Genomic DNA, 114,882 nt, shown 5'->3' on the forward strand with positions numbered 1-114,882 from the left:
GATTTTCATGAGGGATTGGTTGTTACATCAAGTGGGAGCGATGATATGAAGATAGAATTACCGATACAACAGATTATTCCCGAATTGAAACAGCGAATGCGGGAACAGGATACAGCTGTTCTGATCGCAGAGCCGGGAGCAGGTAAAACGACCGTTGTTCCGCTCGAACTATTGGGAGAGCCATGGGTTAAGGGTCGGAAGATTATGATGCTGGAGCCTCGTCGTTTGGCAGCCCGATCTGCGGCAGCTCGGATGGCGGCTTCTCTTGGAGAAAACGTAGGAGAGACAGTGGGTTATCGGGTACGGATGGATACACGAGTCAGCCAGGCTACACGGATCGAGGTTGTGACAGAAGGCGTATTAACACGTATGTTACAACAAGATCAAGGTCTAGAGGATACAGCGATGATTATTTTCGATGAGTTCCATGAGCGCCATTTGCATGGGGATTTGGGTCTTGCACTGGCACTGGAATCTAGGGCGCTGCTGCGTCCTGATTTGAAGTTACTTGTGATGTCGGCTACGCTTGACCCGGGTCCTGTCTGCACATTGCTAGGTGAAGGGACGAGCTGGTTGGATTGTCCTGGGCGAACTTTTCCAGTGGAAACACGATACGTCCATAGGCCAGCTTCTGCACAGCTTGAGGAGTTCGTTGCGGGTGCAATAGGTAATGCTGTAGCTGAACAGGCAGGCGATATTCTGGTCTTTCTGCCAGGTGCGAGAGAAATTCATCGGACTGAACGAGTGCTTGAAAGCATGAAGCTTCCTGCCAACGTGTTCGTTTATTCGTTATACGGCAGCATGCCATTAGAACGACAGGATGAAGCGATACGGCCAGCAGCGCAAGGCATGCGTAAGGTCGTGTTGTCCACTTCCATAGCCGAATCAAGTCTTACGATAGCAGGCATTAAAGTGGTTGTGGATGCCGGGCTTAGCCGTGCGTCCGTATTCTCCGCACGCACGGGAATGAGCCGGCTTGTGACGATGCCGGTATCTAAGGCATCGGCAGATCAACGGCGGGGGCGTGCAGGGCGAACTGCCCCGGGGGTGTGTTACCGGCTATGGAGCGAGGAGGCTCATGGTGCGCTGCCTGAGGCAGCGCGCCCAGAGATTACCTCCGCGGATCTTGCGCCGCTGGCGCTGGAGCTTGCCGCTTGGGGAGTCCAGTCCCCTGCAGAATTGCAGTGGCTGGACATCCCGCCTGCCGCGGCCTTCGGCCAGGCACAGGCGCTGCTGCGCCAGCTGGGCGGCCTGGATGACGCAGGCCGCATCACGCCCTTTGGGCGGCGGATGAACACGCTGGGTGTTCATCCACGACTGGCCAGCATGCTGCTCCGCGCGGCGGAGCTTGGGCTGGCCAGCTACGCCAGCATGCTGGCGGCGCTGCTGCAGGAGCCCGCGGGCCTGCGCAGCAGCGGCAGTGCAAGCGCGGGCACGGATCTGCGCCCGCGCGTAGAAGCGCTGCTGACGGCTGACAGCAGCGGCATGCCGCAGGCGGCAGCGTCTGTTGCAGACGCGGCTGCCGTGCGGCGCATGCTCCAAGAGAGCCGCCAGCTACGCTCGGCGCTCGAACCGGCGCAGCATGCGCTCCGGGCGGATGAGGACAGTTGCGGATTGCTACTGTCCTTCGCCTACCCGGACCGGATCGGGCAGCGCCGGGAGGATGGCCGCTATCTGCTGAGCGGCGGCCGGGGTGTTCGGCTTGCAGCGACAGAATCGCTGAGCCGTTCAGCTTGGCTGGTCGCAGCCGAGGCAGACGACCAGGGTGCGGATGCACGCATCCTGTTAGCTGCGCCAGTGCAGGAGCAGCTCTTGCTGGATCATGCCACACATTTGCTGCATGAGGAAGACCGAATCGTGTGGGATCGCAGCACACGGAGTGTAAGAGCACACCGCTCCCTCCGTATTGGGGCAATTGTTGTAAAGGAGGGTGGAATTGCTCATCCTGCGGAAGATCAGGTCATGGAAGCGATGATTAGTGGGATTCGTTTGGAAGGGTTAGCTTGTCTGCCTTGGAATAAATCGTCTCGGCAGTTGGCAGATCGATTACGCTTTTTGCATACCCACTTACCCGTTTGGCCTGACCTGTCTGCTGACGAACTAACCCGGATTTTGAAGGACGGCTAAGACCCTTTTTGAGTGGAATGCGATCTGTCAATGATCTCAAAAAGTTGTCGCTCCAAGATGTATTACTGAGTGAACTGAGTTGGGAGCAGCGTCAGCAATTGGATCAAGAGGCTCCCACGCATATTCAGGTTCCAAGTGGTTCCCGAATTCCGATTGATTATAGCCGTCCTGATGACCCTACCCTGTCGGTTAGACTACAGGAGATGTTTGGACAACAGGAGACGCCACGTATCGGTGGTGGACGTGTACCTGTTACTGTGCATTTACTGTCACCAGCGCAGCGACCTGTACAAGTGACACGGGATCTGGCGAATTTCTGGCGTGAGACCTATTTCGAAGTAAAAAAGGATCTCAAAGGTCGTTATCCGAAGCATTATTGGCCAGACAACCCGCTAGAAGCGATGGCTACAAATCGAGCAAAACCTCGGGGCAATTAAACGTTCAGCATCTCACTGGAAGAGCAGTGGATGAACCTGTTTTTTATCATATGAACACATATTATTTTGGACGGGAACGTTTGAAAGAAATGAAGGCGGGTAATAACATAGCGAACCACTCAAACCAATGAGGAGGGATTCACTATGCAGAAAAAAATCGTAGGTGTTTTTGATACAGAACGTGAGGCATCGCAGGCTATTGAGAGTCTGAAAGCTCAAGGATTCAGTTCAGATGAGATTTCCGTCGTTACACAGGACCGGGATGATCTGAAAGCCATTCGCGAAGAGACAGGCACCAAAGCACCGGAAGGTGTAGCCGCAGGAGCTGCAACAGGTGGTGTACTCGGTGGTGTTGCCGGATTGCTTGCAGGTATTGGAGCGCTCGCCATACCAGGGATTGGCCCTATTCTGGCAGCTGGACCAATCGCGGCGGCATTTACGGGTGCGGCTGTTGGAGCAGGAGCCGGCGGTCTTGTAGGTGGACTTGTAGGTCTGGGTATTCCGGAAGAAGACGCCAAGCAATACGAGGAGTATGTGCAAGGTGGCAAAATCCTGCTTCTCGTTGACTCATCGGATCGAGATGAGCATGTCTATGACGTATTCAGTAACCACAGCCAATTGAACCGTGATCGGTACTATGCGGATCGCACGGATGTGCCTGCTGAACGAGCAGATCTGGATATGGAAGAGCGTAGACTTGAAGCTCAGACCAAGGCAGCACGCTTTGGCAATAATACATTCCTGTAAGAGGTTGTAGTGAATCTATCATTTACTATGGCTTCTAAGATTAATTAGATAGGCATCAGCCGGTTTCCTCCACGGAAGCCGGCTTTTGAACCTGTATAGGAATGCAGTGTCTGCAATTGAGGCTGTGAACGCTATTCATTGGGGGATAACAATACATATAATAGAACGGCCAAGGCGAGTCTGATGACGAGTATGGAATGGTTAAGAATTGAATTAAACGCGTAGTAGCTTGGAACGTTTGTTGATTTATTTGTTTGCGTTTGCGATGATAGGAGCTTGCTGAAGTGAGAATAATGAGAATACCGCTCACCAGAGACGTCACTCCTTTAATGATTACGGCAATATGAGCGACCTAATCATAGAGGGATGAGCTGAAGCCGAATCCAGCAGCAAGAAAGCCTATACAGACCAAGGCAATCCCAGTTCGCACCCAAGCTAGAAAAGTCCGTTCATTCGCTAGATGCTGTACATATTTCGAATCAATTGCAAAACCAAGAAAGGCGGCTGAACGTTATGCCTAGAAAAGAACGAATTGTGGAAATTGAATCCCTTCGGGGGATGGCTTTTGCGGCCGTCGTTTTACAACATTCGATTGCACACTTTTCAATTGTCCCAGAAACCAGGCTAGAGGATGGCGTATTATTAGCAATCCTATTAATGCTCACGAAGTTCGCTGTACCTTTATTTATTTTTATTACAGGCATGGTGCTCTTCTATAACACAGGCGATCAGTTGAACTACGGTCGTTTTATGAATAAACGATTGACGGATGTGATCATCCCCTACGTTGTCTGGACACTGATTTATTTTGTCCTTACGCCAAATGGAATTAGAGGTATCGGGTGGCAGGAGCTCCCGGAGCTGGGGCTAAAAATACTAACAGGAAAAACAACCTCTCATTTCTGGTACATTATTATGCTGATTCAATTCTATGTGCTGTTCCCACTATTCCTGCGCGCCATTCGTTACGTATACAATCGATTTGGATCGAGGGGACGGGGTATAGCGCTACTAATTGCCGGCATCGTGTATCTTATCCTTACTGATCAACTGGGCAACATCGCTGCCTTCATGGAGCGACTGCACATTCCTGTATTGACCGAAGCATTTACGACCTATGCAGACCGAAATTTCTTATATTTCTTTTTTTATTTTGTGTTAGGTGCGGTGGCTGGGCTCTCTGTACAACACTGGAATATGTGGATATCACGGTTACGCTGGGTGTACTGGACTGTGTTTATCGTACTCGGATTGCGGTTTACATATCTACTAATGCTGGAATATCAAAAACCGGAGGGCATTCGTATCACTTTTTACACCGTGAGTCTAATCAGACCAGATATGGCGATATTCCTTATTGCTTCGATTATGGTGATGTACCAACTGGCGGGCAAGCTACATAATCCATTTGCCGTGCGGTGGCTTGGGTGGATTGGTGGTGTATCCTACGGCGGGTATCTGATGCACATGCTCATGCTACGATACAGCTACATTCCGGATGAACGACTGTATGCAGCTTGGGGGATTAACCCAACCATTCGTATGGTACTCACTTGGATCCTTGCGCTGGCTCTATCCTGCGTGCTCACATGGCTTATTTCACGAATCAGTTGGGGAAAATGGATCGTTGGTACCGTGCCAGGTGGTAAGAATAATATTCGAATAAAACAACATATGAAAAATTCATAATAAATTTTAATTAAGGCTATATCGTGGGAAATTCAAATGAGCACTCTGCATAACGTTCGAACTTTTGCAATTTTGGATTTTCCACCATCCATTTAAGGAAGCAAGGTACATGAAGATTTAAATTTTAAAAATTCAACACCTGAAAAATTCATAACAGTAAACCGTTCCTTCTTACCCGGCGCCTCTCTATTTCTTCATCATTCTTTCTTCCGAACGACATATGGACTAACGGAGAGAGATGGCAGAAACCGAACATAAGTTTTATAATACACACAGAAAGGTTAATGGATAGGAGGGGAACCAACGTGGCGTTTATGATTGCACAACGAGCATTTATCAAACTTTATTTAATAACGATGGTAGAGCAGCATAGAGGATATGGGTATGAAATGTTAGAGGCGATGAAGCAAGAATTCAAGGATTACGGTTATGTACCGCCTCAGAGCGAGGTTTATCGAGCACTACATGAGCTGGTACAGCAGGGAATTTTTTATCGAACGAAAAAGCTGAAGGGTAATGACCCCAAAGTTGATTTTCAGGAAATTGTGTTATATCACTTTACAGATGACGGTGCTGAGAAGGCTGATTTGTACAAAAAGCAGGTCAAAACAGACTTAGATCGCTGTCTCGGCATGCTTCATAAGGCAGAGCAGGATAACTACGGTACGAAAGGAAGATGAGCATGAGCAGGCTATTACAGTGGGGCATACTGGGAACCTCGACGATTGCAAGAAATGCGGTTATACCGGCAATCCAGCAGTCTGAACGTGGCGAAGTGCTTGCCATTGCTAGTCGTAGTAGGGAGAAGGCCGAGGCTATTGCGGAAGAACTGGACATTCCTAGATCCTACGGTAGTTACGAAGAGCTTATCGCGGATCCCGAGATTGAAGCGGTGTACATTCCACTGCCGAACCATATGCATAAGGAATGGACAATCCGAGCAGCCAAGGCTGGAAAGCATGTACTATGTGAGAAGCCTGCAGCATTAAATGCAGATGAAAGCTCCGAAATGATACAAGTATGCAAAGAGTATGGTGTTATCTTCGCTGAAGCGATTATGTATCGTTATCATCCGAAGCACAGACGTGTAGAGGAGATCATCGCCAGTGGCGAGATTGGAACGGTTAGAGCCATTCATGGGAACTTTACGTGCAATACCGCAGATGATAAGGAAAATGTGAGATTTAAACGTGAGATGGGCGGCGGATCATTGTTTGATCTAGGTGTGTACCCCATCTCTGCAGCACGTATGTATCTTGGGCAGGAACCAGAAGCGGTTACGGTACATGCTCTATTTTCCGATGAACATGATGGTGTGGATATGATGGCCTCAGGCTTGATTGAGTTTCCTGGAGGTGTAGCCTTAACCTTTGATTGTGGGATGTGGGCTTCTGGACGAGCTGAGATGGAGATTCTCGGTACAGAAGGACGTATTGAATTACCGAAGGTGTTTGGTTGGGAGAACAGTGATATTCCACCACAGATCATTGTGCATACCGATTCCGTAAGTCGTGAAGAACGTGTATCCGTCTCTAATTCGTTTGTTCTGCAAGCAGAGACATTTGCTTCGGCTGTGCTTGAAGGTACGCCATTACCTTTTGAACCGGAGAACACAGTGAACAATATGCGCGTCATCGATGCCTGTCTGGAATCGGCAAGAACACGTCAGCGGGTGCAGATCAACAAAGCTTAGATCCCATATCACATGCTACCTTTGCGCACATGATCTTGGCGCTACCATCACCATATAGCCTATAAAGACTCCATCCTTCGGATGAGGGTCTTTTTTAATGTGTATTAACGTCTAGTTACAGAGAGGTGGTAAGGAGGTAGTGTTTTTGGGGAAAAGCGTGTAAACAAACATTCTAAAAAGCAACGATAAAAATATTTTCACGAAGGGGTTGTTTTTCGTTAAAGATTCGTTAAAATAATATTAACATTAAAAATATTTTAACGTTGAAGGGCGGACTTACAATGAGTGAAGGTACATTGGTACGCAAGCAGGAAATAGGAGAATTGTTACGTATTAGGCCGTACGTGCAGTTCATGCTGGGCAAGGTGATTGCAAGGTTTGGTGATTCGATTGATTCAATTGCTTATAGTTGGATGGTGTATATATTAACGGGTTCGAAGCTGCTCATGGGCACACTGCTTGCGGTTAATTTCTTACCTAATATTGTGCTGGGGTTGTTTGCTGGAGCGCTGGTTGACCGAATGTCGCCCAAAAAAGTGATTGTACTTACCAATGTGGGGCGGGATTACTCGTTGGTATTACAGCGTTGTTATTCGGTTTGGGACAATTGCAAGTATGGCATCTGTTCGTCGTGACAATTCTGATCTCACTTCTAGAGTGCTTCACTTCGCCTGCAGAGGTATCCAGTGTACCAAGACTATTACCCCAATCCATGTTGCTATCTGGTAATGCGATGTCTTCTTCAGCATCAAGAGTAGCGGAGCTTGCAGGACTTGCGGTGGCCGGGGCGCTCATTGCAACAGCAGGAATTGCATGGACTATTTTTATCGATGCGGTATTGTTCGCCTTAAGTGCAATATGTATGAGCCGTGTTGTGTATCCAACCAGCAATACATCATCTACCCAAGAAAATATAGCTATACACGATGATTCGGTGAATTCATCTGTTAAGGCCACAAGTATATTTGCTGAAATGATGGAAGCCTTTCATTTTGTTCGTAAACATGTTCTTCTACTCATCGTCTCCATTTTGTTTGCCTTCGTAAATTTCTGCCTTATGCCCTTCAATGTTCTACGAACGCCGTATGTCATGGAGACACTTCAAGCAGGAGCGGGTGGATTGAGTCTGCTTAGTGGACTGATGGTAGCGGGAATGGTGCTTAGTGGAGTGTGGATGTCACATGCAGGAGCGAATTATCGTAAAAGTATGCTGGTCGTTAGTGGCATTGTCATGCTGGGTCTCAGTTATGCATTAACTGCAATTCCTGCCTACATGTCGGACTTTCAACTGCCCGCCGCCGCCGCTTGCTGTTTACTGATGGGATTCGGGATTCCACTCGCGACTACGCCCCTTGCCTCTTATCTGATGGAGGTTACCCCTTCTGAGATGCTCGGCAGAGTATCTGCTCTTCAAAGTATGTTATGTCTCAGTGTAGTTCCACTTGGCAGTTTGGCTGCAGGCGCGTTGGCAGAGTGGATTGCATTGCCTGTGCTGTTTATCGTATTTGGGTTGCTGCTCGCGATGTCCGTTATTATGATCCTATTCAGCAAAAGTTTTCGGCAGATGACGTGAAAGAACGACATCGATTCCCAAAGTCTATGTTGTGAAAGTTCGTATTCGTCTACTTAGCAATACTAATGAATGTTCGAGCCTTTCATATTCCGGAGCATTTTGACCAAAGTCCTGTTGGAACGGTATAATGTAGAGATAAGCCCGGAAATGAGGATATAAGGGATGCAGCACATCGTACTATCAACAATTGAAGAGATTAAAGTATATTCCGATCCGTATCGTATACAGATCATGAACACATTTCGTAAACAGGGGAGACCCTCTACCGTAAAAGAAATAGCTGATTTGATGGGAGAAGTACCTGCCAAGGTACACTATCATGTGAAGAAGCTGGAGAAGATCGGATTGCTTACCCTCGTCTCCACACGCGAAATTAATGGCATCATTGCTAAATACTACGACCCTTTTGAAGGCGAGATTCATCTTCGTCATGAAGGTGAGGAGGATTCACCACTCAAGCAGGTTTTTCAATCGGAAACGCTGAAATTATTAAATGAAATGTATGAGCAGAGTCGTGAGAGGTTCATGAAACAGGCCAGTCAAGGGGATCGGATGTTTATCTCTGATATGACCTTATATGTAACGAATGAAGAAGCAGAGCAGCTCTTTAAGGAGATTACGAAGTTATGCGAGCCTTATTTTACAGATAACAAGAAACAAGTTGGTCAAGAAGAATTTCGTTTATTCTCTAGCCTGTCGAAACAAATGGAGGATAAGCTGGATTCAGAGACTGAAGTGAAATCACCTAAGAGAAAGAAGTCCAATTCTAATTCTAAACCGAAGCGATGATTTGGTTCAGCCTTAGAGGGAGCGGAATGATCTAAGCCTACCGACTAACTTATTCTAACGTTATTTTAAGATAAGCGGGGATATATTGACACAAGTGATGTGAACGTAGAAAAAAGCCGCCATTGGCGGCTTTTTCATGCGTGTTCAGAACGACACTGAACGTTAGGAATTGATTGCTGATCAACAGACCGGTTAATCAATTTATCTCGTTCATTGGAGTTGAGAACTACATGTTCTCGTCATAATCTCTCACTTCGCGTTTGGCTGCTGTTGCCGGGGAGTTGGACGTACCATACTCGCTGACCGCTTCCCAAGCGTCCGCATGATCGAATTTACCTGCGTTGCGCTGTCTGACCTCACCAGCGCCAGTTGGAGGCATGGTCATCACTTCTTCCTCGACAGGGCGGTCGTTGCTTAGATCACGCTGCGGGGTATCGTCAATACAATAAGCGGTGTATGGGATGGCCTCCAGTCGTTCAAACGGAATATCCTTACCACAGGTGATACAGGTTCCGTAAGAACCATCTTCCATTCGTTCCAACGCCTCGCTCACTTGATCGAATTCATCCTTCAAGGTGTCGTCTACGGCGAGATCCCGGCTACGCTCAAACGTTTCTGTACCTGCATCTGCTGGATGATTATCGTATGATGACAGCTCACCGGTTGAATCTTTGAGAGATTCTGCTGGAGCTCCATCTTCCATGCTGGATTCGAAATGACGCTGTAAATTTTCACGTTGCTCTATAAGAGCATCCTTTAATTGGTGAAGTTGATCTTTCGTTAGTGTACTCATATCGACTTGCTCCTTTCCCGTAATGGGTGTGTAGTCAGTCCTTACCCGATTTTAACGAGAAGCAATCATGTTTCGCTTGAAATAGAGGATGCGCTGGTTTCATATCTGAACGATAATGTGTTATAAAAAATAGAGAGAGAAATGCCGCAGACCCATAAAAATAATATGGAAGTTGCTGCGCATTTGATATAATGGAGGTTGTCATTATGGATGAACATATGAAACGAAGATTGGATAAACAAAGACAATTGTTCAAGCAACTTGGCGTGCAGCTCGATGCATTGTCAATTCATGAGAAACAATTTAACTATAAACTTCGCGGATATGACCCTGACGAGGTAGATGCTTACCTTGACTTGGTTATCAAGGATTATGAGCGGTTTTATGCCAACATAGCGGATCTGATGGATAAATGGCAGGAGCAGCAGATTGTCATCCGGGATCTGAAGTCTACAGCCAAGCCCGTAGATGATCCTACCAAGATTGACCGTAAACAATTGGATGATATCGTGAAGCAACTTGAATATAGTGTTCGGCAACTCAAAATCAGGGCACGTCCTGAACAGAACCTATTTCCCGAATAACTAAACAGCAAGCTGAATTTATAAATTGTTGTGAATTGAATGAGCATCTGAAACTAAATGTGTGGAAATGTTAATAATAAAAGTGCGTGTTCAAAAAGGACGGTTTTCAGTACCAAGAAGATGGGATGAAGCTAGAAATGGAGTAGCGGAGCGTAGGATAAACTACGTGAGCAACGGACATTTCGGCTGAGTTCCATATTTGACGCTGAGATGCCAACAGGCATCCTTCGTAATCAAAAGCGGTTTTTTTGAACAACCTCTAAAAGGTGGTTAATCATGAGTACTCATTTTTCGGTCAGTGTGCATTGCTTGTTACTATTGTCCCTGGATGCCCCTGAACGAATCACTTCTGCAGAGATTGCAGGTAGTATTAATACGAACCCTGTCGTTGTTAGACGGATTCTAGGTGGGCTGAAAAAGGCAGGTCTTGTTGATTCTTCCCCAGGTACCAGAGGATTCTATCTAGCGAAACCTTCCAGCGAAATTACTCTAGCCATGATCTACGACGCTGCGAAGGATGAAGGGCCTCTGTTTCCGATTCACGGCAATTGCAACCCAGATTGTAATGTAGGCGTACGGATCGACGGTTTGCTTAACAATCTATATAAGGTAGCAGAAGAGAAGGTGCATCAGTTTTTTGCATCGATTACTCTAGAAGATATGGAACGCTCTTGTTTAGACATGGACGAAGTGTCGACGCCCGTGCAGTAATGGAAGAACCCATTCGAGGTACAGAGATAGGAAGGTGTGCTGTAACATGAAAATTATCGTGATCTCGGATACGCATTTACCCCGAAAAGCACGTGAATTGCCTGAGCCGCTTGTACAAGAGCTGTCCGATGCTGATCTTATTTTGCATGCAGGTGATTGGTCTGACTGGAATGTGTACAAGCTGCTGAGCACCTATGCGCCAGTAGCTGGCGTGACAGGTAATACGGACCCGGTAGAAATTGCGGATAAGCTGGGGTTTTCTCGTATTGTCGAAGCAGATGGTCTTCGGATTGGGCTGGTGCATGGTCATCAGGGCTCGAAATCGACAGAACAAAATGCCATTCAGACCTTTGCGGGACAGCAAGTAGACGCCATTGTATATGGACACTCACATATTCCGGTTATGCATACGGTTGATGACGTGTTAGTATTCAATCCCGGCTCTCCGACGGATCGACGTTTTCAGAAACAGTATTCGTTTGGCATCATGAAAACACATCTTGGCAAGCTACAGGCAGAGCATGTGTTTTTTGATCGGAAGTAAGAGGGCTGTGAGATTAGCTAGTTTATATTCTAATGCTATTCATTTTGTGATTAGACCAAGTGCCGATATTCTCTTGAGCAGAGAGTATTGGCACTTTTTTTGTTTTTTATAATGTGACCTTACATGAGAAACCCACGCTTACTTCTTTCTTGATGACAAAATGTTATCTCTGAATGGGGAAAATGGTCTAACTGTTATCTCTCATTCATCTGTTAACGAAAAGCCCTGTTGACTCAGTTCCGGGAGTGATACAATGCGCTTACAACCATAAAATGAATACGTTTACATAAGGAGCTGATGGTTTTGAAATGGTCAGTATTTACGGTGGCAACTCCTGATCTCAATGCGGAAGAGTTAGCAGCAGCGGCAGCTTCAGCCGGAATAGATGGGATTGAATGGAGATTTCGCGGAATACCGGAAGATGCTATGCAGGAAGAGCCGTCCTATTGGCGGAACAATCGGTGCTCCATAGATCCCGCCTCATGGGAGAAACAAACTCCGATATTCCGTGAAGCAGCACACAAGCATGGAAGAAAATCCATTGCGCTTGTACCTTATCTGAGCTGTGGTGACTTGCCAGCAACCGAACAGGCATTTCAGGCTGCTCATTCGCTCGGTGCATCCATGATGCGTGTCGGTGTGCCGGGATATAATCGCACCACAAGTTATCCTGAGTTATATCGGGAGGCCGTGCGTTATCTGAGTGAAGTTCAGGAGATGGCTAAGCAATACAAGGTGAAGGCCTTAGTAGAGACACACCATCAGACGATTGCACCAAGTGCTTCTTTGGCCTATCGACTGGTTCAATCATTGGATGCAGAGCATGTGGGTGTGTTATATGATCCGGGCAACCTGGTGCATGAAGGGTACGAAAATCATCGGATGGGTCTAGAGTTACTAGGTCCTTATCTCGCACATGTGCATGTTAAAAATGCAGGATGGTTTCAGGAGGAGGCTGTTGCGACATTTTCGTCTGAACGACGGGGTGAAGATCAGAGATCCTCATTAACAACGAAATGGAATTGTCCATGGCTTTCTTTGACAGAAGGTGTGGTGGATTGGGTACAGGTTGTAAGGGATTTACGAGCGGTTGGATACGATGGTTATTACGGTATTGAGGATTTCAGTGGTGCTTTTAGCTCCGCTAAGATGTTACAGCATTTTACAGATGTTTTTCAGGCTATTAAGGAACAACTTGAGGAGGAGGTCAGCGTATGAGTGTAGTTCGGGTAGCAGTCATTGGAATCGGAAACATGGGAGCAGCACATGCCAGAACGTTAATCGCTGGAGAGGTGCCCGGTGCAGAACTTGTAGCGGTGTGTGATGTGAGACAGGAGATGGCCAAGTGGGTATCGGATAACTTTCCTGCATCCGTTGTGTATTGGCAGGATGCAGAGCAGATGATGGGTTCAGGCACCATTGATGCAGTAATTATCGCAACACCTCACTACGACCATCCGGAGCAGGCCATCCAGGCATTTCGTCATGGCTTACATGTCATGATTGAGAAGCCAGCAGGTGTGTACACGAAACAGGTACGGGAGATGAATGAGGCAGCCAGTGCCAGCGGAAAATGCTTCTCCATTATGTACAACCAACGGACCAATCCGTTATATATCAAGCTTAGAGATCTCATCGCTTCAGGCGAACTGGGCGAGATCAGACGGACGAACTGGATCATTACGAATTGGTATCGATCTCAGAGCTACTACGACTCTAGTGGCTGGCGTGCGACTTGGGCGGGCGAAGGTGGGGGGGTTCTGATTAATCAAGACCCTCACCAATTGGATCTGTGGCAATGGACGATCGGGATGATGCCTGTTCGTATGCGGGCGTTCTGTTCTTTTGGGAAATACCGGAATATTGAAGTCGAAGATGATGTGACCGCATATGTGGAATATGCTAACGGCGCAACTGGGGTTTTTGTAACTACAACAGGCGAAGCACCGGGTACGAATCGATTCGAAGTGAATGGTGATCGTGGGAAAATCGTAATTGAGGATGGAAAATTAACGTTCTGGCGTCTGCGTGAATCCGAGCCTGAGTTTAATCAACGTTTCACCGGTGGTTTTGGACAGCCGGAATGTTGGAAATGTGATGTTCCGATTACCGGGGTCGAATCAGGTCACCCAGGATTAATTCGGAACTGGGTCGATGCAATCCGGACAGGTGTACCTCTCATCGCTCCAGGTGAAGAGGGCATTCACGGACTTACACTGTCTAATGCGATGCTACTCTCGACATGGACGGATCACTGGGTTGATTTGCCGATGGATGAAGAGCTGTTCTACGAACATTTACAAGAGCGGATCTCACAATCCGTCATGAAGAAGGATCCGGGTTATAGCAAGAATCAACCAGCAGACCTGACACAAACGTTTAAGTGAAATGGGATAGAAGCTAATTAACTATATTCAAAATAAAAGCGGAAAGAAGGGAATCACGTGGCAAAAGACGGAATGTTCTATGCACCCAAAAGTGTAAAAAAAGAGGTCGTATGTGGCGAAGGCGAGTTCACCATTGCTGCTGTAGCGTTGGATCATGGACATATCTACGGTATGGTTGGGGATTAGTTGAGGCGGGAGCGACTCTTAAATGGGTATATGACCCGGATCCGCTCAAGGTTGAGGCATTTCGTAAACAGTTTCCCCAGGCTCAGATAGCGCAATCTGAAGAGCAGGTGTTCGCTGATGATGAAGTCAAGCTGGTAGCTAGTGCGGCAATTACTTCCGAACGTGCACCACTCGGTATGAGAGTTTTGGCGTCAGGCAAAGATTATTTTACGGATAAGGCACCATTTACAACATTGGATCAACTGGCTCGTGCGCGTGAAGAGGTCAAGCGTACCGGGAAGAAATACATGGTCTATTATAGTGAGCGTCTGCATGTGGAGAGTGCGATCTATGCTGGGCAATTAATTGAAGAAGGTGCGATTGGAAAAGTGGTGCAAGTGATGGGCACCGGGCCACATCGATTAAATGCGCCAGCTCGTCCTGACTGGTTCTTCCGTCATGAACAGTATGGTGGTATCCTCTGCGACATCGGTAGCCATCAGATCGAACAATTCCTGACGTTTGCCTCCTGTACGGATGCAGAAGTGGCATTCAGCCGGGTGCATAATTTCAACCATCCGCAATACCCTGAGTTGGAGGATTTCGGAGAAGCGTCTCTGATTGGTAACAATGGAGCGTCAGGCTATTTCCGCGTAGACTGGTTTACACCAGATGGGCTCAGCACTTGGGGCGATGGTCGTACCGTAATCCTCGGGACAGACGGTTACATTGAGTTGCGGAAATATATTGATGTGGGTCGTGAGTCTCAAGGAGATCAAGTTTATCTAGTCAATCACGAAGGTGAGTACCATTATGGTGTGAAAGGGCAGGTGGGGTATCCCTTCTTCGGCGATCTGATCCGTGATTGTCTGGCTCGGACAGAGAATGCGATGACCCAAGAGCATGCCTTTAAGGCAGCTGAGATCTGTCTGATTGCCCAGCACAAAGCGATGAGTGAACGAGTCATCTGGAGCGGTGGAGCGAAGTAGAAGCTATTGTTCGTTTGAATAAGATAGTTAGATTAATATATTGGCAAAATCAAAGAGCAGCCGGATGTAAAGGCTGCTCTTTGAGATGTAATTGTTACTTGAAAATGGAACAATATGGTTTAAACTAGATTTAGTCGGAAATAGTTCAGAAATTTGTAGTATTTACGAAGTTCGTAAATTTGAAGTTAGCCGAAATTATTGCGATAGTAAAAAGAAAGAAGGATTATTATGGGGAAATATGGTGAAGCAGCAGTGAAAGCTGTCAATTATCTTAAAGAACATAAACATGGTGATCCAATTAAAGCATGGAATGAAGTGACAATGGAAATATTTGGTGAAGGTAGCTCTTCACAGAAAAAGGGATGCGCGAAAAACACTTTTTTAGGTCTATGCGAAGCAGGTCTACTTGAAAGCATTCCAAGAGGAGTTTACACAAATTCAAAAAAGAATAAAGCATACGGGCTAAAGGCAGTAAAAATATTAGGTGAGATTGATAAGGATAAGGATAAGGATATACATCAAAGAGTATTATGGAAAGAAGTAATTGGAGATCAAGACGTTAAGTACAATTCACAAATGGATGTCGTTCTAGGACTATGGAAAGAAGGGATGATCAGGCTTTGAGTGGCTAACTCGAAGAAGACAATAACTCCGGCTAACATAATATTCACGCTGCGGACATTCGTCCTTGGTCTGGCATTCGCCAGACACCCGACATGCGTCGAGTCGTGAATACAGGAACGTTAGGTGAAATTCCGAGGCGAAATTGAAAGGAAGGTAAGTGATGTTTGATGGAGATCAGTTCAATGAATTTGAGACTGCAAAAAATTATCAAGAAGCCTTTCTGTCGATGAAAAGAGAGTGGGACAAAGGGAAGCGTGATTTGAGTATATGCTTGAATTTAGGTTTTTTATCCTGGTATTTGAGTGTCGAATCTGGAAATACGTTTGTTACTGAGGGCTTAATGAAAACGATTATGAGATGATTGAATTGACATTAAACGAAGTTACAGAGAAAGGGATACATAATTTCTCTACAGAAACGCAGTTTTTATTGATTTTCGGTTATATGATTACGTTGTTTCCTCAACATTTTGGAGACTATGAGCATTGGGAAAGCATAGGGAAAAACATGCTGTCAAAAGCATACGAGTTGGAACCAAGTGATCCAATAATTGAAATGGTTTTTCTTGCGGATAGTATGAAAAGTGAAGGTTATAAAAATGCTTGTTTAAGAGCAAAAGAACATATTAAAGACAGATTTAAGAATAAAGGATTAATGGATAAATATTTTCAAGACGTATTTGATAGGTAATTCAGAGGAACATCACTTAACAATATATTCACGCTGCAGACATCCGTCCTTGGTTCGGCATTCGCCGGACACCCAGCATGAGCTGGGTCGTGAATACAGGAACGTTAGATGAAATAGCCGCAGAACCAAACAAACATTGGAAATGGATGTTAAGTCCACTCAAACTTTAGTGTATAATAAAAACAAAGAAGTGTAGGAGGTATGCAGAGTGAGTATTGAAGAGAAACTTATTCAAGACTTTTTGACATTGCCTGATGACAAGAAAATTGAAGTGATTGATTTTGTTGAATTTCTAAAGAATCGTAATAATAAGCAAATGGATTCGCTCATGGACGATATTATAAACGAGAATATTGAGGCACTTAGGGAATTATCGAAATGAAGTATCTTAGTCTGGAACAGATTCTTCAATTCCATACTAAGATTATTAAGTCAACAGGCGGCTCCGATGGAGTTAGAGATCTTGGGCTAGTTGAAAGTGCTCTTAAGAAAGCGGAAGCAACTTTTGATGGACAGGAACTTTACGAAGGAAATATAAAGAAAATATCTGTTACTACATTTGCTCTAATAAAGAATCATGGATTTATTGACGGGAATAAACGTATAGGGGTAGCAACTATGCTGCTTTTATTACGTTTAAATGAGATTTCTGTAAAGTACGAGCAAGAAGAATTAGTTGAATTGGGATTGAAGACCGCAGAAGGTGAATTCATAGAAGAGAACATACAAAAGTGGATAGAAGTGCATCAAGTGTAAATTGGCTTGATGTTCTTTTTTTGTAAGAACAACTGAAGGTATTTCAAAGTAGACGTCTACACCATCTAACATTATATTCAAGCAACGGTTCCTTCCGGAGCCCTGGTCTGCGGGAAGGATTTCGAAGAGGCACTTCAGCAGACAACCCCTTCGGGGTTCATGAATACAGGAACGTTAGGTGAAATATGACTAGAACGAGGTGAAGACAATAATTCAATTTGATCTCATATCTGATATTCATTTAGATTTTTGGGTGGAATATTCAAGTAATCATAAAAAACAAAATCAAAGATTAGATAAGTTTGTGCAAATAATTCTTCCTGAAGAGCCTTCAGAAGTTTTGGCAATAGCTGGTGATCTAGGTCACTATAACAAACAAAATTTCATATTTCTCGAAAAACTCAGGGAACATTATAAGTATATTCTGCTGGTAGCAGGTAATCACGACTACTATTTAGTTACTAAATCAATAAAAAATAAATACAAACGTAACTCAATACATAGATTTGAAGAAATGAAAATAATGGCAGAAAAAATACCTGGAGTATTATTTTTAGATGGAAATACAATTGAAATTGGTGGAACTACTTTTGGTGGTGCTGGAATGTGGTATGACTTTCAATATGGAATATATCAACTAAACATAGAAGTAAATAAAATCTATGATAATTGGAAGTCGATATCAAATGATTCTGTTTTAATAGAGGGATTACCGCGATTGGTGGAAGCAATGTATGTGCAAGAGTTAACAAAACTCAAGAAGATACTTGATACTTCAGATGTGGTGGTTACTCATATTTCACCCGATTGGACTAAGGTTCCATTAGATAAAATAAATGATATTAGCAACAGCTTTTATTATTTTAACGGTAGGGAGTTATTATATAATCTAAATAGAAAGATCTGGTGTTTTGGTCATATTCATAGAAGAGAGGATTACATAAATGAAGGATGTAGACTCATAAATGCCTCTTTGGGGTATCCGGATGAGAATGATGGTATACCAAAGAAGATTATGAAGGTAACTCATTGAAGAGTCATACATCACCTAACATAATATTCAAGCTGCGACTCCTTTGGAGCCTGGGTCTGCTGGAAGGATTCCGAGGAGGCATTTCAGCAGACCCCCCTTGGGGTTCATGAATACAGGAACGTTATACGTAATTACTGTAAAAGGAGCAAGTCATGAGGATCTTAAAAGAACGTTTAAAAACACAATCATCAAAGAAACAATATAGATGTTTTCTTGAAATCGTTCTAGAAATGACTTCTCGATTTCCCATTTCGGTAAGTGAATCTGTACAAACAATCGTACATAACGGATACTTCCGTGAAAGATTTGCTGAGGACGAAATTTATTATCATGACGTACCTGAAGTATGGGCTAAGACTTATTACTGGGGTCATAGTAATTTTTGGTGGAAACAAGGTGAAGAAAGAAAACGATATAAACTACCACCATTAAAACCTGCTAGAAAAATAAATTAGAACGATACATGTATATAAAAGTACAAGAAAAAGGACAAAACCGTTTTTTTGCTTCTGAACGAACAATTAATGAATTGATTAAAGGAGAGCTGGTGGGTAACTCGTATAAAAAACTTTGGGAGATCCATGCGATAAATTACAATGAGGCTCTAAAAAAATATTATAACCATATGGGATGGGAACCTTACATAGAACAACAATGAAAGTAATTCAGGAAGAGCAGTAACTACGTATAACATAATATTGACGCTGCGGGCATACGCCCTAGGTCAGGCATTCGGCGGACACCCAGCATATGCTGGGTCGTGAAAACGGGAACGTTAGATGAAATCACCGTGAACAGGATTCAAGACTCTACAAATGAAAGGTAAATCTCAAAATGATTGATAAAGAACAAGTCATGGACATGCTATTAAACGCATGTCCATCTTATAATAAGAGATATGAAAAATATGTAAAAGAAAACTATACAACAGATGAAGATAAACTTATCTATTTAGACATAAGTGACTTTCTCGAACATTTAATTGAATGCTATCAGAATAAACAGACCAATGAATTTGATAAAGTATTTGAGGCCATAGAAGAATTGCATATCAATGGGAATTCGTTTGTTAAAGAGTTAGCAACAATTGGGGGATTAGAAACTCTTCAGAACAAATTAGAACATAAGAATGTAGAGTATGGTGAATTTGAAAAGTATTTAAGATCTGAATCTAAAATCTGGTGGAATAATTTAATTGATTTTTGGAACGGGAAGACAGAATACGTTGGAGGTCCCATTAAAGAACAATAAAGAATTTTGAATGTAATTCAAGAAGTCGGTGTCATCATCTAACATAATATTCACGCTGCGGGTATACGTCCTGGTTCTGCATTCGCCGAACACCCGACATGTGTCTGGTCGTGAATACAGGAACGTTATAGGAAATCAGCGTTAGAGCATAAAGACAAAAATCCTTTAGTAAGCAGGTGAAGACTTTGAACATCGATTTTATTATTCTCCACGGTTCGCCTGGGAATGGAAAAACAACATTGTCCCAGAGATTACACGAACACTTTAAGACTCCATATTTTGAATTTGGTTGGATTCCAGAATTTAGCTCTCTAGCACCTTCAGTTCAGATCACTCAAAAAGAAGAAGAACAATTAGCATTTGAAAATTTGATGTTGGTCGTAAAAAACTATAATCGTCATGGGTTTAAGCATATTATTATTACAGATCTTAATGATATTAGAATGTTGGATATTCCTAAAGAATTTGAAGGGTATAACTATACTATTTTGACACTTTGTAGTGATCAAGATGAAGTGATTAAATATAGAATTCTAAATAGAGATAACGGGAATAGTTACACTGATTGGGAAACTTCTATAAAAATGAACTCCCTCATTAGGGGAAGGAACAAACTCCCGAATGAATATCGAATAATAAATTCAAGTAGTGATGTAGAAACTACATTTCAAGAAATATTGAAAGTGTTGGAAAAGCATGTGCCATCAAGAACTAATAAAATTGATGTGAGAGAAGATGATTTTTATAGTTATACTACCACTTGAATGAATCTGTAGGTGAATCAATCAATTATAGAAGCGTCACAAAGACATGTAAATTATTCAACACTAGGTAGAGGACATCGTTCAGGTCTTCAAAGCATAATAAATGAAATGAAATCTTAGAGCATGTAGCAGTTACAAAGAAGTCGTTGACATCCTATAACAATATATTCACGCAGTGGACATTCGTCCTTTGTTCGGCATTCGCCGGACACCCGACATGTGTCGGGTCGTGAATACAGGAACGTTATGTGAAATACCTAAATTCAGAAACATAAATTGAGGGATAAAAAACCGATGACCACGGATGATTTTGAATACTACACAGATAAAGATTTTGAATGGACTGGGGTTTTGAACCTATACCTCGGTTCAGAATTTCCAAATAAGAAAGGCACTACTTTTAGAATAGATGTATTAATTGCAGAGAACATTGAAGAGCCAGAATTGTCTATTTTGAAATCGTTTGGACAGTCATGGACATGGGGGGAAGATCGTCGAATAAAAGCCTTTGAACTGCTCGAATTTCAATACATAGATAAAAGGCTTATTTTTGATTTTAGAACGATGAGAAAGAGCCGCAAATATGATGAGATTAAATACTTTTTGTTTGATTTAGGGGCAGGAATTGAAATTGAAGGAAACAAAATCAAAGAAATTCAAGTAAGAGAACTGAAGTAATTTTATTAAGGAAGGGTACATCACATAACAACCGCAAACAAATAAATAAAAATGATAATTGAAATTTAGAGAACAATGTGGAGGCGAATATGAAATTTTATATAGCTTCAAGTTTTAGTAATACTACAGCTGTCCGAACTGTTGCAAATCAATTGAAATTAAATGGATTTATCCAAACCTATGACTGGATAGAAAACCAAAATGTTAATTCACTAAAAGATCTACGAGAGATTGGTTACCTAGAGAAGAATGCAATTTTGAATTCAGACATTTTTATTATAATGTTGCCAGCTGGTAAAGGTGCCCATATTGAACTCGGGATAGCACTTGGGGCAATGAAAGAGATTTATTTATATTCTGAAACCAACGAGATGAATGAAATTGAGACTACAAGTACCTTTTATCAGCTGGACGAAGTAAAAAGGATTATTGGAACAATGGATGAACTCATTAAAACAATAAATTTAGAATAAATACTGAATATTAAAGAAATTAAGGGATTTATAAGTAATTCGAGAAGGCGCTAACAACCCATAACATAATATTCAAGCAGCGGCTTCTATGGAGCCTTGGTCTGCTGGATGCATTTCAAAGAGGAATTTCAGCAGACAACCCCGTTGGGGTTCATGAATACAGGAACGTTAGATGAAATGCTTTAAGGAGATAAAAATGAATATTATAAATATAGTTGAAAGACTTAAAAAACATAATATATTACTCGATTCTGGATTATCTCAATACGAAATTGCAAAGATCGAAAACACGTTCAATATACAATTTCCACCAGATCTGAGTGAACTGCTTCGAAGTGTTCTTCCTATAAGTAAAGGGTTCATTAATTGGAGAGATAGCACAGAGGGAAATGTTAATTCAATATTCGATAGATTAAATTGGCCATTGGAAGGTATGCTGTTTGATGTAGAACATAATTCATTCTGGTATGATGGCTGGGGTGTTAGACCCATCGATTTAAATGAAGCAAAAGAATTATGTAAATTTAAATACCTTGAAGTTCCAACACTCATACCGATTTACTCACACAGATATGTTCCAGCTAATCCACTTGAATGCGGAAATCCAATCTTCTCAGTGCACCAAACAGACATAATATATTATGGTGAGAACATAGAGGAATATTTCAAGGTAGAGTTTAAAGATAAATCATATAACAAAATGAATTATGAAAAGATCAAATATATAACGTTCTGGTCTGAAATAGTGACATGATTCGAATAAGAGAGCACATCGTTTAACAAAGTATCTACGTAGCGGGATTCGCTCTTGGTTTGCAAGAAGCGGTAAGCAAAGAAGTTGATTCAGCGAACAGCCTGTGAATCCAACCGATCCTCGCGAATCTTAAGCCTCTCGGTTTCGAATTCCAAACGTTACAGGAAATCATGTAAAGTTAATTTAGGAGGGGTTAAAGAAAATGAACAAGAAACTATTAGACCAATTTGAAAATTTTAATGAATTTGTAAAAGTAATTGATGATCGGACTTGGCAAAAGCCGATCGCCCCTGGAAAGTGGACGGTGAAGGAAGTCGTGGCTCACCTTTGGAATTGGGATACATTTACTTTAAATACGATGCTCCCACACATAAAAGATCAAGCGATGCTGCCAGAGTTCGTCGATCATGATACTCATAATTTAAAAGCAATAGAGAAGGCTAAGGAATTTACAGACAGAGAAAGTATGATTAAAACCTTTATTGAAACTCGAACTCATTTAGTAAACCAATTCCGTAAGGTAGATCATTCAGAAATTCGATTTTTTATAGGAGATGATAAACGACCTTATACATATCAAAGATACCTAAAAATATTCATAAATCATGATGAACACCATAAGAAACAAATAGAAAGCGTACTAGGGTGATTAATAGATGTCATGGATATCCTATAACATAGTACTCAAGTTGCGAATCCTAACGGAGTCTTGGTCTGCGGGAAGGATTTCGGAGCGGAATTTTAGCAGACAGCCCCTTATGGAAATGGATATTAAGTCCACTAAAGCTTTAGTGTATAATAAAGAACAAAAAAATGCAGAGTGAGTATTGAAGAGACAGACTTTTTGACATTGCTCATGACTAGAAATTGAAGTGATTGATTTTGTTGAATTCCTAAAGAAGTGGCTCCGATGGAGTTCGAGAGGACATTCAACAGACAACCCCCTTCCGGGTTCATAAATACAGGAGCGTTAGGACAAACCAGTGAGAGAAAGGAATAGCAGAATGCTTACTTTAAGACTTACTAAAGACCTGATGAAGGATATGAAAGTAACTTCAATTGAAGAGACTAATGCAGCTTCATTTTTGAGCTGGCATGTAAATATATATATCTTGAACAAACGAAAACATATTGTCTTTGTGAATGATTTAACCAGATTAGCTATTATCGTTGATGGAATAAGAACAGGACAATTAGAGCGATTAAAAGAAAAATTTATGTTAACTTTACGCGAATACTTACTTCAAGAAGGATTTAATGAAACACTAATCAATAAATATTTAGAGTATGGCGCTGAAGTAGTTATTTCAAAGACAAACAATAGAAGTGTTCTAGGAACAATGAAAGAGGTTACATGGTTTGTCGAGGATGACTTTTATGATAATATCGAACGCTTGAAATGGCTGAACAGAATGATTTACAAGCCAATAAATTACAAAGAGCCTATTCATTATTTTATAGAATCTTTATGGGATCATAGGAACTACAACATAGTTTGAAGATGATTCAGAGTTTGATGGCTGAACATGATCATTGTCTATTATTTTTTGAACTCTGATTCCAAACGAAAGATCCGTTTATTTAAAGCTGCCACTTCAGATTTTTTATCTTCTAATTGAAACGTGAATTGATAAATACTATTGATTTGAACAGACATTTGTTTTTGGTTCTGATCTAAGAAAATTTGATTCGTCATGGGCTTTGTCCTTGGACTTCAAGAGGCATTTCAGGTGGACAACCTTGCAAATCACGGCGTAGCTGGAGATTTAAGGTAAGGAGGTATGTTATGAAAGGTAAGATACTATTATTATTTTTTATCACAATAATGCTCTCATCTTGTCAGAATATAAGTCAATCTACTATGTTAAACAGCGAAACTGAATCAATAAAGAGTTCTGAACCGTCTCCTGATGCAGTGAGTACAGGTAATGGAACAGAATCAAAAGAAATAATGGGAAATCCATCGGAAACTTCTGATTATAAAGTGTTACCTACGACCATTGGGAACCTTGATTCGAAAGGTGATTTTTATGATGAAATGTTTCGGAATCCTATAGATCATGATTATGAAGTGGAATTTAATGAATTTCAAAACGCTAATGAGATTGTTACAACTATGGAATGGGGGGCGTTACAAGGTAAATATACAGAGATATGGGATAAGGAGTTGAACCACATATATAAAAAGCTTCTTTCTAAGTTGGATGGAGAACCAAGAGAAGCCTTAATCGAATCACAGAAAGATTGGTTACAGTATCACTTAAAGGAATCAAAATTTGTAGAGGATACATTTATTAATAATGGTTACCTTGGATCAAGTGGATCCGTAAGCTTAGCCACAGCTATAAGGGAGAGAATAAGAGAGAGAACCATACAATTATATGAATATCGATATTTATTAAATGGTGAAATTGAGTTTTTATACTCTGTCAACAAATAACCTAGTCCTAGGATAAGAGCTATCTAAGGCTAGGTTTTTTTCGTGAATATGGGAACATGAGTGAATTATGAGAAAGCAGAATACTTGAATATGTTTTTCAAGGTGGATCCCCAAATAACGTCTTAACCTCACAAAAGAATACCAGATTGAGTTTGGTGGATTTGGCAATACACTTAAAAAGGAGGAACAGAAAAAATGATAAAATCCATTGGTATTGATGAATGGAAAGGTTCCACCTTTAATGAAGAAATAGTTGTGAATCCTACATGGGCGGACACCTTAAGTTTATTAATAAAACTGGACGGGGATAAATTTACATTAGTTTTTTGTGAGATATCAGACACAGATTCAGCATTAGTTGGAGGTGGACCGAAGTGTTTTATAGTGTCTATAACAATCGATGGTAATATATATACTCTTATGAACGATAAACAGGGAGAAAATGATATTTCCTTGGTTGTTGGTGGTCAGTTAGGAAATTATTGTGATAATATTTGTATAGATTTAAATCCTATGCTTGAAGTAATGCAGTGTTATTTTGAAACTGGAAAACTACTTGAAACACATCAATGGAAACAAGAATAATTAAAGTACCTAATCCGTCAATTATGGGGTGTTGAGTGTGTGGGAGAAACTATCAGATGGTTGGAAAGCTAGTTTTGAAGAAGCATGGCAAGCATATGCTCATGGCTCAATTCCTATCGGTGCAGTTATCGTTGATGCTAGTCATAGAATAATTAGTAGAGGTAGAAATAGAATCAACGAAACAACGGCTCCAATTAAACAAACGTGCTCGAATAGATTAGCACATGCAGAGATAAATGCATTGTTACAACTGGATACGTTAGATTCAGAAGAACACAAAAACTACACACTATATACAACAACAGAACCCTGTGTACTTTGTTTTGGTGCAATTATAATGTCAGGAGTTAGGAAAGTAAGATTCGCAGCAACTGATCCTATTGCAGGTGGTGCCAATCTAAATGATGCAGAGAATTCATTCATCAAGTCAAGAAACCTCGATATCAAGTGTGCTGATACATATCTAGGAGAACTTCAACGTGTGTTAAGGACTGACCAGGTTATAAGGGCTTTAGGCGAAGAACAAGCAATTCGATTTTTGGATAAGTACAGAATGAAGTACCCTAAAGCTATTGAATTAGGAATAAAGTGGAATAGAGAGGGGAGATTGCAAGAGGCAGTGAGGAATAACGATCCCGTTGAATTGATTATTAATAATATATCTGATGAGATTAAGACTTTTTAATGGTATCTGAATACCATTCACACTGGAATATTGAATTTAAAGAAGAGACTCGAAGAACAATTTAAACATGATAGAGTCGCTTATACGATGGGTAAGGCAGATTTTATTCAAGAAGTGATTAATAAAGCAAGTAACGATGATGAACTAATTAGGTTTCTGCAAGAAAGAGGCTCCCTTTAAATAGAACCTATTCTCACATCGGTTATTCTGAATCAATGAGAGCGCTTAATTTAGAGGCATATAGAAGGGATATGGTTTTAATGAGAAGAGTAGACGTTGTGTATTCACTAATAACAGACCCGTTCAAAACTAAAGTTCTTGCAGTTAAAAATGCTGATCGATCAAGTTGGTCTCCTCCTGGTGGAGCTGTTGAGTTAAATGAAACATTAGATCAGGCTGCGATTCGCGAGGTAAAAGAGGAAACGGGACTTGAAGTGAAAGTCCATGGGATTGTTGCAATCAACGAGTGCAAATTTGAGGATATCAATGAACATGTCATTTTTTATACGTTTAGGGCAGAGATCGTAGGCGGCGAAGAACAAATTATTAGACCAGATGAAATCTCTGAAATTGCATGGTTGGACATAGAAGAGGCGGATGAATTAATGCCTTATTATAAAGGTGGATTTAAAAATTTAATTCATGGAAATGAGAGTATGTATTTTAATGAAGGAAGAAAAGTATTGCAGAGTTGAGCAAACTTAAATGTAACGATAGACAACGAATTTACGAGTTAGCAATAATGTATAGAGGAGGCACATTTAAATGAAGTTAGTTATACTCTTTGGTCCCCAAGCCGTAGGAAAGATGACGGTGGGTCAATGTTTAGAAGCCAAAACAGATTTGAAATTATTTCATAATCACATGTCTATTGATTTTGTGTCTCCTTTTTTTGATTATGGGACACCTGCTGGAAAGCGCTTGGTAAGTGTGATTCGGCAAGAGATATTCGAAGAAGTATCTAAGAGCGAATTGGAAGGACTCATATTTACGTTTGTATGGGCATTCGATCTACAAAGCGATTGGAACTATATTCAGCAGGTTTCAAGCCTATTCGAATCAAGAGGCGGAACGGTATACTTAGTTGAATTAGAAGCCAATTTGGAAGAACGCAAAAAACGCAATACGACTGAAAATAGGTTGGCACATAAACCTACTAAAAGAGACGTGGAATGGTCGGAGGCCGAACTGATTAAAACCTATGAAAAGCATAGGCTCAATTCAATGCCCGGGGAGATTACCCAACCCAATTATATGAGAATTAATACCGTCGGACTGGAAGCAGGTCAGGCAGCCGAGCTGATTAAAAAAGAGTTTGATTTGTAAGGTTGAAATTGTACCACAGAAGACAAACAGTGAATCATTCAACAAAAAGATCATCTTTAATCTGGTCACTTTAATGGGAGGGATCTAATGGTGCTGATATTAGAACGAGCTATGAAATATGATGCAAATAAACTTGCTGAAATACAAAAAGCTAGTTTTGATGATGAATCAAGGCGCTTTAACAACAGTGAATCTGGAGGTCCAGTAGGATACGACTCTGCACGTTGGCAAGAAGAGATGATCGAACAATGTGAATACTTCAAGATACTTCTTAATGGAAAGATAATAGGTGGAGCTATAATCGTTATTGAAACCAATCAAGTTCATAATCTTGGCAGGATCTTTATTGATCCAAACTTTCAACATCAAGGGATCGGAATGAAAGTAATGCAAGAGGTTGAAAGAAAATTTCCGGATAGTGCAAAATGGTGGCTGGATACTCCTAATTGGAGTGTTAAGAATCATCATTTCTATACCAAGTGTGGGTTTACCAAAGTTAGTGAAGAAGGGGACTTATATATTTTTGAAAAGACTTTTTAGACTTTATAAGTACCAGTGCTCAATTCCTTAATACTCGCACATATAACAAAGGGTGAAGAATATATGATTAAAGGCATATTGTTTGATTTGGATGGGACATTGCTTGATCGCGAGCAATCATTAATTGCTTTCATTCATAATCAATATCATCGAATTCAGGCTTTTCAAAGCGTAGATGAACCCATTTTTGTACAGAGATTTATTGAATTAGATCAGAAGGGGGATGTCTGGAAAGACAAAGTTTATCAAGCGCTAATCAATGAATTTAATTTAGATCTGAATTGGGACGAATTACTGGAGGACTATATTCAATCATTTCAATATCACTGTATTGGTTTTCCCGGATTAATAGAAATTCTTGACTATTTGAAAGACAAGCAAATGAAATTAGGAATTATAACGAATGGATTCGGTAGATTTCAGATGAACAATATCAAAGGACTACACATTGATCATTATTTTGACGGAATATTCATTTCTGAAATTGAGGGTTTGCGTAAGCCAGACATTAACTTATTTAATAGAGCTTTAGATCGTTTAGGATTAGAACCTCAAGAATCGATATTTGTAGGAGACCATCCAGTCAATGATGTCGATGCAAGTATTCATGCGGGTATGAGAGGAATTTGGAAAGAAGATGATTACTTTGGTAAACCTTCAACAAACTATATGTCCATTAAGGACTTGGTAGAAATAAAGAGCATCATAGAACGTATTTCAAAGTGAATTATAATTATACCGGAGGGATACATTTACAGAAATAAAGAGGTGACTGTTTGAAGGTATTTAGGAAGCAAGTTCGGAAAATAACTATAGACGGTGTTTTGTACTTATATGTAGTCGATGAACAAGATGATAATATCGTTTTGCGCATCTATTCGAATCAGTTTAAATCCACATTTGCTGAATATTTCATTCGTTGGGGAGATCGCTGGGATATTGGTGTTTACGAGCCGAAGTTGATTGCAAGACTAATCGAATATGCAGAATCAATCGGCTGGGATAGTAATACAAGAAATAATAAAATAAAAATTGAGAACGCTTCAATACTTATAAGAGAAATGATGAAAGAGAATTTATAATCTATAAGGGAAATTAACAAGGAGCAAACCAATGAAAGTGATCTCTTTGGAAGAGGCAAAAAGCTTAGGAGTAGAAACGGCATACCACCTTATGGATAATGGCGAAAAGCGATTTAGATTAATCAATAACGATGGTAGCTCATATATCCGAACGGAAGGTTCCGAGAAGGGCGCGTGGCAGAATAGTCATTATCACCAAGCATTAAATGAAGTATATGTTGTACAACAAGGTTGGATTGCATATGCAGAACTTGATGAGCAGAATCAATTGTCTTTGAGAATTTTAAAAAAGAACGATAGCGTCATGGTTCCTCCCTTAAGACCGCATAACATCTATATGTCATCGTTAGCCGTTACACATGTTGTTAAATTTGGTGGAGATTGCGAGATTAAGCCAGATTGGTTTGCTTCACCTCAATTAGATCTTCTGACCAAGCATATTTCCGAGATAGACCTAATTTCAAATAAAGGATGATAAGAGAAATGGAAAAAGGGAAAATTATATTTTTGAATGGTGTAACCAGCTCAGGCAAAACATCCATCGTAGAAGCGATGCAAGCGTACTCTGAGCCGTTTTTTTATGTTGTAGCTAATGATCTTTTTGAAAATACGATTGGGGATAAGCATCTCCAAACAGACTACTGGAAGTACTTAAGTGAAGCGATTATTATGATGTATCACACAGCAAAATTGTTTTCAGATCATGGAAAGCACGTATTAATTGATGGAATACTTGTTGAAAGACCAGAGTTACAACCGCATTATGAACAAGTCCAAGAGATTTTTGCAGGGTATCCTCTGGATATCGTTGAGGTGCATTGTCCATTAGATCTATGTCGGAAACGTAATATTGAGCGCGGTGATCGTGGAGAGAAGCAATCAGATGAGCAGCACAAAATGATGGCTAAGAATATTCATTACAGCTATTCCATAGATACGAGCTTGAACACGCCAGAAGAGTGTGCTGAGAAAATTATCGGGCATTATTTCAAGAGTGAAGTTAATATTTGAAAGATTTCGAGGGAAGTCTAGTGAATAAAAGTAAAAGGGGAGAAGTGTATGATAGATATTTCTCATATAGCACCAACAGATCCAATTAAAATTATTATAGGTGCTTCCTCACAAAGTTATGAAGGGTGGATACAAACTCAAGAGAAACAATTGAATTTACTGCGATTGGAAGATTGGGAACAAAGTTTTAAGAATCGAAAATTAGAAGCCATTTTATCAGAGCACATCTGGGAGCACATGACCTACGAAGAGGGAGTCCAAGCTTCTAAGATATGCTACAAGTATCTACGTACGAAAGGTTATATTCGCTGCGCGGTTCCTGATGGTTATTTTGCAAATGAAGATTATCAGAATCTAGTTAAGATTGGCGGCCCAGGACCTCTCGATCATCCAGCGGCAAGTCATAAGATCGTACATAATTATAAAACAATCACCCAGATGTTTGAGGAAGCCGGCTTTGATGTTGAGTTATTGGAATATTGGGACGAAGATGGACGTTTTCATTCTCAAGATTGGAATCCAGAAAAGGGATTCATCTATAGGTCTAAGCGATACGATCATCGAAATGAGAATGGCAATTTGGGTTTTACATCTCTGATTGTAGATGCGATTAAGAAATAGTTACCTTAAAGCTCGCTGACTCAAGAGGAGTTATGGTTGTGCCATCCTGTGCAATGAAAGAAACAGTTACTTCAATCGTGCCTTGATTATCTAAATCGTCTAAATTAATAGAAATGGATCTACGTTGAAACACATCAAATATCCCCTCTGTTTTCACAACGGTTTCATCGTCAAATAGTTGGCCATTTGCATCTTGAATCGTGACTTGGAAAATCCGATCTGGAATCTTTTTGGATTGATCAGGTTGATAGTCGTTTTTACTGTACCATAGCCCAAACTGAATCTTTTTTGACTTGGGTAGATAGTAGAGTTTTGTAAGATGCACATTGGGATTAGATAACGTTTGATTATCCGTCGTAAGTTGAATTGGTTCCTCATCATTCTCATATGGATTATCCCACTGAAGCGGCGGAGTTGTGCCTGTTTTAAGTGCAATGATTTCCCTATCTGTATATAGATAAAGCCCTGTTAGAATAACGATTACTGAGAGTATAGCAATCAGAATTTTGTATTTCACCAGTCATCCCTACCTTTTAAAATGAAATAGCCTAGCTGTCCAACCTATTGAAACTTAAGTTTGTTAAATACTAATCTTCTTTAAATTCATAGAATTTCTTAACATTGATGTCTCGTTATTTTTCAAATTTTGATTATAATTATGATTAAACCATAAAATGGATTTTTAACACTTTATAAAATTGAAACGCTATCACGAATAAACGTAGTAATAACGATGTTCTTAGGAGGAATGAAATGAACAGCCTATTCGAACAAGTTCATGCTAATGAGATTGTGGAGCGTCTCAACCAACTACGTCCGGATGCTCAGCCGCAATGGGGGAAGATGAATGCTTCACAGATGCTGGCTCACTGCTCGGCGTTTCAGGACATCGCAATGGGAAACTCTACTTCTGCAAGAAGTTGGCTAGGATTAATCATCGGAAAATTAGCGAAACCCGTATTTTACAATGACAAGCCGCTGCCACACAATATGTCCACAATTCCTGAGATAATGATTGTAGATGAGAGAGAGTTTGAACTAGAAAAGAAGATGTTGCTCCAAAAGATAATTACATTCCAACATGATGGGCCTGAGAAATGTACAAGAAAACCGCATCCTTTCTTTGGCAAGCTCTCTCCTGAAGAATGGGGGAAGGGGATTTATAAACATCTAGACCATCATTTAAGGCAATTTGGTGTTTAGGTAATGGAAAGAAGGGCTACTTGAATGGAGAATGAGATCCTATGAAAGGGGAACTTCTATGACGGTATTTGGACTTATACGACATGGTGTTACGGATTGGAATTATGAATTTAGAGCGCAGGGACATACGGATATCCCTTTAAATGACGAGGGAAGAAGACAAGCGAAATTACTTGCTAAGCGAATGGAGAACGAAGAGTGGGATATCATTTATTCAAGTGATTTATGCAGAGCGCTCGATACAGCAGAAATGATAGGCAAACTGAAGAACATTGAAGTGAGAACCGACCTACGTTTAAGAGAAATGAATGGTGGACTTACTGAAGGTACAACCGAACAAGAGCGAGTTAATCAGTGGGGATATAGCTGGTCGAAACTAGATTTAGGTATAGAGCCACAGGCGGATATTATTAAAAGAGGAGTAGACTGCCTCGCGGATCTAGCTGAGAGACATCCGAATCAAAAATTGCTGATCGTAAGCCATGGGGCAATACTTGGGCTGATCTTGAGTAAGCTCGTTCGGCATGTGGATATGCAAGAAAGTCTCCATAACACATCGGTAACCATAATAAATAAAGAGCAAGTGAGATGGAATTGTGAACGCTATAACTGTATATCTCATTTAGACGGTGCTTAACATTCCTGTATAAAAGGAGAGACGATGAATAAAACACAGGTAAAGGCTTATTATAGCCTATTTGGTGATTATTTTGATCCGGATGAAGTGACATCGAAGCTTGAAATTACCCCAACCAGCGTTACTAGAAAAGGGGATATCATTAATGTGAAACATAGTCATCAAGAAACATCCTGGACAGTAGGTACTGAATATGAAGAGTCTCTCGATGTAAATGACCAGTTGATCAAAGTTATGAATGTATTAAAAGAGAAAACTGACGAAATCAATACAATCCAGGCACAAAATCAACTGAAGTCTAAATTTTATATTGTCATGGTGATGGAAGAGGGTTACACACCTGCTCTATATTTTGACTCTAATTTTATTAAGTTCGCTGATTCAATTCATGCTGAAATTGATGTCGATCTGTATGCAAATCCGTATTCAGCGGATACAGTTTGGACTGGGAGATGATTTAATGAAGAAGGTTAGCTTTCTCATGATTGGAGTTTTAAATTTTACTGCTGCAAATTGATTTGTTACGGCGACTGTGATCTCTGATTCAACATCAAGTAATTTATTTTAATTCCAGCATTTTCATTAGTTGTTACAGGTGTATTGAATGTAATGGCTCATGTTAAAAGAAATACATAAGCGAATGATGAAGCCTTAGTACACTATAGACAAAGTAGCTTTTAAATGTTGGTACATGTCATTTTCAACTAAACGAATTTACATATTATTTTGTACTGAGAGGATGAAGTTATATGAGCAAGTTGCCTTTATTTGTAGTTACAGGTGCCAGTGGAACGGGCAAAACCACGGTTTGCGCACTGGTGCGTGAGAGCCTTCCTGAATTTGATGTATTTGATATGGACATTATCGACAATGTCGACTGGCAAATTGCAAAAGCAAATTGGCTCAGAATTGCTTATAGTATTTCATTAAGTGGTCGCGGCACTGTGCTCTGTGGAACGATGGTTCCAGAAAACATTGAATCTGCTGACCACAAGGATAAGTTTGAGACGATTCACTACATTAACTTGCATTGCGATGACGAAACACGTGCAGCAAGATTGTTAGCGCGAGGCTGGGGTGATGAAGCTGTCCAGGAACATAAGAATTTTGCCAATTGGTTGGTGCAGAATGCAAGTATAGCTTTTACCCCTCCAATGCCAACAATCAACACAAGTGAACTTACACCTGAAGATGTAGCAAATGAGATTAAAGAGTGGGTTTTAAATAATTGGTGATTTCATGAAATTCATCATATCCTTGAAAGTGAGTTGAGTAGCTATGGCTTCCTCGGACATTGGACTTAATCTAGAACGCATCATTTTCATTGGAAGAACTTTTGAAGAATATAAGGATATATTTAATCTCTCTAACGAGGATATGCTGAATAACAAAATCTTAGATTGTCCCGCTGGCGCTTGTTCCTTTACCTCTATAGCGAATCGGTTAGGAGGAGATGTGACAGCTGCTGATATTGCATACTCTCATCCGGTTCAGCAGCTTAAGAAAAAAGGGCTATTAGATGTAGAACATGGCATTGAGAATATTGGAAAGGTTAAACAAAATTATGTTTGGAATTATTTCAATTCATTTGATGAACTGCGATCAAGTCGAATGAGAGCTTTGACAGATTGCACCGATGATATGCTTGCAAATTCTAAACGTTATGTTGCCGCAACTTTGCCACAGCTACCCTTTCAGGATAATCAGTTTGATATCACATTGTCGGCGCATTTCTTGTTTATGTATTCAGATCGACTAGACCTGAGTTTTCACAAAGCGACCATAAGTGAACTTATGAGAGTAACAAGCAAAGAAATTCGAGTTTTTCCTATTGTGGATTTAACAAGTGGGAGATCAGTACATTTGGATTCTATCATCAACTTGATCGAAGAAGCCGGGTGGAATTATGAAATCCAGAACACAGGTTATGAGTTTCAGCGAAATGTGAATCAACTGTTAAGGATATACAATTAAGATAACTGTATTTAAATAGGGAACTGTGGGAAAGATCCAAATGTTTGGAGTGTATAACATGTTACTGTCCTATCAGGTGGAACGAGCAAAAGTACGGATGAAATCGAAAGAAATGACCGTCGTTGTGTTACAGCAAAAAGACATTCATATTGAAATAAGAGAAGAGCTGGGCCGAGTATTGTTAATGGATGCCGCTGACTGCCAAGAGATGTTTCTCCTATCGAGTCTTTTTAGGCATAGTATGCAAACTCACGATGTTATATTTATAGAACGTGACAAGGATTCGAACATGGATTTATTTATTTTCAATGGAGCTATCCATCCACTCACAATGAAGGATTTAAGAAAAATCAAGGCTTCTACCCGATTCACCAAAACAGAATTATACCGTCTAACCTTAGAAAATAGTCATGATGATTCAATGTGGGACACTTGGGAGCATTGGAAGTACGAAGAACAATTGAGGGTTAAGGCAGATCAAGATATCGGGGTCATCAATGCATCTCAACTGGGATTAGAACTTCTGTTTCATCAATGCGCCTATCTTGCGAGTTCATTTACTGGACATTCTCATATGGATTGGAACTCCACGCAATCCTCCATTGAATTAATCATTCGAAATATAGCTCGGAATGATTAATAATGATGCTAGATTGGACTGAACACTATAGTTTCATCAAAAGGAGGTCATCTATTGTCTTATTCAATACATGAAATGACCGTAGGATTTGCTGAAGAGATACTGCATTGGAAATATGAACAACCGTATGATTTCTATGATAATGAACTTTCATTAGAGGCATTGGATGAATTACTAAATAGCTCCTATTACGTTCTTTTAGATATTCATGATGAACTGATTGGGTTTATGTGTATGGGGAGTTCAGCTCAGGTTCCGAATGAAACTTATGTTTATGGTGAAAATTACATCGATCTTGGAATAGGCATGAATCCAGAATTAACAGGAAAAGGGCAGGGAGCTTCATTTTTCTCAAGTGTATTGAATTTCATCGTGGATAGATTTGACCATAGTTCTTACCGCTTAACAGTCGCAGCATTTAACCAAACAGCAATTCACCTTTACCAGAAATTCGGATTCATTACTGTGGATCGATTTAGTAAAGGAGATTATGAGTTCATTGTCATGATCAAGTGAATAAAGACATTTAGTGCGTTAGTGCGGAATGAATAACTTTACGCAAGTTGAGTTGTTGTGAGAGAAGCAAGCACATGCCATAGTGGAAAATCGAAAAGGAGCTTGATTGAGATGACCAATGAACAGCTAATGCTTCTGCTTAATGCTTACGATGTGGATCGGCCAGAACTGACGTTTCTAAGACATAACGAAAATAGGACTTACCGGGTTCAGGACAGCGCTGGCAAACAGTACCTACTTCGTATTCATGATCCCTTTGTGCAGGAGATGAAGGGATTACAGCACACTGAAGCAGGTGTTTTGGCAGAACTGGATATGTTGGAGCAATGGGGTCAATGGTACCACGATGAAGTGCAAACGCCAGTGCGGAACAAAAGCGGCCAACTTGTCACGAATCTTGAAGGAGATGGATGCAGACTGAATGCATCGCTTCTTACTTGGATGGAAGGTCGTGATCTGACTAAAGAAGATACACTAGATGCAGAAGTTATCAAGAAGCTGGGCACGCATATGTCAGAGCTGCATGCCTTTTTTAATCAGTACAATCCAGTCGGTATGGAAGCACGACCGAGCCAGGGGAAAGCCTACAACGAGCGAATGGCACAGGTAATCTATTCAGGTGTTTCTCAAAGTCTTTTTACATCTGCGGATGCGGTAATTATTGATAATACGTTACGATTGATAAACTCTCGTTTGTCGGATGAAGGTGGGAATGAAGGGCCAGATCTTATTCATGGCGATGTAGGCTTGGGGAATGCGATTTGGACAGCGAATGGCGACTTACGGTTTATCGACTTCGGGTTCTATGGAAAGGGATACGCACAAACAGATGTGGCAATGGGGGCTTTGATGCTACCTTCAGATCGCCGTGATGCTTTTCTTGAGGCGTATTATGGTGAAAGGGGCTGCTCAGAGACGGAGTTGTTGCAGTTGGAAGGTTTTATGCTCGCGGCGATCATCGGATTCTATGTTTTTCAGTTTGGGAACGAGAAAATGCATGATTGGATGCGTAAGCGAATGCCGATATTGTGTGCCGACCGCTGCCAACCATTTTTGCGAGGAGAACGAATTTTATATCAATAATGGATGTGAGGATATTATTATAGCAGAAGAGTGAACAACATTTTAATGATAAATTTTACATAAGCATGATCCAGATTTCATTAAACTCTACACCACCTTGGATATACTTAGTTTGCTTGAATATAGCGAATGAAAAGGACTAGGTGGTAGAAAAAATGTTGAAAAAACGTGACTTACACGAATGCCATTCACTTTATAGCTTGATGACAGATCCTATGGTGTTTCCTTACGTTCGTTATGCATGTCAGACCTATGAAGAATACTTGTTTGTAACGAAACAGTTGATTGCTGAAGAAGAACAAAATACATCTATTTCGAGAACCATTCTGAATGAAACGGGATCTCCTATTGGTACGATTGATCTATATCATATTGTGAATAAAACGGGTTTCTTGGCCACATGGATTGGTAGTCCGTATTTTGGAAAAGGATATAACCAAAGAGCGAAAGAATCTTTTTTGGTTGAACTGTTTCTTGAACATCATATTGAGACGGTATTCATTAAGATTCGTGAGCAAAATATTCGTTCGAGAAAGGCAATAGAGAAACTTCCTTACGTGAAGCTGGCGAATGAAATATATTCGGATATCTATCATACGATTAATCGAACAGAGCAGATCTATGATCTATACCGTGTCGAACGGGCAGATTTTATAGAAAATAGTAAGGAGATCCAGCATGAGATTGCTACGTAACAACCAAGTCTAATAAACGTTTACTAAGTGAATAGAGCGTATCCTATCGTATCAAGGAGCGTCGTCAGTGTTGACGGCGTTATTTGCTTTTTAACAAATAGGATGGTAATTCTATTAACATATGTGCTACAGGAAAAATTAGGTTTATAATAACATAAATATAAAAACCGATATGAAACTGGAATGTATGAGTACCATATGACAGGCGAGGAGGGATGATTATGACGGATCATGAAGAGGTGCTTACGGGTGGAAACGTAAACGAAGTAATCAAAATCGGTGATACCATTCGTCGTAACTCGCAAAATGCATACGTGAATGAATTACTGATACATCTTGAAAAGGTTGGTTTATCTACTGTCCCTAGATATTTGGGTGTAGATGAACAGGGAAGAGAGATCTTTTCTTATCTTGAGGGAGTAGTTCCCGGTAACCAGTATCCTGAGATCGAAAGGTATATGTGGACAGATGAAGTTTTAATACAACAAGCGAAGCTTCTGAGGAGCTATCATGATGCAACGGTCGGATATATGACGTCACTGAAATCTCAGAATGATTATCCTGATCCAAGCCAACATGACGTGGTCTGCCATAACGACGCTGCACCCTACAATATGGTGTTTCAAGACAAGCTTCTCGTGGGAATCATTGATTTTGATATGGCGGGCAAAGGGCCACGGATATGGGATATCGTTTATACACTCTACACGTCTGTGCCGCTTTCGGGGTTCTCGCCAGGTGAAGCTGATTGCAACGTGGTTCCCTATGATCTAGAAGAGCATGCGCTTATGCGTAAAAACAGAATTAAGTTATTTTTTGATACTTATGGTATAGATATACCAACAGATCTTAAACAGTGGGTTATAAGGCGTATCCACACAATGTGTAATACACTGACTTCTCGCGCAGCATCCGGAGATCCGGCTTTTGTTAAGCTCGTAGAAGAAGGTCATCTAGCTCATTATGAGGGAGAATTACGATTTCTTGAAAAGCATTTTGATGACTGGAGTTAAATTAACAATTTCATCAACCGTACAGGACAATTAATAGCAGACTAACTCCTCTACAATGTTGTTTGTATTAGGAATAGCATGAATGATGAATAAATAAACAAGTGAAAGATAACTCCGGTAAAATAAGTAAGGAGTGAGAACAATGTACAATAAAAAATCTACAATGACATGGATCTGGATTATTGTATTAGCTGTAGAGTTGTTGTTGATGTCTGGATTGACTCAGCGAGTTCATTCGATGGAAGAGTTTATATTTCATATTACTTTAATTGTGGTGACTTTAGTGGTAGGTAGCGTACTTGTGTTGTCAACAGGAAAGAAGTCATGAAGGTCTTTTAAACAACTATAATGATGCAACTGCTATTTAAAATGAAGGAGCTGATCGTATGAATCCAATCTTAATGGAGTTCCCTGACCAATTTACTACCGAGAGACTATTGATTAGATGCCCTTTACCTGGGGATGGGAAGGTTGTTTATGAATCTATCGTTTCGTCTATCCAGGAATTGAGAGAATGGCTTCCTTTTGCCCATAAGGAGCAACGAGAAGAAGTGGTGGAGGCGAATTTGAGAGAAGCTCGGTTAAACTATTTGAAACGGGAAGATCTGAGATTGCTTATTTTTCATAAAGAGACTAATGAGTTTATCGGATCATCCGGGTTGCATCATCCAAATTGGGACGTCCCCAAATTCGAAATAGGTTACTGGATCGATAGTCGTCACAGTAGAAAAGGTTACATGACTGAGGCGGTAGAAGGGATTACAGCATTTGCATTCAATGAATTAAAGGCGAGAAGAGTAATCATACGCTGTGACACATTGAATGACAAAAGTAGAGCGATTCCAGAAAGATTAGGATTCACTTTGGAAGGTATATTGCGTAATGAAGACACAAGTGTGGATGGAAGTACACTTAGAGATACATGCATATTTGCCAAAGTGAAGTGAAGTGATTGGGAGTGGAACAGGATTTAGATTACTCATTCATTTGTTTGGATGCCTAGGAGGAATGACATATGAAAAATACTGGATGGTCTGTGGATATTCATGATTACGCTTTATCAAGTGAATACGCTATTCAATTAGCTGACCCTGAAGAATGGGGCAAGTATTGCTCCGTTTATTACAACATGCGATATATCGGTTTCTTTAGAGAAGAGGGCTTCAACGCTTCACTAAGAAATGCGTACTGGATCTATAAAGGAGAGTCAAAAGTAGGTGGAGTAAGAATAGCACCTAATGTGATGTATCATTTATTTTATATTCCCCCGTTCCAGGATTCATTTGAAGTATTGAAGCTTCTTAAACAACTCTTAATGAGTTGGTCTGATCGGACTAAACCAATTAAAACGTATGAGATTCTTTCTGATCAGGTTGATTTATACGCTAGAGCTGGATTTTGGCCAGATGAGTTCAGATGTCGATGGATGCAACGTCCCACAGAACAGTACAACATCGTATGGGATCATAATTATAGCATCGAAAGTCCACAGATTATTGGCAATCAGCAGGGGGCTAAGAAATTTAGTAAAGAAGACGAAATTGCAGATTGTGATTTTAATAGCTTTGAAGGGAGCCTAGAGGCAGTAAGGAGAAAGAAGTTCTTGCTTGAAGATTTTGTGCCACATGAAGATCCTAATTATACAAACGAGATATTAAATCAAGCATCTACCCTTGTGTACGATCAAGAAACAGGTCAGCTTATTGCGAATTGTCGGCTCTGTTTGCAAGATAATCAAGCGGCTGTTTACAGTGTAGGTGTCATTCCAGCGTACCGAGGAAAAGGGATTGCTACACGTATGTTGCAACGAGCCTTAACGGTCATTAAAGATCATTATCCAGTCCTAAGGCTTTATGTCATGGAGGGTAATGATGCGGAGTCTTTGTACTACAATCTGGGCTTTGTTCAAGGAGAGTTGGAGGTACAGACGATGTACATTCCTGCGAATGAATTTTAGGTACATAATGCTGTTGTCTACGAAAGGGTAACCAATAGAAACGTTGAACATGAGGAGGAAAGAAATGAACAGTAGATTGATTCTCATTGATGGGATGCCTGGTTCGGGTAAATCCACAACAGGACTTGCTATACAAGAACAATTGAATGAGCTCAATATCGCCAATGTATTCTACCATGAATTAGATGATCACCACCCACTTCGCATTTACGACCGGCAATTCACTTCATTTTCTATTGTAGAAGAGGCAGAATGGTTTATTGCAAAAGTAGAGCAGCTATTTACTGACTTTGTGAATAATCCAATTCATCGGCATCAGATTACAATTGTGGAGAGCAGCACTTTTCAAAATACAATTGGCTTCGCGTATAACATGCAGATGAGCGAAGATCGAATAATGGATCTGACCTACAGTATTCAAAATATACTTAGCGCTCTTAACCCTGAACTTATCTATGTATATCAAGACAATGTAGAGCAACATTGGAGATGGATATGTGATCTTCGTGGACCTGAGTTTACGCAAGGTCGCTGTGGACTCTATACCGATGATGATTTTGTTGAAGCAGGGAAGTTTTGGACGAAAAATCAAGATTTCATTTTTCCAATTGTTCAGAATTGGGATATTCCAAAACTGATCCTTCGAAATAAAGAGTATAAGTGGAATGAATATAAGCTCCAAATATTTGATTTTCTAAAGTTAACAGATTCTAAGTAACAGTCGACAATACATTTTCAGTAGGAGAATAGCCAATGAATTTAAAAGAAAAGTTATTCCTGATCAAAGAAAATGATTACCAAGCACCTGCAGGCGTATTCTCATTAGTACAGGAAATGATCAGCCATATCGGTTCGGTGGATGCCGAATTACGTGATGATCTCATCTATACAACGTTATCCCATTGGATTCCTGGCAACATTCTAGCTGTAAACGAACTAGAGCACATTCTGTCCATTGTTATGGATGATAACCATTTGCTCTATAGGCTTGGTGAATCTAACACAGATTCTGTGTTCACACGATCGTTCTCCATGCTCGTTATACCACTTCTGTTGGCAAGACATAATGAATCACCGTTTCTCTCAAGTGAGCAGATCCATCAGATTAAGATGAATGTATTCTACAACGTACAACAAGAGCGAGATTATCGCGGTTACGATGAAGACAAAGGCTGGGCTCACGCCATAGCTCATGCTGCAGATGCTTTGGATGATTTGGCTCAGTGCCCCGAATTGGACAAAAAGGATCTGTCCACGATGCTTGATCTAATTTATGAAAAAATGACCATAACAGATCGGGTTTACTCCGATGGTGAAGACGAACGCATGATCAGACCCATCATTCAAATTTTAAATCGAAAAATGATTAGTCGGACAGAGCTAGAAGAGTGGATTCAACGTTTTGGTACAGTGGAAAAAAGTCCAGAGTTTCTTCCTGCCTTCAGGCAGAAAAATAATATAAAGAACTTTCTGAAAAGTTTGTATTTCCGCATTAAATTTTATGAGACCGATGGCGATCTTTGCCCGATCATTGAGCGTACGTTATATCAAGTCGAGCCCGTATATTACTCCTAAAATAAAGGACGGAGGTGGCAGAATGTTACATGATCTAAAAGCTGAAGGCAATATGTCGCCTATGGTAGGGGTGTTATATTCCGCAGTGAAGGAGAATAGCGAGCGACTACAACGAATCACCGAGGGTATGTCACAAGAAGAGATCGATTATAAGGGGTACAACAGCGAGTTTAATAGCACTGCACAGCTACTTCGGCATCTTCTCTATGTGGATCTGAATTGGGTGTATCGAATAAAGGGAGAACCACTGCCGCAGACATTTATAGAAGAATATGGCCCTATGATTGACGAACATAATAAACTTCCTATGGTGAACGGAATTCCGTGGCAGCGACTGATCTCACAATATGAAGGTGTTCTACAAATGTTAAAAGATTCATGTGACCAATTAACAGATGATGATCTTGATCGAATAATCCTATTCGGGCATGAAAACGAAAAACAAGCTACGATTCGTTGGGGACTGTGGCACATGGCTGACCATAGCCGTTATCATCAAGCTCATATTAACCAGCTTAGAAAGTGGTATAACCAGCAGAACTGAACAAGTAAAGGAGAAGCAGGTTGAAGAAATACATTGAAATTGGTTTCGGGAATACTTGGTTTATTCGAACTGAGTTGGAGCAGGAAGATGGAACCGAAACGGAAATTAAGGGAATCTATTCGCCTTTCCAACTAAAATCAATATATATTCGAGTGTGGCTTGGTAAGCGTGTTTGGATCATGGATACGAGAGAGGGACTGAAGTTAGCGAAGAAAAATAAGAAGAAATTCAAGCTCATTCTTGGCTTTTACGGCATATAGATTACGAATTCGAAAGGGGAAAAAGATAAATGAATTCCAGTAGGTATTCACTGCGTATATGCATTGCACTTTTTCTCGCCATCATCGTTATTTCTGGTTGCCGAGCAATCGATGAAGGAACTGGTTCTAGTTCAAGCTGGGCTTATTCATTTGTTGTATGGAACAATAACACGTATAGCATTACCAATGAACCACTAACAAAAGAAGAGATCGATCATGATATCGGACATGTGAGACAGTACTCTGACAAAGAGGGGTCAGATGGAGAGGGCTTCTCCAACAAATATCCAGTAGGCACGAAATTATATAAGGTCAAGGGTGTAGAGACAACCGAATATATAGCTGTGGAAATACAAGAAGACCAATTCATCAAAGCTACCAATGAAGAGTTATCCGGAGAGAAGTAGTAATTGAAAGGAGAAATGAACTAATAAGGGGAGTGGAAAATGAGAAAAACATTCGTTGGATTACTCAGTGTAATTATTGCGTCTAATGTCATATGGGGCTGGCTGTACTTCAATAAGGAAGATGAGCAAACCAACCATGGTCCAAGTAATACGGCAAATACAGCTGTACGCGTGTATGAACTGAATGGCACAGGAAATATGTGGGACGTTTCAAACTACAAAATTATTGTCACACCGAATCAGATTCAACGCGGCCATGCAAGCATAACGTTTAAAGGTGATCCAAGAAGTATCGCAGATAGTAACTATTATAAATTAGATATTCAAGAGAAAGATCCTGACGGTAATTATGGTAAGGTTATTTCGCATGTAGCCACCTCTCACGATGGTCCTATTACAATACTCAACAATGATAATCTTAAGAATATAGGCTATGTAACTAGTGATTATTCGTATGATGAGACGAAGAAGGATCGACAACATTATGCGAGTACATCGCTTAGGGTCACTTGGAATGATAATGAGGGGAAGCTCCACTCTGAGGATATTCATCTCACGATAGAAAATGAGATCACTATAGACTAAACAGTGGCAAAGTAAGAATGTCGAACAGCCAATTAAACTGGGGAGAAAAGGGGTAACAACGATGACGTTACATATAACAAATGTGAATAATGATGATATGAAAAATTTTGTAAGAGACAATGTCTTCTATTATAATATGGAGCACTTTCCAGATGAGATCAAAGGCAGATATCAAGAGATACAACTATATCTACAAGATGATGAAAATCAAGTTCGTGGAGGAATTTTGGGTGAAACGTGCTGGAACTGGCTTGAGATTCATTATTTATTTGTTGAACTTAGCCTAAGAGGGCAAGGGTATGGTAGGAAACTGATTCAAGAAGTAGAGAAGATCGCTTTGGAGAAAAAATGTGATTTCATCAAAGTAGATACACTAAGCTTTCAGGCCTTGGATTTTTATAAAAAAGAAGGCTTTGAGGTGTATGGCAAGATCGAAAATGCAGGAGGATACACACACTATTATATGAAAAAAGAACTGAATTCCTAAAAAAAGGTGACAAGTGCAGTTGTTAAAGCGTTCTAGTATAGAGGTGGAAAATATGAGAAAAGGTAAGCTCTTCATCATCGTTGTACTTCTATTCATATTATCAGGCACATTGAACGTGTTCCAGTATGACAGAGCTAAAGAACATGAGAATTATGAAACGGCTGTCGAAATTGCCTTGAGTTATTTTAACTCACAATATAGGGTGGGAGCGCTTCACGAAAAGTTAGCCTACGCAATATCTAACAACAGGTTATACATTGGTGATCGGGGCGGATCTAGCAATATCGTGTCCAGGGATTTGCAACACTTAAGTGTGATGCACCGTGAAATAACACTATTGTACGGGCCAATCAGTTCTTACGCGAATTATACTGATGTTAGTAGTCTAAGGGAGAATAGTATATTTAGTATGTATGTCGATTTTTCATTGTTTTTTGAGTGTTTAGGTATGCAGCAAGAATGGATTGTATCGGACACTGGTGGGCGGTATATCGACCTAGAAGGACTGAGTAATGAATTATATCGTGGAGTACGGATTATTGAAGAAATTACGGGGCAACTCGAATCAATCCGAAGTCGTAGCTATGAGAACCAAACGGGCAGTGATCAAGAGGCATTAGCAGATTATTTAATTCAAAGCGCAGCATACTTCAACTCCCAAGAAGTTCAGGAGCATTATCAATCCATCCTAAAGATGAATAAACAATTGATCGCGATAACGAGTAGTTAATTGACCCGAGTATAACATCAGTAATCTGATAGCTAGAGGATTAAGTGCGGATGAAGCCAAGCGACAATATGAGGCTGAACTCGCCTTCTCCTCCGTTTTCAATCCAGATTCTTGGTTGATGTATGCACCGAATATGAAAAATTCGTTTGGTACGGTGATGAGTTTAGAATGAAGAAAAGAATTGAATGAAGGAGTTAGTTATGAACCTTCCATCTAATAGCAATCAAGAAAAACGCAGTGATTCCCAATTGAATCTGTTACATCGAGCACAAGAAATGGTACCTTCTAAACCGCCAGAGCCTTGGCATAATGAAGTGCTAATTCCTGCGGCAGGTTGTATAGCTTGTGGCTGGAACTCAGATGAGAACCTTGTGCTGATTAGTAGTTCAGGCTACAGCTTGAATGATTCTAATACAGGTCTATCCATCCATAGGGATCGAGATGCCAACAACACCTATGACAATATGAGTCCAGATCAGTTAACATTCCGAATCCCATATAATGACGAATCCATTCCTATTTTTGGATTTGACTCCGGTGATGGGAACCGGGTCACTTATGATGGTTGGAGTGTGGAAGTGATCTATCCGTGGTGGCCTCTAGCATCAGTCATTATAGAGAATGTATTTCGACCTAACTATAACTATCTAGAGGGTGCAACGATGATAGATTTGAATCGGCTGGATGGGTCGATTAGATGTGGTTTTTCCCCTTCTGGAAAAAAGCTAGTTATTCTGGGATCTGGAGGAGCGCTGATCTATACAAGAGAATAATGGATTAATCAGGTCATATCAGCAGATTGGAGCAGGTGATGTTTACAATCGAAGTTGACTAATCGACAACATGAAGGACGTGACAAGAGTGAGAGCATATATACAGGTGAATCAGGATGGCATGTTTTACAATGTGAATGCATTTATTGCTTATGAAGGCTTTGCTTCATTGGGGTGGGAGATTGTTAAGTTCTATGATATCCAAGAGGTTGCTGAGAAGAATCCAGAACATATTGTTGTAGGTGGAATTGGTAATGTTAGAAAACGTCTTGAGTTATTGGGAATCCATAGAAAGCAAGGGGAAATAGATTATCCACCGTCTTTATCCCAGTATTATGGTCGAAAAATATGGAGCACAACCATCCAAGACATTTTTGCCAATCCTCAGAATTGGAATGTATTTATTAAGCCCAAAGATACAACGAAAAAGTTTGCTGGAAAAGTAGTGAGAGAATACAAAGATTTTATAGGACTTGTTGAAGAAAACGAAGATACGACCATCTGGTGTTCGGAGATTGTGGATTTCAAAACAGAATGGCGTTGTTTTATCCGATATGGGCAAATTCTCGATATTAGGCAGTACAAGGGTGCATGGGATTCCACAATAGATGTAAGTGTGGTGCAACGTGCGGTTATAGATTTTGTGGATGCGCCTGCTGCCTATGGGATGGATTTTGGTATAGATCCAGATGGAAACATGAAACTGGTCGAGATAAACGATGGGCATTCTCTAGGGTCATATGGGATCAGCTCGTTAAACTATGCAAAGTTTCTCTCGGCTCGATGGTCAGAGTTGACAGGCACTACGGACGAATTGAGACATATGTAGATTGGTAGGTGGTATGGAAGTGCAACCTGATAAACTCATTCCGATAATACAGAGGTTGGAAGAGCACGATATCATGTATTCGCTTGGTGGCAGTGGGTTATTGTACTATTTGAACCTGGTTGAATCCATTAATGATTGGGACATCACGGTAAATTGCCCTAAACAGGAATTAATGAAAGTGCTTCATGGTTATGAATGTTTAGAGTTAGAAAGTGGGGATTATCCCTTTGCGAGTCAATATAGGATGAGTATTGAGACATATCATGTAGACTTTATTGGTGGATTTGCCTTATATGCCGAGAAAGGAATACTTCATTTACCGTTAGAGCGTATGGGAGAATGGGACGGAATTCAAATGGCAAGTCCTGAGGTGTGGTATGTAGCTTATTATTTAATGGGGCGACAAACCAAAGCTGATTTACTGTTACATTATCTTCAAAATAATGCTTGCAAAATAAACTATAGTTTAATTGAAGATCTTCTAAATAGTACTTCACTAGGTCATGAATTGAGACAATCTCTTATTTCGCTTGTTATAGAAGCTAAATCATATAAATAACTGATTGAATCGTTTGAAATTTTGCTTTGATAAGTAAGGGGAGTGTTCATGGAACTAAAGTCATCGGATGATATCTTAAATGAGATCGTAGTACAGATTAAAGAGATTTATGGCTGGACTACGTATCGTGCAGAACCTAATCTTTTTGGATACGCCAATCTGAAATGGAAATTACATACGGATGCAGGAATACGCTTTGTGAAGCAATATAATGCAGTACGATATTCGGATCAATTGTTGCATTCAGTTGAAACGGCGTTAGGTTTACAAGATAAATTACATCAAATAGGCATTCCATGTCCTAAGATTTTCTCTGACCAAGGTCGTTATATTCAACGAACCCCATCTTGTGAACGATTCATGGTCACAAATTATTGTGATGGCTGTATGGCAAACCCAGGAGAGCTAAATGTAGATCAAATGTATCATTTAGGTCAGATCATAGGTAGGCTTCATCAATGGCTCCGTTTGAACGCTCCGCCCAGATATCCTTTGCATTGGCAACCAGAGTCTAAGGCATCCACGTTAGCGACTTGGGAGAAGAACTGGAATGATGCCAATACTGCAGGAGCGCATAAGTACATTTCAGCATTGGAGACACAGCGGAAAATTATAGATGGATTTAACCTCAATACGTTTCAATCGTGTGAAGAGGGTTGGGTTCATTGGGATCTATTTGTAGATAATATTTTGTTTCATTCCAATCAGGTTTCTGCGATTTTGGATTTTGATCGAATGCACTATATTTATCCCGAATTTGATATTTCGAGAGCTATTCTATCAGGTGCTATATTAGAGAATAACATCAATGTAGAATCAACAAAGGCATTTGTAGTGGGGTATCGTGAGAGCAGTCCGTTAACTGTTGCAAAACTCATTCGTTCTATCCAGTTGACATGGTGGAAGGAAGCATCCTGGTTAAGTATTAAGTCGGAGGAACATCGAACCTTGCGCAGATTTGCCCATGAGTTAATGTGGGTGAGTGACAACTGGTTCTGGCTAGAAGAGATATTGAATGAGATATAGTAGAGCATCACTAAGAAAGTAGGTAGAGTATGTACGAGCTACGTAAAGAACAATTTGATATCGTTTTGCCCTGGCTGGATGATATTCGAAGCAAAGCAGTGTATGCGCTGTCGGTTATTGAACTGATCCAAAAGGGCAGGGTATTTGTGAATCACCTGGATCATCCGAATGCTTGTTTTATAACGAGTTCAGGTGGCTTCTACTGTCTGGCTGGTAGAGAAGATGATGAACTTTTCAACCAAGCAGTTATTCGTTATATGAACGATCCGGCAAATCACAATGGATTTTTTGCATTAGGTGTGTTTAGCGATGCTTGGGAAATTGAATTAAGCAAATATACAATACATCATTCGATTCGAATTTCACGATCTTACTTCAAGTTTAATCGGGCTAAATTTCTTCATACATATCCAGATATAGATATGCCACGTAATGAAGATTATGACTACATTCCTCTGAATGAACAGATTTCAGAAGAATATAGGGAGCACTTCTATCCATATTACAAGCTAGTCTGGAATTCGAATGCACAATTCTGTGATGTTGGCATAGGGCATTTTCTTAAACATAAACAGGACCTAGTCAGTGTTTGCACGTCTCCATACATTGGAGGGGGATTTGCCGAGATTGATATCATTACAATAGAAAGCTTCAAGAGAAGAGGTCTTGCAACTTGGATGGGTACTCAGTTTATTAAAGAATGTCTGCACAAACAATTGACACCTAATTGGTGTTGTCATTCAGATAATGTGGAATCTAATCATCTAGCTGCTAAACTATGTTTTGACAAAATTGATGAAAGACCGATGTATTGGTATCATAACGAGTCATGAAAGAGAAAATAGTTATAGACTCCATAGGCGAACTGGTAAACCACATCATCCATGTTGGACTGACTAATACCCAGAAAGACGAGCTAATGAGCATAGAGGATTTGATCGGAGTACACTTCACATTAGGAATGTATATTCGCAATCATTATGAGTTGTTCGATTTAAATAAAGTACCTCATTTGATCCAAGAGTACAAAATTCTCAATCAGATTCCTTTGAATTATGATGGTGTAGCTGAGGAGGAGCGAGAATTTCATGAATTTATAGATAATATGAATGTCAGTGAGGATGCGATCTCTAACTTCATCGTAAACTTACTTTGGCAAGAGTTAAAAGACGGGGCTAAATGAAATGAGTGATTTTTCCGGATCTAATCATTAAAATAATCGTTTCATATCGGAAAGGGAGGAGAATCCATGAACGTAAACAAGAGGATGTTTATTCTTGTTCTATTGTTGCTATTCATTGGATGCAATACCCCAAATACTATTGAAAACGATCTCATGGTGGAACGATATGTCCTTGATCAAGGCTTTACGATTATTCGAAATGAAGGTATTGTACACGAATATACGCTGGAGAAGAAACAACTCGTAGAGATGCCTTATGTTCAATATTGGAGCGTTCAGGATGTAGATCCCTTAATGTATGTTAGTGAGAAAATTAGCACAAGTAAGTTCGCGGTGTCGGGTCATCCGCTAGATGAGAATAGTGATTATGATAATCCACAAACAACTGTTTATGTTATGAGTTCAGCCACGGAGATCATTGGTGGGTACAGCTATCCTGCGCACAGTGAGATGAACGATGGATGGGTGTATACGATAGATGGCCAAACGCTTGAGCAGCACACGGGAACATCTTATAGAGCCTGGATAGAACAATGGCAGGATAAATATAAATAATGTTATTAGAGAGAAGGTAAGTGATGAAAGACCTCGCGCAGATCATCAAAGTTTCAGAGGATGAGAAGTCCATATTAAGGCAACTTATTGAATTATATGAATACGATCTCAGTGAACTTAATGGAGCTGATGTGAATGCACAAGGCTTCTATGGGTATAGCTATCTGGATCATTATTGGACGGAAGAGAAGCGACAAGCGTACTTTGTGAAAATAAGCGGACAATATGCAGGCTTTGTACTGGTCAATGATTTTTGCTATCTAGTTCAGGAAAATGCTAGATCCATTGCTGAATTTTTTATTATGCGCAAGTACCGTCGAAATGGATTAGGACAACAGGTTGCTAGATTGGTTTTTGATAAGCATAAGGGCAATTGGGAAGTTCTTCAGCATGGAAATAATGACGCTGCACAGCACTTCTGGAAACGAGTCATTCATGAATATACGAATGGTGACTATCGTGTTGAGGACGTGAGAACAGAGTATTGGGAAGGTAAAGGTATGGTGTTTAACACATCTGCAGGACAAGTGAAAGGCGACGTATAATATGGGACTCGACTATCGTTATGTGCTGGTCATTCAAGCAAGTCAGCAAGCACAGTTGCTGAAGTATGTCAGTGAACATGGAGTTATTAATGGGACAGATTGCTTTTCCATAAATTTTAATGTAGATTCTTCTGTTCTGAAATATGTAGAAGGCGGGTTCAGTTGGAAGCCTAAGGATGATCAAGATGAGGTTGAGCGTTACTTCAATGCAGATCACCAAGCCAAGATAGGTTGTATCTATTATTCTGCCGAGAAGATGGATATGAACGCCAATGAGCTCATCGTTAGTTTCACCGCAGCAACATCGGATATGAGTCTATTGTTCGAAGATTCGAGGGTGGTACAAAAATGGTTTATCGCCTTGAGTCACCATCTCGATGCTCGAATTGCATACTTAGATATGGAATCTGAGGGACATAGAATCCTCTATCTGAATGGCAGTGAAACATGGTTGGAATTTAAGGGTGAAGGTTTTTTTTACATGAAAAAGGAGAACTATCTCAGCATTATGGATGGGTTTAGTATGCATCTCCCGGGTATGCTCCGCTCTTATGTAGAGAACAATTACAAGTTAGATAAAAAGTATTCAGTTGTCATGAGCAAAGATCATGTTGACCAATTGTATCAATATATTGAGCAGTATGGGCATTGGGGTAAGGAACAGAATCAACTTGGGTTGCAGGTCGATGTAGACTCTACCATTCTTAAATATCTGGAAGACGGTCATGGGGAACAGGAATATGGAATATCTCAAGGTGTCATCCCACGTTTCCGTAAAGAACTCGTCTATAAATACATCGATGCCAATCACCAAGTGCAGTTAAGCCCAATTGAATATTCTCAAGAAATCATAGCAGAGGATGATGAGAATATCGTTGTACATTTTACACCAAAGAAATGGCAAGTGGATCAATTGTTTGCACAATCCCTGTCCATTCGCCGATGGTTTGTAAATCTTAGTCTCGCAGTTTCAGCCAAGATGACTTTCCAAAGTCTATGGCTAGATGGATATGCTCATCGAATCATTGTTTATGAAGGTGAAGAGACGGATGTTGCATTTACAGGACATTACGATCTAGAGGTTGAAACCTTCAGTGGGATCTACAACGCACTGGCTAATGTAATCAAGCATTTCCATGACTAACAGTGGCGACAACCAGATAAGATCTTTAGCTGAGCAGAAGGCGGTGACGTACTCATTTACAGTCTGTTTAATCAGATTAGATCGGTGAAACCAGCCACAACTAGGCAAAAAGTGGTTTCTATCCTGTATACAATCCTGTTGGGCGTTATTATGGGTTTAGCAGCCAAGCTTGTTGATGCGCCAGGAATCAATCCGATATTTGACGATATCGGTGGACGCCTTGGCATATGGGTATTCGTAGCAACGCTGTTATCCGTGTTTAGCTATTCTCCTCGCGTGGCAGCATCTAAAGTCTTTGCATTCTTTGGCTCTATGCTTACGGTGTATTATGTTTATACCATCTGGATTCTACACTTCTTTCCAGCAAGAGAAATGCTATTCTGGGGAATATGCATGGTGATATCTCCATTTTGTGCCTATCTGATGTGGTATGCGCGTGGCCATAGTTTGTTTTCAACCATCATCGCTTCTCTTCCGATCACAGTGATATTGTCTGAGGGATATCTATTGCGTTACGCTTATCTCCCTATTCACACACATTACTACTTAATTCCCTTTCTAATGGGAGTCTATCTGATCATGGTCGCTGTATTACTACTACTCGTTCCAGAGGACAGAAAGAAAGGGGTCTTAATCCTAATTTTGGCTATAATCCTATCCTGTATGCTTATCTATCTCAGTGTGTTAGGTCGTATATTTGGTGGAATGAACGGAGTTTTATAAAGAGTGATGGTTTTGTAGACCCGATAATATTTTTTGGCGTATGAGAAGAGAAGTGAATGGACTGGATTGACTTGAAAGTTGGGTGATCGCGTGTATGCGTAAAATCTTCATCATAGGCATTGTGGCAAGTGGCAAAACAACGCTGGCGAAACGTTTATCGAATCAACTCGGTATTCCCTGGTATGAATTAGACAGCATTGTTCATCATCATACTTCAGACGGAAGAAACAAGCGGTCACTCGAGGAACAAGTTGAGGTTATTAACGATATCGATCATAGCGGAGATTGGATTTTTGAAGGAGTACATAGGGATTCATATAGCTGTTTATTGGATATGGCGGACACAATTATATTTCTCGATCCTCCCCTATGGAAGCGGAAAGTTCGAATTTTCACTCGGTACATCAAACAAAACCTGGGTCTGGAGCATTGCGATTATAAACCGGATATAGGCATGCTAAAAATGATGTATACATGGACAAGTGACTTTGAACATAATAGACCAGCGTTTGAAGCGAAGTTGAATCTCTACAGTCATAAAGTTACGAGGGTGACGAATAGTGAGGCATTAGATGATAAGCTGTTTCGAAGTGAAAAAGGAGTCGTAGAAGACAGTTAAGGGGTTATGTATGGATGATCTAAAAGTTAAGGCATATAAGAGCATTTTATTTCAAGCATTGCTGGACATCAGGCAGCTTTCTGGAGCAATTGTATGGGACGAACAACCACAACCAGAAGAGGGAGTACAGCAATCAATAACAACAAATGTAGTTCAACATGCTCAGGAAATTTTCCATATCAGCAATGCTTATCACAACTTAGCCGATGCATTGATTGATGATTTAGTCCATTTTAATGAAGAGAATTTTTGGAATCAGGTTGATCATTTAAGCAACACCTTTGCCAGCTTCAAGCATTATAAGTTGTTGTATAAACAATATAATGATGAAGCAAAAATGATAGATTAGGAGGTTCCGGTGATGCGTAACTTACCCACGATAACTCTTGAGCGGCTCCAATTACGTCCGTTCCAACTGCATGATGCAGATTCTGTTCAACAGCTAGCAGGAGATCCTTACATCGCGGAAATGACACTCTATATCCCTCATCCGTATAAGGATGGTATGGCTGAGGAATGGATTTGCACACATCAGGATCAATTCATTGAAGGAAAATCAGTTACGCTAGCCATTGTGCACACAGAGGAATCATATCTAATCGGTGCGATGACTATAGCACTTCATACTAAGTTTAATCACGGTGAACTGGCGTACTGGATTGGTGTACCATTTATGAATAATGGCTATTGTACAGAGGCAGCCAGAGGTATGATGGCGTATGCGTTTGACGAATTAAAGTTAAATCGTGTGTACGCTCGTCATCTAGGTAAGAATCCAGCTTCAGGCAAAGTGATGGAGAAATTGGGTATGAAGTTTGAAGGATGCTTAAGGCAACATGTCATAAAGGGAGATACGTATGAGGATCTCGCATATTATGGTCTGCTTCAAGACGAGTATCTGGCCGAAAGGAGATCTGTATGAAGCTTTATCATTTTAGTGAAGAATCGGAAATTACAATATTTGAACCAAGAACGATTTATAATCAGACGGATGCCAAAGTGTGGACGATTGATGCGTATCATGCTGCACATTATTTTTTCCCAAGAGAGTGCCCCAGAGTGTGTGTATGGTCTAAGGAAGATGCGGAACAGCTCAATTTAGCTCAAGAATTTGGAGTAACTTCTACCAAACGTATGATAGCGATTGAGTCGGATTGGTATGACCGGGTGCGCGAAGGACACATCTATAGATATACATTTGAGTCTGAGCATTTTGAGCTAGAAAACGAAGATGCAGGTTATTATACTTCGAAATGTACTGTTCGACCAATCGCCGTGGAACGCATGAATGATTTAATCGGTGCAATTTTAAAAGAGGACATTGAGTTCAGGGTCATGCCTTCACTGATGCTATTGAAACAAAAAGTGCTGGAGTCGAATGTACAATTTTCGATGATTCGAATGAGAAATGCAAAGGAGTGATTATGATCGTCACTTTTCCAATGATTGAAACGGATCGATTAGTTCTTAGAGAGCTGACAATATCGGACGCTCAAGCGGTGTTCCAACATTTCTCGGATGCAAGGGTTACTCAATTCATGGATATCGAGCCTTGTGTGAGCCTTACTGAAGCAGAAGAGATCATCCAATTTCATATCGCAGATTCAGGTTGTAGATATGGTCTGTTTCTTAAGCTTAATCATGAGCTTGTAGGCACATGTGGGTTCCATTGTTGGGATCAGGGGCAGCCTTCCAAAGCGGAAATTGGCTTCGATTTGACTGCATCCTATTGGGGTCAAGGTCTAATGCATGAAGCGCTGACCGAGGTCGTCAAAATGGGGTTTGACCACATGAAAGTTGATTATATTGAGGCAACGGTGGAGCAAGCAAATGCTCAATCCATTAGACTCCTGCAAAAGATGCATTTTCATAAACATGATGAGCTTGTTGACAATCTACTCTATTATACGTTGACCAAGAAAGAAGCAGCAGGTACTTAGAAGCTCACGATTCTAATAAAAAAGGAACGGTGAATGTTATGGACTCGCCCAAAATCACATTACAACGTATTACGAGAGAAAATGAATTAGCTTGTATAGCCCTCAGACCGCGAGAAGATCAATTATCACTCGTTGCTAGTAACGCTGATTCCCTTGTGCATGCGGTGAAAGAGGTTACTTCAATACCTCATGGAATCTATGCAGATGATCTTATGGTTGGGTTTGTCCTATTTGACAACGAAGTGTATTCAGACGGATATTACTGGATCTTGCGGTTGATGATTGACGAGAAATATCAGGGTCGGGGTTATGGGAGAAGTGCGATCAAGCAAATTATTAATCAATTGAAAGATAGAACGGATTGTAGACAAATCAGAGTATCGCATGTGCCTCACAATACGGTAGCTAATCGGTTATATAAGCGGTGTGGATTTCATGAAACAGGTGAGTTTGAAGATAATGGAGACATCATATTGAGCTATTCACTTGGGGTGAATGAACATGGTCATTAGAACTGTTTCGCTCTGTCTAATTCGTAAAGGGGATAACATTTTAGTGCAGGAAATCGTTGATCCAGTTGTTAAGCAAACCTTCTATAGACCCATTGGCGGAACCGTAGAGTATGGTGAGAACAGCAAAGATACAATTATCCGAGAAGTAAAGGAAGAAATAGATGCGGAGATCGAAGAGCCAAAGTTGCTATATGTTATCGAAAATATTTTTTCATACTTAGATAATGTGGGTCATGAAATTGATTTTATATATGAAGCTGAACTGGTCGATCGAAGCTTGTATGATACCAACGAAATTCAAGGCATAGAAGGAGCCACTCCGTTCAGAGCGGTATGGAAATCGATCCCTGAACTCTCATCTCTTACATCGCATGCACAAGCAAAACTTGTCCCCGATGGATTGTTAGATTTACTGTTATCAGGCAACTTAGACCATGGCTGATGGTGTGCCCATACGATATTTTCCCAACACAAGTGAATAGGTTTCATATATAATGAAAACTGTATTCCAACATACATATACTATCAATCGCGAGGTGCACCATAAACATGCCAACCATCTATGATTTTACTGTGACCAAAACGAGTGGCGAACGTTTCCCGCTCTATCAATATGAGGGTAAGCCTGTGCTGATCGTAAATACGGCAAGCAAATGTAAGTATACCCATCAGTTTGATGATATGCAGAAGCTCTTTGACCAGTACAAAGATCAGGGCTTACAGATTATCGGTTTTCCTTGCAATCAGTTTGCAGAACAAGAGCCGGGAAGTAGTGCAGAGGCAGAATCCTTCTGTCAGATTAATTATGGTGTGAAGTTCCCAATGTTCTCGAAATTGGACGTGAATGGTGAAGCAGCTCATCCATTGTATGACTTTCTGAAAAGATCGGGTCCATTCGCAGGTTTTGATGAGACAGATGTACAAGCGAAGTTACTGAAGCTTATGGTCGCGGATAAGGCGCCAGAATGGTTACATGGCGATGCAATCAAATGGAATTTCACTAAATTCCTAATTGATGGCGAGGGACGTGTAATTAAACGTTTTGAACCGATTGATTCCATTGCTGATATTCAGGCAAGCATTGAGCAACTTCTGTAATTGGACAAGGAGCAGATTGCGTTATCATAAGTTATAATACATGATGTTCCTATAGAGGCCATGACACGTAACGTAACCAGATATGTGTTCATGGCTTCTGTTGCTTCATGGGACAAAAACCTCTCTCCAACAGGAGGTATTATTAATGCCACGAATGATGCATTTTACCAACCCGCTTGAATATAGCTATCGCTCTACCAGTTTATTTAACGTGGGGAAGTCGGATGGATTTCATGCTCATGCTCAGTATGAGATTTATTATTTTCATGATGGGGAGTGTACGTATATCATTGGAGACCGTGTCTATGTGCTAGCACCGGGAGACTTAGTGCTGATGCATGGCATGACGCTTCACAGACCCCATCCCATTGTAGGCAAACGTTATGAGCGAACGACACTTCACTTTGATCCTTCAGCAGTTCGCAGCCATTTACATCCGGATCGAATGGATGAAGTGCTCCAGCCTTTTGAAGAATTAGGGAATTGCCGAATTAATCTAAAAGGAGAAGTGCGAGCAGAGTTTGAACAATTGTTATTGCAGCTTCATCAGCTTTCATTGCACACAGGCTCCTTTGTACAGGAACGGTTGAACGTTCGATTGTGTGAACTTTTATATGTTATTGCTGGTATCTGTCAGGGCAACCTAGAAGAGCATCGCCCTTCTTCGGATAAAGAACGACATGTTCAACACATCATTCGATATGTAGACATGCATTATATGCATGATATTAGTCTGGATGATCTGGCGAATGAGCTTCATCTATCGAAGCCTTATATGGCGGGTTTGTTCAAAGAAACGACAGGCAGTACGATCTTTAAATATCTATACGACCGGCGAATCAATCAGGCCAAGGTGTTATTTCAGTTTCAACCTGGTATTAGTGTAACCGAAGCTGCACGTCTGTCAGGATTCAAGCGTTTGTCTCATTTTAGTCGCATTTTCAAACAAAGTGTCGGTTGCGGTCCAGATCTGTACCGGACTCGTTTACACCAGTGACATAGTTAAGGTCGGTCAGCGTATGCTGGTCGGCCTTTTTGTTGTATATGATGATCGAAATTGAGCAGCAAATACGCCATTCCTTTTGTTTAGAAGACAAGCAGAAAAGGTAAAGAAAGGGTAAAGAGAAGATCAGCATCTTAATTCGAAGGAGGCGTTAAGAATGGAAAATAACAAATTAGGCGATACTACATCATCGAAACAGAAATATAATCACGATCACCCCGAGCAGTACCCCACGGAGAAGGAAAGTTTGTTCGATAAATATGAAGAGGAACAGACGGTAGATCCGATTCCGATGGAGGATTTGAATATGGAGAAACAAGAAGAGAAACGCAAAGACGAGACAAAGAGTAATTCGTCCACAGAAGAGAAGTACCGCGCTGATTATCGGAAATCGTAAATATTCGATGAATGTCTGAGCTCTGAAAGTATGCACTTCATTGTAAAAAGGGATCACAAAGTTTGTATATTTAGTGAAAATAAATTAGTTTATTGACTAATGTTTGTTACTATATTATAGTTACTAATGTTAGTAAGATGAATGAAAAATTTAGGAGGCGAATATGTAATGTCTACAACTTTCTTTGACGCGTTGAAAAACAGAAGATCTTATTATGGAATCAGTAAAGAATCCACTATCTCGGATGCCAAAATCCAAGAGATCGTAGAAGAAGCGGTGAAATACACGCCAACTTCATTCAATTCACAAACATCCCGCGCAGTCGTATTGCTGGGCGAGCAACATGATAAATTGTGGAATCACACAGAAGAAATTTTGCGTGAGGTTGTAGGTAACGAAGAAGCATTCAAATCTACAGCTGAGAAAATGGCAGGATTCCGTAGCGGTTATGGTACGGTTCTGTTCTTCGAAGACAACAACGTAATTGCACAACTCCAACAGAACTTTGCAGCTTATGCGGATAATTTCCCAATCTGGGCTAACCAATCCAATGGTATGTTGCAACTGGTAATCTGGACAGCACTGGAACAAGAAGGGTTGGGCGCTTCCCTGCAACACTACAATCCACTGATCGATGAGAAAGTTAAACAAGAGTGGAACATTCCAGAGAACTGGAGATTGATCGCTCAGATGCCATTTGGTAAACCAACAGCTACACCAGGTGAGAAAGAATTCCAACCGATTGAAGAGCGTGTAAAAGTACACAAATAAGCTACATTGCTTAACTGCTTCATATACAAATTTCCAACATTTAACCACATACGGCCTCGCTTCAATTTGGTACGATGATTTATGTTCGTACTCCAATGAAGTGAGGCTTTTTAATGTGATAAATGAAAGAAAGAAACGTATCTATATGCGGGCTTTAAAACTGGTATTGAGTGGCGTAGTTCTTCTTGGATCAATGATGAGTTACAACAACAACAAGGCTCAAGCAGCAGGTGCTACGCAACAATTTCAAGATATCAGTAATAGTTATGCACGTATTGCTATTATGAATCTAGTAAATAAGGGCATTGCTGCGGGGACCACCGACCATACATTTGAGCCTAAGAAAGCAGTGACCCGAGCTGAGTTTGCCACTTTTGCGGTTAGAGTACTGGGACTTAAGCCGGTGAAAAACAATCTGAGTCCCTATCAGGATACGAGTTCAACTGCATGGTATTACGGCAATATCTCTGCGATGACAAACCTTAATATTATGGAAGGAAAGGGTCAAGGGATATTCCAACCTAATGCCAACATTACGAGAGAGGAAGCAGCAACACTGCTGGTGAGAATGCTGAAACAGCAGACAGGCTCTACCGGACTACTTCCTTATACTTATGCAGATGCATCCCTTATATCAGGTTGGGCCAAACCTTATGTTCAGGTGGTCTATCAATTAGGCTTAATGCGAGGCAGTGATGGATATTTCCGACCACAGGATCAGGTGACAAGAGAAGAGGCGGCGGTTATGCTTCATGCGATATTGCAGAATAAAGCATGGTCTGAGCAGCTGCAAACACCAGATCAATTGGGGATTCAGCTTGGTTGGCAATATGATTCAACGACAGCAGAATTTAAGCAACAGGTGCAACAATCGGAAGTGAACACACTCGTGCCCAGGTGGTTTTTCCTGAATAGTAGCATGCAGGTGACAGACCATACGGATTCCACGCTATTAACGTGGGCAAGGTCTACGGGGAGGGAGGTGTGGCCTCTTCTTGGGAACCGTTCCAATCCGACACTTACCCATCAGATGTTATCTAGTGCTACGAATCGTGCCAATGTGATATCTCAGGTGGTTGCTTATGTGATAAAATATGATTTACATGGCATTAATGTAGATTTTGAGAATGTACAGCCTGCTGATCGAGAGGGGTTGACTACATTTGTCACATCCCTGGCGACATCTCTACACGCGATAGGCGCTGTTATATCTGTGGATGTGTCACCTAACCTTGGAACGGATTGGACGGCAGCTTTTGATTACGCTAGGTTAGGAGCAGTATCCGATTATATGGTATTGATGGGATATGAGGAGCATTGGAATGGTGACCCCATTGCGGGTTCGGTTGCCTCCCTTCCGTGGGTAGAACAGGGACTGGATACCATGCTTGCTGACGTTACACGCTCCAAAGTAATATTGGCGCTGCCACTCTATACACGGGATTGGTCATCACAGAACACAGCTACAAGTTCATGGGATATAACGCTTGGTGAGCAGGGAATGCGAGCCAAGGCTCAAGGTTCTGTGAGACAATGGAATGCAAGTTTGGCACAGTATGTCATTGGTTATTCAGGTAGCGGTATTCCACGATATATCTGGGCAGAAGATAGCCGTTCGTTGACTGCCAAAGTGAGGATGAGTACAGAAAGGAAAATTGCTGGTTTAGCGTACTGGTATATGGGCGGAGAAACCTCGGATGTGTGGAACGCCATTTCGAATGCTGATCGCTTTGAATCATATGTGTTTTCATATTAAATATAGCTACAACCCAAATAAACCGAGTTGCTCGCGGATGGTTTGGGTTGTTTGCTTTGGATCAAACTATAGGTAGACGTTTGAGTTAGTGTAGTTGGTTTAATGAATATAAGGGTTTTATGAAACTACACATAGAAGAAAAGAAGATGATAGCATTGGAGGAGAGAGAGCATGCAGAATTATGATTGCATTATTGTAGGCGGAGGAATCGCAGGGCTTCAGGCAGCTATTCAGCTGGGACGTTATAGCTCACATCATGTGCTTGTAATTGATGCGGGAGAAGGACGATCCACCCTGTGCCGAACCTATCATAATATTCTTGGTTATCCTGACGGCGTTTCCGGAGAAGAGTTACGCGCCAAAGGCAGAATGCAGGCAGAACGAACCGGAGTTGATTTTCAAAAGGGTCGTGTAATTGAAGCTCAGCGAAAAGGGGAACGTATTCAGCTTACCTGTGATAATGGGTTAACTTTTGAAGCGAGTACCGTTCTTCTGGCTACTGGACTTTCTGATCGTATTCCCGATATCCAGGGATTAAACCCTACTCTCGGCAAGACGGTGTATGTATGCCCGGATTGTGACGGCTATGAGATACAAGACCGTAAGACCGTTTTGTTAGGTTCTGGCGAGGCTGGTGCGAATATGGCGTTGGTACTCATTGAGCGAACCAATGATCTGTTATATGTGAATCATGAACATAAGCAGATCTCCGCTGAGCTTCATCGTCGGATGAAGGAAGAAGGGGTTCGTTACCTTGAAGCTACTGTGCAGGAAGTGCAGCAATCCGAAGAGGGTTATATTACAGGAATTCTAACCGAAGATGGTCAGATGTTTGAATCTGAGCGGGGTTTTATCGCTTTTGGAGGCAACCGGGTACACTATGAGTTGGCGGAGCAATTGGGTGCTGAGATTGCTGACAATAGACATGTGAGAGCTGATCCACGCACAATGCAAGCAGCTCCAAATGTATGGATTGCGGGTGATCTTGGTGTGCATGCCGAACAAGCGACAGTTGCTATGGGAGAAGGAGCGATTGCAGCTATCTGGATTCACAAGGAATTGCAGCGTATTGCTAAGGAAACAAAGGTAAGCCAGCTCTAACCGATGAAAATCATCAGTGACCTATCTCGCATAAAATAAAGAAGAAGAAAAGTCCTTGTACCCTTGTTCGGGTAGAAGGACTTTTTCTTTCTGTAGTACGTGTTATGATTTGTTCTTATCATTTTGATCATTTTTGGTGTTTTTGTTTGGGTGAGCTATATTATCCACGATATCTCCTAAAGCATCCTCAATCATGTCTGTTGGACCTGGATTGTCTTGGTCTGGATGTAAGATGGCGTTTACACCAGGTTTCAGATTTTCATTTCTTTTATCTTTTTTTGATTCGCTCATAAGTTGTTCCTCCTTCTGATATAAAGTACGAGGTATACCTAACATCTGCAATTGTTGTAATCTATATGTAAACGATTAACCAATTCGTTTCATTTGAAACGTGGTAAATGGAGGGATCAGGTACAAGTGGTCAAAAAAGGTGCGATACTCCTATTACTGGCGATGCTATGTATTTGGTCTTACTGGAGAACGAGTGGAAGTGATCAAGATCCTTATCTGATCACAGACTATAGTCGTTTGCATCCCGTAAAGGTGGAGCGAATTGTATCAGGAGAAGAGGAGCAGCAGCTGGTTAAGCTGCTACAGGAAGCCAAGAAACATAATATGACCGTATCGATTGCTGGACAACGACATAGTCAGGGAGGCCATACATACTACAAAGACGGAATTGTAATTGATATGACATCGTACAACCGGATACTTGAGATTCGGCCTGAAGCGAAGAAAATGACAGTACAGGCGGGAGCTACCTGGGCAGATGTACAACGTGCCATTAATCCCTATGGACTATCTGTGAAAAGTATGCAGTCCCAGAACATCTTTACGGTTGGTGGTTCAATAAGTGTAAATGCGCATGGACGTGAACTCCGTAATGGAACGTTAATGGAGAGTGTTGAATCCTTTCGGTTGTTAACAGCAGAGGGCGAGATTAGAGAAGTCAGTCGTACGAATGATGCAGAACTTTTCTCTTTGGCATTAGGTGGATATGGGTTATTTGGTGTAATTCTAGACGTCACGTTAACGTTAACTGATGATGAATTGTATCGATTGACCACAGATCAGGTTCTCGTTAAAGATTATCCGGCGTATTTCCGTAAAGACATCTTAGGCGATTCAAGTATGCGGATGCATCTGTCACGCATTTCGTTGATACCGGGTGAGGGCTATTTTCAGGATATGTATGCAATCAATTACGCTTTAGATTCTGAAGGTGATTTGAGTGATTACAATCATCTTGCGGTGCGAGAGCAGGGTGTGCTACCAGCCAAAATCCTGTTTAATCTGAATCGAGAATTTCCGTGGGCTAAGGACTGGTTCTGGCAACTGCAACAACGTTATTTTGAGTCTCAGGATGGTCAGCGAATCAGCCGTAATAATGCCATGGCATCTCCGTCCGCATTTATGGAGTATCATCAGCCTGGAAGCAATGACCTGCTCCAAGAATATTTTATCCCGATGGATGAATTTCCAGCTTTGTGCAAGAGATGGGGAAGATTGTATCTGAACAGGAACTGGATTTGCTCAATATAACGGTACGTTATGTGAAACAGGATGAAGAAGCTATGCTCTCATATGCAACACAGGACATGTTTGGGCTTGTCTGTCTTTTTCACGCTTCTTTATCGGAGGAAGAGCAAGCTACATTCAAATCTGGCCTTCAGCAGATCATAGATACAGCTATTGCACACAACGGTACGTATTATTTGCCGTATGAGGCTTATGCGACTTCAGAACAATTCGAGCAAGCATATCAGCATAAGCAGGCTTTTTTTGCGGCCAAAGAACGATATGATCCTGAACACCGGTTTATGAATTATTTTATGGAGCAGTATGGGGGAAACATGAATGAGTATTCAATGGCTTGTCCGCTCACAGAGCATCGTCACCCTGGCATCAGGAATGATCTATCCATATTATTTGCTTTTTCTCAAAAATTTAGGAAATAGCTTCTCGAAATACGGTCTAGCCTTTGCCGTCTTTACGATCAGTTCCGCAGCTGCTTCCCAATGGCTCGCACCTCGTTTGGATCAACATGCGAAGCAATGGCTTATCGTTAGCTCACTAGGTATGGCAGTTGCCATGATTGCGTTTCCTTGGGTCTTGTCGTACACGTGGGTACTGATACTACAGATCATGATGGGATTATGTAATGCGATGCAGCGTATGAGTGAGCGAACATTACTGGCGGATTATACCTTACCGGGTCAGCGTGGACACGCGATGGGGAATTATCATTTTTGGACGTCGGCGGCCTCAGGTTTTGCTGTTATATTGGGAGGAATTCTAATTGATTGGCTCACGATTGATGTGTTATTTTATCTGAGCGCTGCGTTATATGTAGGTGGGGCATGGGCAGTGTGGAGATCGGTATCGTCAGTGGAAACAAAGTGATGGTAAAAAGTAGCGTATAGAACTGGCTGATTAATCCTTGAGCAGAGGTTTATATTATAAGTAGCTATATTAATCACGCTTAAGGAGGAATTCCGAATGACTGAAAACAACCATGTTATTCATAAAGATGGGCAGGTCGCTACAGAACAAGTAGAAGGTGCAATCAACAAAATTCCTTCCGAACAGAGGGATAACATTTTAGAAAATTTTGATGCCTTTAAAGAATATCTTGGAAAACGGATTGCCGTAGGGGAGTCCATTGGACTGGGTGAAGAACAAATGGCCAAAATAGCTGAGAAAGTAGCCGATTATCTGGCTGCGAAGGAAGAGCCCCGGAACCGGGAAGAGAAACTGCTTCAGGAGCTATGGAATGTGGGCAAGGAAGAAGAACGTCATATGCTTGCTCATATGCTCGTCCGGTTAGCACAGCGAGCACATTAGTCGAGAGATATAGAGAGGCCTTGGATGTGAACATCCAAGGTTTTTTATTTTTATGCTGTCTTCTTTATCGCAGTCCCATGTAATGTGGTATTTTATCGTGTTAGCGAAAGTAGTGGTGACGTTGATTGTAACTATTTTTCATCTGGCTGATACTTTTGCAATAACGACTTCACGTATGATATAGGGAGTAAGAAATAACGGATTTTCACATGTAGCGTTTGAGATGGAAGGCTTACGGTTAAGAAATAGTAACGTTCATATAAGGAGAGATGCTGCCTATGAAGAACGCGGCGAGACAATGGAAACTACGAATGCTGGGTATTGCTGTTGCGGTACTGGGCATGATTGTGATTGCTACATATGTATTAACACCTGCTAATGCTGAGGAAAATGCATCCGCTACTCCGGCTGCTGCCAAACAGGTTCAGGCTAACAATACTGAGATGTTTACAGCCTTTGTGGACAATCTACAGCATGAGAACGGCAAGCTTTACCTTGTGGTTGATAAAATTGGCTGGTATCAAGGTGAAGAAGCAGATAAAGTGTTTGAACAACGCAATCCGGATTCAGGTCTAGACGGTGCTCCTGATGGGTATTATATCGTCAATGATAACGAGGAGCAGGAGAAGTTTGAAGTGAGTGCAGATGCTGAGGTGTTAATGCAACTGTATGATCGGGATGGAACGATTCAGGGTGCAGACATTCAATGGAATGAGCCAATAGAACTCAGTACATTTGAAACGCTGTATGACAAAAAAGATATTTTGGATCTATCCGTGTTCCCATATCATATAACGGTACAAGACGGCAAAGTGGTTAAAATTGTACAACAGTATATTCCTTAAACGTAAAGGACAAGATTGAAGCATTCCTTCCGTTCGACAAGAGCGGTTAGGAATGCTTTTTTAGTTGAAACCATCTCTTAGTATCTTCAGCTAATTCCATTTTGTTACAAAATCAATGATAAATACGTTATGAAATGGTTTCAGATATGACAAATATTCGAAGAAGATTGTAATTCATTGTAGGTACAGTTATCATTAGAAGAATGGTTTTTTTACATATTTTCAGGGGATGGTCATGCTTAAAGACATGATTGCGTTAACAAAACCCGGATTGCTGCGGTTGAATGTATTTGCGGTAGCCGTAGGCTTCTGGGTCGCTTCAAAGTGGGATATTTCTTGGTTATCCCTGTTCATGGTCGTGATTGGATCTACGTTGGTTATTGCCTCAGCTTGTGTAATTAATAACTATTGGGATCGGGAACTTGATCAGAAGATGGAACGGACGAAGAAGCGGATCGAATACATTAATCATCTGAAGCCGTCATTTGTGCTCTGGTACGGAATTGTACTTGGTGTCGCGGGGTTCATCGTGTTGTATGTTATGGTTAATCCGTTGTCGGCTTGGCTTGGCCTGGGTGGATGGTTTGCTTACATTGCGATCTACACCATCTGGTTGAAACGCAGCTCGACCTGGAGTACGTCCCTTGGAGGAATCGCGGGTGCAATGCCACCCGTCATTGGTTACTGCGCTGTTACGAATCAGATTGATGTAGGTGCATGGTTGCTGTTCGCTCTGTTATTTCTCTGGCAGCCGCCCCATTTCTGGTCACTTGGCATTCGGCGGGTAGAGGAATATCGCGCGGCGGGATTCCCGTTGCTGCCTGTTGTCAAAGGCGTAAAGCGCACGAAGCTACAGATGATTCCTTATGTATTGCTGTTACTACCCTCGGTGTTCCTACTGTATTACTACAACTATGTAGGCTTGGTATTTCTGATCGTCGCTTTAGGCGGCGGACTGCTCTGGTTAATTCATACGTTGAGTGGTATGACTACGAAGGATACGGAGAAATGGGCCAAAATTAATTTTTTGATCTCGGTCAATTACCTGATGGTGGTATTCATTGTGATGGTGGCTAATACGACTTGGTCGTAACATAGATCCCAGGTGAACAATCTTTAAAAGCATTCTATGGAGAATAGTTGGACAACCTTTGTTGTCTTGAGATACTCCTTGGGGTGCTTTTTTAGTATATAATATAATCATAAGATGTACATAAAAGGATGTTTATGGGAGAACGGAGTATTGAGATGAGCGAATTACAGCAGGCTATTGTGTTAAGACAAGAGGGAAAAGCCGAAGAGGCTATTGTATTGTTAAAAAAAATAACGGATCAGGAGCCGGCTCATGCTCAGGCATGGTATCAGCTCGCATGGGCACATGACAACCTAGGATTGGAGCGGGAAGCTGTTCCATACTACGAAAAGGCGATACAGCTCGGACTGGACAAGGAAGATCAAGCGGGAGCTATTCTTGGTTTGGGGAGCACGTATCGAACACTAGGGGAGTACACAGAGGCTGAGAAGTGGTTGGTGCAAGGAATCAAGTTATTCCCTGAACGTCGTGAATTTGAAGTGTTCTATGCCATGGTTTTATATAATCTCGGTAAACATGCCGAAGCAATGCAACGTCTGCTCATCCAATTAGCAGATACGTCTAACGATTCGAATATTGCTGATTATCAGCAAGCCATTCGTTACTATGCAGATCAACTTGATCGGGTATGGGAGTAACACTTAAATTCGGGAGGTATCCGCATGCCTTTTCTTAAAAAAGTCGTACTTCGATGGCACGATTGCCCGCCGGAGCAACAAGATCTTTTCCCTTATCACATTCCTGCATTACGTAATCTTGATGAATTAGAATTCAGGCATAAGGTGACCTTCCTGGTAGGAGAGAATGGCTCAGGCAAATCGACACTGCTCGAATCAATCGGCGTAAGCTGTGGTTTTAGCATTGTGGGTGGTAAGGATCTGGTTATTACGAATGAAAAAGACGATGCCTCGTTATCGACCATTATGAATCTGCAATGGATGCCGAGAGTGAAGCAGGGGTTTTATTTTCGAGCTGAAACTTTTGATACATTTGCCAAGTATATCGATGAACTTGCAGATGATCCTAGCGTTGGTATGAGCGCATACGCACCGTATGGAGGGAAGTCTTTGAATGTGCGGTCACATGGTCAGGGATTTCTTGAATTTCTAACCAATCGTCTGAGCACAAAAGGACTGTATTTACTGGATGAGCCCGAATCTGCTCTATCGCCACAGAATCAGCTGGTCTTGTTAAGGATGATTCATGAGATGGAGAGCAGCGGGTCGCAATTTATCATCGCGACTCATTCCCCCATATTAATGTCGTATCCGGATGCTTGCATTTATGAGTTCAGTGAAGAAGGAATTATAGAAGTGGCGTATGAGGATACGGAGCACTTTCTACTGACCCGTGACTTTCTTAATCATCGAGAACGGTATTATAAGCAGTTGTTCGTGGATTAGGGCGTATCCTAGTTAGACGGCGGCAACCATTCTTGTACCGTTTCAATAAACCGACGTGATGCGGGAGCGAGATTACCGAGCGAGGTACAGGCGATACCGATCGTGCGATAAGGCTCACCTGTGATGGGCACAAGAGCGAACTCATCGGTGTGACCTTGTACCACCATTTCGGGCAGCAGGCTGATGCCAAGCCCATTTCGAACCATTGCCATGATGGCTTGATCCTCGGCTACCTCGTAGATCACGTTCAGTTTCACGGCATGTATGCGAATTAAACGTTCAATTTCGTTGTCGCCACCCCACTTCGGCAAAATGAAAGGTTGTTCCTGTAATACATCGAAACTAACAGATGTGGTGTGAGCCAGGGGATGATCTAGAGGCAGGATGCACATCATCCTGTCTTTTTGTAATGGAATCGTTTCATATGGTGTAGTTTCACCAAGGGACAAAAATCCAAGGTCGATCGCCCCACCAGCAAGCCAGCCCTCGATTTCTGCATAATCACCCTCCCATAGCTTGATCTCAATTCCGGGATGACGCATTCGAAATTGTGTAAGAATTCCAGGCAACCATTGCGTTGATACACTGGCAAACGTTCCTATGCGAACAGTACCCACTTCAGCTCCTCGGATTAGGGAAATCTCTTGGTTCATTAATTCTGTCCAGCGTAGAATCTCGCGTGTATACCCAAGAACTCGTTCACCCTCAACTGTAATCCGAACCCCAGACCGTCCACGACTCAGTAGTGGGAATCCACATTCCTTCTCAAGACTGGCAATCGCATGACTAACAGCGGATTGCGTAATATTAAGCGCTTCTGCAGCTTTGGTAAGGCTGCCATATTCCACGATTGTATTGAATATTTCATATTTAATTAACGACATGAGCGCATGATTCCTCTCGTTTCAAGATACATGAATTTATTTCATGTATATCATTATAATTATTCATTTTAATAATGCAAAGAGATCGTTTATACTTGCCAAGGCGAATTCATTTGCCCTGACAGATAAGCAGATAAGATCATACAGAATGAAGGTAGACTTAGAATGAGTAGAGTTAGCAGTAGACCCACTAATGGAGCGAGAAGAGCTGACATTCAGATGTTGCTTGCAACCGTTATTTGGGGGTCATCGTATTTATTTATGAAATCTGGACTGGAATCGATGCAGGAATTAAATTTAGTCGCTTTCCGGTTTGCAATTGCATTTATTGCCGCCGCCGTTATTTTTCACCGTAGGTTATTCCGAATGGATCTACGTACACTTATAGCAGGAGCGGTTATGGGAACAGCATTATTTGCAGCATTTGTGTTCATTACATATGGTGTACAGCGAACAACGACATCACAGGCTGGTTTTTTGATTAGTTTGGCCGTTATATTTGTACCAATCCTAACAACGATTATCCATCGACGTATGCCAGATACACGTCTCATGTTGAGCATCATTGTTGCGGTTACTGGACTGGGATTGTTGACTCTTCAGCACGAGCTCAGCTTACATACCGGAGATATCCTTTGTATTGTTGCCGCATTGATCTATGCAATTTATATTATGATCGCTGGCAAATTCACACCAAAGCATGACCCGTTAACACTGGGAACGGTACAATTAGGGGTTGCCGCGATCTGGGGTATTGCCGCTACCTTTTTGTTCGAAAGTCCTCGCCTGCCGGATTCACCTGAATCATGGGCGGCGATTCTAGGGCTGGGTGTATTATGCAGTGGTATAGGTTACATATTGCAGACACTAGCACAGCGACATGCTTCACCGACCCGAACAAGTCTTATTTTCTCGTTAGAGCCGCTATTTGCCGCCGCGTTTGCTTTTAGTTTTCAAGGAGAAACCTTAACGTTACAAGGATATACAGGAGCAACACTGATGTTGGTTGGTGTATTAATTACCGAGATCAAAGCCGTTGAACTGATGTTCTGGCGTCGCAAGCAACCTAGTATACCGTCAGAACTAGGAGAACGGGGAGCACCTGGCGTCTAGTCAATACAATCATTAGTGAAATATAAGGAGTGGGGTATCTTTTCATTCAAATGAAGAGAGCCCCGCTTTTTGTTTTGCACATTTTATCTATTAGCGGATCATCGAATACAGTTTAGTGAAGAAAAAAAGATGTTCTAACAACCAAACAAAATAATAACTTGTTTTGTTGAATTCAACTTTTTATGCTACACTGGATGAAAATAAGGGAAAACGGGTGAGTCGTATGGCTAAAAAGGTAACGATGCAGCAAATTGCCGATGCTGCCGGCGTATCGAAGTTTGCTGTCTCTCGTGCTCTGACGGGGAAACCGGGAGTAAGTGAATATACACGTGAGATGATTGTAAAGACCGCAGCTCAATTAGGTTACTTCAAGGCTGAACCGAAACGTTATCCGATCGAACAGTCTGTAGAGCAGGACAATCTTTCAGATAACACAGGAACCATTTTGGTGCTGTTCCCTAATATTCGATCACAGAATCGCTCTTCACTCTATTGGGGACCGGTATTCGACGGTATTTCAGCCCGCTTGAATGAGAAGGGGCTAGACATATTAACCTTAACAGAACCTTCATCAGATCGGATGTTCTCTATGCTGAATCCAGAAGCAATCAGGGGGATTATTACAGTTGGCGCAATCTCTGCTTCAGTATTGCTGGAGATTTATCGGTTGCGTATCCCACTTGTAATGGTGGATCACGAGGAACCGGCGGTTCATGCAGACACAGTGTTTACGGATAATGTCAAATGTATGAGAGAACTCGTGCTTATGCTGATTGGCAAAGGGTACAGGCATTTTCAGTTTGCTGGCGAGCTGCCTGATGCAGCGAGTTTCAGAGAGCGCTGGTTTGGCTATCGTTCCGTGCTGGAAGAGATGCAGATTCAATCCAATCAGCAACCAGGACTACTTGGACCGGACAACGATCATATTCGAAAAGCGATTGAAGAGATGAGATTTGAAGATCTTCCAGAGGTCTTTGTCTGTGCCAATGATTTTACAGCTGTCGTTGTGCTACGTGCTCTTAAAAATAAAGGGATTGATGTTCCAGGACGCTGCTCCGTTACTGGCTTTGATAATACAAGAGCAGAGGAGCAGATAATGGCTTCGGTCCATATTGATAAAGAGCATCTTGGTAAGAGAGCGGTTGACCATTTATTGTGGCGGATTGAACATCCGGATCAGCCTTTAGAGCGCAAGTTAATTTACTCAGAGTTAGTTGTAAATGATATGCATCAGACCAAGCTACTGTAGAATAAAAGTTCAGTATTCACCGCAAAAATGAACAGGAATTTTACTAAGACATAGGCATGACACAGCCTAATGTCTTTTTTTGTTTGCGTTAGCAAACATAATAAATGTTATTTACAAAACGAATGTTGACTATGTTGAGGTTATCATGTTATTTTTGTTTTGTAAGTTATTGATATTATAATAACAAAACCTAACAAAGTGATTTGCTGGTGTTTGCAAAAAAACTTTATTCATAACGGAGGCTATGATGAGTACAATACAATCGCAGGTTTTTCAGAACTGGACGTTTAAGGCATGTGAGGATCAAGAATGGTTACCCGGACAAGTACCGGGCTGTGTACATACGGATTTGCTGAAGCTGGGGAAAATTCCGGATCCGTTCTATGGAACCAATGAAAAAGAGGTTCAGTGGATTGATAAGAAAGATTGGGAGTACCAAACGAAATTTGATGTTCAAGAGAAGTTATTTGCACAGGAGCATCTGGAGCTTGTATTCGATGGACTAGATACGTATGCAGATGTATATGTGAATGATCAACATGTGTTGTCTGCGGACAATATGTTTCGTGTGTGGAACGTTGATGTAAAAGCGGTTGTTAAAGCACAAGACAACGTGCTCAGAATTCGTTTCCGTTCTCCGATTCAGGAAGATCTGCCTAAGCTTGAGAAGCTTGGATACGCTCTGCCTGCAGCGAATGATCAATCCGATGTAGGCGAGCTCGGAGACAAAAAGGTGAGTATTTTTGCCCGTAAAGCTCCGTATCACTATGGATGGGATTGGGGTCCACGGTTCGTAACAAGTGGCATCTGGCGCGAGGCTCGGTTGGAAGCCTGGTCTGAGGTACGAATCAATGATGTATATATCCAGCAGCAGGACGTGAGCGCTTCGGTCGCTTCATTGACCGCTGTGATAGAGATTGATGCAGACCATGCGGGTGACACCGTCATTCGGATCAGTACAGATGGTCAGATCTGGGAACAGGCTGTAACGTTAAAGTCAGGCCTACAGACCGTAGAAGTTCCTGTTACGATTGAGCAGCCGAAGTTATGGTGGAGCCGCGGACTTGGTGAAGCACATTTGTATTCTTTTGTGACAGAAGTGCTTGCTGGAGAGCGTGTGTTGGCGGAATCAACGGTTAAGACGGGTATTCGTTCAATTCGTTTGGTTCGTGACAAAGATAAGGTTGGGGCGTCCTTTTATTTTGAGTTAAACGGTGTGGCGGTTTTTGCCAAAGGAGCTAACCATATTCCGAACGACAGCTTCATTACCGAAATTACGGCTGAGCGTTATCGCCATGAAATTGTCTCCGCTGCGGAATCTAATATGAATATGTTAAGAGTATGGGGCGGAGGCATCTACGAAGAGGATGTATTCTACGATTTGTGTGATGAATACGGTCTGTTGGTATGGCAGGACTTTATGTTCGCATGCAGTATGTACCCTGGAGATGAAGCGTTCCTCAATAGTGTAAGACATGAAGCGATTGATAATGTTAAACGTCTGCGTAATCACCCTAGTATTGCATTATGGTGTGGTAACAATGAGATAGATTCAGCTTGGGCTCACTTCAATGAGAACGGTGGCTGGGGTTGGAAGAAAGACTTCAATACAGAGCAACGCGAGAGCATCTGGGCAGATTACAAAGCCGTTTTCCATGATCTATTGCCAGAAGTAGTGGAAGCCTATGCACCTGGTATTGATTATTGGCCATCTTCACCGCTTGTATCTCTGTCAGATGACGAGAAACAACATGCCCATCCTTCTACATCCGAAGGGGACATCCATTACTGGGGCGTATGGCATAGTGTTGAACCTTTTGAAAACTACAACGTTCACGTTGGTCGCTTCATGAGTGAATACGGATTCCAATCCTTCCCAGAATATAAATCAGTGCGTACCTATGCCGAGGAAGAGGATCTGGCTCTTGAATCCGAAGTGATGCTGGCTCACCAGAAGAACGGTGCAGGCAATCGTCTGATTAAACAATACATGGATATGTACATGCATGAACCGAAGGATTTCCCATCCTTCCTGTATATGAGTCAAGTTCTTCAGGCAGAAGCGATGAAGACAGCTATTGAAGCGCATCGTCGCCGCAAACCATACTGCATGGGCACGCTCTACTGGCAAATGAATGATTGTTGGCCTGTAGCTTCATGGGCAGGTATGGATTATCTCGGTCGTTGGAAAGCATTGCAGTACTACGCGAAACGCAGCTTCAGTGATGTCCTGATTTCAGTCGATGGTACCAAGGAAGCTACAACGGATATTTATCTCATCTCTGATCAACTGGAGGCTGTGAAAGGAACATTGCAACTACGGCTTATCGGATTTGATGGAACTGTACATCGTGAAGAAGAGCATCAGGTAACGCTTGGATCGAACTCCGGCCAACAAGTGCTATCCCTCAATCAGGCAGAGTGGTTACAAGAGCTTAGTCCAGCGACAACGTTACTACGACTTGATTTGAAGCAAGAAGGACAGGCGGATATTGTGCAAGAGCACTATTTTGCTCCATCGAAGGATATCGGCTTGAAGCAGGCTCAGATTCAGGTAAAAGAAGTTAAGGAGAACGATACGGTGTATCTCGAACTTGAAAGTGATGTTCTTGCAAAACAAGTATGGATTTCTTCTGAAGCAGAAGGCGTATTTTCGGATAATTTCTTCGATCTCATTCCAGGTATCCCGGTTAAGGTGAAGTTTACGTCGAGAGCCGGACTGCAAGATTCAAGTGCAGCATCGTCCGCGGGCTCCATTCAGGTTCGTTCGATGGCTAATTTTATTAAGCTATAATTCAACATATTCTGAGTTGAGAAATGGTCTGATGATTACAAGGCTGTTGACTCTCCCTTAGTGGGGGAGCAACGGCCTTTTTGGCTACTATATTATCGAAGGAGTAGCGTGTTCTTCAACTTGTACTTCAATTTGTGATGCAAATTCGTTATCATTGATAATTATTATCATTTGAACAAGGCTGTTATAGGGTTGGGTGAAGGTGATTTACATAAAGCTGGGAGAAAGGAAAACAACATGAGTATGCAAGATCATATTCAATTATGGGATCAGGTTCAGGTGCGTGTCTTAGATGTACGTTTCATGAGTTTCCAGAAGAACGAGCAGATGCGACGATATGTTCTACCTACAAGTACGTTTGTTTTTATAAGCGGTCGGGGACAATTGTGGTTGAACCACGAGGTGTGGTCATCAAGCCGATTCCTACTATTGCATGGAGGTAAAGGCCGATATTTGACGATTGAGGCTACAGAGCCCATTGAAGTTTATTTTATATTTTATAAAGCTACGTTACCATCTAATGTACTTCGAGAGTACCATATGATGCTGCTTAACAGTAATCCTTTTGAGCAGAACTGGGCAGAGGAACCCGTACATCCACTGGAGCTGCGTGAGCTCTCTCAACATATTCATCGCTGCTGGAATGAACAGGATCATCTGGGCAAACTGCAAATCAAAGGCTACTTTTTTCATTTGGTTCAACTTGTGACCCGGCAGCGTTCAGAGAGACAGGGTGGCGAGCAGCTTCCTTCACTAACCGAACAGGTTTTGCGTTATATCTCGGGGCATTTTCGGGAACAGCTCTCGCTGGATACGTTGGCAGAGTCATTGAATTATAGCCCGCAATATCTATCCAGGAAGTTCAAAGAACAGACAGGGGTTACACCGACAGAATACATCATTCAGATGAGAATGAACGAAGCGCAGAATTTACTTGTCTCAACGGAAGCAACTTTAAATGAGATTGCTACCTATGTGGGGTACCCCGATCCCTTTTATTTCAACAGAGCTTTCAAGAAGGAAATGGGAACAACACCTGGTAAGTTTCGTATAGAGCATCGCAAACGAATGAATAGGGTTTCGAAAAATACAATAAATGAAACAAATGAGTCCATTGTAAGCAAGGAGACGGAACGTTATCCTTTAGTTGATGATGATAATCATTATCAATTTAATGGAGATGAGGAAACGGAAATGTTTAACAATCTTAAAGCAGCACTGATGTCACTTGTGCTGATCTTCACATTGAGTGCTTGTGGCACAGCCACGCAGAGTGCCGTATCGACTGATGCAGCGGCTGAAGAAGCCGAACAGCCTGCTGTTGTAGAGATGAAAACCGTGAAAACGGCATTTGGGGATGTAGAAATTCCTGCCCACCCGCAGCGAGTTGCCGCTATAGATTATCTGGGAACAGTACTTGCTCTTGGTGTTAAGCCCGTTGGTGGAGGGCAATTTCTGATGAACAGTCCATACTTAGAAGGTCACTTGGATGGTATTGAAGTCATTGGAGATTCCGTTGAGCAATTAATGGAGCTGCAGCCAGATCTCATTATCACATTGAATCCCGACAAAGCAGCTTATGAAAAATACAGTCAGATTGCACCAACCGTCTCGATTGCATCGATTACGTTCCCAGCGCTTAAGGATGAGGTGAGTTATTTCGGCGAGGTGCTCGGGAAAGAGGCAGAAGCACAGGAGTGGCTTGCTAACTTTGATCAAGAGATTGCTCAAATTAAGCAAAAGGTCAATGATGTTGTTCCAGCTGATACAACGTTTTCGGTCATGCAGGAATATGATCGTCAGGTCTTTATATTTGGTAATCAATCGGGGCGTGGAGGACGTAACATTTATGAGTTGCTTGGCCTACAAGCACCTGAAGTAATACCTGCCGAGTTAATGGAGGGTGCATATCATGAATTCTCCATTGAATTGCTCTCTAAATACGCAGGGGATTATCTCATTTTGACTAGCAAAGCACAGCTTAAGGAGCTTCAAGCAGATCCGGTGTGGGGCTCATTGCCTGCTGTTCAGAATGGACGTGTGTATTTATGGACTGAGGAAGAGTCTTGGTTCCGTGATCCGATTGCTCTGCTGAAGCAGACACAAGATCTGGCTGAATGGATCATTGATCTCAATTCAAAATAGTAAAATCACATGAAAATAAATCATTCAGCTTCAGTATTCAATGTTAAAACGTGCTGCTTCGTTTTTACCGGAGCAGCACGTTTTCTTATATGTAAGACTCATCGTGTGGGGGAGAGAAAGTATCATCTGTGAAAAAGAACAGTGGGAGGTTAAGAGAATACAAGCACGTGAGGTTATTTACTCTGTTCTTCACTTTGAATTTGGTTCAGTTGATCAAGGCTTAATGTAAGGTCATTTTCGGGATTCGCACTAACAATCACCGGAGATGAGGCCTGCTCTGTCGACTGGCTGGATTTGCTCGCCGGTTTGATCACATACAGACTTTGAATGGAGTTGAGGAGACTGGCGGGTGTGTCTTCGTAGGTTTCAAGGAAGAGCACATAATCCTTCGTAGGAATAAGCGAGACGTGGTCATCATTGATAATCTCTGTGTTATTCAGTTGTCCTCCCAGTTGTTTAACTTCAAGCGTATCCCCTGCTACGAATGCACCTTTGTAGGATTCAGCAACTTGAATCGTATGAATGGTGTAGATTTTGTCAAAAGCAAGCCCTTCATTACCCGTATTGAACTCAGCATTTTGAGCAATTCCCTGATCAGCTTCGGAAGCTTGTACCCTGTCATTTAATGCTTCTACACGAGTTTGGAGCACATTGCCTTTGATGATGGTATCCGCTCGATCCGAAAGGTCGTTGATGCTTGAATAGCTGGGAAAGTCTTCTGAAGCAATCACAGTGATCGGAGCCTGAGAAGTTGATGCCGTTTGTGTATTGACCGAAGAACAACCTAGTGCAGACAGAATGAAGATCGAAGAGGCAAACAGGGTTAATATTTGAATTTTTCTCATGAATATAATTCCTCCTTGAATCGGTTTAGTAGAGAGAGGTTCTAGAACGAGGCGTTAATATCTGGATCTAACATTGTTGATATCAAAGGTCTGCGGCTTGGTCATCGAATTACGGTTGCGGGTGTAGGACATGATGGAGGGGCTGGACGTGGTTGGGTTATCTCCAAGCCAAACGGAGTGGCCTAGTTCGTGCACGAATACGCTCTGAATGAAGTTGGATAAGTTGGTTGCGTCTGCTGATATGGTAGAAGCGTTGAGCTCGATGCGGAAGCTTACCACTTGACTGCCTGATACAGAAGCATAGTTGACGCCATAGGCAGTGTTATTGAAGTTTCCGGCGGTGATGGTATTAGGGGAGTTGTTTGATTTGGTGAACTGTACCTTGGCACCTGCGTTGTTCCAGTTGGCAATCGAGGCGTCCATCGGGGTTTGCCATGTAGAAGTGTAATTATAAGGACGAATAGGAATGGTGGAGCTGGGATAACCGTAATTCAAGAAGGTTGCGGCGTAGATTGTACTGCCAAACATCGCGAGGGCTGAGAATAACATGATGCTCATAAGAATTTTCCTTTTCATACTTAAAACCTCCAATAAATGTATTATTTTACTCTATTAGAGTAACAGGGAATTGATCTATTGAAATGAGTCTGAAGTCATTGTTTTAAAGGATTAATCTCTCTTTTTTTCATAAAAATTAAGCATATTTCGTCTAAACAACTGGATTGCTGTCGAATCAAAACAGGCTTAGGAACATGTCCAGGGACATGGGCTCCGTCATTATTAACAATGGATGTAAGCTAGAGTTCTAGAAGAAGCTTGTGAATAAGACAAGTATTTTGGTACCGTTCCACATGCATAATTTCCCTCCGAATACAAACAATACAAACAACTTAGAGAGGGAAAGGAAGTGCCTTAAGCATGTGCAACCGATTTTCATTGGCGGCAGATTTAGATGAGGTTAGAGATCATTTCAAGATACAGCGAGTGATGTATTATTACAAAAACCGTTATAATATCAGTCCCACCCAGCATACGCCAATCATTCTTCATCAGGATGGGGAGCGTGTATTGGATGAGTTTCGTTGGGGGTTCATTCCATTCTGGGGACGTGATGCGGTGAATGCGAACCTGATGACCGTGCATGATAATCCTTCGTATTACAAATTGGTGGAAACCAAGCGGTGCGTTATTCCATGCAATGGTCTCTTTTACTGGCGTCAAGAAGGTAAAAAAAGCTTTGCTGTTCGTGTCGTTATGCCTGATCGTGGTTTGTTCGGCATTGCCGGATTGTATGAGATTTGGAAAGACACACGGAAACAACCGCTTCGTACTTGCACGATGTTGATGACAGGCGCCAACATGGTTACCCGGGAGTTTGGTAGTAAGATGCCTGCGATTTTGTCGGAAACGGAAATTGATACGTGGCTTGACCCTGCTAATACTCGTGTAACGCAGCTTCTACCACTCTTGAAATCCTACAATAGTTCAGACATGCATCTGTACCCGGTGACACCGATGGTGGGGAATGATGAACATGATTGCTATGAATGCGTAGAAGAGGTAGAACAGAAGCTAGCGTATGTGCGCAGTTACTAAATCAGGTCAACCGATATAGATTCCAATGAAGGCGGAAAGTCTTAAGGCTTTCCGTCTTTTGTTGAGTTTAAGAGGCTGAATTTCCGTTTAATGGAGAGGGTGCTCATGCTGCTGAGAAAAGAAAAGTTGAAATGTAATCGAATAGTAACTATAATAATTACAGTAAAAAGAAATACGTATTCATATATCTATTAAAAGAGATATTTATATTTAGGAGGGAAAACCTTAATGAATCCAAAATTCAACAAAATGTTTGAACAAGTCTCTCTACCCAACGGCATCGCTCTCAAAAACCGGATCGTACTGGCGCCAATGACACATATGTCTTCCAACGCTGATGGCACCGTATCCGACGCGGAGCTTGAATATTATGCACGTCGTACCGGCGGTGCGGGCATGTCTGTAACAGCTGTAACCTATGTAACGCCGAACGGTATCGGCTTCCCTGCACAATTTGCAGCTTATGATGATAGCTTCATTCCTGGATTGAAACGTCTGGCAGATACAATCAAACAACAGGGCTCCAAAGCTGTATTGCAAATCTTCCACGCAGGTCGATTGACTCCTGAACAAGCTGTTCCAGCAGGTCAAGTGGTGGCACCGAGTGCAGTTGCCAGTGAGCGTCCAGGCTCTCCATTGCCAAGAGAACTATCCGACGAAGAGATTACGTCAATCGTTAGGGATTTTGGTGAAGCGACACGTCGTGCCATTGAAGCTGGATTCGACGGTGTTGAGATCCACGGTGCGAACGGATACCTGATTCAGCAATTCTTCTCTCCGCATTCGAATCGTCGTGACGATCGCTGGGGTGGTAGTGTTGAAAAACGCCTGACGTTCCCAATTGCGGTGGTTGATGAGGTGCAAGAAGTGGTGGCGAAACATACTAAACTACCATTTATCGTTGGTTATCGTTTCTCACCAGAAGAACCGGAAACACCGGGTCTTACGATGGAAGAGACCTATGCACTGATCGATGCATTGAAAGAGAAAAACTTGGATTATTTGCACGTATCCCTGAATGAATTCTGGTCTAAGCCAAGACGTGGTGAAGCTGATACACGCTCTAGAATGGAGTTTATCCTTGATCGTGTAGGCGGTAAATTGCCAGTCATCGGTGTAGGTTCAATCCATACAGCAGATCAAGCAGCTGAAGCGCTCGAGAGTGGTGTACCTTTGCTTGCCATTGGACGCGAGCTGATTATTGAGCCGGATTGGGTCGAGAAGATTGAAAGTGGTCGGGAAGAAGATATTGAGACTATTCTCACGAAATCGGATCAGGAGCGTCTAGTTATTCCGGATGGTTTGTGGAACGCGATTGTCAACACACCAGGTTGGTTCCCAATGGCCGAAGACAAATAATAACTGATTTCAGTTGAATCATTCATGGCTAATTCTGATCAAGTAAGCAGGATACATGAAGGTTAGGGGGAGCAGAGGCTCCCTCTTTTTTGTCATGCTTTCGAAATTCTACTTCGGAGAGCACTGTGGTATGATGGATGAACAGAAATGTCTTGGATAATCAACGGTTTGGAGTGAAGGAATATGCTCGTTGCGGAACGGTATGAGAAAATAGTGGAATGGGTGGACGCACAAGGAAGCATGCGCGTTACAGAGTTAAGTGAACGCTGCGGTGTGACCGAAGAGACGATACGGCGAGATCTGGACAAGCTGGAGCAGGCGGGTAGACTCAGGCGGTCACATGGTGGAGCGGTCACGATTAAATATAAGGATGAGGGACAGCCGGAGATTCCGTATCCGGAGCGGGCTGTAACGCATGCGGATGAGAAACGTAGAATTGCGGATGAAGCAGTCAAACTGGTCGAGTCTGGCGATCGAATTGCCCTCGATGCGAGTACGACAGCTTGGTATATGGCGGCAGGATTACCGAATATCCCACTTACAGTTCTGACGAATTCGATTAAAGTGGCGGCAGAACTTAGCAATAAGGAACAGATTCGCGTGATCGCGACAGGCGGTCAATTGGCCTCAAAGTCACTGTCCTTTGTAGGGCCGCTGGCTGAGCGTTCTTTGGATGCGTATCATGTGGACAAGGTGTTTCTATCATGTAAAGGTGTGCATCTAACCAAGGGCATCAGCGAATCGAATGAACTGCAAGCCTTGGTGAAGCAAAAGATGATCAGTATTGCCGATGAGGTTATTTTGCTGGCAGATTCGAGCAAGTTCAATATACAGGCGTTCACGCGGGTCGCAGAGATCGAGAGTGTGTCTAAAGTGATCACGGATCATGGCCTGGATGAAGAGCAGGTTAGTATGCTTGAAGAACAAATGATTGAATTTACACGGGTCTAATCGTCGAATATAGATAATGTAATACGAAAGGAATGACTATATAATGAAGCATCCTTTTCACCTGAAAGCTGTATGGAATGGTGGACGCAATAGTGAGGGTCATATTGATGCTGGAGGACTGAAATCCGTCATCTCGATTCCACAGGAAATGGGCGGCCCGGGAACAGGCACGAATCCAGATGAAATGTTGCTCGGAGCAGCCGCTACCTGTTACGTCATTACGCTGGCAGCCATGTTAGAGCGTTCTGATATTACACCTTATGAATTGACGCTGGAATCAGAGGCAACGGTGGATGTAACGAATAACATTTTTACGTATGAGCGGATCGTGCATCGACCTAAAATAGTACTACAAGCAGATGCCACGGAGTCGGATGAAGTGAAGGCAGAGCGACTGGCTTACAAGGCAGAGGAATCTTGTATGATCTCAAGAGCTGTAGCAGGCAATGTAATCATTGAAACAGAGCCCATAATTGTTAAAGCAAGTGTTGGCCCGATGTGACCAGCAGAAGTATAGACGGCAATAGCCGTCATTTTGGGTAAGATGAAGGGAAGTTCAGTATGAGCAATCAGAAAAGTAAAACCACCCGATTTGCACGTTTGCGACGTGCCATGAAGCTGAATTTCCTCAAATTGTTACGTGCTCCAGGTGGTGCTCACAAAGTATCGACGGGGTTCGCCATAGGCTTTGGACTGGAACTGATCGTTATTTCTACCGCATCGCTAATTTATCTGGTGTTCTACCCGATTGTTCGGCTATCAGGTGGGTCTTTGCCAGCCGCAATTGTAGGGAATGTTGTTGGCAAGCTTACATTCTTACCGATCATTCTGATGCCGCTTGCGAAGCAGATTGGTTCTTGGATTTTACCGGCACATAGCATGGGGAATGGAATTGTGCATGAGAGTGCATGGATGGAGTTGTTCCGTGGGAATTGGTCAGCTCTGAGCGAGCTGTTGTTAGGTGGACTTGATATATTGGCAGGCATGTCGATCTTTGGGGCAACGCTGGGGTTAATTTCTTATTTTGTCGTCAAATTCTTCTATGTAAGGGCGCTAAACCGTCGGTATGAACGCCGATTGGAGAAACGCCATCAAGCGGCGTCATCTCCATCGACTGCTATGCTAATTAGGAAACCATCACAATCATAATAGGCAGTATGCCCATAGATGCAACGGTTGTCCACAAAATGCAGCGCGATACAAACTGAGGCGAGGCATTGAATTGTTCGGCAAGTATCACTGCATTTACTGCGGTTGGCATGGATGACAGGATCAGCAGAACACTGAATAACGTTCCCTCAACTTGAAGCGCGCGAAGGATCAAGTAGGAGAGTACTGGTGCTGCGGCTAGGCGCACGATAAGTCCTGTCCAAAAAGCGCGGTGAACATTTGGCAGCCATGGCTCCGTTGACCCACGTGGACGCAGCATCTGTGCTCCAAGAATGGCAAGTACAACGGGAGCATATCCTGTTGCAATCATCGAGATCCCTCCATCTAACGCTTCAGGCAAATGAAGATCGGATGAACGAAGGAGTATGGCGATGGTCGCTGCATAGATTGAAGGCATACGAAAGACGGACAACATGGCCTTTTGAACTGTGAATTCAGATCGCGCTGCAAAAAAGATACCGACCGTATTTACAATAATCATCTGTCCAATCACATAAACCGAAGCCTTATCTAGTCCAAGCTGGCCAAAGGCTAATAGTACAAGCGGGAGCCCGTAATTCACACAGTTCGTAAACGTGGAGACGAGGGTAAGTCCCGCTTTTTCACTTGCCCCTAGCTTAAAGACTCGGCTTAGCAATTCGGCAAGTAGCCAGAGGGCGACAAGATTAATAATCGAAAACCAGAGCGTGCTTGTGACGTCTGTCCATGTAATTTCGGCGTGAAGCAATGTATCAAAGATAAGGGCTGGGCTCAAAATATAGAGGGAAAAAGTTGAAAGCGGCTTGGTATCCCAATTTTTGAATCTTTTGAGCAGAAGACCTGCAATGACAGGAAGTGAAATAGGGAGAAATACGTGATATAGCGTCAACATAAATGAGTGCAACAACGTTGTTCAGTCCTTTCTAGATGTCAAACCTCTCTCATCATATCAGAAATGCATCTTAGGATGAATAAATTGGCTATAATCCTGTGAATGTGGGTGCTGTAATACGGCTTGTCGGCAGCGTTTGGAGCGAGGGTGGATTGCTATTTTGATATGACAGATTTATTATAGAAGAGGTGCAACAAGATTACATACACATAGAGGAGGAAACTATAATGAGTGAAACTAAACGCTTGATCGTACTGACTGGCTCTTATGCCGAAGCTGAGAATGAGGGCATTTATGCATATGAATTGAATGAGGATACAGGAAGTCTGGCGAAGCTGGATGGCATCGCTGGGGTGAAAAACCCAACGTTTGTCAACGTTGATGCAGAAGGCAACAAGCTGTATGCGATTGGTGAAGCAACTTCTGCTGAAGGCAACAAGATGTCAGAAGCGGTAGCTCTGAGCATCGATCCTGCGACAGGCAAGTTGTCCTTGCTGAACCGCAAAAACTCCATTTCCGCTCCTCCTTGTCATATCCAGCGTGACCCATCCGGACGTTACTTGATTCTGTCGAGTTACCATGGTGGATTGGTTGGTCTGCAAGCTGTTACGGATAACGGTGAAATCGGTGAGCTATTGGATGAGAAGAAACATGAAGGTCAAGGCGCACATCCTGAACGTCAAGACAAACCACATGTACACTCCGCATTCTTCAGCCCTGATGGCAAATATATGATGGTACAAGATCTCGGTGCAGATAAAATTGCAATCTATTCCATTGATGCAGACAAGAATGAATTGGTACTGCACAGTGAAACGAAAACTCACGCGGGTGCAGGCCCACGTCACTTGGCGTTTCATCCAAACGGTCAATTCGCTTATGTAATCAATGAAGTGGATTCTTCAATTACTTCTTTCCGTTATGATGCTGCTGCGGGTACGTTGACAGAAGTATCTACGGTGTCTACATTGCCAGATGGATATGAAGGTAAGGAGAATACAACAGCTGAAATTACCGTTTCTAACGATGGACGTTTCGTTTATGGTTCCAACCGTGGTCATGACAGCATCGTTGTGTTTGCTGTGGATGCAGATGCAGGACATCTGAAACTGGTGGAGCATGTATCGGCAGAGGGTGAACACCCACGTCATTTCGCGTTGACTCCAAACGGCAAATTGCTGATTGCAGCTAACCGTGACACAAACAATATCGTAACGTTCACTGTAGATCAAGAGAGCGGACGTTTGAAATACACAGGACACAGCACAGGTGTATCCAAGCCAGTATGTGTGAAGCCTGTATATCTGTAAGTTTCCTGTAAGCTGATGATCCGAATTGAGGCATTGATGTGACTTATCATTTCGCATGCGGTGCTTTGTCATATCACAGGGTTGTCCAAGAGATCACTTCCTTTCAATAGAAAGGGGTGATCTTTTTCGTGTTTTTTCGACTCGAAAAGTGAGTGGAAATACCAAATATAGTTCTTATAACAACATAAATGTATCAATAGTTTCGTGCAAGTAACTACCTCACTTCAAAGTGCGTACTTCCAGAATGGATAGTCAGGGTCTACAATAAACGAGTAGCCACAACCAAACATTGCATGCATTGAAGCAGATGGAATGGTGCAAGTTAAACATTTAGAGTCGATTTACAGGAAGTACGCCATACTCATATTTGAACAACAAAGGAGAAATAAATTATGAAATTACAACTCGCACTTGATCTCGTTAATATCCCTGATGGTATCGCACTGGTTAAAGAAGTTGAACAATATATTGATATCGTTGAAATTGGTACACCAATTGTAATCAACGAAGGATTGCATGCTGTTAAAGCAATGAAAGAAGCTTTCCCTAACCTGCAAGTTCTGGCTGACCTGAAAATTATGGACGCAGGTGGTTACGAAATTATGAAAGCTGCTGAAGCGGGTGCAGATCTGGTAACTGTTCTTGGTGCAACCAACGACATGACGATCAAAGGCGCTGTTGAAGAAGCTAAAAAACAAAACAAACAAGTTCTGGTTGATATGATCAACGTACCTGACCTTGAAAAACGTGCTCGTGAAATTGATGCTCTTGGCGTTGACTACATCTGTGTACACACAGGTTATGACCAACAAGCAGCAGGACAAAGTCCATTTGAAGATCTGCAAACGATCAAACGTGCTGTAAAAAATGCAAAAACAGCTGTAGCGGGTGGAATCAAGCTCGACACGCTTCCAGAAGTAATTAAAGCACAACCGGATCTCGTAATCGTTGGTGGCGGAATTACAGGTCAGGATGACAAAGCAGCAGTTGCAGCTGAGATGCAACGTCTTGTTCGCCAAGGCTAAGCATATGAGCACAAATCAATACGCAGCAGATATCCTGAAGGAGCTGGAGCGTACACTGAGCCAGATCGACGATGCAGAAATGCAGGTAATGGCTGAGCATATTCTGGCGGCTGAACAGATTTTTGTCGCAGGAGCAGGCAGATCAGGTCTTATGGGAAAAGCTTTTGCCATGAGATTGATGCAGATGGGTCTTCGGGTCTATGTGGTAGGCGAGACCGTTACACCAGGTATCAGTCCGAAAGATTTCCTGCTGTTATGCTCAGGCTCAGGGGAGACAGGCAGTCTAGCAGCGATGGCTCAAAAGGCTAACAAAGCTGGAGCACCTGTCGGTCTGATCACCATTAAACCAGAGTCTACCATTGGACAAATCGCAGATTCGGTAGTACGCATCCCGGCTTCAGCCAAAGAGGATACCGCCACTGCTGGAGCGTCAGTTACAATTCAGCCAATGGGTTCCTTGTTCGAACAGGGATTGTTATTAGGCATGGATGCACTGGTTCTTACGTTGATGGAAATGAAGAGTATGACCGGAGCAGACATGTTTGGACGTCACGCTAACCTAGAATAGTTGATTTGTTATTGTGTTCGATGAATTGTAATAATAGATCGATGGAAGACCGGAAACCTTTGATTGCAAAGGCTCCGGTCTTTTTCCGTGAAGTGAACCAGCGGTCTGATTTTTCGTCTTACTTTGCATCTTGTCTCTGCTGTAGTAGAATTAATAACAAGCTTTACTTATATAGGTTGTTCAAAACTCGGTACTGAAAACCACTTAATTGAACACTTATTTTATAGTATGTACTTATTATGATGTATGAAACGACGAGCGTACTCGTGTGCATTGTGCATGCGATAGGTGTTTGTTCGCGATATACGATTTGGAGATAGGGGGCTCGGTGAATGGCATCCGAAGTCAAGGAACGGATTAATCTGAAAGAGATTAACTGTGAGAAGGAACTAACGTTAGCTGTGATTGGCGGCAAATGGAAATTGATCATTCTGTGGCACTTAGGTTTGGAAGGTACCAAACGATTCAGTGAATTGAAACGACTCATCCCTCATATTACGCAGAAAATGCTGACGAACCAGCTGCGCGAGCTAGAGGAAGATCAATTAATCGAGCGTAAAGTGTATGCTGAAGTACCTCCGCGTGTAGAATACACCCTGACAGACCACGGACAGAGTCTGATGCCAGTGCTACATGCGATGTATAACTGGGGTAAGAATTATGGTGAGAATGTCATCTGGAAGGCATAACTGCCTCCGTAAGCAATATCATCTGGGATCGCTCAATACTTACGTCGAATTTATTAATGTTAGAAAATAGTATAGAAATTACTACAATCGCAGGTTATGGAGCACGTCCATAACCTGCGATTTTTTAACGTTCTGAACAAAATTTGAATCAAAAGTCTCAATTTAGGAGATGTCAGGTATACTTGCTCTCAATATGATAGGATGAGAGATATTGTAAATGTTAGGAGGATGAACAAGAACGATGGAAAAAATACGTACACGCGCTGAAGTCGCGGAGGAAACAACCTGGAATTTGCAAGATTTATTTGCCACCGATGCAGAATGGGAAGCAGAGCTTAGATCTCTCCCTGAAGCGGCTGCACATGTCGAAACATTCAAAGGTCGCTTAGGTGAAGGTGCGGAACAGTTATTGGCTTGTCTCGATGCCTTAGAAGCGCTTCAGGAACGGATCGTAAAGACCGCTTCGTATGCTCGACTGAAGCAGTCTGAAGACAGTACCAATCCTGTGAATATTGAAAATTCTGCGAAAGCAGGGACATCCTCTCTCATTTGTCATCGTCGTTGTCCTTTGTTCATTCTGAGATTACAGATCTTCCTGAAGGTACAGTGGAACGATATATAGAGGAGCTTCCAGGTCTCCAGAATTATGCTCGCAGTTTGAAACGATTAATTAAAGACAAACAACATCGCTTATCCCCGAGACCGAGAAGGTACTTGCTTCACTTGGAGAGGTCTTGGATTCACCGTACCGGATCTATCTACGAGGTAAACTAGCAGATATGAAATTCGATGATGCGCTCGATGAGGAAGACAACAATCGTCCATTGTCTTGGTCTTTTTATGAGAATAATTATGAAATGTCTTCAGACACGAAGCTACGCCGCTCAGCCTATGCGGCATTCAGTGCCAAGCTGAACGATTACAAAAATACGTTCGCTGAAGGTTATGCCGCAGAAGTGAAGAAACAGGTTGTGATGTCCCGGTTAAGGGGTTATGACGATGTGACGGACATGCTCCTTAATTCGCAACAAGTGAGCAAAGAAATGTACAATAACGTGCTGGATATTATCCAGAAGGAACTTGCACCACATATGCGAAGACTTGCTGCGCTTAAGAAAAGAGAACTCGGCTTGGATAAGTTAATGTTCTGTGATCTGAAGGCTCCTCTTGATCCGGAATTCAGTCCAGCGATAACCTATGAAGAAGCATGTAAGTTAATTCAAGAAGCACTTGCTGTGCTTGGACCAGAATATGGTGAGATTGTAGAGCGGGCATTCAATGATCGCTGGGTGGACTATGCGGATAATGCAGGTAAATCTACTGGAGCGTTCTGTTCCTCGATCTACGGTGCACACTCTTATATTCTCATCTCTTGGGCAAATAACATGCGCGGAGCATTTACACTTGCTCATGAAGTGGGACATGCTGGACATTTCATGCTTGCTGGACGCTACCAGAGTCTGACCAATACCAGACCCTCGTTATATTTCATAGAAGCGCCTTCGACAATGAATGAAATGTTGCTCGCAGACCATCTACTTCAAAAATCCGATAATCCGAGAATGCGGCGCTGGGTTATTTTACAGCTTCTCAATACGTATTATCATAACTTTGTTACGCATCTATTAGAAGGTGAACTGCAGCGTCGTGTCTACGCTCTGGCAACCAAGGATCAACCGATTACAGCCCAAACCTTGAGCCAGCTCAAAGGTGATATCCTCTCCGAGTTCTGGGGACCGGATCTGGTCATTGACGAAGGTGCGAAGCTGACCTGGATGAGACAACCACATTATTACATGGGATTATATCCATACACATATGCAGCAGGCCTGACTGCGTCCACTGCCGCCGCTGTACTTATACGTGAAGAAGGACAGCCTGCTGTGGATCGCTGGCTCGAAGCACTTAAGTCAGGTGGAAGCCTTGATCCGCAGGAATTAATGAAGCTTGCTGGTGTGGATATGTCCGGGCCAGAGCCTATTCGCTCTGCTGTAGCATATGTTGGCAGTCTGGTAGACGAACTCGAACGTCTGTATTCCTAATTAGGTTCATATAGTATATGGACGGACAAGGTAAGTAGGTTAATTACATGCACCGTCTCCTTGATTATGGAGGCGGTGCATCTCATTTCTAGCGAAAGGAAAGATGATGAATGGGTTTACGACGCAAATGTTCATCTCGGGTGCATTAAATATGGACGGGTTCGGTGTCTTTGACGACATGAACGGTGTACCAGGATTTGAGGGCAGTCAAGGCGGTTTCTTTACAGGATTCGGTTCATTTGAAATGTTAAACGCATGGATACCGATATTGTTTGGTGTGGTGTTTGTGGGATTGCGGGAATCATCGCTTATGTGATCATTTCAAACTTACGCACTTGGTCTGCCAACAATGCTGCTACATTGCTCACATTACATTCCACAATCGTGACGAAGCGAACCCAAGTAAGAGGAGGAGGAAATAGCAGAGCTTCAACCTATTATTACGTGACCTTTGAACTGGATAACGGAGAACGTATTGAACTGATGGTTGGAGGCAGTGAGTATGGAGCCTTGGTCGAAAGAGATCAGGGAATGCTTACCTATCAGGGCACGAGATTTAAGCAGTTTGAACGAGATCTACAGCAGCAGTCCGGGATAAGTACTGGACGTTTCTACACGTAAATAAGCGAATGTTGGCTCCTTCTATGCGTAAGGAGTCTTTTTGTATTCAGCAAAAAGAAAGAAACACAGGGTATTCAAACGCTTACAACAATGATATACTCGTAAAATAAAGCTAAACAGTATAAAACAAAAATAAACAAACAACAAAACACATATCAAAGTACAGAAGAATGAAGTGAACAATTCACAGGGAAACGTCAGACAAGAAATTTCTCATTATATATGTTGTAGAAAGGTAGGTGTATAGCCGTGAGTGTACTGGCGTATGATCTGGGCGCAAGCAGTGGCAGGGCGCTTCTTGGGCATCTGAATGATCGAGGCATCGAGACGCTCGAAATCCATCGATTCAAGAATGAACCGGTGAAGGTTGGAGAGCGAATGCATTGGGATATCCTGCGGTTACATCATGAGTTATTGGCAGGATTGAATCTAATAAAGCAGTCGGGAGAGCAGCCGGAGAGCTTGGCTATTGATTCTTGGGCAGTGGATTTTGGGTTGCTTGGTAGCAATGGTGAACTATTAGGTAATCCGTATCATTACCGTGATGCACAGTTTAACGGCATGATGGAGCAGGTGCGAGAAGAATTCACCTCGGAGGCAATATTTGAACGTACAGGAATTCAATTTCTCAGTTTTAATACGATATATCAGTTAGCTACACTTCGTCGCCATCATTCGCCATTACTTAATGAGGCAGAACGCTTTCTGATGATTCCTGATCTGCTTCGTTACTTTTTGACAGGGGAAGCTGTGAATGAATTTACGAACGCAACAACAACTCAGCTATATAACCCAACCAAGGGTCAATGGGATCGCGAGCTGTTAGCGCATATTGGCATTTCCGATAAGTTATTCGGTGAGGCCGTGATGCCGGGAACGCGTATAGGTCAGGTTCGAAACAGCATTTGTGGTGATCTGGGGATCTCCGCCATTCCGGTAATTGCGGTTGCAGAGCATGATACAGGTTCAGCTGTTGTAGCAGTACCTGCTACGGAGCGTTCATTTGCTTATCTTAGTTGTGGAACGTGGTCATTAATGGGCACGGAGATTGATCAACCGGCCATCAGCGCGGAGAGCTTGGCGTTGAACTTCACGAATGAAGGCGGGGCAGGAGGCACGTTCCGGCTACTCAAGAACATTATGGGTCTTTGGATATTACAGGAGTGCATGCGTGAGTGGGAGCGTCAAGGGCAAACGATCAGTTATGCTGAATTATTAGCGAAGGCAGAACGCTCGACGCCATTTGCGAGTCTTTTTGACCCGGATGATGATCTGTTCCTTGCTGCTGGAGATATGACCACACGCATACAGCAATATTGCCGGGAAACAGGGCAGGCGCTGCCTCAAGACCAAGGTGCGATTGCTCGTTCGATTTTGGAGAGTCTTGCACTGAAATATCGAAGAGTTCTGGGATGGACTGAACAGCTCTCCAAACAATCTTTCAACGGATTGCATATGGTGGGTGGCGGTATTCAGAATCGTCTATTATGTCAATGGACAGCGAATTCAATTGGCAAACCGGTATGGGCTGGTCCCGCAGAGGGAAGTGCAATCGGAAATATGGCGGTGCAGTGGATGACAAGTGGAGCCTTTAAAGACATTTGGGAAGCTCGTAGAGCCATTCGGGATTCATTCCCGATTACAACGTATGAACCACAAGACAGGACAACTTGGGAAGAGGCGTACGGTAGATTCATACGTATCACTGATTCATTCGGGCACAAGCTGAGAGCGAGGTGTAATATGCTAGCAGCAGAGCGGTATGACCGGATTGTTGAGTTGGTTAATGCAACCGGCAGTATGCGTGTATCGGAACTGAGTGAACGTTGTCGTGTGACAGAAGAAACCATTCGTCGCGATCTGGATCGATTAGAGCAAGCCGGAAGGTTGAAACGATCTCATGGCGGGGCGGTTAGCATCAAGGAGGATCAACCAGAGATTCCGTATCGGGTGAGAGAAACGACGCATGTGGAAGAAAAGAAACGCATTGCCTTGGCAGCGGTATCCATGATCCGCCCCGGTGATCGCATTCTGCTAGATGCCAGTACAACGGCAGGTTACATGGCCGCTAATATGCCAGATATCCCGCTTACGGTGTTAACTAACTCAATTCAAGTAGCTACAGAGCTGAGTAGCAAGGATCGAATCGAAGTGATCTCTACGGGAGGACAGTTGGCTGGACGTTCGTTGTCTTTTGTAGGGCCGCTTGCGGAACGTTCCTTGGAGACATATCATGTCGATAAATTATTCTTGTCATGCAAAGGTGTTCATCTGGAGAGCGGGGGTATTAGCGAGTCCAATGAGCTTCAGGCTAGATTGAAGCAGAAGATGGTTGCCATATCGGATCAAGTTATTCTACTTGCAGACACAAGCAAGTTCGGTGTCCGTGCCTTTGCTCGAGTAACTGAGCTTAGCGCTGTTCACGCAATCATCACGAATCAGCCGTTAGCCGACGATCTCATGGATCGGATGAGTGGATATAACATAGAATTAACGATTGTTTAAGAGATGGAGGGCGTAATCATGAAAGTCTCCTTGTTTATTACCTGTCTAAGTGATGCCATCTATCCTCGTGTTGGAGAAGCGATGGTTAGATTACTTGCCGCTCATGGCGTTCGATTGCATTTCCCACCTGTACAGACGTGTTGCGGTCAGCCTTCCTATAATAGTGGCTATTGGGATGAGACACGGGTGGCAGCCAAAACGATTTTGGAAGCGTTTGATGACAGTGATTTTGTTGTGTGTCCTTCAGGCTCATGTACGTATATGATTCATCATTATCCAGAGCTATTTGCGGATGAACCGGAATGGCTGGAGAAGGCGAAGAGACTGGAAGCGAAGGCGTATGAATTTACACAGTTCCTGGTGCAAGTGTTAGGGATTACGGATGTCGGAGCACGTTTTCCACATAAGGTAACGTATCATCCATCCTGTCACGGTAGCCGTCTGCTCGGGGTAAAAGATGAACCGATGGCGCTGTTATCCGCGGTAAAAGGATTGGAGTTTGTTCCGCTCCCGTTCAGTGAAGATTGCTGCGGGTTCGGGGGACGTTTGCGATCAAAATGTCTGATATCTCAGGAGCGATGGTCACAGAGAAAGTGGATCATATCAAAGAAACGGATGCTGAGGTATTAGTTGGACTTGATATGGCATGTCTAATGAACATCGCAGGTAATCTGCGATATCGCAACGAACCGGTGCGTGTGATGCATTTGGCCGAATTGCTATATGAGGGGGTGCAGACCGGATGAGCCAGCCAGGTGTAATGGATGTTACGGTAAAGGAACGTGCAGAACTTGCGTTGAACGATGACTTTTTACGCAAAGCCGTAAGGTTCACAACAGAACGTTTACGTAATGGAAAGAAGTCCGCATCTGAGGAGCATGGAAACTGGGATGAATGGCGCGAGCGTGGACGTCAGATTCGTCTGCATACGATCGCTCATTTGGATTATTATCTGAATGAGTTTGTAAATAATGCACGAGCAAACGGGGTTCATATTCATTTTGCAGAATCCTCTGTACAGGCGGCTGCAATTGCTCTTGATATTGCTGCTCATAATGATGCTGCGTCTGTCGTAAAGTCGAAATCGATGGTCTCCGAAGAAGTTCATTTGAATCATGCCTTGGAATCGGCAGGGATCGAGGCAATTGAGACGGATCTGGGGAGTACATCATCCAGTTGGCTGGTGAAGCCCCATCTCATATCGTTATTCCCGCCATTCATAAGAACCGATACCAGATTGCTGATCTCTTGTCCAAAGAAGCAGGCGAAATTCTAGAGCCGGACACGACCGTGCTTGCTGGCTTTGTTCGCAAAAAGCTGCGTGAGAAGTTCCTTGAGGCTGAGATCGGCATGACAGGCTGTAATTTTGCCATCGCAGAGACAGGATCCATGGTGCTATTCGAAAATGAAGGTAATGCTCGGATGGTATCCACGGTACCCAAAACACAAATAACACTGATGGGAATGGAACGGATTATCCCTTCGTGGACAGACCTGGAAGTGATGGCTACGCTATTGCCACGTTCGGCAACAGGTCAGAAGCTTACAATGTATATGTCGGGTATAACCGGTCCTCGTCGTAGTGAAGATGCGGATGGCCCAGATGAAATGCATATTATTATTGTAGACAACGGTCGTTCCCTCCAGCTCGGTGATCCAGAATTTCAGGAATTGCTGAACTGTATTCGCTGCGGTGCTTGTCTTAATGCTTGCCCGGTCTACCGTCATATCGGTGGTCACGCCTATGGGGGGACATATAGTGGGCCAATCGGTGCTGTGCTGACACCTGCTTTGAATGGCAACATTGATGAATGGAATGATATTGCAAGTGCTTCGAGTTTGTGCGGAGCATGTTATGAGGCTTGCCCAGTCAAAATTCCACTCCATGATATGCTGGTGTATTTGCGTAGACGCAAGGTGGAAGAAGGTCATGGCAACAAGCTTGAAAGTGCAGGTATGAAAGGGTTCGCCGCGGTTGTATCTAATTCCAAACGATTCAGCGCAGCGATACGTCTCGGACAATTAGGTCAGAAGGCCGTTGTACGTGACAACGGTATCTCACTTAAGCTTGGCCCGCTAAAAGGATGGAATAGTTACCGGGTTGCACCGAGTCTAGCTAAACGTTCCTTCCGGCAACAATGGAACAAGCTGGATCAGGAATTGAATCTGGAGCCAACGAAAATGGATGCATCCATCCAGAATCGCATGGAGCAGATTCTGCGTGAACGTAAGGAAGGAGGCGGCAAGCATGAGTAGTGAACACCAGCAGTGGTTGGATCAATTAGAGAAGAAGTCTCGTGAGCAGCAAGAGCATTTCATGAATGACATTGCTTCCAAACTGAGAAGACCCAGACAGAGACATGCTCCAACGCAACCATTCCGTGGTGCGCCTTCTTTCTGGAATGAGCTGGGGTGGGATGAGGAGAAGCGTATCCAGGCATTTACTGAAAACTTTGTGAGTGTGGGAGCGCATATCGCTCGTGTTCAGAATTTAGAGGAAGCCTCTCAGTTTATTACAACAAAAGCAAATGAGCTTGGTGCCAAATACCTCATTAGACAAAATGAGCAAGCGATGACTGACTTGGGACTCGAACACACCCTTCCCGATGTGCAAATTTCCGTCTGGAATACGAAACTGGATGAGAACTGGCGAGCACGTGCGGCCGAAGCGGATATCGGCGTAGTTATGGCAGATTATGCGACGGCTTATACAGGCTCTGTTACCGTGTTATCCTCACCTGAAAAAGGAAGGTCGGTTAGTTTGCTTCCTACGGTTCTAATCATTATTATTCCGGTGGAACGTCTGTATACAAGACTAGGTGAAACGCTGAATCGATTCGATGATGTTGGACGAGAAAACCTTCCCGCGGGTATTCATTTTATTTCAGGCCCAAGCCGTTCCTCGGATATTGAAAATGATCTGACCATCGGTGTACATGGACCGGGTATTGTCTATGGACTTATTATGGGCTAACTACCTTTATCACAGTATATCTAGCTGTATAATGTTATTCAGAACTGCCTGGAAGCGGCTAATCGTCTGCTGAGGGCAGTTTTTGTTTTCCTATAGAGTTTTTCAAAAAGTCCGCTTTGAATTGCGAAGTATGCCTGACGGCATCTTTTTAGGAAAGAAGAATCAAAAAATCTGGGGATAACAGCGATCGGAAGATTGTTCTGTAATTGGAGTGGCAAGTGTAAATATTCTTAAGTTCAACTTATATAGGTACTGAAAACCGTCCTTCCTGAACACGCACCTATAGTCCTATGACTTTGAGACTGTTGAAGATTAGCGCTTGAAATGTTAGGGTAAATGAGAGAAGGAAAGGGCGTTTATCGAATCGGTTCATAAATTCCCTGAGTTGCGACTCATTTTTTTTACTTCAAAATGACCATTATACGAATTCGGTCAGTCAGTCTAAAAGTTGTTTTTCGGTAATTTGGATTAAATGTGAATATTTGCAGAGAATGAAGTTATGCAGTTAAACCTCATGTATGAATCGTGAGTTAGGTATGTCTAATGAAGTCATTATTTTTTGTAGTACTCATTACTTGGAAAGAGGAGTGAGCATGATGTCATCCATTTCAGTACCACAACCCAAAACCTTTGGTCCACTGGGGAATCTGCCGCAATTAAATTTTGACGAGCCAGTACAATCATTAGTCAAAATAGCAGAGGAGTACGGCCCGATCTTCCGAATGGATTATCCTGGACGAAGCGAACTGTACATTTCAGGCCATAAGCTCGTAGCCGAAGTAACCGATGAATCTAAATTTGATAAAAGAGTGTGGGCGCCACTCGCGAAGGTACGTGCCTTTGCAGGAGATGGCTTATTCACGAGCTGGACGGAGGAGCCAAATTGGAAAAAGGCTCATAATGTGTTGCTTCCAAGCTTCAGCCAACGTGCAATGCAAGGGTATCACAACAAAATGATTGATCTAGCGGTGCAGTTAGTTCAGAAATGGTCACGTCTGAATCCGGATGAGACGGTGAATGTTCCTGATGATATGACACGCTTGACGCTGGACACGATTGGATTGTGCGGCTTCAACTATCGATTTAATAGCTTTTACCGGGAAGAGCCTCATCCGTTCATTACAAGTATGGTGCGCGCGCTGGATGAATCCATGAGTTCACTTCAGCGTCTACGTCTGCAAGATAAATTAATGATTACGAAGAAAAAGCAGTTCGAGCAGGATATACGCTCCATGTTCTCACTGGTGGATCATATCATTGCCGAGCGCAAAGAACAGCCACAAGAAGGGGCAGACGATCTGTTGTCTCATATGCTCAGTGGCAAAGATCCTGAGACTGGAGAGACGCTGGACGATGAGAATATTCGGTATCAGATTATCACGTTCCTGATCGCGGGTCATGAGACAACCAGTGGCTTGTTATCCTTTGCAATCTACTATCTGATGAAGAATCCGGATAAGCTGGCCAAGGCTCAAGCGGAAGCCGATCAAATATTGAAAGATCCAGTTCCAACATACAATCAGGTTCGTAATCTGAAGTATGTACGGATGGTATTAAACGAAGCGCTGCGATTGTGGCCAACGGCTCCAGCGTTCTCCTTGTATGCGAAGGAAGATACTGTCCTAGATGGGCAATACCCGTTACAAAAAGGGGATAGTGTGAGTGTTCTGATTCCGAAGCTGCATCGGGATGTGGAAGCATGGGGAGAAGATGTCGAGGAGTTCCGACCAGAGCGTTTCGAAGATCCAAGTAAGGTACCACATGATGCGTACAAACCATTTGGGAATGGTCAACGTGCGTGTATCGGCCAGCAGTTTGCGCTGCAAGAAGCAACGTTAGTGCTGGGCATGGTCTTAAAACATTTTGAACTGATCGATCATGCAGACTATCAATTGAAAGTAAAAGAGACGCTGACACTTAAGCCGGATAACTTCACAATTCGTGTTCGTGCACGCGGAGGACAACCGGTGATGGCTGTGCCAAGCGTGGTTATGGAAGAAACGACGATTCAAGCGAAGAAAAAAGAGCCGGACGCTGTTAATGCTCATCACACACCTATGCTTGTGCTATATGGTTCTAATCTGGGAACTGCTGAAGGTATTGCTCGCGAGATTGCAGATAACGCTAGATATCAGGGTTTCCGAAGTGAGGTTGCTGCACTGGATGATCGAGTAGGCAAGCTGCCTAAGGAAGGCGTCGTTGTTATCATTAGTGCATCCTATAACGGACAGCCGCCAAGCAATGCCAAAGCCTTCATCAATTGGATTGAGCATGCTGATGTAGGTGAATTCCAAAGTGTGAAGTTCACTGTACTTGGTTGCGGAGACCATAACTGGGCCAGCACATATCAACGGATCCCTCGTTTAATCGACGAACAACTATCTTCAAAAGGGGCGGAGCGTTTATCCCCACTTGGCGAAAGTGATGCGAGCGGTGATTTCGAGAAACAGGTTGGTGATTGGACTGAACAGTTGTGGCCTGATCTTGCCCGCACGATGGATCTTAAGCTAAACACAAGCTCAAATAGCGAACGTAGCTCGTTATCTGTGCATTTCGTCAGCGGATTTGCTGTTACGCCACTTGCGGAAACTTATGATGCTCATGTTGCTCAGGTGTTAGAGAATCGGGAGCTCCATGATGCTGGAAGCGAGCGGAGTACACGCCATTTGGAGATTAAGCTGCCAGAAGGAATCACTTATCAAGAAGGCGATCATCTGGGTATTCTGCCACAAAATCCGCCAGAGCTCGTTGAACGAGTTCTTCAGCGATACGGATTCACAGGGACAGAGCATCTGGTTCTAGATGCATCAGGTCGGAGTGCAGCACATCTTCCATTACATCAGCCAGTCAATTTGTACGATCTATTGAGCCACAGCGTTGAGCTTCAGGAAGCAGCAACGCGAGCACAATTACGAGAATTGGCCGCATATACGGTGTGTCCGCCCCATAAGAAGGAGCTAGAGGCACTTTTAGATGAGTCCGTATATATGACAGAAGTACGGAATAAACGGATTTCGATGCTGGATTATTTGTTAAAATATGAAGCTTGTGAATTACCGTTTGAACGATTCCTGGAGCTATTACCTTCCTTGAAAGCCAGATATTACTCCATATCCAGTTCACCACGTGTGCAGCCTGAACAAGCAAGCATTACGGTTAGTGTGGTACGTGCGCCAGCGTGGAGTGGACAAGGAGAATACAAAGGTATTGCTTCGAACTATCTTGCAAACCTCAAGCCAGGCGAAGAGGTTGTGATGTTCGTTAGAACACCTGAGTCGGGATTCAGATTGCCAGAGCGTGCGGAGGTTCCTGTAATCATGGTTGGGCCAGGTACCGGAGTTGCACCATTCCGCGGCTTCCTTCAAGCACGTCATGTGCTGAAGCAGCAAGGGCAGCAAGTTGGGGAGGGGCATCTGTATTTTGGATGTCGGAACCCAGATCATGATTACTTGTACAAAAATGAACTTGAAACCGCGGAACAGGAACAATTGGTTAAGCTTCATACTGCCTTTTCCCGTTTGGATGGACAAGAGAAATGTTATGTGCAGCATTTAATGCGTGATGATGCCCATCAGTTGATCCCTCTGTTGGAACAAGGAGGACACTTGTACATTTGTGGTGATGGTAGTAAAATGGCGCCGGATGTAGAAGATACGCTGAAAAAGGCGTATGCTGAGGTGGGTGGTCATACAGCAGAGGAAGCTGATGCATGGCTCGATCGCTTACAACAAGAGGGGCGCTATGCGAAGGACGTATGGACAGGAATTTAAGGATCCCTAAGCACGAAGTATTGCCAGAACTACGAATTAAGACCAGGCTGGATTTGTAGTCGTGCAGGTGGTGTAATCTATGTACAGGCGGTGGGTCAGAGTGTGCTCTGTTCCTCACCGCTTTTTTATGGCATGTGTACAAAGTAATAATCTCATAAGTGGGGTCAGATTTCAGAGTTGATTATCTGTGCCGTTCTATTAGTTTTGATTCAACATCATCCTGTAGAGTTGCTGGCGTTATTTTTTTCTGTGTGTGGTTGACCGATAGATGGACTCCACTTGACTCAGGGGAAATAGAATACGGGAAGGGAATTTTCCTTTGCCCTGTAGCTCCAGGTAATCTCGGCCTATGCCTACTAGTCGGATATTGTTGAATTCATTTCCTGACGGAAAGACCGTACGGATTCCTACACGAACGCCTCGACAGGTTGGAGGAATATCAAATACACGAATGGAATAAAGACTAAGTGGAATGAATAACTGCCGATTGACTTTAATAAAATGTCGTGTGTATACACGGGAGATGCGACCTGGCTCTAAACCAGACAGGGGAGCATTAAGCTCTGCGAGCTTTCCTTGAAGCTCAGACAATCGTTGTTGAAGGCTTTTACCCGTATGAAGCCGTTTCCTGTTCATAAGTAGTCCTCCGTTCTCCATTTATACCTAATATATGAATGGATGGGGGCAAGGGGTGAGTATCGGTTAGCCCATGTTCATTAACAACTGGAATGGATATCAGACATAAGGAGTGATTGAAATGATCGTGGATATGTACAAAGATCTCATTCGAGATGAACGCGGAAATTATTATATTGCTGTACAGATTGATCAGAATGTACTCACACTTGTGAATGCCTTTGTAGAGGCATCCTTCACACCAGAACTGATCTACAATGAAGAATTCCGTACCAAGTACAAGGAGCTTGATGGTGGTTTTGTTGGTAAAATTGCGATGGATCTCCTTCGACATGATGTTGTGATGGGTATGAAGGAGATCGACCGTAAATTGCTGAATCTGGCGGAGGTTGAAGAGCAATATACGGTGAATTTTATTGATACCATTGAATTTTATCGTCATCCAGCATGGGAACGCAAAGCGTAAGGTGCTGTTCTCCAATTGCATCTGAGAAGAGTTAAAGTGAACCGCGTGTACGGTACTTCAAGTCTGAGAACGTAGTTCGAGATCATACGAACCAGTTCAATAGTGACCTCTAATGGAGGTCAGAATGAGTTGACACACTGCAATAACAGCGTTTGTGATCTTATCAAGGCGTATCTTGTCTCAGACGCTGCAGCGCACCAATAATGATCTCTGTTTGCTTACTAAGGTATCGCAGTTCCTTCAAGGTGCAATCCGAATAATTTAGAGGTAGCAATTGTAAAAAGAATTTGAACAAGGAATGCTGCTCCAGGTATAGCCCTTTATCTGTACCGTCAATTAAATTAATCGTCACACTATAGGTGGAGAAGGCGTTTTTGATATTGTTTTCGAGCATGTAGAGATTCGTATCGTTAGTGGAGTCATAGCTATGAATGTAATGATCAAGCTCTTGATGATATGCAATCATGGTTAGGATGATGTGATGATAGGAAAGGTTAGCAGATCTTTCGATATGTTTTCGAAGCTCATGATAATCATAAACGTAGATGGCCAGAATCATTAGGCTGAGTGCCGAGAATAGCACGATCATATATTTTGATGATTTTATTTTATGCATCGTAAAATCCCTTTTATTTATGTATTCTCATAGATGGATAGAGTTATTGATCATAACATAAGAAGCTTGTCAGAGATAATGGATAAAAGAGGAAAGGCCTAAACGCTCCTGTAGTCAGGTTCGTTTAGGCTTTTGTCGATGTTTATACTGAGCTGTGTCGCAGCTCATTTTCTGGCCGCAAACGAATGTTTAATTGCTCGTCTCTTGGGCATATCAGTTTACCATCAACGACATCTAGCCTGGCAGCTTGAATCGAGGATCTACGAGCCGGCTCACTAGCATGGTCGACACCTTCAACACGGTCAGGATGCGTAAAATAGAAAATATAGGCTTCGTTATCCTGTACAACCACATCAGCATGCAGCCCAATTACACCATCATCGACTCGAACTCCGGGTTGATCCAGAATCCGATTGTTCCACTCCCACTGCTCTAGATCATCCGAGCGATATACGGCCTGTCCCCGCCACTCATCCACAATCATCCAATACGAATCCCGGAAACGAAAAACATTAGGCCCTTCATGAGCTGAACCTGTTATTACAGGGCCAATGACTTCCCAGTGATAGAGATCAGAGCTGTCTGCTGCATACGTATGAGCACCGTTGGCTTCGTCCTTATACCACATACGAAAGCGTCCATCAGGAAGCGGGTAGATACAAGCGTCAATGACACGATCAGAGCTAAGCTTTAATGTGCCGTGGAATGTCCAAGTCAATAGATCCGGGCTAGTGTAATGCAAGAGGTGACGAGAATGACCTGGCCAATCATGAGGTACGCCTTGAATGTAGCTGACATACATATGATACATTCCATCATGCCAAAAAATTTCTGGTGCCCAGAACGTATTATGACCCCACTCATGTTCCAGCCCCGTTAAAGTACCTCGATATGTCCAGGATTGTCCTCCATCCAATGAAGAAGCTACGCCTAGATCTGTACCGTGAACCCAAGCGAATTTGGGGCCACCTGCTGTAGCTCTTCGATTTGTGTAGATCATCCACCATGCTTGTTCAACATGATTCCATACAACAACGGGGTCAGCAGCACCGTCATAAATGGGATCTCGAAATAAGGGTGCACTCATCATTACGCCTCCTATCGAATAAATGCAGAATAATTTCATTCAAGTAAGACTGTCTTCAATCTATCGTATTAGAAAATAAATGGAATTACAATATAGATATTTCAATTGAACAGAATGAATATTTTTATTAATCTAACATCATAATTAAATTTTAGATTCTGTAGTAGTATTACTGATCTTATTTTAGTAAAACATCGTGTAAGATGAATAGAAAAATATGCTAATATTTATCTTAGCTAGGAATGATTAGAGGCTAATTACCAATATGATTACTTGGGAGAGATGAGAATGATCCAGACGAAGTTGAATGAATTGGGTATCGTTTTGCCACAAGCAAGTGCACCCGCAGCCAAATATGCAAACGCAGTCATTGTGAATGGCATCATGTACGTATCAGGCAAAGGGCCAAATACGGAAGAACGTGGCAAGCTGGGGGGAGAATTTACAACAGAGCAAGGATATGATTTTGCGCGAAATGCGGGCATTGAGGTTCTGGCCGTCCTTCAGGATGTGCTCGGCTCACTTGATCGCGTCAAGCGTGTCATCAAAGTACAAGGTTTTATTAACGCAACTGCTTCTTATCAGGAACATCACAAAGTGCTGAATGGCTTCTCGGATCTCATGATGGATGTATTTGAAGATCGCGGGGCTCATGCTCGTTCTGTGTTCGGAGCGGTGTCTGTCAGAGATAATTTACCACTGATTATTGATTCTATTTTTGAAGTAGAGGAATAAAGGTTAGCAAAGACAAACGAATCATGTTCGCAGCAAAGCCCTAGTCTTAGGTTCATGTAAATAGGTTCATAAAAGGTTCGTTAGGGAGAGACGCACATGAGACTGTTAGGTCAAGGAAACACCGCTGATGTATATGAATATTCGCTTACTCAGATTATGAAGCTGTATAAAGTGGGTTATCCACTGGATGCGGTTCAGAGAGAGCTGCGTATTACAAAATTAGTTCGAGAAAAGGGATTGAATGTACCTCAGGTTGGGGCGTTGGTGGAGAAGGAAGGACGTAACGGTATCGTGTTCGAGCGTATTGAGGGTAGCACGATGTTGTTGCTGATGATTCAGCAGCCTGACTTGATGGAGGAGCTTTCAGTGCGTTTGGCGCAATGTCATTATGATCTACATGCTCTAGCTGATCATGAGGGAACTCTCCCAGTACAGAAAGAGATATTGATAGGGGCAATTCACCGTGCTCCATTGCTGTCAGACCAAGATAAAGAGCGGATTATAAAGTATTTAGCGAACCTTCCCGAGCGTCAGCAGATTTGTCATGGGGACTTTCACCATGATAATGTCATGTTTAGTGAAGCAGAAGATCAGCTTTGGTTGATTGACTGGATGACAGGTATGTCGGGCGATCCAGCGGGTGATGTTGCTCGAAGTTGGGTAATATTAATGAGCGGTTCGTTACCTGAGGATGTCGATCCTACAATGAAGTTAGGGTTTGAGACATCCCGTAATACGTTGGTAGACCGGTATATCCAGCAATATTTATTAATCTCTGGCTTAAGTTGGGAGGATGTAGATACTTGGATCTTACCTGTTGCTGCCGCTCGACTGGATGAGCAGTTATCGGAACGAGAGGCTGAGCGAGTCATGACGTTTATACACGATCGTCTTCTTCTGTTAGACTGATTCATTGACATTACATAACGAGGTGAACGTTGTATGCTGCAATCATTAGAAGCCATTCAATTATTCAGATCAGAACACATCTTAGAGGCAGAGCAGCAGCCTTGGCTGAAACTGCTTGTCGAAGCAGAGCAAGTGAACATTAATCTTGAACGTATTCATTCCATAGCTGAGCTTGAAGAGACGAATCTCGTTTTGGACTATGTGGAACGCACGCTTCAGGTGCTGGATCGACTTGAAGTGTCGTTTTGGGTGCGTGATATTGTGGAGGAAGTGCTGGCTTGGTCAGAGATTGCCAAAGCGGGCTCGATGAACCAACGCCGTGCGTGGCAGAGAGCGGGAATCAATCTATTCGTGCATAACATCGGTTCTGCACAATTGTATGATCTGTACCACCGCCAGGGTCACGACACCAATCATCACACCACACGATATGAGATTATTCGAACGTTAATTGCAACTCACGGACTCGTAGGTCAGTATATTCGTGGGGAAATTCCTTTTGCAGAGAACACACCGCTTCATACCTTTATTTCAAAAGGATGGCTGACAGAGAATGAACTGCATACCATTCTTATGACATTAAACGAATGCATTATTGCTGGCGTTAACTCTGAGCTGTGGCAACAAGTGCAAAGCGAAGCGCAGGAAATTATAGGCTGGATCGTGACGGAGTCAGATCATCGGGATTGGACGATGCAGGAACGTTTGTCTCGTTTGAGAAGTGCCTCAATCCGCCGGGGCGAGGATGTAAATTCCGCTTATCAAGCGATACAAGATCAGTGGGATATTGATCTGGCATTATCTCCATTAGAACACCGAACCTTGTGGTATGTAGAGTCGGCGTTGCAGGATTTCTCATTGCAGGAGATGATCAAGGTTTTGTTGCTGACCATACATCGAGCTCCGATCCAATCGCTAGCGTCCAACGTTACGAAGCCTGATGATGAACGTCCTGTTTCACAGGTTCAACACATTAGTTTCGAACCCTTGATGAACAGCATGTATTACGATTACAAAGGTGTTAAGAAACTGAATGTGTATAAGAAAAGAATGATTGAAAAGTATCTGGAGCAGTGGTCATGGGCACAGATTGAATCAGATCATGAGATCGTATACCCTCATCTGGCTCATCGGGTAGAACGCCACCCTGAATTACCGGATACCGTATTTGTCAATTTTGAATTCTCGCCGGCTGCTGAGAAGTTAATTGCCTTCTGTATTGAAGCTGAGAAATCACCATTATATGACAAGGCTGTGCTGCTGTTATTTGATCTGTTTGGATTACGGCGTGATGCTTATGACCGGTTTCATAATGAAGAAACGTATCTTGCGGATATGAATAGCTCCGGTGATTACAAAAAAGTACTACTCGACTATATGGTAGGTAAACGAGTGTTAGATATCGGCCCAGGTGGTGGGGTATTACTGGACTTGATCGAACAGGAGAAGCCTGAGCTGGAGCCGATCGGAATTGATATCTCGACAAATGTAATTGAAGCGTTAGAGCGGAAGAAGCAGCTGGAAGGCCATCGCTGGCAGGTCATGAAGGGGGATGCACTTCAGTTGCATCAATACGTTCAGCCTGGAACGGTGGATACGGTTATTTTCTCATCCATTCTGCATGAATTGTATTCCTATATTGAACGCGATGGTCAAAAATTCAATCAGGATACGGTGATTGCTGCTCTTCAAAGCTCGTTCAATGTGTTATCTCCTGGTGGAAGAATTCTTATCCGTGACGGCATCATGACAGAACCTGTAGGTCAGAAGCGTCGCATTCGGTTTCTTGAACCTGAAGGGATGCGCTGGTTGGAACGATATACGCAGGACTTCCAAGGGCGGACGATAACCTATGAAGTTTTGTCTGAGAATGAGGTGCTGCTTCCGATCAATGATGCGATGGAATTCCTGTACACATACACTTGGGGTGAGGAAGCCTACGTACACGAGATTCAGGAGCAATTTGGCATATTTACGCCATCTGCCTATGAGCAATGTATTCATGAAGCATTGGGTGATGAGGCACAGATCATCACTCTGCAGCATTTTCTACAACAGGGATACACAGAGGCGCTTAGCGGACGGATTGAATTCATGGATGAAGAAGGGCGTGAGACTTCACTACCAGATAGCACCTGCCTGATTGTGATTGAGAAGAGAAGGGATTGAACCATGCATGAGCAGCGAGGTCTTAACGACATTGTATTTTGTAAGGCACGCGGAATCCGAGTATGTGGAAGGACTAGAGCGTGAACGTGGTTTGACAGAACAAGGTAAGCATGATGCCGAGACGGTTTCATGCTTACTTCGTCATGAGAGCATTAATCTATTCTATTCAAGTCCCTATAAGCGTGCGCTGGACACCGTGCAAGGGCTGGCAGACGAAATGGGAGTTGAGATCATAACCATAGAAGATTTGCGTGAGCGTGCATTATCTAGTTCCAATGTGCGGCATACCAACTTTCGAGCAGCCAAGCGCAAGCTGTATGAAGAGCGTTCATTTGCCTTTCCGGGTGGTGAATCCAGCATTCAAGCACAGCAGCGTGCAGTTCAAGCTATATCAGACATCTTAGAACGGCATTCAGGGCAAAAGATTGTGATTGGCACACATGGGGATGTCATGACCCTAATCTTCAATTATTATGATGCATCCTATGACTATGAGTTCTGGGGAAGTACCTCTATGCCAGATATTTATAAGCTGGAGTTTGATGAAGATCATAAACTCATGCAAGTAAGCCGTTTATGGAAGCCCTAATACTTCGAAGTAGAGAGGAGATAGGAATGAAAACTACATTTCATAATGATACATATACCATCGAGGAGCTACACGTTTCGCCTTTACAGGAGCAAACCTATTGTATATTCGATCTCGAAGGTACAGGCATCTTACCCGATCAAGAAAGTGTGACACAGTTTGGAGCGTTGTTATACAACAATCGTGACCAACTCCATGAGACTTTCTCGACGTTATCACGAGCTGATAAACCGATTCCGCAAGCCGTTGCACAATTAACGGGCATTACCAATGAAGATATGATTACGGCGCCCTCATTTATGGAAGCCTTTCGTGCTTTTACAGATTTCATTGGAGATCGTGTGCTTGTGACCCAAGCGGGGTATGAGTATGATTTGCCGATATTAAGACGTCATTGTGAGCGGTATGGACTGCCGATGTTTAACAATGATGTACTGGATACCAAAGCTATGTTTACATACATCCATCCTGAGATAAACGAAGTGATCTCCACGGATTTTCTGATTCAGTATTATGGCTTGCATACAGAGGGCATTCAGAGACATGATGCACTCGCAGATTGTAGTATTATCGCACTTATATTCGAACGGATTCTTGAAGAATACCGGGCGCTTGGTCTGGATCAATTCACAGCCGATCCTGCTCGTTCGATGAAACGGTTCGTGATACCAGAGATGTATCTGAATGATAATTGATAAATGATAAATAGGGGACGAGCTGAAGTGACGAACCAACTGACGATGAGAAGTGCGGGATGGATCTTTTTTGTGTCCTATGTTATGGGCATCTTGTTCACGGCATGGATCAGTTCGAAAGGCAATCCACATCACGATAATCTAATGTTATTCCTCGCATATGTAGCCATTGGTCAAATCGTACTCAATGTGATGCCAGCCGTAATCTGGTGTCGATACCGAAATATATCTCTTCGAACAGCATTTAAGCTACATAAAGTATCTTTGAGGAATGTCATCCTGTCTATGTTGATATTTGCTCTAAGTCAGATGATCTTGCTGTTTTTCCACCAGCTTACTGAAGTTGTTTCACAATGGTTAGGGGTTTCTTATGGAACATCATATTATCCGATTGCGGACTCCCTGTTTTCCTTAGGCATTCTCTTGATAAGCATCGGGATCATTCCTCCGATCTGTGAGGAGCTCCTGTTTCGGGGCGTGTTGCTGAGCGGGTATGCCAAACGGGGACTGTGGTTCGCCGCGATTGTTAGTTCTTTTCTGTTCGCCTTGTTCCATGACAACCCCTACCGATTAATTGAATTATTCGGAGCGGCTCTCGTTTCAGCTATCATTGTCATTCGATCAGGCTCCATCATTCCAGGCATTATCGTTCATTTGATCACGAACTCTACGTATGTTATTAGCTCATATATTCAGGGAGGAGACATGCTGGAGGGGATGACAACCCCAGAGGGACCTACTCTACTCATCCTACTGATGACGGGTTTTGCCTCACTGATTACTTTGATGATCTGCAGATGGTTATATACTCGGTTTGATCATCCTGAGACTGGAGTAAGAGTGAACAAGGCTGGTGCTTCTGCTGGATTTCGTTCATTGGCCTGGATGATTCCGATCCTGCTATCTATCGTTGTGTTTGTTATCAAATTTTGGATAGAAAAATTCGCTTTATAAGAGTGACATTTCTCGCATAACTCTTCTTGCTTACGACACGGTCGATAAAAGCAGGAGGAAGGTGATAAGGAACAAAATTCACTTTTTCAACGATCAATTATGCCTTCGCTGAGAATGTTTAAATTGTTTCCTTTTTGCGGCAGACATAAACGAAAGCAGGTGGGATGTTGAGCGGCACGACGTGGATTTTTTCGATAATGAAATGCTCAGAAAGTGTTTTTCTCATCTGCAGAGAATATTGAAAGGCAATAAACAATCCACCAGGTTTAAGTGACTTTACAATTTGATCCACTAAGGTGTCTCGCAATCCAGGTTCGAAGTTGAAAAAGGGTAATCCACTAAACACCACATCCAATTGTTGTACATCAGCTTGTGCCATTGTCTCTACTAACTTAGTCGCATTGGGATAACAGGTGAACGCAGGAAATGTACTTTGCAATTGATATCTCATCGTCTCATCCATCTCAAATAATAAAACTTTGGTTGATCGCTGAACCTCGTTATAGATGTAACGTGTAATTGCTCCAGTACCTGATCCAAGCTCGGCTACTGCTTTGGCTTCAAGCCAAGGAGCCTGACTTACCATTTTGCTCGCTAGAAAACGAGAGCTGGGAATAATGCTACCTACATTTTTGGGACTGCGAAAAAAGCTTTTCAGAAAAAGAAGAGATTCTTTGAAATTCAATGTCGGTTCCTCCAAGGTGTTATTTGATAAAAGGAATGAGATTCGGTATTTAATAAAGTAGGCTAAGAATGGGACGCCCCAGGTAAGTGCCGGCTGTAAAATAGAATATGGTTCAGAGCACAGCACTGGAATACGAAATAAAGATAAATTTTAAAAAGGTAAGTCGCTTAGGCCAATGAATATGGTCAGAACATAACGTACAAGTGGAATGAAAATATCTATATATAGCGATGAGCGGCCGTGTTTACTCGAAATTCATCCAGCTCTTATGCAGACATGATAATGAAAGAAACTGAGGAAATCGTAAGGATAATTCTGAAGAAAAACTAAAGATTTCGTGGGTGAAAAATAAATCTGTGCACGTAAAAACGCTCGTCAACGTGATGTTGGCAAGCGTTTTAGTAGTTGTTTGGATAATCGAATGAAATATCACCGTGTAGAAAGACGAATAGGCTACCGAGAAGATCTCGATAGCCTTATACAAGTACATATGTTGCTCACCACAAATATGAATACATGTTAGCCTAAGAAGTGATTAATTCATCAGCCCGCCAAGTTAATCATCATGGCAAGCGTAATGCAGCAGCATGTCCACCAATTGCCCCGTCATCTGCTCATTCGGTGGGTAGAGATCGACTGAACGACGTGTGACCATCTTCTGAAGTGCACCCATCATCACCGTGAATATAAACTGAGCAAGTTGAAGTGGGGAAGAGGTATTCTTGATGCTGCCATCTGTGATCCCTGCATTAAGTACATCCAGCAGAAAGTGATTTTCTTTGCCAATCTGATTGAATCGATCATACGTCTCTCTTAATTCAGGAGTAAAATCATAAACCTCATAGTTGATGTCGAACAGTTGAATGAATCGGATATGATCCGGATGGTTCCGGGCAAAGCTGATCCAGGCATGAAGCATGGCTTCGAGCTGTTCACGACCGTTTAGCCCCGTATTCCCCGACAGACTAACATGATCCGTTAAATTCACCACCAGTTGCATTTGAATCGTAAGAAGCAGCTCATCGAGTGACTGAAAATGCTTGTAGAAGGTTACTCGGCTTAGTTCTGCTTTGGAGCAAACGTCCTTGATCTTCACCTGGAGCAGTCCATGCTTCAAAAAAAGTTCCTTACCTGCTGCGATCAGGTCATCGCGATGTTTATTTCTAATCTGCTGATGATAATTTTCATTCACGAGTAGTTTGTAATCCTTTCTTGGACCGACGTGCCTTGAGCGTTAGCGATAGTGCAGCAAGAAGCATAATTGCCCCAAAAATATACGGGAAGTTCAAGTTTTTGTCAAACAGCAGCCCTGCAACAAGTGGCCCAAATACAGTACCCAAACTGGAATACGTCGTATTTAGACCCGAAGCGTATCCCTGTCGATCACCGGCGTTTTTGGAAATGAGTGTACTAACGGACGGCCGTAAAAATGCATTAAAAGCGAAAAATAAAGCAGAAGCGAACAACAGATACACTAGGTTGACCTTAATTAACATAAGTAATAGTGCAATCGGCGCCATGATGAGAGAGAGGCGAATAAGCTTGATTTCACCGATTCTTCGCACTGACCAATCCAGTAGCCAGATCTGGACTATGATCCCAATGATGGCCCCCATCGTAATAATGATGGAGATCGTTGCGGCATCGAAGCCGTATTTTTGCTCTGCAAAAAGAGAGAATACGGTCTCATAGCTCATTAGACCAAAGGTCATTACGAGAATCAGAAGTAAATAGTTGAAGTAAGGAACTTGGAATGAGCTCCAAATTACCTTACCCAGATGATTACCTTTCTCCCTAGCTTTAGGAAGCACTCGTTTCTCAGGAGGTAAAGTCTCCGGCAGAAGTAGCGTAAGTATACCTGCGAGAAGTCCCAGACCAGCCGCGAAGAAATAAGGCATACGGATGCCCATCTCAGCGATAAAGCCGCCAAGACCTGGTCCGAGAACCATACCCAGATTCATGGCTGCACCGAAATAGCCCATTCCCTTGGCACGTGTCTCTGGCGTAGTAATATCGGCGACATATGCGAGATTCGCAGGAACCATCAGGCCTAAGCTGATTCCACCGATAAAACGTGCGATGTAGAGAAGTGGCAACGACGTTGATATGGCAAATATGATGTCCGAAACAACGGAGAGGAACATACCAGCAATAATTAATTTTTTGCGACCAAAGCGATCAGCCCATTGTCCGCCGAGCGGTGAAAATAAAAATTGAGCCGCCCCAAAGGCAGCTACCAAAAATCCAGCGACTGTACCTCCGGCATGAAATAACTTCAAATACTCTGGCAATATAGGGATAAGCATGCCTTGCCCTAATAAAGCGATAAACAGATTTAACATTAGAATCAAAAGTGGAAAACGGACAGATTTTGGCAATGTACCCATGAACGTATATTTCTCCTTTGTTTACACAGTGTTAACCTTTACGATATGTAAACCATGATAATGCAGTATAATTGATTTTGTAAATCATTTTTTTGGGGAAGGATGAGCCTTATTGATCGACCATAACAATCTTGAAGAGTACCGCGATCCGATGAATTATGACCTTGAGTTCGGCGGTGAGATGCACAAACACGATTTTTATCTAGACATGGCAAGATCTAATCCTGGGAAAGTGCTGGATCTCGCTTGTGGTACGGGAATGACCACGATTCATCTGGCTCGTGCAGGGATTGATATTACTGGAGTGGATATAGCTGCTTCGATGCTGGCATATGCACGTGTAAAGGCTGAGGGGCTGCCGGTGGAGTTTATCGAGGCGGATGCTCGCACTTTCGAATCTGATCAGCGTTATACAATGATCTATTTGACCGGAAACGCCTTTCAGGCATTCTTGAGCGATGAAGATCAGTTGGCATTACTCCACACTGTTCATGAACATCTGGAGCCGGGTGGCCTGTTTGTGTTTGAGACACGTAACCCCGAAGGCAACGATCTAAGTGATGAAGGGGAAGAGGACTGGGGAACATTCGTCGATATCGATGGGATAACGGTTAAGGTATCTGGGACACAAACGTATGATGCAGACAACCAGATCATGCACTGGGTCACAATTCGAGATTGGGGCTACAGGCATACGACTTCACGCATCGCTTGTCGTTTTACGGATAATGCTACACTTCATCGCCTGCTGACGAGTCACAATTTCACGATAGAAGATCAATATGCGGACTGGAATAAAACGCCTTTTACCCCGCTGGCCTCATCCATCGTTAGTGTTTGTCTTAAAAATTAGATTGACGGAGTCGCCGCTGGGCGGCTTTGTTTAGTTTGAGCGAACGACAGTTTGTCATGGTACATGTTATGCCGATACAAACGTACATAAAGTAGAAAAAGCTGAACCAGATGTCCTTGATTACAGGATTGCAACATATCTTAAAGTGAAGGGCGATTCGCAAGGGTCGAGTGCCTTCAAGCACAGCCATATCATGGCAGATGGGAGAGCTGTAATGACGAAACGGGTAGTTCTGTTGGAGGATGGTACGGCAGAGATGAAAGGACTTATAGGCAGTCAAGGAGTCAGTCTTTCCGAGTTACTTCGTGCTGGCTGGCCTGTTCCGGCCGGGTTCGCTGTAACAATGGAATGCTGTCGCGAGTTCAATACCCGTCTTGGACATGGTTCTACTGATGCAGCTCAGGAGGTGGAACGTGCGATCCATCATTTGGAACAGCACACGGGTACGGTCTTCGGTGATGCCAAGACACCACTTCTACTTTCCGTTAAGCCAAGTGAAGTTCATTCCAATACGAATGAACGTGCGTCGTTCCTTTATGTTGGCCTTAACGATGTGACGGTGGAAGGGCTCGCTGAGCAAACACAAGATCGCTGCTATGCACTTTATTGTTATCGAAGCTTATTGCAGGACTTTGGTTACTTGGTACATGGAATCCCATATGAATTGTTTGGTGAATCCGTAGGTGAGCCTGAGATACAGGACGAACTTGAATTAGAACGCATCATCACCGAACACAAAATAATAATCGAAGTTCATGGTAGGACACCATTTCCTCAAGATGTGAAGTCTCAACTCAGTGAAGCACTGGGAGCCTTCTCTCATACACATTACAGTCCAGTTCTAGTACAGGTAATGGTGAACGGGGAATATGGCGAGCATATGAGTTCAGAATCAGCATGCAAGACGGTTGTGGATATGGTCAGTGAAGGTTTGATCACAAAGGAAGAAGCCTTATTGCGAATCGAGCCATTACAAGTGACAGAAGTGCTCATTCAATTATCAGATGTGACGAGCTCGTTGCATGCTGGAAGTATAGTTTCTCTCACAGATCGGGAAGAGAAGAGTGAATGCGTTATTAGAGGACAGCATTCTCCGCAAGTGTTAGCAGTGCAAAGGTTGCTTGAATGGGCTGATGAGGTGAAATCTCTATCCGTGCTGGTTAATGTTAATCATCCAAGGGATGCGATCCTCGCTAGAGCTTTGGGAGCAGAGGGAATAGGCCAATGTCAGATCGAGGCTATGCTGCTATCACCATCTCGGCTACCTTTTGTCCAGAAGATGATCACAGCTGACAACGATTACGAACGTAGACGTGGGGTAGAACGGTTGCTTCCGATGCTGCAAGCGGACTTTGAACAGTTTTTCGAAGTGATGGATGGTTGTCCGGTAACGATTAAACTGCTGGACTCGGCATGGGACGAACGCTTGCTTGATGTCGAAGCGGATATGCTGGATATGCAGATTGAGGCGATTTTTCAAGCTGCCTTAAAAAGCATTCGTCAGGGACTTTGGGTACGACCCGAAATTTTGATTCCGCCTGTAAGCGATTCCAGCGAATTGCAACGATTGAGGGAGCTGGTGGATCATATAGCGGATCAGATTTTAGGTGAAGAAAAAAGGCATTGTCTATATAAAGTAGGTACGACCATAGAAATTTCTAGAGCGGGTACGATTGCAACTCAAATGGCTCGCCACGCCGACTTTTTCTCATTTGGAGCATTGGATATTCGAGAAAATAAAAATCTCGTAGAAATTAGCGTTGTACAGGGTAAAGCCCGCAAACCGTATCTAAGGTCAGGGGTTTGTATAGAACAAGCTGCGAATGCAGATACGATTGCGTTCTGCCATCGCATAGGAGTAGATTATGTGAGCTGTAGCCCAGAGCAGGTTCCGTTTGCACGAATTGCGGCTGCCCAGGCGGCGATTAGAGAACGCAAGCGGGACAGGAACGAACAGAATCATGACATTTCAACGACAGCGTAAATATTCAATCTGAAGGATCAAGGGGTATGCGAAACACTGCATGATATAATGTAGTGGCTTCTGCATATCTCTTTTATTATCGGAGAGATGAATCAAGCTGTACTTGTAATCTATACATAAGAGGGAGAACAGTAATATGAACACTCCGCACATAAGAAACTTTCCAACACAAGCCGTGTTTATAGACCGTGATGGCACGATTGGAGGTTCAGACCAGATCGAATATCCTGGCGAGATGCAATTGTTTGATGGTGTCGCAGAATCAATCAGCACTCTGTCACAGCATGGGTTCGAGTTATTTGGCTTCACAAATCAGCCTGGTATAACAGCAGGGCATTCCACGGTCGAAGCTTTTCAACAAGAAATGAAGCTCTTCGGCATCGAGCATACGTATGTGTGCCCTCATCCGGCTCACGCACAGTGTGAATGTCGCAAACCGAGACCGGATATGTTAATCCAAGCAGCAGAAGATCATCATCTGAATCTCGAACAATGTATTGTCATTGGCGACCGTTGGTCAGACATGGTTGCTGCACGTGCTGCAGGGTGTCTATGCGTCCTCGTTAGAACTGGTGCAGGTATGCGTGCGTTGCAGGAAGATCGGTCTCGATGGGAGACAATGGAAGCGGACTATATAGCCACTGATTTTAACGATGCGGTGAAATGGATTGTCCAGAGAAGGGTTCAACCACCTCAAGATATAGTTATTCGTCAAGTTGCTTCCGAAGATGCGGCAGCTCTTCTAGAGCTGCACCGGGCTTTGGATCGTGAGAGCATGTATATGCTCTATAATCCGGGAGAGCGTAAGTCAACCATTCAAGCACAGGCGCGTTTCATAGACCAACTAAATGAATCACCGAACAGTACGACCTGGCTTGCAGAACATCAGGGCAGAGTCATTGGTCATCTTACTGTCATTGGAGGTGGCGCCGAACGGATTCGTCATCGAGCGAGTATCGTTATTGGTGTGCGTAAAGCTTATGCTGGACGAGGCATGGGTACGCGTCTTATGGAAGCATTGGAGATGTGGAGATCAAGTGCAGGTATAACTCGACTTGAATTGACAGTCATGAGCCATAATCACACAGCGATCGGATTGTATCACAAGATTGGTTTTGTACAAGAAGGAAAGAAAGTGAAATCTCTTCTGGTCGATGGTGCGTATGTTGACGAATATATGATGAGCAAGCTGTATGAGCGTGATGCAGATTAATTTAACTTAACTTCATTGGACTAGAGGACTGCCGCTCACCTTTGTACACATCGTCGTAATTTCTATTGACATGGACAGCCCTATCCGCAGTTTTGCGTCCGCGCCTCCATGGAATACCTATCGCAAAACTGTTATACTGAAATATGCGTTTTGTAAACAAAACGTAAAATTTCGGATAAGGGTTGAAAACGACCATGTATAATTCTAAACACGAACGGATATCATCACGCACATTATTTGTCGTGTTATTTATCCTCTTGCTGCTGAAGCTCACGCTTTTGCGGTATTTCTTTTTCCAAGGCCTCTCTGGCATTGGTTTTCTCACAGATACGCTGGGTGCTCTAACGGTGGTCTGTGTGCTTGATTTAATTGTACCCAAGAGCTGGAAACGCATCGTATACGGGGGCTTTAACCTGATTTTCTCTCTCGTGCTGTTTGCCGCAACGTTATATAATGTGCATTTTAGTTCAGTACCCACGTACACAGCACTAAGCGAATTAGGGCAAGTGGCTCAAGTACGAGGCAGTATCGGCCCACTCATTCGACCTGTGCACTTTACATTTTTTGCGGATATCGTGCTTGCACTGCCACTATGGTTTATCCTGCGCTCCAGACGTAATTTCCGGAGTCAAGGAAGTTACAGCAACAGCGGGTTGAGCTTTGGCAGAAGCCGTAAAAGATATTGGGGTAAGGTGGGCGTTGCACTTACGGCTGCGTTTAGTATCGTTCTGTCAGGCAGCTTTATTGTCAAAGGAGAGACGATTGATAATGAACTGGTTCGAGCGGAAAATCTTGGATTTCTTAACTACCAGGTGTCCTCTGCCATTCTGACGAGCAAAGAAAACGAAGCCATTGCC

The 114,882-nt window shown here is 42.6% G+C and carries 134 protein-coding genes and 5 pseudogenes (1 of these 139 running past the window's edge); 125 read left to right on the forward strand and 14 right to left on the reverse strand.

Annotation, left to right across the window (positions count from 1 at the left end; translation table 11 throughout):
- Positions 1-45 precede the first annotated feature (45 nt).
- The 3 genes from hrpB (at position 46) to DMB88_RS11730 (ending at position 3,311) form a co-directional block, all read left to right on the forward strand.
- The gene (gene hrpB / locus DMB88_RS11725) at positions 46-2,127 is read left to right on the forward strand and encodes an ATP-dependent helicase HrpB (RefSeq protein ID WP_368028334.1); all 2,082 of its coding nucleotides are present in this window, start codon (positions 46-48) and stop codon (positions 2,125-2,127) included.
- A 17-nt stretch (positions 2,128-2,144) separates the two neighbouring features.
- The gene (locus DMB88_RS31980) at positions 2,145-2,564 is read left to right on the forward strand and encodes an ATP-dependent helicase C-terminal domain-containing protein (protein WP_368028365.1); all 420 of its coding nucleotides are present in this window, start codon (positions 2,145-2,147) and stop codon (positions 2,562-2,564) included.
- 144 nt (positions 2,565-2,708) lie between these two features.
- On the forward strand, positions 2,709-3,311 hold the full coding sequence (locus DMB88_RS11730; protein ID WP_128101491.1) for a general stress protein: 603 nt from the start codon (positions 2,709-2,711) through the stop codon (positions 3,309-3,311).
- A 352-nt stretch (positions 3,312-3,663) separates the two neighbouring features.
- Here the strand turns inward: DMB88_RS11730 and DMB88_RS31985 are convergent, their stop codons facing one another.
- On the reverse strand, positions 3,664-3,741 hold the full coding sequence (locus tag DMB88_RS31985; RefSeq protein ID WP_368028366.1) for a hypothetical protein: 78 nt from the start codon (positions 3,739-3,741) through the stop codon (positions 3,664-3,666).
- An 83-nt stretch (positions 3,742-3,824) separates the two neighbouring features.
- Here DMB88_RS31985 and DMB88_RS11740 point away from each other — a divergent pair, with 83 nt between their 5' ends.
- From DMB88_RS11740 to DMB88_RS11765, 6 genes are all read left to right on the forward strand, one after another.
- Positions 3,825-5,000, forward strand: a complete 1,176-nt coding sequence (locus DMB88_RS11740; RefSeq protein WP_128101492.1) for an acyltransferase — start codon at positions 3,825-3,827, stop codon at positions 4,998-5,000.
- A 305-nt stretch (positions 5,001-5,305) separates the two neighbouring features.
- Positions 5,306-5,680: a replication termination protein gene (locus DMB88_RS11745; RefSeq protein ID WP_128101493.1), complete on the forward strand. Its 375-nt coding sequence runs from the start codon at positions 5,306-5,308 to the stop codon at positions 5,678-5,680.
- A 2-nt stretch (positions 5,681-5,682) separates the two neighbouring features.
- The gene (locus tag DMB88_RS11750; RefSeq protein WP_128101494.1) at positions 5,683-6,693 is read left to right on the forward strand and encodes a Gfo/Idh/MocA family protein; all 1,011 of its coding nucleotides are present in this window, start codon (positions 5,683-5,685) and stop codon (positions 6,691-6,693) included.
- Positions 6,694-6,974: 281 nt separating this feature from the next.
- Entirely contained in the window at positions 6,975-7,328 is a 354-nt protein-coding gene (locus tag DMB88_RS11755; protein ID WP_128101495.1) for an MFS transporter, read from the forward strand.
- A complete protein-coding gene (locus tag DMB88_RS11760) occupies positions 7,280-8,266 on the forward strand; it encodes an MFS transporter (protein WP_164848678.1) in 987 nt (328 codons plus the stop codon). The genes DMB88_RS11755 and DMB88_RS11760 overlap by 49 nt, the downstream gene beginning before the upstream one ends.
- Positions 8,267-8,428: 162 nt before the next feature.
- Positions 8,429-9,055, forward strand: coding sequence for an ArsR/SmtB family transcription factor (locus DMB88_RS11765; protein ID WP_128101497.1), 627 nt, complete (start codon positions 8,429-8,431; stop codon positions 9,053-9,055).
- Between the two features lie 226 nt (positions 9,056-9,281).
- Here the strand turns inward: DMB88_RS11765 and DMB88_RS11770 are convergent, their stop codons facing one another.
- Positions 9,282-9,848 (reverse strand): TraR/DksA C4-type zinc finger protein, encoded by a 567-nt coding sequence (locus DMB88_RS11770; RefSeq protein WP_128101498.1) that lies wholly within the window; start codon positions 9,846-9,848, stop codon positions 9,282-9,284.
- Between the two features lie 206 nt (positions 9,849-10,054).
- Between DMB88_RS11770 and DMB88_RS11775 the strand changes: the two genes are divergently transcribed.
- The 31 genes and pseudogenes from DMB88_RS11775 (at position 10,055) to DMB88_RS11930 (ending at position 30,541) form a co-directional block, all read left to right on the forward strand.
- A complete protein-coding gene (locus tag DMB88_RS11775; protein WP_128101499.1) occupies positions 10,055-10,432 on the forward strand; it encodes a DivIVA domain-containing protein in 378 nt (125 codons plus the stop codon).
- Positions 10,433-10,708: 276 nt separating this feature from the next.
- Positions 10,709-11,143 (forward strand): Rrf2 family transcriptional regulator, encoded by a 435-nt coding sequence (locus tag DMB88_RS11780; RefSeq protein ID WP_128101500.1) that lies wholly within the window; start codon positions 10,709-10,711, stop codon positions 11,141-11,143.
- A 46-nt stretch (positions 11,144-11,189) separates the two neighbouring features.
- The gene (locus DMB88_RS11785) at positions 11,190-11,687 is read left to right on the forward strand and encodes a metallophosphoesterase family protein (protein WP_128101501.1); all 498 of its coding nucleotides are present in this window, start codon (positions 11,190-11,192) and stop codon (positions 11,685-11,687) included.
- A 303-nt stretch (positions 11,688-11,990) separates the two neighbouring features.
- Entirely contained in the window at positions 11,991-12,905 is a 915-nt protein-coding gene (locus tag DMB88_RS11790; RefSeq protein WP_128101502.1) for a sugar phosphate isomerase/epimerase family protein, read from the forward strand.
- Complete coding sequence (locus DMB88_RS11795) at positions 12,902-14,074, forward strand: Gfo/Idh/MocA family protein (protein ID WP_128101503.1); 1,173 nt, start codon at positions 12,902-12,904, stop codon at positions 14,072-14,074. Before DMB88_RS11790 ends, DMB88_RS11795 begins: the two co-directional genes overlap by 4 nt.
- A gap of 72 nt (positions 14,075-14,146) precedes the next feature.
- Positions 14,147-15,228: pseudogene (locus DMB88_RS11800) on the forward strand (Gfo/Idh/MocA family protein).
- Positions 15,229-15,456: 228 nt separating this feature from the next.
- The gene (locus tag DMB88_RS11805; RefSeq protein WP_128100857.1) at positions 15,457-15,852 is read left to right on the forward strand and encodes a DUF6979 family protein; all 396 of its coding nucleotides are present in this window, start codon (positions 15,457-15,459) and stop codon (positions 15,850-15,852) included.
- Between the two features lie 160 nt (positions 15,853-16,012).
- Positions 16,013-16,213 (forward strand): hypothetical protein, encoded by a 201-nt coding sequence (locus tag DMB88_RS11810; RefSeq protein ID WP_128101504.1) that lies wholly within the window; start codon positions 16,013-16,015, stop codon positions 16,211-16,213.
- A 5-nt stretch (positions 16,214-16,218) separates the two neighbouring features.
- On the forward strand, positions 16,219-16,542 hold the full coding sequence (locus DMB88_RS11815) for a hypothetical protein (RefSeq protein ID WP_128101505.1): 324 nt from the start codon (positions 16,219-16,221) through the stop codon (positions 16,540-16,542).
- A gap of 208 nt (positions 16,543-16,750) precedes the next feature.
- The gene (locus DMB88_RS11820) at positions 16,751-16,924 is read left to right on the forward strand and encodes a DUF2281 domain-containing protein (protein WP_128101506.1); all 174 of its coding nucleotides are present in this window, start codon (positions 16,751-16,753) and stop codon (positions 16,922-16,924) included.
- Positions 16,921-17,298 (forward strand): type II toxin-antitoxin system death-on-curing family toxin, encoded by a 378-nt coding sequence (locus DMB88_RS11825; RefSeq protein WP_128101507.1) that lies wholly within the window; start codon positions 16,921-16,923, stop codon positions 17,296-17,298. The genes DMB88_RS11820 and DMB88_RS11825 overlap by 4 nt, the downstream gene beginning before the upstream one ends.
- 199 nt (positions 17,299-17,497) lie before the next feature.
- Positions 17,498-18,331, forward strand: coding sequence for a metallophosphoesterase family protein (locus DMB88_RS11830; protein WP_128101508.1), 834 nt, complete (start codon positions 17,498-17,500; stop codon positions 18,329-18,331).
- A gap of 152 nt (positions 18,332-18,483) precedes the next feature.
- Entirely contained in the window at positions 18,484-18,786 is a 303-nt protein-coding gene (locus DMB88_RS11835) for a hypothetical protein (protein ID WP_128101509.1), read from the forward strand.
- 379 nt (positions 18,787-19,165) lie between these two features.
- The gene (locus DMB88_RS11840; protein WP_174715285.1) at positions 19,166-19,582 is read left to right on the forward strand and encodes a DUF7674 family protein; all 417 of its coding nucleotides are present in this window, start codon (positions 19,166-19,168) and stop codon (positions 19,580-19,582) included.
- A 185-nt stretch (positions 19,583-19,767) separates the two neighbouring features.
- Complete coding sequence (locus DMB88_RS11845; protein ID WP_128101510.1) at positions 19,768-20,346, forward strand: DEAD/DEAH box helicase family protein; 579 nt, start codon at positions 19,768-19,770, stop codon at positions 20,344-20,346.
- Between the two features lie 294 nt (positions 20,347-20,640).
- A complete protein-coding gene (locus DMB88_RS11850; RefSeq protein WP_128101511.1) occupies positions 20,641-21,024 on the forward strand; it encodes a hypothetical protein in 384 nt (127 codons plus the stop codon).
- An 89-nt stretch (positions 21,025-21,113) separates the two neighbouring features.
- The gene (locus DMB88_RS11855; protein ID WP_128101512.1) at positions 21,114-21,497 is read left to right on the forward strand and encodes a group-specific protein; all 384 of its coding nucleotides are present in this window, start codon (positions 21,114-21,116) and stop codon (positions 21,495-21,497) included.
- 196 nt (positions 21,498-21,693) lie between these two features.
- The gene (locus DMB88_RS11860) at positions 21,694-22,251 is read left to right on the forward strand and encodes an SMI1/KNR4 family protein (RefSeq protein WP_128101513.1); all 558 of its coding nucleotides are present in this window, start codon (positions 21,694-21,696) and stop codon (positions 22,249-22,251) included.
- Positions 22,252-22,453: 202 nt separating this feature from the next.
- Positions 22,454-22,900 carry a maleylpyruvate isomerase N-terminal domain-containing protein gene (locus tag DMB88_RS11865; protein ID WP_128101514.1) on the forward strand — a complete coding sequence of 149 codons (447 nt, stop codon included), beginning with the start codon at positions 22,454-22,456 and terminating at the stop codon, positions 22,898-22,900.
- 355 nt (positions 22,901-23,255) lie between these two features.
- Complete coding sequence (locus DMB88_RS11870; RefSeq protein WP_128101515.1) at positions 23,256-23,750, forward strand: DUF6933 domain-containing protein; 495 nt, start codon at positions 23,256-23,258, stop codon at positions 23,748-23,750.
- Between the two features lie 287 nt (positions 23,751-24,037).
- On the forward strand, positions 24,038-24,691 hold the full coding sequence (locus DMB88_RS11875) for a lysozyme inhibitor LprI family protein (RefSeq protein WP_128101516.1): 654 nt from the start codon (positions 24,038-24,040) through the stop codon (positions 24,689-24,691).
- 195 nt (positions 24,692-24,886) lie between these two features.
- A complete protein-coding gene (locus DMB88_RS11880; protein WP_128101517.1) occupies positions 24,887-25,276 on the forward strand; it encodes a hypothetical protein in 390 nt (129 codons plus the stop codon).
- A gap of 37 nt (positions 25,277-25,313) precedes the next feature.
- Positions 25,314-25,961, forward strand: a complete 648-nt coding sequence (locus DMB88_RS11885; protein ID WP_164848679.1) for a nucleoside deaminase — start codon at positions 25,314-25,316, stop codon at positions 25,959-25,961.
- A gap of 260 nt (positions 25,962-26,221) precedes the next feature.
- The gene (locus DMB88_RS11895) at positions 26,222-26,656 is read left to right on the forward strand and encodes an NUDIX hydrolase (protein WP_128101519.1); all 435 of its coding nucleotides are present in this window, start codon (positions 26,222-26,224) and stop codon (positions 26,654-26,656) included.
- A 70-nt stretch (positions 26,657-26,726) separates the two neighbouring features.
- Complete coding sequence (locus DMB88_RS11900) at positions 26,727-27,287, forward strand: DEAD/DEAH box helicase family protein (RefSeq protein WP_128101520.1); 561 nt, start codon at positions 26,727-26,729, stop codon at positions 27,285-27,287.
- Positions 27,288-27,377: 90 nt separating this feature from the next.
- On the forward strand, positions 27,378-27,827 hold the full coding sequence (locus tag DMB88_RS11905) for a GNAT family N-acetyltransferase (RefSeq protein WP_128104413.1): 450 nt from the start codon (positions 27,378-27,380) through the stop codon (positions 27,825-27,827).
- 63 nt (positions 27,828-27,890) lie between these two features.
- Positions 27,891-28,553, forward strand: coding sequence for an HAD family hydrolase (locus tag DMB88_RS11910; protein WP_128101521.1), 663 nt, complete (start codon positions 27,891-27,893; stop codon positions 28,551-28,553).
- Positions 28,554-28,603: 50 nt separating this feature from the next.
- A complete protein-coding gene (locus DMB88_RS11915) occupies positions 28,604-28,909 on the forward strand; it encodes a hypothetical protein (protein WP_128101522.1) in 306 nt (101 codons plus the stop codon).
- A gap of 31 nt (positions 28,910-28,940) precedes the next feature.
- Positions 28,941-29,384, forward strand: coding sequence for a cupin domain-containing protein (locus tag DMB88_RS11920; RefSeq protein ID WP_128101523.1), 444 nt, complete (start codon positions 28,941-28,943; stop codon positions 29,382-29,384).
- An 8-nt stretch (positions 29,385-29,392) separates the two neighbouring features.
- The gene (locus DMB88_RS11925; RefSeq protein WP_128101524.1) at positions 29,393-29,920 is read left to right on the forward strand and encodes a phosphotransferase-like protein; all 528 of its coding nucleotides are present in this window, start codon (positions 29,393-29,395) and stop codon (positions 29,918-29,920) included.
- Between the two features lie 48 nt (positions 29,921-29,968).
- Positions 29,969-30,541, forward strand: coding sequence for a class I SAM-dependent methyltransferase (locus tag DMB88_RS11930; RefSeq protein WP_128101525.1), 573 nt, complete (start codon positions 29,969-29,971; stop codon positions 30,539-30,541).
- On the opposite strand, the gene DMB88_RS11935 is transcribed toward DMB88_RS11930, so the two are convergent.
- Positions 30,531-31,058 (reverse strand): hypothetical protein, encoded by a 528-nt coding sequence (locus tag DMB88_RS11935; protein ID WP_128101526.1) that lies wholly within the window; start codon positions 31,056-31,058, stop codon positions 30,531-30,533. The genes DMB88_RS11930 and DMB88_RS11935 overlap by 11 nt on opposite strands.
- 236 nt (positions 31,059-31,294) lie before the next feature.
- On the opposite strand from DMB88_RS11935, the gene DMB88_RS11940 reads away from it, so the two are divergent.
- The 44 genes from DMB88_RS11940 to DMB88_RS12155 all read left to right on the forward strand — a co-directional run bounded on the left by DMB88_RS11940 (position 31,295) and on the right by DMB88_RS12155 (position 61,381).
- A complete protein-coding gene (locus tag DMB88_RS11940; protein ID WP_128101527.1) occupies positions 31,295-31,744 on the forward strand; it encodes a DUF1569 domain-containing protein in 450 nt (149 codons plus the stop codon).
- A gap of 58 nt (positions 31,745-31,802) precedes the next feature.
- Positions 31,803-32,381: a histidine phosphatase family protein gene (locus DMB88_RS11945; RefSeq protein ID WP_128101528.1), complete on the forward strand. Its 579-nt coding sequence runs from the start codon at positions 31,803-31,805 to the stop codon at positions 32,379-32,381.
- Between the two features lie 24 nt (positions 32,382-32,405).
- Positions 32,406-32,837 (forward strand): DUF4279 domain-containing protein, encoded by a 432-nt coding sequence (locus DMB88_RS11950; protein WP_128101529.1) that lies wholly within the window; start codon positions 32,406-32,408, stop codon positions 32,835-32,837.
- A gap of 293 nt (positions 32,838-33,130) precedes the next feature.
- The gene (locus DMB88_RS11955; RefSeq protein WP_128101530.1) at positions 33,131-33,616 is read left to right on the forward strand and encodes an AAA family ATPase; all 486 of its coding nucleotides are present in this window, start codon (positions 33,131-33,133) and stop codon (positions 33,614-33,616) included.
- Between the two features lie 43 nt (positions 33,617-33,659).
- A complete protein-coding gene (locus DMB88_RS11960; RefSeq protein ID WP_128101531.1) occupies positions 33,660-34,355 on the forward strand; it encodes a class I SAM-dependent methyltransferase in 696 nt (231 codons plus the stop codon).
- A 97-nt stretch (positions 34,356-34,452) separates the two neighbouring features.
- Positions 34,453-34,995 (forward strand): hypothetical protein, encoded by a 543-nt coding sequence (locus tag DMB88_RS11965; protein ID WP_128101532.1) that lies wholly within the window; start codon positions 34,453-34,455, stop codon positions 34,993-34,995.
- Between the two features lie 54 nt (positions 34,996-35,049).
- Positions 35,050-35,511, forward strand: coding sequence for a GNAT family N-acetyltransferase (locus DMB88_RS11970; protein ID WP_254438537.1), 462 nt, complete (start codon positions 35,050-35,052; stop codon positions 35,509-35,511).
- A 111-nt stretch (positions 35,512-35,622) separates the two neighbouring features.
- Positions 35,623-36,594: a phosphotransferase enzyme family protein gene (locus tag DMB88_RS11975; RefSeq protein ID WP_128101533.1), complete on the forward strand. Its 972-nt coding sequence runs from the start codon at positions 35,623-35,625 to the stop codon at positions 36,592-36,594.
- Positions 36,595-36,749: 155 nt separating this feature from the next.
- Positions 36,750-37,289: a GNAT family N-acetyltransferase gene (locus DMB88_RS11980; RefSeq protein WP_128101534.1), complete on the forward strand. Its 540-nt coding sequence runs from the start codon at positions 36,750-36,752 to the stop codon at positions 37,287-37,289.
- Positions 37,290-37,510: 221 nt separating this feature from the next.
- A complete protein-coding gene (locus tag DMB88_RS11985) occupies positions 37,511-38,302 on the forward strand; it encodes an aminoglycoside phosphotransferase family protein (protein WP_128101535.1) in 792 nt (263 codons plus the stop codon).
- 142 nt (positions 38,303-38,444) lie between these two features.
- Positions 38,445-38,630, forward strand: a complete 186-nt coding sequence (locus DMB88_RS11990) for a hypothetical protein (protein WP_128101536.1) — start codon at positions 38,445-38,447, stop codon at positions 38,628-38,630.
- Positions 38,631-38,688: 58 nt separating this feature from the next.
- A complete protein-coding gene (locus DMB88_RS11995) occupies positions 38,689-39,249 on the forward strand; it encodes a GNAT family N-acetyltransferase (RefSeq protein WP_128101537.1) in 561 nt (186 codons plus the stop codon).
- A 68-nt stretch (positions 39,250-39,317) separates the two neighbouring features.
- Positions 39,318-40,259 (forward strand): GNAT family N-acetyltransferase, encoded by a 942-nt coding sequence (locus DMB88_RS12000; RefSeq protein ID WP_128101538.1) that lies wholly within the window; start codon positions 39,318-39,320, stop codon positions 40,257-40,259.
- Positions 40,260-40,323: 64 nt separating this feature from the next.
- Positions 40,324-40,977, forward strand: a complete 654-nt coding sequence (locus DMB88_RS12005; protein ID WP_128101539.1) for a P-loop NTPase family protein — start codon at positions 40,324-40,326, stop codon at positions 40,975-40,977.
- Positions 40,978-41,012: 35 nt separating this feature from the next.
- Complete coding sequence (locus DMB88_RS12010; RefSeq protein ID WP_128101540.1) at positions 41,013-41,834, forward strand: DUF2785 domain-containing protein; 822 nt, start codon at positions 41,013-41,015, stop codon at positions 41,832-41,834.
- A 22-nt stretch (positions 41,835-41,856) separates the two neighbouring features.
- Positions 41,857-42,378: a DinB family protein gene (locus DMB88_RS12015; protein ID WP_128101541.1), complete on the forward strand. Its 522-nt coding sequence runs from the start codon at positions 41,857-41,859 to the stop codon at positions 42,376-42,378.
- Positions 42,379-42,398: 20 nt separating this feature from the next.
- On the forward strand, positions 42,399-42,638 hold the full coding sequence (locus DMB88_RS12020) for a DUF3977 family protein (protein ID WP_128101542.1): 240 nt from the start codon (positions 42,399-42,401) through the stop codon (positions 42,636-42,638).
- Positions 42,639-42,667: 29 nt separating this feature from the next.
- A complete protein-coding gene (locus DMB88_RS12025) occupies positions 42,668-43,045 on the forward strand; it encodes a hypothetical protein (RefSeq protein WP_128101543.1) in 378 nt (125 codons plus the stop codon).
- Positions 43,046-43,084: 39 nt separating this feature from the next.
- Positions 43,085-43,630: a hypothetical protein gene (locus DMB88_RS12030; RefSeq protein ID WP_128101544.1), complete on the forward strand. Its 546-nt coding sequence runs from the start codon at positions 43,085-43,087 to the stop codon at positions 43,628-43,630.
- A gap of 61 nt (positions 43,631-43,691) precedes the next feature.
- Positions 43,692-44,117: a GNAT family N-acetyltransferase gene (locus DMB88_RS12035; protein WP_128101545.1), complete on the forward strand. Its 426-nt coding sequence runs from the start codon at positions 43,692-43,694 to the stop codon at positions 44,115-44,117.
- A gap of 52 nt (positions 44,118-44,169) precedes the next feature.
- Positions 44,170-44,847 (forward strand): hypothetical protein, encoded by a 678-nt coding sequence (locus DMB88_RS12040; protein ID WP_128101546.1) that lies wholly within the window; start codon positions 44,170-44,172, stop codon positions 44,845-44,847.
- Positions 44,848-45,047: 200 nt separating this feature from the next.
- A complete protein-coding gene (locus tag DMB88_RS12045) occupies positions 45,048-45,620 on the forward strand; it encodes a hypothetical protein (protein ID WP_128101547.1) in 573 nt (190 codons plus the stop codon).
- An 88-nt stretch (positions 45,621-45,708) separates the two neighbouring features.
- Positions 45,709-46,449, forward strand: a complete 741-nt coding sequence (locus tag DMB88_RS12050; protein ID WP_128101548.1) for an ATP-grasp domain-containing protein — start codon at positions 45,709-45,711, stop codon at positions 46,447-46,449.
- Between the two features lie 19 nt (positions 46,450-46,468).
- On the forward strand, positions 46,469-47,008 hold the full coding sequence (locus tag DMB88_RS12055; RefSeq protein WP_128101549.1) for a hypothetical protein: 540 nt from the start codon (positions 46,469-46,471) through the stop codon (positions 47,006-47,008).
- Between the two features lie 48 nt (positions 47,009-47,056).
- Positions 47,057-48,034 (forward strand): phosphotransferase, encoded by a 978-nt coding sequence (locus DMB88_RS12060; protein WP_128101550.1) that lies wholly within the window; start codon positions 47,057-47,059, stop codon positions 48,032-48,034.
- A 29-nt stretch (positions 48,035-48,063) separates the two neighbouring features.
- Positions 48,064-48,867 (forward strand): GNAT family N-acetyltransferase, encoded by an 804-nt coding sequence (locus DMB88_RS12065; RefSeq protein WP_128101551.1) that lies wholly within the window; start codon positions 48,064-48,066, stop codon positions 48,865-48,867.
- 86 nt (positions 48,868-48,953) lie between these two features.
- Entirely contained in the window at positions 48,954-49,217 is a 264-nt protein-coding gene (locus DMB88_RS12070; protein ID WP_128101552.1) for a hypothetical protein, read from the forward strand.
- A gap of 66 nt (positions 49,218-49,283) precedes the next feature.
- Entirely contained in the window at positions 49,284-49,772 is a 489-nt protein-coding gene (locus tag DMB88_RS12075) for a hypothetical protein (RefSeq protein WP_128101553.1), read from the forward strand.
- 23 nt (positions 49,773-49,795) lie between these two features.
- A complete protein-coding gene (locus DMB88_RS12080; protein WP_128101554.1) occupies positions 49,796-50,317 on the forward strand; it encodes a GNAT family N-acetyltransferase in 522 nt (173 codons plus the stop codon).
- 1 nt (position 50,318) lies between these two features.
- Positions 50,319-51,461, forward strand: a complete 1,143-nt coding sequence (locus tag DMB88_RS12085; protein ID WP_128101555.1) for a hypothetical protein — start codon at positions 50,319-50,321, stop codon at positions 51,459-51,461.
- Positions 51,462-51,545: 84 nt separating this feature from the next.
- Positions 51,546-52,184 carry a hypothetical protein gene (locus DMB88_RS12090; protein ID WP_128101556.1) on the forward strand — a complete coding sequence of 213 codons (639 nt, stop codon included), beginning with the start codon at positions 51,546-51,548 and terminating at the stop codon, positions 52,182-52,184.
- Between the two features lie 94 nt (positions 52,185-52,278).
- Positions 52,279-52,803 carry a P-loop NTPase family protein gene (locus DMB88_RS12095; protein ID WP_128101557.1) on the forward strand — a complete coding sequence of 175 codons (525 nt, stop codon included), beginning with the start codon at positions 52,279-52,281 and terminating at the stop codon, positions 52,801-52,803.
- Positions 52,804-52,813: 10 nt separating this feature from the next.
- The gene (locus DMB88_RS12100) at positions 52,814-53,152 is read left to right on the forward strand and encodes a hypothetical protein (RefSeq protein WP_128101558.1); all 339 of its coding nucleotides are present in this window, start codon (positions 52,814-52,816) and stop codon (positions 53,150-53,152) included.
- A 12-nt stretch (positions 53,153-53,164) separates the two neighbouring features.
- The gene (locus DMB88_RS12105; RefSeq protein ID WP_128101559.1) at positions 53,165-53,725 is read left to right on the forward strand and encodes a GNAT family N-acetyltransferase; all 561 of its coding nucleotides are present in this window, start codon (positions 53,165-53,167) and stop codon (positions 53,723-53,725) included.
- Positions 53,722-54,225 carry a DUF6886 family protein gene (locus DMB88_RS12110; protein ID WP_128101560.1) on the forward strand — a complete coding sequence of 168 codons (504 nt, stop codon included), beginning with the start codon at positions 53,722-53,724 and terminating at the stop codon, positions 54,223-54,225. Before DMB88_RS12105 ends, DMB88_RS12110 begins: the two co-directional genes overlap by 4 nt.
- A gap of 2 nt (positions 54,226-54,227) precedes the next feature.
- On the forward strand, positions 54,228-54,743 hold the full coding sequence (locus tag DMB88_RS12115; protein ID WP_164848680.1) for a GNAT family N-acetyltransferase: 516 nt from the start codon (positions 54,228-54,230) through the stop codon (positions 54,741-54,743).
- 38 nt (positions 54,744-54,781) lie between these two features.
- Complete coding sequence (locus DMB88_RS12120; protein WP_128101561.1) at positions 54,782-55,255, forward strand: GNAT family N-acetyltransferase; 474 nt, start codon at positions 54,782-54,784, stop codon at positions 55,253-55,255.
- Entirely contained in the window at positions 55,245-55,697 is a 453-nt protein-coding gene (locus DMB88_RS12125) for an NUDIX hydrolase (protein WP_164848681.1), read from the forward strand. Before DMB88_RS12120 ends, DMB88_RS12125 begins: the two co-directional genes overlap by 11 nt.
- A 107-nt stretch (positions 55,698-55,804) precedes the next feature.
- A complete protein-coding gene (locus tag DMB88_RS12130) occupies positions 55,805-56,353 on the forward strand; it encodes a glutathione peroxidase (protein WP_128101563.1) in 549 nt (182 codons plus the stop codon).
- 145 nt (positions 56,354-56,498) lie between these two features.
- The gene (locus tag DMB88_RS12135; RefSeq protein ID WP_128101564.1) at positions 56,499-57,350 is read left to right on the forward strand and encodes an AraC family transcriptional regulator; all 852 of its coding nucleotides are present in this window, start codon (positions 56,499-56,501) and stop codon (positions 57,348-57,350) included.
- Positions 57,351-57,513: 163 nt separating this feature from the next.
- Complete coding sequence (locus DMB88_RS12140) at positions 57,514-57,753, forward strand: hypothetical protein (RefSeq protein WP_128101565.1); 240 nt, start codon at positions 57,514-57,516, stop codon at positions 57,751-57,753.
- A gap of 168 nt (positions 57,754-57,921) precedes the next feature.
- Positions 57,922-58,524, forward strand: coding sequence for a nitroreductase family protein (locus tag DMB88_RS12145; protein ID WP_128101566.1), 603 nt, complete (start codon positions 57,922-57,924; stop codon positions 58,522-58,524).
- Between the two features lie 115 nt (positions 58,525-58,639).
- Positions 58,640-60,280 (forward strand): S-layer homology domain-containing protein, encoded by a 1,641-nt coding sequence (locus DMB88_RS12150; protein ID WP_254438538.1) that lies wholly within the window; start codon positions 58,640-58,642, stop codon positions 60,278-60,280.
- Positions 60,281-60,451: 171 nt separating this feature from the next.
- A complete protein-coding gene (locus DMB88_RS12155) occupies positions 60,452-61,381 on the forward strand; it encodes an NAD(P)/FAD-dependent oxidoreductase (RefSeq protein ID WP_128101567.1) in 930 nt (309 codons plus the stop codon).
- Between the two features lie 102 nt (positions 61,382-61,483).
- Here DMB88_RS12155 and DMB88_RS12160 read toward each other — a convergent pair whose 3' ends face one another.
- Entirely contained in the window at positions 61,484-61,672 is a 189-nt protein-coding gene (locus tag DMB88_RS12160; protein WP_128101568.1) for a hypothetical protein, read from the reverse strand.
- 126 nt (positions 61,673-61,798) lie between these two features.
- Here DMB88_RS12160 and DMB88_RS12165 point away from each other — a divergent pair, with 126 nt between their 5' ends.
- The 8 genes from DMB88_RS12165 to DMB88_RS12195 all read left to right on the forward strand — a co-directional run bounded on the left by DMB88_RS12165 (position 61,799) and on the right by DMB88_RS12195 (position 67,566).
- Positions 61,799-62,923, forward strand: a complete 1,125-nt coding sequence (locus DMB88_RS12165; protein ID WP_254438539.1) for an FAD-binding oxidoreductase — start codon at positions 61,799-61,801, stop codon at positions 62,921-62,923.
- Positions 62,878-63,339, forward strand: a complete 462-nt coding sequence (locus DMB88_RS31050) for a hypothetical protein (RefSeq protein ID WP_254438540.1) — start codon at positions 62,878-62,880, stop codon at positions 63,337-63,339. The genes DMB88_RS12165 and DMB88_RS31050 overlap by 46 nt, the downstream gene beginning before the upstream one ends.
- Positions 63,239-63,784: an MFS transporter gene (locus DMB88_RS12170; RefSeq protein ID WP_128101569.1), complete on the forward strand. Its 546-nt coding sequence runs from the start codon at positions 63,239-63,241 to the stop codon at positions 63,782-63,784. Before DMB88_RS31050 ends, DMB88_RS12170 begins: the two co-directional genes overlap by 101 nt.
- 96 nt (positions 63,785-63,880) lie before the next feature.
- Positions 63,881-64,225, forward strand: coding sequence for a DUF3243 domain-containing protein (locus tag DMB88_RS12175; protein ID WP_128101570.1), 345 nt, complete (start codon positions 63,881-63,883; stop codon positions 64,223-64,225).
- A gap of 278 nt (positions 64,226-64,503) precedes the next feature.
- On the forward strand, positions 64,504-65,070 hold the full coding sequence (locus DMB88_RS12180) for a hypothetical protein (RefSeq protein ID WP_128101571.1): 567 nt from the start codon (positions 64,504-64,506) through the stop codon (positions 65,068-65,070).
- 235 nt (positions 65,071-65,305) lie between these two features.
- On the forward strand, positions 65,306-66,163 hold the full coding sequence (gene cyoE, locus DMB88_RS12185; RefSeq protein WP_128101572.1) for a heme o synthase: 858 nt from the start codon (positions 65,306-65,308) through the stop codon (positions 66,161-66,163).
- A 155-nt stretch (positions 66,164-66,318) separates the two neighbouring features.
- On the forward strand, positions 66,319-66,801 hold the full coding sequence (locus tag DMB88_RS12190) for a tetratricopeptide repeat protein (protein ID WP_128101573.1): 483 nt from the start codon (positions 66,319-66,321) through the stop codon (positions 66,799-66,801).
- Positions 66,802-66,825: 24 nt separating this feature from the next.
- A complete protein-coding gene (locus tag DMB88_RS12195; protein ID WP_128101574.1) occupies positions 66,826-67,566 on the forward strand; it encodes an AAA family ATPase in 741 nt (246 codons plus the stop codon).
- Between the two features lie 8 nt (positions 67,567-67,574).
- On the opposite strand, the gene DMB88_RS12200 is transcribed toward DMB88_RS12195, so the two are convergent.
- Positions 67,575-68,450: a LysR family transcriptional regulator gene (locus tag DMB88_RS12200; RefSeq protein ID WP_128101575.1), complete on the reverse strand. Its 876-nt coding sequence runs from the start codon at positions 68,448-68,450 to the stop codon at positions 67,575-67,577.
- 165 nt (positions 68,451-68,615) lie between these two features.
- On the opposite strand from DMB88_RS12200, the gene DMB88_RS12205 reads away from it, so the two are divergent.
- From DMB88_RS12205 to DMB88_RS12220, 4 genes are all read left to right on the forward strand, one after another.
- The gene (locus DMB88_RS12205; protein ID WP_128101576.1) at positions 68,616-69,563 is read left to right on the forward strand and encodes a DMT family transporter; all 948 of its coding nucleotides are present in this window, start codon (positions 68,616-68,618) and stop codon (positions 69,561-69,563) included.
- Between the two features lie 223 nt (positions 69,564-69,786).
- Positions 69,787-70,812, forward strand: coding sequence for a LacI family DNA-binding transcriptional regulator (locus tag DMB88_RS12210; protein ID WP_128101577.1), 1,026 nt, complete (start codon positions 69,787-69,789; stop codon positions 70,810-70,812).
- Positions 70,813-71,059: 247 nt separating this feature from the next.
- A complete protein-coding gene (locus tag DMB88_RS12215) occupies positions 71,060-73,606 on the forward strand; it encodes a beta-mannosidase (RefSeq protein ID WP_128104417.1) in 2,547 nt (848 codons plus the stop codon).
- Positions 73,607-73,843: 237 nt separating this feature from the next.
- Positions 73,844-75,751, forward strand: a complete 1,908-nt coding sequence (locus tag DMB88_RS12220; RefSeq protein WP_128101578.1) for an AraC family transcriptional regulator — start codon at positions 73,844-73,846, stop codon at positions 75,749-75,751.
- Between the two features lie 173 nt (positions 75,752-75,924).
- On the opposite strand, the gene DMB88_RS12225 is transcribed toward DMB88_RS12220, so the two are convergent.
- Both DMB88_RS12225 and DMB88_RS12230 read right to left on the reverse strand, forming a co-directional pair.
- Positions 75,925-76,596: a hypothetical protein gene (locus DMB88_RS12225; protein WP_128101579.1), complete on the reverse strand. Its 672-nt coding sequence runs from the start codon at positions 76,594-76,596 to the stop codon at positions 75,925-75,927.
- A gap of 54 nt (positions 76,597-76,650) precedes the next feature.
- The gene (locus DMB88_RS12230; protein ID WP_128101580.1) at positions 76,651-77,172 is read right to left on the reverse strand and encodes a M57 family metalloprotease; all 522 of its coding nucleotides are present in this window, start codon (positions 77,170-77,172) and stop codon (positions 76,651-76,653) included.
- A gap of 342 nt (positions 77,173-77,514) precedes the next feature.
- On the opposite strand from DMB88_RS12230, the gene DMB88_RS12235 reads away from it, so the two are divergent.
- The 5 genes from DMB88_RS12235 (at position 77,515) to DMB88_RS12255 (ending at position 81,651) form a co-directional block, all read left to right on the forward strand.
- The gene (locus tag DMB88_RS12235; protein WP_128101581.1) at positions 77,515-78,192 is read left to right on the forward strand and encodes an SOS response-associated peptidase; all 678 of its coding nucleotides are present in this window, start codon (positions 77,515-77,517) and stop codon (positions 78,190-78,192) included.
- A 228-nt stretch (positions 78,193-78,420) separates the two neighbouring features.
- Positions 78,421-79,551: an NADH-dependent flavin oxidoreductase gene (locus tag DMB88_RS12240; protein WP_128101582.1), complete on the forward strand. Its 1,131-nt coding sequence runs from the start codon at positions 78,421-78,423 to the stop codon at positions 79,549-79,551.
- A 183-nt stretch (positions 79,552-79,734) separates the two neighbouring features.
- Positions 79,735-80,502, forward strand: coding sequence for a DeoR/GlpR family DNA-binding transcription regulator (locus DMB88_RS12245; RefSeq protein WP_128101583.1), 768 nt, complete (start codon positions 79,735-79,737; stop codon positions 80,500-80,502).
- 43 nt (positions 80,503-80,545) lie between these two features.
- Complete coding sequence (locus tag DMB88_RS12250; RefSeq protein ID WP_128101584.1) at positions 80,546-81,004, forward strand: OsmC family protein; 459 nt, start codon at positions 80,546-80,548, stop codon at positions 81,002-81,004.
- A 59-nt stretch (positions 81,005-81,063) separates the two neighbouring features.
- The gene (locus DMB88_RS12255) at positions 81,064-81,651 is read left to right on the forward strand and encodes a DUF2062 domain-containing protein (RefSeq protein WP_128101585.1); all 588 of its coding nucleotides are present in this window, start codon (positions 81,064-81,066) and stop codon (positions 81,649-81,651) included.
- On the opposite strand, the gene DMB88_RS12260 is transcribed toward DMB88_RS12255, so the two are convergent.
- On the reverse strand, positions 81,629-82,558 hold the full coding sequence (locus DMB88_RS12260; RefSeq protein WP_128101586.1) for an AEC family transporter: 930 nt from the start codon (positions 82,556-82,558) through the stop codon (positions 81,629-81,631). The two genes, DMB88_RS12255 and DMB88_RS12260, sit on opposite strands and share 23 nt — an antisense overlap.
- Before the next feature lie 212 nt (positions 82,559-82,770).
- Between DMB88_RS12260 and DMB88_RS12265 the strand changes: the two genes are divergently transcribed.
- The 13 genes and pseudogenes from DMB88_RS12265 to DMB88_RS12315 all read left to right on the forward strand — a co-directional run bounded on the left by DMB88_RS12265 (position 82,771) and on the right by DMB88_RS12315 (position 98,047).
- A complete protein-coding gene (locus DMB88_RS12265) occupies positions 82,771-83,853 on the forward strand; it encodes a lactonase family protein (protein WP_128101587.1) in 1,083 nt (360 codons plus the stop codon).
- Positions 83,854-84,245: 392 nt separating this feature from the next.
- Positions 84,246-84,878, forward strand: coding sequence for a 3-hexulose-6-phosphate synthase (gene hxlA / locus DMB88_RS12270; protein ID WP_128101588.1), 633 nt, complete (start codon positions 84,246-84,248; stop codon positions 84,876-84,878).
- 4 nt (positions 84,879-84,882) lie between these two features.
- Complete coding sequence (gene hxlB / locus DMB88_RS12275) at positions 84,883-85,446, forward strand: 6-phospho-3-hexuloisomerase (protein WP_128101589.1); 564 nt, start codon at positions 84,883-84,885, stop codon at positions 85,444-85,446.
- 332 nt (positions 85,447-85,778) lie between these two features.
- On the forward strand, positions 85,779-86,135 hold the full coding sequence (locus DMB88_RS12280; RefSeq protein WP_056701025.1) for a winged helix-turn-helix transcriptional regulator: 357 nt from the start codon (positions 85,779-85,781) through the stop codon (positions 86,133-86,135).
- A 241-nt stretch (positions 86,136-86,376) separates the two neighbouring features.
- Positions 86,377-88,177, forward strand: a pseudogene (pepF, locus tag DMB88_RS12285) (oligoendopeptidase F).
- A gap of 103 nt (positions 88,178-88,280) precedes the next feature.
- Entirely contained in the window at positions 88,281-88,493 is a 213-nt protein-coding gene (locus DMB88_RS31055) for a hypothetical protein (RefSeq protein WP_254438541.1), read from the forward strand.
- Entirely contained in the window at positions 88,490-88,798 is a 309-nt protein-coding gene (locus DMB88_RS12290; protein WP_254438542.1) for a DUF2500 domain-containing protein, read from the forward strand. The genes DMB88_RS31055 and DMB88_RS12290 overlap by 4 nt, the downstream gene beginning before the upstream one ends.
- A gap of 249 nt (positions 88,799-89,047) precedes the next feature.
- Positions 89,048-90,502 (forward strand): annotated as a pseudogene (locus tag DMB88_RS30475) (rhamnulokinase family protein); the annotation flags it as partial.
- Positions 90,503-90,541: 39 nt separating this feature from the next.
- Positions 90,542-91,303, forward strand: a complete 762-nt coding sequence (locus DMB88_RS30480; RefSeq protein WP_174715341.1) for a DeoR/GlpR family DNA-binding transcription regulator — start codon at positions 90,542-90,544, stop codon at positions 91,301-91,303.
- An 18-nt stretch (positions 91,304-91,321) separates the two neighbouring features.
- Positions 91,322-92,049: pseudogene (locus tag DMB88_RS12300) on the forward strand ((Fe-S)-binding protein).
- A pseudogene (locus DMB88_RS12305) lies at positions 92,046-93,559 on the forward strand (LutB/LldF family L-lactate oxidation iron-sulfur protein). Before DMB88_RS12300 ends, DMB88_RS12305 begins: the two co-directional pseudogenes overlap by 4 nt.
- Positions 93,552-94,277, forward strand: a complete 726-nt coding sequence (locus DMB88_RS12310; RefSeq protein ID WP_128101591.1) for a LutC/YkgG family protein — start codon at positions 93,552-93,554, stop codon at positions 94,275-94,277. Before DMB88_RS12305 ends, DMB88_RS12310 begins: the two are co-directional and overlap by 8 nt.
- A 593-nt stretch (positions 94,278-94,870) precedes the next feature.
- The gene (locus DMB88_RS12315; RefSeq protein ID WP_128101592.1) at positions 94,871-98,047 is read left to right on the forward strand and encodes a bifunctional cytochrome P450/NADPH--P450 reductase; all 3,177 of its coding nucleotides are present in this window, start codon (positions 94,871-94,873) and stop codon (positions 98,045-98,047) included.
- Positions 98,048-98,284: 237 nt separating this feature from the next.
- On the opposite strand, the gene DMB88_RS12320 is transcribed toward DMB88_RS12315, so the two are convergent.
- On the reverse strand, positions 98,285-98,683 hold the full coding sequence (locus tag DMB88_RS12320; RefSeq protein ID WP_128101593.1) for a hypothetical protein: 399 nt from the start codon (positions 98,681-98,683) through the stop codon (positions 98,285-98,287).
- Between the two features lie 121 nt (positions 98,684-98,804).
- Here DMB88_RS12320 and DMB88_RS12325 point away from each other — a divergent pair, with 121 nt between their 5' ends.
- A complete protein-coding gene (locus DMB88_RS12325; RefSeq protein ID WP_128101594.1) occupies positions 98,805-99,149 on the forward strand; it encodes a hypothetical protein in 345 nt (114 codons plus the stop codon).
- A 163-nt stretch (positions 99,150-99,312) separates the two neighbouring features.
- Here the strand turns inward: DMB88_RS12325 and DMB88_RS12330 are convergent, their stop codons facing one another.
- Both DMB88_RS12330 and DMB88_RS12335 read right to left on the reverse strand, forming a co-directional pair.
- Positions 99,313-99,765: a hypothetical protein gene (locus DMB88_RS12330; RefSeq protein ID WP_128101595.1), complete on the reverse strand. Its 453-nt coding sequence runs from the start codon at positions 99,763-99,765 to the stop codon at positions 99,313-99,315.
- 142 nt (positions 99,766-99,907) lie between these two features.
- Positions 99,908-100,855, reverse strand: a complete 948-nt coding sequence (locus DMB88_RS12335; RefSeq protein ID WP_254438543.1) for a glycoside hydrolase family protein — start codon at positions 100,853-100,855, stop codon at positions 99,908-99,910.
- A gap of 285 nt (positions 100,856-101,140) precedes the next feature.
- Here DMB88_RS12335 and DMB88_RS12340 point away from each other — a divergent pair, with 285 nt between their 5' ends.
- From DMB88_RS12340 to DMB88_RS12365, 6 genes are all read left to right on the forward strand, one after another.
- Positions 101,141-101,587, forward strand: a complete 447-nt coding sequence (locus tag DMB88_RS12340; RefSeq protein WP_128101596.1) for a RidA family protein — start codon at positions 101,141-101,143, stop codon at positions 101,585-101,587.
- A gap of 96 nt (positions 101,588-101,683) precedes the next feature.
- On the forward strand, positions 101,684-102,496 hold the full coding sequence (locus DMB88_RS12345; protein ID WP_128101597.1) for a phosphotransferase family protein: 813 nt from the start codon (positions 101,684-101,686) through the stop codon (positions 102,494-102,496).
- A gap of 33 nt (positions 102,497-102,529) precedes the next feature.
- Positions 102,530-104,665 (forward strand): class I SAM-dependent methyltransferase, encoded by a 2,136-nt coding sequence (locus DMB88_RS12350; protein WP_128101598.1) that lies wholly within the window; start codon positions 102,530-102,532, stop codon positions 104,663-104,665.
- Positions 104,666-104,672: 7 nt separating this feature from the next.
- Positions 104,673-105,254 carry a histidine phosphatase family protein gene (locus tag DMB88_RS12355; RefSeq protein ID WP_128101599.1) on the forward strand — a complete coding sequence of 194 codons (582 nt, stop codon included), beginning with the start codon at positions 104,673-104,675 and terminating at the stop codon, positions 105,252-105,254.
- A gap of 26 nt (positions 105,255-105,280) precedes the next feature.
- A complete protein-coding gene (locus tag DMB88_RS12360; protein ID WP_164848683.1) occupies positions 105,281-105,949 on the forward strand; it encodes a 3'-5' exonuclease in 669 nt (222 codons plus the stop codon).
- A gap of 27 nt (positions 105,950-105,976) precedes the next feature.
- Positions 105,977-106,903, forward strand: a complete 927-nt coding sequence (locus DMB88_RS12365) for a CPBP family intramembrane glutamic endopeptidase (protein WP_164848684.1) — start codon at positions 105,977-105,979, stop codon at positions 106,901-106,903.
- A gap of 118 nt (positions 106,904-107,021) precedes the next feature.
- Here the strand turns inward: DMB88_RS12365 and DMB88_RS12370 are convergent, their stop codons facing one another.
- From DMB88_RS12370 to DMB88_RS12380, 3 genes are all read right to left on the reverse strand, one after another.
- Entirely contained in the window at positions 107,022-107,588 is a 567-nt protein-coding gene (locus DMB88_RS12370) for a class I SAM-dependent methyltransferase (protein ID WP_128101602.1), read from the reverse strand.
- Positions 107,589-108,144: 556 nt separating this feature from the next.
- Positions 108,145-108,780: a TetR/AcrR family transcriptional regulator gene (locus DMB88_RS12375; RefSeq protein ID WP_128101603.1), complete on the reverse strand. Its 636-nt coding sequence runs from the start codon at positions 108,778-108,780 to the stop codon at positions 108,145-108,147.
- Positions 108,773-109,975: an MFS transporter gene (locus DMB88_RS12380; RefSeq protein WP_128101604.1), complete on the reverse strand. Its 1,203-nt coding sequence runs from the start codon at positions 109,973-109,975 to the stop codon at positions 108,773-108,775. The genes DMB88_RS12375 and DMB88_RS12380 overlap by 8 nt, the downstream gene beginning before the upstream one ends.
- Before the next feature lie 112 nt (positions 109,976-110,087).
- Here DMB88_RS12380 and DMB88_RS12385 point away from each other — a divergent pair, with 112 nt between their 5' ends.
- From DMB88_RS12385 to DMB88_RS12400, 4 genes are all read left to right on the forward strand, one after another.
- Positions 110,088-110,828 (forward strand): class I SAM-dependent methyltransferase, encoded by a 741-nt coding sequence (locus DMB88_RS12385; protein ID WP_254438544.1) that lies wholly within the window; start codon positions 110,088-110,090, stop codon positions 110,826-110,828.
- Positions 110,829-111,042: 214 nt separating this feature from the next.
- Positions 111,043-112,812 (forward strand): putative PEP-binding protein, encoded by a 1,770-nt coding sequence (locus tag DMB88_RS12390; RefSeq protein WP_164848685.1) that lies wholly within the window; start codon positions 111,043-111,045, stop codon positions 112,810-112,812.
- Between the two features lie 136 nt (positions 112,813-112,948).
- Positions 112,949-114,025: an HAD-IIIA family hydrolase gene (locus DMB88_RS31990; RefSeq protein ID WP_164848686.1), complete on the forward strand. Its 1,077-nt coding sequence runs from the start codon at positions 112,949-112,951 to the stop codon at positions 114,023-114,025.
- Between the two features lie 194 nt (positions 114,026-114,219).
- Positions 114,220-114,882: the start of an LTA synthase family protein gene (locus DMB88_RS12400; protein WP_128101606.1), read on the forward strand. The gene runs 1,275 nt beyond the window's last position; 663 of the gene's 1,938 nt are visible here — the first part of the coding sequence; its start codon is at positions 114,220-114,222; its stop codon lies off the right edge, out of view.

The organism is Paenibacillus sp. DCT19 (assembly GCF_003268635.1).
In the GTDB taxonomy this organism is placed as follows: domain Bacteria; phylum Bacillota; class Bacilli; order Paenibacillales; family Paenibacillaceae; genus Paenibacillus.

What these genes read in the sequence shown, in the direction of transcription:
- hrpB (WP_368028334.1), top strand. Translation starts at nt 46, where the DNA reads ATGAAGATAGAATTACCGATACAACAGATTATTCCCGAATTGAAACAG.
- DMB88_RS31980 (WP_368028365.1), top strand. Translation starts at nt 2,145, where the DNA reads ATGCGATCTGTCAATGATCTCAAAAAGTTGTCGCTCCAAGATGTATTA.
- DMB88_RS11730 (WP_128101491.1), top strand. Translation starts at nt 2,709, where the DNA reads ATGCAGAAAAAAATCGTAGGTGTTTTTGATACAGAACGTGAGGCATCG.
- DMB88_RS11740 (WP_128101492.1), top strand. Translation starts at nt 3,825, where the DNA reads ATGCCTAGAAAAGAACGAATTGTGGAAATTGAATCCCTTCGGGGGATG.
- DMB88_RS11750 (WP_128101494.1), top strand. Translation starts at nt 5,683, where the DNA reads ATGAGCAGGCTATTACAGTGGGGCATACTGGGAACCTCGACGATTGCA.
- DMB88_RS11755 (WP_128101495.1), top strand. Translation starts at nt 6,975, where the DNA reads ATGAGTGAAGGTACATTGGTACGCAAGCAGGAAATAGGAGAATTGTTA.
- DMB88_RS11765 (WP_128101497.1), top strand. Translation starts at nt 8,429, where the DNA reads ATGCAGCACATCGTACTATCAACAATTGAAGAGATTAAAGTATATTCC.
- DMB88_RS11770 (WP_128101498.1), bottom strand. Translation starts at nt 9,848, where the DNA reads ATGAGTACACTAACGAAAGATCAACTTCACCAATTAAAGGATGCTCTT.
- DMB88_RS11775 (WP_128101499.1), top strand. Translation starts at nt 10,055, where the DNA reads ATGGATGAACATATGAAACGAAGATTGGATAAACAAAGACAATTGTTC.
- DMB88_RS11780 (WP_128101500.1), top strand. Translation starts at nt 10,709, where the DNA reads ATGAGTACTCATTTTTCGGTCAGTGTGCATTGCTTGTTACTATTGTCC.
- DMB88_RS11785 (WP_128101501.1), top strand. Translation starts at nt 11,190, where the DNA reads ATGAAAATTATCGTGATCTCGGATACGCATTTACCCCGAAAAGCACGT.
- DMB88_RS11795 (WP_128101503.1), top strand. Translation starts at nt 12,902, where the DNA reads ATGAGTGTAGTTCGGGTAGCAGTCATTGGAATCGGAAACATGGGAGCA.
- DMB88_RS11805 (WP_128100857.1), top strand. Translation starts at nt 15,457, where the DNA reads ATGGGGAAATATGGTGAAGCAGCAGTGAAAGCTGTCAATTATCTTAAA.
- DMB88_RS11810 (WP_128101504.1), top strand. Translation starts at nt 16,013, where the DNA reads ATGTTTGATGGAGATCAGTTCAATGAATTTGAGACTGCAAAAAATTAT.
- DMB88_RS11825 (WP_128101507.1), top strand. Translation starts at nt 16,921, where the DNA reads ATGAAGTATCTTAGTCTGGAACAGATTCTTCAATTCCATACTAAGATT.
- DMB88_RS11835 (WP_128101509.1), top strand. Translation starts at nt 18,484, where the DNA reads ATGAGGATCTTAAAAGAACGTTTAAAAACACAATCATCAAAGAAACAA.
- DMB88_RS11840 (WP_174715285.1), top strand. Translation starts at nt 19,166, where the DNA reads ATGATTGATAAAGAACAAGTCATGGACATGCTATTAAACGCATGTCCA.
- DMB88_RS11850 (WP_128101511.1), top strand. Translation starts at nt 20,641, where the DNA reads ATGACCACGGATGATTTTGAATACTACACAGATAAAGATTTTGAATGG.
- DMB88_RS11855 (WP_128101512.1), top strand. Translation starts at nt 21,114, where the DNA reads ATGAAATTTTATATAGCTTCAAGTTTTAGTAATACTACAGCTGTCCGA.
- DMB88_RS11860 (WP_128101513.1), top strand. Translation starts at nt 21,694, where the DNA reads ATGAATATTATAAATATAGTTGAAAGACTTAAAAAACATAATATATTA.
- DMB88_RS11865 (WP_128101514.1), top strand. Translation starts at nt 22,454, where the DNA reads ATGAACAAGAAACTATTAGACCAATTTGAAAATTTTAATGAATTTGTA.
- DMB88_RS11870 (WP_128101515.1), top strand. Translation starts at nt 23,256, where the DNA reads ATGCTTACTTTAAGACTTACTAAAGACCTGATGAAGGATATGAAAGTA.
- DMB88_RS11875 (WP_128101516.1), top strand. Translation starts at nt 24,038, where the DNA reads ATGAAAGGTAAGATACTATTATTATTTTTTATCACAATAATGCTCTCA.
- DMB88_RS11880 (WP_128101517.1), top strand. Translation starts at nt 24,887, where the DNA reads ATGATAAAATCCATTGGTATTGATGAATGGAAAGGTTCCACCTTTAAT.
- DMB88_RS11895 (WP_128101519.1), top strand. Translation starts at nt 26,222, where the DNA reads ATGAGAAGAGTAGACGTTGTGTATTCACTAATAACAGACCCGTTCAAA.
- DMB88_RS11900 (WP_128101520.1), top strand. Translation starts at nt 26,727, where the DNA reads ATGAAGTTAGTTATACTCTTTGGTCCCCAAGCCGTAGGAAAGATGACG.
- DMB88_RS11910 (WP_128101521.1), top strand. Translation starts at nt 27,891, where the DNA reads ATGATTAAAGGCATATTGTTTGATTTGGATGGGACATTGCTTGATCGC.
- DMB88_RS11920 (WP_128101523.1), top strand. Translation starts at nt 28,941, where the DNA reads ATGAAAGTGATCTCTTTGGAAGAGGCAAAAAGCTTAGGAGTAGAAACG.
- DMB88_RS11925 (WP_128101524.1), top strand. Translation starts at nt 29,393, where the DNA reads ATGGAAAAAGGGAAAATTATATTTTTGAATGGTGTAACCAGCTCAGGC.
- DMB88_RS11930 (WP_128101525.1), top strand. Translation starts at nt 29,969, where the DNA reads ATGATAGATATTTCTCATATAGCACCAACAGATCCAATTAAAATTATT.
- DMB88_RS11940 (WP_128101527.1), top strand. Translation starts at nt 31,295, where the DNA reads ATGAACAGCCTATTCGAACAAGTTCATGCTAATGAGATTGTGGAGCGT.
- DMB88_RS11945 (WP_128101528.1), top strand. Translation starts at nt 31,803, where the DNA reads ATGACGGTATTTGGACTTATACGACATGGTGTTACGGATTGGAATTAT.
- DMB88_RS11950 (WP_128101529.1), top strand. Translation starts at nt 32,406, where the DNA reads ATGAATAAAACACAGGTAAAGGCTTATTATAGCCTATTTGGTGATTAT.
- DMB88_RS11955 (WP_128101530.1), top strand. Translation starts at nt 33,131, where the DNA reads ATGAGCAAGTTGCCTTTATTTGTAGTTACAGGTGCCAGTGGAACGGGC.
- DMB88_RS11960 (WP_128101531.1), top strand. Translation starts at nt 33,660, where the DNA reads ATGGCTTCCTCGGACATTGGACTTAATCTAGAACGCATCATTTTCATT.
- DMB88_RS11965 (WP_128101532.1), top strand. Translation starts at nt 34,453, where the DNA reads ATGAAATCGAAAGAAATGACCGTCGTTGTGTTACAGCAAAAAGACATT.
- DMB88_RS11975 (WP_128101533.1), top strand. Translation starts at nt 35,623, where the DNA reads ATGACCAATGAACAGCTAATGCTTCTGCTTAATGCTTACGATGTGGAT.
- DMB88_RS11980 (WP_128101534.1), top strand. Translation starts at nt 36,750, where the DNA reads ATGTTGAAAAAACGTGACTTACACGAATGCCATTCACTTTATAGCTTG.
- DMB88_RS11985 (WP_128101535.1), top strand. Translation starts at nt 37,511, where the DNA reads ATGACGGATCATGAAGAGGTGCTTACGGGTGGAAACGTAAACGAAGTA.
- DMB88_RS11990 (WP_128101536.1), top strand. Translation starts at nt 38,445, where the DNA reads ATGTACAATAAAAAATCTACAATGACATGGATCTGGATTATTGTATTA.
- DMB88_RS11995 (WP_128101537.1), top strand. Translation starts at nt 38,689, where the DNA reads ATGAATCCAATCTTAATGGAGTTCCCTGACCAATTTACTACCGAGAGA.
- DMB88_RS12000 (WP_128101538.1), top strand. Translation starts at nt 39,318, where the DNA reads ATGAAAAATACTGGATGGTCTGTGGATATTCATGATTACGCTTTATCA.
- DMB88_RS12005 (WP_128101539.1), top strand. Translation starts at nt 40,324, where the DNA reads ATGAACAGTAGATTGATTCTCATTGATGGGATGCCTGGTTCGGGTAAA.
- DMB88_RS12010 (WP_128101540.1), top strand. Translation starts at nt 41,013, where the DNA reads ATGAATTTAAAAGAAAAGTTATTCCTGATCAAAGAAAATGATTACCAA.
- DMB88_RS12015 (WP_128101541.1), top strand. Translation starts at nt 41,857, where the DNA reads ATGTTACATGATCTAAAAGCTGAAGGCAATATGTCGCCTATGGTAGGG.
- DMB88_RS12025 (WP_128101543.1), top strand. Translation starts at nt 42,668, where the DNA reads ATGAATTCCAGTAGGTATTCACTGCGTATATGCATTGCACTTTTTCTC.
- DMB88_RS12030 (WP_128101544.1), top strand. Translation starts at nt 43,085, where the DNA reads ATGAGAAAAACATTCGTTGGATTACTCAGTGTAATTATTGCGTCTAAT.
- DMB88_RS12035 (WP_128101545.1), top strand. Translation starts at nt 43,692, where the DNA reads ATGACGTTACATATAACAAATGTGAATAATGATGATATGAAAAATTTT.
- DMB88_RS12040 (WP_128101546.1), top strand. Translation starts at nt 44,170, where the DNA reads ATGAGAAAAGGTAAGCTCTTCATCATCGTTGTACTTCTATTCATATTA.
- DMB88_RS12045 (WP_128101547.1), top strand. Translation starts at nt 45,048, where the DNA reads ATGAACCTTCCATCTAATAGCAATCAAGAAAAACGCAGTGATTCCCAA.
- DMB88_RS12060 (WP_128101550.1), top strand. Translation starts at nt 47,057, where the DNA reads ATGGAACTAAAGTCATCGGATGATATCTTAAATGAGATCGTAGTACAG.
- DMB88_RS12065 (WP_128101551.1), top strand. Translation starts at nt 48,064, where the DNA reads ATGTACGAGCTACGTAAAGAACAATTTGATATCGTTTTGCCCTGGCTG.
- DMB88_RS12070 (WP_128101552.1), top strand. Translation starts at nt 48,954, where the DNA reads ATGAGCATAGAGGATTTGATCGGAGTACACTTCACATTAGGAATGTAT.
- DMB88_RS12075 (WP_128101553.1), top strand. Translation starts at nt 49,284, where the DNA reads ATGAACGTAAACAAGAGGATGTTTATTCTTGTTCTATTGTTGCTATTC.
- DMB88_RS12080 (WP_128101554.1), top strand. Translation starts at nt 49,796, where the DNA reads ATGAAAGACCTCGCGCAGATCATCAAAGTTTCAGAGGATGAGAAGTCC.
- DMB88_RS12085 (WP_128101555.1), top strand. Translation starts at nt 50,319, where the DNA reads ATGGGACTCGACTATCGTTATGTGCTGGTCATTCAAGCAAGTCAGCAA.
- DMB88_RS12095 (WP_128101557.1), top strand. Translation starts at nt 52,279, where the DNA reads ATGCGTAAAATCTTCATCATAGGCATTGTGGCAAGTGGCAAAACAACG.
- DMB88_RS12100 (WP_128101558.1), top strand. Translation starts at nt 52,814, where the DNA reads ATGGATGATCTAAAAGTTAAGGCATATAAGAGCATTTTATTTCAAGCA.
- DMB88_RS12105 (WP_128101559.1), top strand. Translation starts at nt 53,165, where the DNA reads ATGCGTAACTTACCCACGATAACTCTTGAGCGGCTCCAATTACGTCCG.
- DMB88_RS12110 (WP_128101560.1), top strand. Translation starts at nt 53,722, where the DNA reads ATGAAGCTTTATCATTTTAGTGAAGAATCGGAAATTACAATATTTGAA.
- DMB88_RS12115 (WP_164848680.1), top strand. Translation starts at nt 54,228, where the DNA reads ATGATCGTCACTTTTCCAATGATTGAAACGGATCGATTAGTTCTTAGA.
- DMB88_RS12120 (WP_128101561.1), top strand. Translation starts at nt 54,782, where the DNA reads ATGGACTCGCCCAAAATCACATTACAACGTATTACGAGAGAAAATGAA.
- DMB88_RS12125 (WP_164848681.1), top strand. Translation starts at nt 55,245, where the DNA reads ATGGTCATTAGAACTGTTTCGCTCTGTCTAATTCGTAAAGGGGATAAC.
- DMB88_RS12130 (WP_128101563.1), top strand. Translation starts at nt 55,805, where the DNA reads ATGCCAACCATCTATGATTTTACTGTGACCAAAACGAGTGGCGAACGT.
- DMB88_RS12135 (WP_128101564.1), top strand. Translation starts at nt 56,499, where the DNA reads ATGCCACGAATGATGCATTTTACCAACCCGCTTGAATATAGCTATCGC.
- DMB88_RS12140 (WP_128101565.1), top strand. Translation starts at nt 57,514, where the DNA reads ATGGAAAATAACAAATTAGGCGATACTACATCATCGAAACAGAAATAT.
- DMB88_RS12145 (WP_128101566.1), top strand. Translation starts at nt 57,922, where the DNA reads ATGTCTACAACTTTCTTTGACGCGTTGAAAAACAGAAGATCTTATTAT.
- DMB88_RS12155 (WP_128101567.1), top strand. Translation starts at nt 60,452, where the DNA reads ATGCAGAATTATGATTGCATTATTGTAGGCGGAGGAATCGCAGGGCTT.
- DMB88_RS12160 (WP_128101568.1), bottom strand. Translation starts at nt 61,672, where the DNA reads ATGAGCGAATCAAAAAAAGATAAAAGAAATGAAAATCTGAAACCTGGT.
- DMB88_RS31050 (WP_254438540.1), top strand. Translation starts at nt 62,878, where the DNA reads ATGGGGAAGATTGTATCTGAACAGGAACTGGATTTGCTCAATATAACG.
- DMB88_RS12170 (WP_128101569.1), top strand. Translation starts at nt 63,239, where the DNA reads ATGAGTATTCAATGGCTTGTCCGCTCACAGAGCATCGTCACCCTGGCA.
- DMB88_RS12175 (WP_128101570.1), top strand. Translation starts at nt 63,881, where the DNA reads ATGACTGAAAACAACCATGTTATTCATAAAGATGGGCAGGTCGCTACA.
- DMB88_RS12180 (WP_128101571.1), top strand. Translation starts at nt 64,504, where the DNA reads ATGAAGAACGCGGCGAGACAATGGAAACTACGAATGCTGGGTATTGCT.
- cyoE (WP_128101572.1), top strand. Translation starts at nt 65,306, where the DNA reads ATGCTTAAAGACATGATTGCGTTAACAAAACCCGGATTGCTGCGGTTG.
- DMB88_RS12190 (WP_128101573.1), top strand. Translation starts at nt 66,319, where the DNA reads ATGAGCGAATTACAGCAGGCTATTGTGTTAAGACAAGAGGGAAAAGCC.
- DMB88_RS12195 (WP_128101574.1), top strand. Translation starts at nt 66,826, where the DNA reads ATGCCTTTTCTTAAAAAAGTCGTACTTCGATGGCACGATTGCCCGCCG.
- DMB88_RS12200 (WP_128101575.1), bottom strand. Translation starts at nt 68,450, where the DNA reads ATGTCGTTAATTAAATATGAAATATTCAATACAATCGTGGAATATGGC.
- DMB88_RS12205 (WP_128101576.1), top strand. Translation starts at nt 68,616, where the DNA reads ATGAGTAGAGTTAGCAGTAGACCCACTAATGGAGCGAGAAGAGCTGAC.
- DMB88_RS12210 (WP_128101577.1), top strand. Translation starts at nt 69,787, where the DNA reads ATGGCTAAAAAGGTAACGATGCAGCAAATTGCCGATGCTGCCGGCGTA.
- DMB88_RS12215 (WP_128104417.1), top strand. Translation starts at nt 71,060, where the DNA reads ATGAGTACAATACAATCGCAGGTTTTTCAGAACTGGACGTTTAAGGCA.
- DMB88_RS12220 (WP_128101578.1), top strand. Translation starts at nt 73,844, where the DNA reads ATGAGTATGCAAGATCATATTCAATTATGGGATCAGGTTCAGGTGCGT.
- DMB88_RS12225 (WP_128101579.1), bottom strand. Translation starts at nt 76,596, where the DNA reads ATGAGAAAAATTCAAATATTAACCCTGTTTGCCTCTTCGATCTTCATT.
- DMB88_RS12230 (WP_128101580.1), bottom strand. Translation starts at nt 77,172, where the DNA reads ATGAAAAGGAAAATTCTTATGAGCATCATGTTATTCTCAGCCCTCGCG.
- DMB88_RS12235 (WP_128101581.1), top strand. Translation starts at nt 77,515, where the DNA reads ATGTGCAACCGATTTTCATTGGCGGCAGATTTAGATGAGGTTAGAGAT.
- DMB88_RS12240 (WP_128101582.1), top strand. Translation starts at nt 78,421, where the DNA reads ATGAATCCAAAATTCAACAAAATGTTTGAACAAGTCTCTCTACCCAAC.
- DMB88_RS12245 (WP_128101583.1), top strand. Translation starts at nt 79,735, where the DNA reads ATGCTCGTTGCGGAACGGTATGAGAAAATAGTGGAATGGGTGGACGCA.
- DMB88_RS12250 (WP_128101584.1), top strand. Translation starts at nt 80,546, where the DNA reads ATGAAGCATCCTTTTCACCTGAAAGCTGTATGGAATGGTGGACGCAAT.
- DMB88_RS12255 (WP_128101585.1), top strand. Translation starts at nt 81,064, where the DNA reads ATGAGCAATCAGAAAAGTAAAACCACCCGATTTGCACGTTTGCGACGT.
- DMB88_RS12265 (WP_128101587.1), top strand. Translation starts at nt 82,771, where the DNA reads ATGAGTGAAACTAAACGCTTGATCGTACTGACTGGCTCTTATGCCGAA.
- hxlA (WP_128101588.1), top strand. Translation starts at nt 84,246, where the DNA reads ATGAAATTACAACTCGCACTTGATCTCGTTAATATCCCTGATGGTATC.
- hxlB (WP_128101589.1), top strand. Translation starts at nt 84,883, where the DNA reads ATGAGCACAAATCAATACGCAGCAGATATCCTGAAGGAGCTGGAGCGT.
- DMB88_RS12280 (WP_056701025.1), top strand. Translation starts at nt 85,779, where the DNA reads ATGGCATCCGAAGTCAAGGAACGGATTAATCTGAAAGAGATTAACTGT.
- DMB88_RS31055 (WP_254438541.1), top strand. Translation starts at nt 88,281, where the DNA reads ATGATGAATGGGTTTACGACGCAAATGTTCATCTCGGGTGCATTAAAT.
- DMB88_RS30480 (WP_174715341.1), top strand. Translation starts at nt 90,542, where the DNA reads ATGCTAGCAGCAGAGCGGTATGACCGGATTGTTGAGTTGGTTAATGCA.
- DMB88_RS12310 (WP_128101591.1), top strand. Translation starts at nt 93,552, where the DNA reads ATGAGTAGTGAACACCAGCAGTGGTTGGATCAATTAGAGAAGAAGTCT.
- DMB88_RS12315 (WP_128101592.1), top strand. Translation starts at nt 94,871, where the DNA reads ATGATGTCATCCATTTCAGTACCACAACCCAAAACCTTTGGTCCACTG.
- DMB88_RS12320 (WP_128101593.1), bottom strand. Translation starts at nt 98,683, where the DNA reads ATGAACAGGAAACGGCTTCATACGGGTAAAAGCCTTCAACAACGATTG.
- DMB88_RS12325 (WP_128101594.1), top strand. Translation starts at nt 98,805, where the DNA reads ATGATCGTGGATATGTACAAAGATCTCATTCGAGATGAACGCGGAAAT.
- DMB88_RS12330 (WP_128101595.1), bottom strand. Translation starts at nt 99,765, where the DNA reads ATGCATAAAATAAAATCATCAAAATATATGATCGTGCTATTCTCGGCA.
- DMB88_RS12335 (WP_254438543.1), bottom strand. Translation starts at nt 100,855, where the DNA reads ATGATGAGTGCACCCTTATTTCGAGATCCCATTTATGACGGTGCTGCT.
- DMB88_RS12340 (WP_128101596.1), top strand. Translation starts at nt 101,141, where the DNA reads ATGATCCAGACGAAGTTGAATGAATTGGGTATCGTTTTGCCACAAGCA.
- DMB88_RS12345 (WP_128101597.1), top strand. Translation starts at nt 101,684, where the DNA reads ATGAGACTGTTAGGTCAAGGAAACACCGCTGATGTATATGAATATTCG.
- DMB88_RS12350 (WP_128101598.1), top strand. Translation starts at nt 102,530, where the DNA reads ATGCTGCAATCATTAGAAGCCATTCAATTATTCAGATCAGAACACATC.
- DMB88_RS12355 (WP_128101599.1), top strand. Translation starts at nt 104,673, where the DNA reads ATGAGCAGCGAGGTCTTAACGACATTGTATTTTGTAAGGCACGCGGAA.
- DMB88_RS12360 (WP_164848683.1), top strand. Translation starts at nt 105,281, where the DNA reads ATGAAAACTACATTTCATAATGATACATATACCATCGAGGAGCTACAC.
- DMB88_RS12380 (WP_128101604.1), bottom strand. Translation starts at nt 109,975, where the DNA reads ATGGGTACATTGCCAAAATCTGTCCGTTTTCCACTTTTGATTCTAATG.
- DMB88_RS12390 (WP_164848685.1), top strand. Translation starts at nt 111,043, where the DNA reads ATGACGAAACGGGTAGTTCTGTTGGAGGATGGTACGGCAGAGATGAAA.
- DMB88_RS31990 (WP_164848686.1), top strand. Translation starts at nt 112,949, where the DNA reads ATGAACACTCCGCACATAAGAAACTTTCCAACACAAGCCGTGTTTATA.